Here is a 115,343-nt window from a genome sequence, read left to right as displayed (position 1 = left end):
TGTGACGATCTGAATAAGGACGGCTGGTGTAGATATGAGCGCGCCGACCTTATCAAGCAACGCTATCAAACCCAAATATCTCCCTCAGGTGACAATAAATATCAACTGTTAATGCACCTCGAAGACTACCGTGACTGTATAGAGCGCGCCTCCCAAATCCAGCACAGCAACAACAAAGAGCAAACAACACAGCGGGTCAATGGTTATCTCGCGGCACTGGCACAGATAGAGAAAGTTAGTGCAGAAACCGAAGGGGATACAACTTCCGATCTACTCTATTACCACTGGAGCAGACACGGTGATAAGAAAGCGCATCAACTTTTGTTAGAGCAAGATGCAAAAGGCTTGCTAGAGCGCACTGACATGCAAATGCGCCTCGCAAGCGCATATAGCAAGAGCGAGCCACAAGTCGCAGTTAACAAGCTATACAAGGCGCTTTACCTGAGCCAAGGGGAAACCAAGTACCAAGCCAGCATCATCACTATGTTAGCGACCATTTTTACCCAGCAACGGAAAAATGAACTCGCCTACCTATGGATGAAGATAGGCGAACTGGCTGAGGTTGAATCTATAGATATCGAAGCAAACAGTAGATATTTAAGGGTCAACACAGAGCAACGCAGAGCACTAGACCAAAGAGCAGAAGAGATTTATGACACCCTAAAAGAGGGAAAATTTAGCCTGCCGGAACCCAAAATTTAACCTTTACCCTTCGCAAAATCCAAAGACAGTGAGTTAACACAATAACGCTGACCGGTAGGCTGGGGGCCATCATCAAACACATGACCCAGATGGGATCCACATTGACTGCATAATATCTCGGTACGGATCATCGCGTGGGTCATATCACGTTCATATCGTACCGCTCCCTCTAACGCCTTATCGAAACTTGGCCAACCGCAACCCGCGTCGAACTTAGATGTTGAGTCAAATAGCGCACTGTTGCAGCAAACACAGTGGTAAATCCCCGTTTCGGAGTTATGCAGCAATGCACCGCTAAATGGGCGCTCTGTGCCTTTTTCCCAACAAACTGCAAACTGTTCTGGCGTTAACTGCTCCCGCCATTTTTCACCATCACTCACTAATTCACCCTCACTGCACATGCTAGTTCTGTCAGTGCTGTTGCCTGCCAAAGTTCTGGCCATTGATACTGAGCCGACAAATATTGTATACCGCGAAGCAATCGATCGGGACGTCCAAAGCTGGAACGATAGTCAGATGCTTCAGAAGCCACCAAACAAGGCTCCCACATACCCATGACGACTTTATCCCAGTGATGTTGATGACACGGGCGTCGCAATGTCTCCACCAATAGATCAGCTAATTCATCAAAGGCAATAGCTTTACTCTCAACCTGGGACTGTAACTCTTTAAATAACGGTAAATCGCGAGCCATCACCGAGTAAGCATGTTGCTCCCATAACTGTACGGAAGACATTGGCAAAGGGATCCGCCCCGCAACACCTTTATCTGCCAACTCCGCATATTGCGTAGCAGCAGTCCAATCCCCCTCTAATGCCGGCCACTCACAGGCAGTGGACGGTACGGCGATAGGCGTTTTATGCTCGATATCGCGCATTTTCATCTCTTCAACCACAATAGCGTGACGAAGGGCGACCGCCGCCGGATGGTAAGCCCAACGCAACACCGCTGAGTTCATTTTTCCAACACCATCGAGTTGCGACTCAATCACTTGCGCAAGAGAGTGCAGCTCAGTGTGTTCTGTTAACAACTGCTGACGACCTAAATAGCCCGGATTAATATCCCAAATCTTCATTATCACTACCTGTAGAGACTCTTCGAAATGGTAGCGTTATTCATATGATGCGCAAAGAAAAAGGGCTAACTTTTAAAGTTAGCCCTCCTTTTTTCAATTATCTAGCCGCTAAACTTGCGTCAGATCCCGTGCTGGGCTGGACCAGTTAAGGTGGAATTTTTCTCCACTCGGTTTATCCGTTCGCTCAAATGTATGCGCACCGAAAAAGTCACGCTGACCCTGTAGTAAGTTCGCTGGCAGTACCGCGGTACGATAAGAATCAAAATAGCTAATAGCAGAACTAAACGCCGGACAAGGTATGCCCATCAACGTCGCCTTAGCAACGGTTCGACGCCAATTCATCTGCTTTTGCTCAACCTGTTGTTGAAAGAAAGGATCTAACAGCAAGTTAGCTAGCTTAGGTTTGGCCTGATACGCTTGCGTGATTGACTGCAAGAATACTGCCCGAATAATGCACCCCGCCCGCCAGATCTTAGCGATTGCAGCAAAATCCAGCCCCCAATCGTGTTCGTCAGACGCTGACGCCATCAATGCAAATCCCTGCGCATAAGCACAGATCTTTGAGCAATATAGGGCGTCATGGAGTGACTCAATAAAAGCCTGCTTTTCCGCTTCAGATACCTGTTCACTCTTCGGTCCTTGCAACACCTCTGCTGCTGCGACACGTTCAGACTTCAACGTACTCAAGGCTCGAGCAAATACCGCCTGAGTGATGGTGGGGGCTGGCGTACCTTGCTCTAAGCTACTGACAGCGGTCCACAACCCTGTGCCCTTTTGACCCGCTTTATCCAGGATCATTTCAACTAAAGGCGCACCCGTCTCAGGATCGTCCTGCAGCAATACCTCGGCACTGATCTCCATCAGATAGCTATTTAGGACACCTTTGTCCCAAGTCTGAAAAATCTCACCAATCTCTTTAGCAGTCATGCCCAGAGCATCACGGAGCAGGTGGTAAGCTTCACAAATTAACTGCATATCCGCATATTCAATACCATTGTGCACCATCTTCACATAATGGCCCGCGCCTGCAGGTCCAATGTAGGTTGCACAAGGCTCACCCTCAGTGATCACTTGACCCGGCTGCGTGCGCTCCAGCGGTAATCCGCTATTGGCGTCCACTTTGGCAGAGATCGCTTCTAGTACCGGTTCAATCATCGCCCAAGCTTTCTTATCACCACTAGGCATCAACGACGGACCAAAACGAGCCCCGACTTCGCCACCAGACACTGCGGTACTGAAAAATACAAATTGACCGCGATAGCTAGCTTCGCGCCGAACCGTATCTGTCCATAAGCTGTTGCCAGTATCGATGATGACATCTTCGGCACCAACACCTGCAGCGAGCAGCGCACTACAAACACGATCGACAGCTTCTCCGGCTGGCACAGATAGAATGAATAGATGGGGCTTTTTCACCCTCGTCACCAGCTCGTTTATCTCTGAACAACCAAAGACCCTTTGCTCGATCCCCTCAGCTCTTTCCGATGCTTCTGCCGCCAGCACTGCATCAACCTTATCTTTATCGAGGTCAAATGCAGCTACTTTGTAGCCATTGTCAGCGAGGTTTAGAACTAGATTTTTCCCCATCACGCCTAAGCCGATAAAGCCTATATCGCAAAGTGGTTGTTGATCGCTCATGCAAAAAGTTCCTTGTTTAGGACCGGTAAAGCGGTTGATGTCGGCAAAAGAGGGTCGATTATATAGACTCAACTGCCGTTGATAAATCTCCTTTCCAGTAAAGAGATGGAGTGCGGCTGTAAAAGATAGCGTTGCGCGCGGATCCTCCGGTTGTTTGCTAAGCCCTCATCCGAAGCCGTATCCAACGTTCGATACCAATACTGACCTTTAGGTAACTCGATTAATAAAAAGCTGATCGGATATTGGCTGCCATTAAACATTAGAAATATGCGTTGTGTATCAGGGTGATGCGTATTACCGTGATCAAAGACCTCTAACCCCAACACACAATTGGCAGGCTCATGCCAATCAGCTTCATGCAGCAGCCCCCCTTCGGGTTTATGCCAATGCAGTTCATGCCCGTAGCTGTTGTGCCAATAGTGATCATCGTGCAGGTTAAGCGCCGTCAGTATCGGTAATTTTTTCCGCAACTGGATCAATTTACGCACATAACGCAATAATGTGCCCTGTTCGTCAATCAAGCGCCAATCTAGCCAGTTAAGCGCATTATCTTGGCAATAAGCGTTGTTATTGCCCTGTTGTGTTCTACCGATTTCATCGCCCGCAAGTAGGTGCGGCGTGCCGACAGAAAGCAGTAACGAAGCCAACAAATTGCGTTTGTGTTGCTGCCTCGCGGCTAATACGTCGGCTTTGTCTGTCTCACCTTCAACACCATGATTGCATGACAAATTATGGCTATGACCATCACGATTGTTCTCGCCATTAGCCAAGTTATGCCGTTCAGCATAAGAAACGGTATCTTCGAGGGTAAAACCATCGTGATAAGTAATGAAATTCACTGACGCATTGACAGGCCTAACGCCTTTACAAAAAATATCCCTAGAGCCTGCAACCCGAGTAGCGAAGTCGCCAATATAACCAGCATCTCCGCGCCAAAAGGCGCGTAGCGTATCGCGATAACGATCGTTACATTCCAGCCAAGGCTCGGGGAACTGACCGAGCTGGTATCCCCCCTCCCCTATATCCCAAGGCTCAGCAATCAGCACACATTCACTTAATACAGGATCTTGATAAATCGCTTTAAAAAACGCGGAGCTGTGTTTGTATTGACCATGCTCTCTGGCCAAACTGACCGCCAAATCAAAACGAAAACCGTCAACCTGCATCTCTGTCGCCCAATAACGTAAGGCGTTAAGCACCATGGTCAGGGTTTCGGGATTATCGAAATTAACGCTATTACCACATCCCGTGTTGTTGACACTACGTTCATAATCGGGCTCACCGTGCTGGTGCTCAAACAGATAAAAACCACGATTATCAAGCCCTCTAAAGGAGATGGTTGGCCCCCCTACACCCCCTTCAGCGGTATGATTAAAGACAACATCCAGTATTACTTCTATCCCCTTTCTATGCAGCTCTCGAACCATGGTCTTAAACTCAACCACCGGACTATCCGCAGCATACCTGGCATCAGGAGCGAAAAAGTTAATCGTGTTGTAACCCCAGAAATTGCTTAACCCCATCTCCTGCAACCTTGGCTCACTCATATAGCTCGCCACTGGCATCAGCTGTAATGAGGTTACCCCCAGCGACTTTAGGTACTTTAAAGTTTCCGCGTGAGCCAAACCTAAATAGGTACCACGTTGTAATTTAGGTAACTTGGATTTTAGCCTGGTAAAACCTTTTACATGCAACTCGTACAATATCCGCTCATGGTCTGCGATTCTGGGTTTGCTAACGCCTTGCCAGTCAAAATCATCATTAATGACAACCCCTTTGGGCACCATAAATTGACTGTCACCCTGATACAGATCTGGATGCCAAATGACTGGGCGATTAAGCTCCTTGGCATAAGGATCTATAAGCAATTTGGTGCCATCAAAAGCAGTGCCGGGTTTGGGATTATCTGGACCATGCACGCGATAACCGTAAAGTGCTCCGGCCAATAGTCCGGGCACAAAACCATGCCAGAAAGCGCCTGTTTTACCAGGCATGGAGAGGCGGCAAACCTCCTCTTCCGCCTCGTTAAACAAGCACAATTCAACCTTTTCAGCATCAGGAGCATACACAGAGAAGTTGCAACCATTCTGTTGCAAAGAGCTTCCTAATGGCTGCGGCACCCCTGTCGTCATTGTCGACAAGCACGCCTTTGTATCTTTAGATCGTTTAGCGGCCATATCCATATTCGCCTCCCCAAAATAAAAAAGGCCACCCTAGGGTGGCCTCAATACTGCGAGTTATTTTACTTTACCCTTTTCAGATAAAGTGTAGACAGTGCTGGCAAGTTAATCATCAGAGATTGTTCACGACCATGCCACGGCATCTCTTCTGTTTCGAAAAATTCCCCACAATCGTAGTTACTACCCCAGTAATACTCGCTATCACTATTGACAATAACCTGGTATCGGCCGGGCAGATTAACTCCCAAACGGTAACCATCACGAGGAATTGGAGTGAAGTTAGAAATAACAATCACATCTTCATCTATCGATTTCGCTTTACGGATAAATGACACGATGCTGTTATCGGCATCTTCATGGTCCACCCATTCAAAGCCTTCATGACTCGTGTCCAGCTCATACATAGCTGGCGTATCACGGTAAGCATGGTTCAAATCTCTAAATAGATTTTGAATACCGCTGTGCTTTGGATAGTCCAGTAGGTGCCACTGCACAGAACTGTCATGATTCCACTCTTCGGCCTGGCCAAGTTCATTACCCATAAAATTGAGTTTTTTACCCGGGTGTGCGTACATGAAGGCCATATAAGCGCGCATATTCGCCGCAGCCTGCCACTCATCACCTGGCATTTTCCGCAAGATACTGCCCTTACCATGCACCACTTCATCATGGGACAGAGGCAATACAAAGTTCTCATCGTAGGCATAAACCATTGAGAAGGTCAGCTCACCATGGTGATACTTGCGATAAGCTGGATCCTTGCTGATGTAATGCAGACTGTCATGCATCCAGCCCATGTTCCATTTAAAGCCAAAGCCCAGTCCGCCTTCGAAAGTCGGGCGCGAAACCCCAGCGAAAGCCGTTGACTCTTCAGCCAATGTCATGGCATGAGGATACTTCTTATAAACTTCTTCGTTGAACCACTTCAGCAAGCTAATCGCTTCGTAGTTATGGTTGCCACCATCAACATTGGGGATCCATTCGCCGGCGTTACGGGAATAATCCAGATAAAGCATCGATGCGACGGCGTCGACACGCAGGCCATCAACATGGAATTTTTCCAGCCAGAAAAGCGCATTAGAGATCAAAAACTGGCGAACATGATCACGACCAAAATCATAAATGCATGAATTCCAATCTGGATGCCAACCCTTGCGTGGATCCGCATATTCATAAAGATGCGTCCCATCGAAACGAGCCAAACCATGGCTATCTTCAGGGAAGTGTGCAGGCACCCAGTCAACGATCACGCCAATACCATTCTGGTGGCACTGATCAACAAGATACTTAAAATCATCAGGTGTACCAAAACGCGATGTCGGGGCGAATAGCCCGACTGGTTGATACCCCCAGGAACCAGAGAATGGATGCTCAGAAACAGGAAGCACTTCAATATGGGTAAAGCCCATATCTTTCACATACGGGATCAAATACTCAGCAAGCTCACGATAGGTTAACGAACGAGCGCGACCATCAGCTTCAACTTTCTGCCGCCATGAACCTAGGTGTACTTCATAGATAGACAATGGACGAAAACGCTTATCATCCAGGTTGTCCTCTATCCACTGTTGGTCATTCCATTGGTAAGCATCATGATCATAAACAACAGAAGAGTGCGATGGGTATTGCTCCGCATAGAAGCCAACAGGATCAGCTTTATGGGGCAGACGATTGCCTAACGGATCTTTAATCTCGTACTTATATTTGTAGCCAGCATCAATCTCCGGCACAAACAGCACCCAGCATCCGTTCGTTGTCTGCTGCATAGGGTGACAGCGCCCGTCCCAATAATTGAATTCACCAATCAAAGATACGCTGGATGCGTTTGGTGCATACACGGCAAAACGCACGCCGTGAACACTTTTTCCACCACCGACATCAATATCCATGGGGTGGGCACCCATGCGATTATAATGGGCTTCAGGCGTCGAATAAGCTTCGCCAATCTCGGCGTAAGCCACTTCCTGAAATTGGTAAGGGTAAACATTAGTGTATTCGCCACTGTCAGTGGTGACATCGAGTTTGTAAAAGAAGAACTTTTTCCGACGTGGCATCGCCAATTCAAAAAGCCCATCTTCATGTACGACTGTCATTTCACCCAGCGACTTATCGGTCGAGAGTTCCTTGGCAACGACTTTGACGGCATTAGGTAGCCACACTCTCAGTAACATGCCCTTTCCATCAGGATCAGGCTTCAAACCAAGTTCTTCAAAAGGGTTAACGCAGCGAGCCTGCTGTAACTGTTGAATAAGCATCTGTAAACCTGTTCCTCTTATTGGGCGTACTTTCCTAGGTCTTTTCCAGAACATTTGCAATAAAAGAGCGCACAGCCTCTCTCATACCTATATCCTGCTTACGGTTTTCTGATTCATACCAACGATGCTCGAGTAACTGATGATATAGCTCAGCATCGTCATCTCGCGATCGATATTCGTCGGGAAACATATCCAAAATGTAGAGGTACTCTTCTTCATACCAGATATGTGCCGCCACCATTTCAGACACTTTATCTTTACCGCGCTCTTCACGCCGATGATTATATTGATGCATAAAACGGGTAATTTCATGCAGCAAGCGCCTTGCCTGATTTGCCTGAACTTTAATTCCGACTAACGATTCCAGTCTGCGAATATGGTGTCCAGGTTCAACGACTTTTGTCAGTAATCTTAGCCTATCGTTTTCACCGCTGGTAACAAACTCTATTTCTTCAACATCGTAACCAAGATCATGCAATCTCTGTATTCGACGCTCGACTTGGTACTGTTCTTCGGCACCAAACTCAATTTGTTGGTTAACTTCTGACCAAAGCTTATGATATTTCGACAAAATGTCTTCTGTCACTTTGATCGGATCAACACCGCCAGGCAAACCAAAGCCAGCTTCAAGATCCATCAACTCGCCAGCAACATTGGTTTGGGCAATCATCAAATCCAGCTCTCTCTGACCGTCAGAAATCCGGTCATAGGAAACGGCCGTTTCTGCATCAACAAAATAAGCCGCGAGACGGCCCGCATCTCGGCGAAAAAGAGTATTAGAAAGGGAGCAATCCCCCCAAAAGACACCTTGAAGATGAAGCCAAACAAACAGCTCTGCCATTGCATCTATTAACACATCATAGCTGATATGCCATGGCTGCTCTGCCATCATGATGCGATAGGGTTGAGAAAAATCTAAATAGTGGGTGACGACGAGAGCGTAATTCGGTTTACCGCTGCGCTCAGTCACTAACGCAACAGGCTTGACGGAAGGGGCATCCATCTCCTGCAGGTCACGAAGAAATTGAAATTCATGCTTCGCTAACTTCTCGTTTATCTCTTTTACTGCGTAGATACGCTCTCTACAGCGAATAAATCGAACGACGTTACGAGAAATACCTCTGGCCATCTCGACAAGGAGATGTTCGGGCCAGCCCTCAAGGGGCTGGTCCCATGGCAACCCCAGATCCAGAGGATATTCCTGGGGTGCTATCTGTTGTAATCGCAAGCGATTAAATTTCCTTAGTTGCTGGCTCCACGGCGCGCATCTGACAGCTTGCTCATGAGCTCTTGTACATCATGCTCTGCAAACAACTTGTCTAGATCTTTGCTGAGCTTACGACGCCAATTTGGATACTCAGTACTTGTTCCTGGTACGTTAACCGGCTTATCCATCTCTAACCAGTCTTCTAACTGTAAACTGAGAAGTGAAGAACTTCCCTTCGCCATATGAACTTGCATTCCATAGTTCAGGTCTCTGGTCATACCGACCCAGTTCACATCGTTAGAGATGTAGTCTGGCAGCGACTGATGCCCTTTCAGGCTATCCAAGATCTTCTGCTTACTTTCATGACGATCGTTGTAAAGTGTCTGCAGTACATTATCGTCTGGGTAAAGACCCAACTCTTTACCTAACTTCAGATCATCGCAATGCCAGAAACCAATCAGTGTCGGCATATCATGTGTCGTTAACGTAGCCATCGCCTGCACAGGATAGTGATTAGGCGAGATAAATCCGCCATCTTCAGCTTGCTCGAAGAAGAACACTCGATATGAATGCACACCATTTTCTTGCAGGGTCTCACTGATACCATCAGGCACAGTACCCAAATCTTCACCAATAATAGCGCAATGATTGCGGTGGCTTTCTAATGCCAAGATGCCGAGCAGATCTTGAATGTTGTAGTAAACATATGCCCCACCCTTCGCGTCTTTACCGGCTGGGATCATCCACAAGCGCAATAAAGCCATCACGTGGTCGATTCGGAGCGCACCACATGAGCGCATATTAGAGCGGAACAGATCGATCATAGGCTGATATTGTTGCTCGATCAGCTTACCAGGATCCATCGGTGGTAGACCCCAGTTTTGACCTAAAGGACCCAGTACATCAGGTGGAGCGCCAACCGCGGCACCAGCGATATATAGATCACGGTTTGCCCAAATCTCAGTACTACCTTCACTGACACCAACGGCCAAATCGCGATACAAGCCCATCGCCATACCAAGGCCTTTGGCCTTTTCATCAACAGCCGCAAGCTGTTCATCAGCCAAGAACTGTAAATAGAGGTAGAAATTCAATTCATCAGGGTTCGCTTTAGCCCACTTAGCAACGGCGGGCTTATGGTACTCGTTGAATTCTGCAGGCCAACTCGGCCATCCCCATGCATTGATACCGTCGGCGTAGAAATACTCCTGCAGAGCATCGTATAACGCCTGCTCTCTCAGGTTTTCGCCACCCTCTGCGACAAAGGCTTGGAACGCCTGCTCACGTTCATTACCGCTGCCCAGCACTGTTTCTTTGAAAGTGTTGAAGACCAAACGGAGGGCTTTAAGCTTTAACTGAGTGACGCCAGTGTAATCAACCCAATCTTTGCCGCGTAATTCGCCTAGACGCCACTGGAAGTCATTGCTATTAACCAATGCCTGAGCTTCTGAGCTGGCGTTATATTCAGGTGTTGCTTCGACGTCGATATAAACCACGTTGAGCCAACGACGAGAAGATGGGCTATAGGGGCTCGCACTTTCTGGATTGTTTGGATAGAGCGCGTGAATAGGGTTCAAGCCGACAAAATCACCGCCACCCTTGGCGACATTCTCTACCAAATAGGTTAAATCGGTGAAATCACCAATACCCCAGTTGCGCTGACTACGCAGGCAATACATCTGGACGCTAGGGCCCCAGACCTTCTTGCCAGATGCAATTTCATTAGGAATGTAAGAAGCCTGTGGCGCAATAATGAAACGTGTATCAGCCAGCTTTTTACGTTTTGCATTACGTAAAACTAAGGTGTGATAACCGATTGGGGCATCTAATTTTAAGAATACCTTAAGCGCCTTGTATTCAACGCCTTCAATCGTTTCTGAACCAACCAACTGGCCATCAAGCGGTGTGAAGGTACCTTTAAGCTTTTCACCATCTTCCAGTTCTAAGGTCCAGTTCACTGGCACTTTCAAATCATCAATAGGCAGATGTAATTCAAGCGGATAGCTTTCCGACTTACGTACAACCAATACCTTTGGCAGCATGTTCTGCCAAACCGACGCGAGGTTCGCTTGATACTGTTGCTCTAACTTAGCGTCATCCTCCGTCGCATACCCCATCGCAGATAAAAGCGCTGCTTTACTGCTTGCATCAACGGTGGCGGGGTTACCCCAAGCATCCACGTAATTGGATTCAACCCCTCTGAGTAACGAGAGCTTTTCAATAAGTTCCTGATTCATCGAACAAACCTTTTTGTTGATTGTCGAACCGAACGGCCGGTTAAAAATATACGGGTAAGTCTAAATCGGCTTGGCCTTATGTGCCAACGTAAAAACCAAGGAGATTTTTGTTTTGTCGAACCTAGCCAACACAGATCAATAGTCTATAGTTAGGTCGCTATATTAATCGCTACAACTTAAAGGTGTAATTATATTTCATTGTCAAACTTGACTCAGCGCAACAAAAAACGCTGATTTACTTGACGATGGGACTGCTTTTTGTAATTTTACTACCAAATTTTATCCCCTGAACTGTTTAGGAATATTTCTATGACTATCAAAGTCGGTATTAATGGGTTTGGACGTATCGGTCGTTTCGTATTTCGTGCTGCTTGTGAGCGCAATGACATCGAAGTTGTTGGCATCAACGACTTAATCGATGTTGACTACATGGCTTACATGCTGAAGTACGACTCAACTCACGGTCGTTTCAACGGTACCGTAGAAGTAGAAGGTGGCAACCTTATCGTTAACGGTAAGACTGTTCGTGTTACTGCTGAGCGTGATCCTGAAGCTCTGGCTTGGGGTGATATCGGTGTTGATGTTGTTGCTGAAGCAACTGGTATCTTCCTGACTGACGAAACAGCTCGTAAGCACATCACAGCTGGCGCCAAGAAAGTTGTTCTGACTGGTCCTTCTAAAGATGCTACGCCAATGTTCGTAATGGGTGTTAACCACGAATCTTACGCTGGCCAAGACATCGTTTCTAACGCTTCTTGTACTACTAACTGCTTGGCACCTGTCGCTAAAGTACTGAACGACAAGTGGGGCATTGAAAGCGGTCTGATGACTACTGTTCACGCTACTACTGCTACTCAGAAAACTGTTGACGGTCCTTCTGCGAAAGACTGGCGCGGTGGTCGTGGTGCTTCTCAGAACATCATCCCATCTTCAACTGGTGCAGCTAAAGCTGTAGGCGTTGTTCTTCCTGAACTGAACGGCAAGTTGACTGGTATGGCATTCCGCGTCCCAACTGCTAACGTTTCAGTTGTTGACCTGACTGTTAACCTGAAAGAAGCTGCAACTTACGAGCAGATCTGTGCTGCGATGAAAGAAGCTTCTGAAGGTGCTCTGAAAGGTGTTCTGGGTTACACAGAAGATCAGGTTGTATCTCAAGACTTCATCGGTGAAGTACAGACTTCAGTATTCGATGCGAAAGCTGGTGTTGCTCTGACCGACAAGTTCGTAAAAGTTGTATCTTGGTACGACAACGAAATCGGTTATTCAAACAAGGTTCTGGACCTGGCTGCTCACATCACTAAGTAAGCATCCCTTCCAGACTAAAAACCGCGCTACGGCGCGGTTTTTTATTGCCTGTTAATCAAGCATTGGCGATCTTCAGCATCAACGTTTCTTAAACGCGATGCCTATAACTTTGACTTGATGAGGCCGGACGGCTAAACGAAGGAGGAAGTGAACTAAGCCGAGAGAAAAACTAAACTTGGATGAGTGGGCTTAACCGGAGGTTCAGTCAAGCCCAAACTGTTTCAGAGAGAATTATACAGTTTGCATTAGATAGGCCGCGGCACCAACTAAGCCAGGCTGCTCTTCCGTCACGACAAACGTCGGGATCCCAGCATTAAACTCTCGGAAACGCCCTTTCGCTTCAAAGCGCTGACGATACTCACTGGCTTTCAAAAACTCGATGAATCGCGGCACAATACCACCAGCAATAAATACACCACCAAAAGCACCTAAGTTGAGAGCCAAGTTGCCACCAAAACTACCCATAACACGGCAGAACTGCTCCATAGTTAATTGGGCGACAGCACAGCTACCATCGATACCGGCTTGACTGATTTCTGCAGCATCAGTGAACACAGCAGCCTCACCTTTCATATCAGCGATAGCCTGATACATCTGCACAATGCCTGGACCGGACAATAGCTGCTCAACTGAGACGTGCTCATATTTTTTACTCAAAAATGCCAATATGTGCGCATCTATCTCATCAATAGGAGCAAAATCTACATGACCGCCCTCGCCAGGCAAACTCATCCAGAAGTTGTCATGCTGTACCAAATGCGCAACCCCCAAGCCGGTGCCTGGTCCGAATACCGCAATAGGTGCGCCTGACTTGGCCTCAACACCACCCACCTGAACTTTTTGTTCGTCAGTCAAATGTGGCAACGACATTGAGATGGCTGTGTAATCATTGATCAGATGCAGTGCATGCCATCCCAGAGTCGCTTGTGTTTCTTTCACCGAAAACGCCCAGCTATGGTTGGTCATCGCTATCCAATCGTTATTCGTTGGGCATGCGATAGCAATGCAAGCATGGGTCACTGGCGGTTGACCAGCATCCGTTAGATATTGCTGAATGGCATCAACAATGGTGGGGTAATTAGCACATAGGTATTTGCGTAATTCGCTACGTGTACCCGTCGCCAGATCAACCAATTGCAATCGAATATTCGTTCCGCCGACGTCGGCGATCAGGCCCAAGTATTGCTCTGCCATGTTGCAGTTTTCCTCTGATCTAATGTAAAAACCTGTAGCTATATCAGGTCAAAAATTTTGAAGCCCAGATCAAAACGGATCTAAGCGAAAAAAAGACCGACCTGCATCAACAAACAGGTCGGTCGCTTCATTTATTCGTTCCAGGCTCGACCATCCTTAGTCATCAGCCCAATGGCAGTACAAGGCCCCCACGAGCCCGCCTGATAACTCCTGGGAGCATCACTACTCAACTGCCACGCATCAATAATACCATCCACCCACTTCCACGCTTCCTCAACTTCCTGCCGACAAACAAATAGGGTTTGATTTCCCATCATCGCTTCCAGCAATAAACGTTCATAAGCGTCAGCGATACGTTCGTCTTTAAAGGTTTCAGAAAAAGAGAGATCAAGTGTCGTTTGTTGCAACTTCATTCGCGCATCCAAACCCGGCACTTTGTTCATCATCTTCAACTCAACACCTTCATCCGGTTGTAAACGGATGGTGAGCTTATTCGCTGGTACATGGTCATAATTACTAAAAATATGATGCGGTAATTCTTTAAATTGGATCACGATTTCACTGAGCTTACCTGGCATACGCTTACCGGTACGCAGATAGAAAGGAACACCTGCCCAGCGCCAGTTATCGATGTCAGCTCTAACCGCAACAAATGTCTCCGTCGCTGAATCCGCATTTGCGCCAGCCTCTTCCAGGTATCCAGGCACAGGTTTTCCGCGCAAAAAACCGCGACCATATTGGCCTCTGACGGTTTTCTCGTCCACATCTCGCGCAGTGATCGGGCGGAGCGCTTTTAACACCTTCAGCTTTTCTGTTCTGATACTCTCTGCATCAAGATCTGCAGGCGGCTCCATCGCAATTAAAGATAGCACTTGCAGGAGGTGATTTTGGATCATGTCCCGCATTTGACCAGCTTGATCAAAATAGCCCCAGCGCCCTTCAATCCCGACCTCTTCTGCTACCGTGATCTGCACATGGTCAATGGTATTGTGATCCCAATTGGTCGTCAGCAATGAGTTGGCAAAGCGCAGCGACAGTAAGTTAAGAACGGTTTCCTTACCTAGATAGTGATCAATACGATATATCTGCGATTCATCAAAATAGGCCGCCACCGCATCGTTTATCTCTTTTGATGACTCGAGGTCATGACCTATCGGCTTTTCTACCACGACACGTGTAGAAGCACCGATGGATCCAGACGTATGCAGGCCTTTCGATATCTCTCCAAACACAGACGGCGGCACCGCAAAATAGTTCACCATTACGCGTTTTTCATGATCGAGAAACGCTTTAAACTGGTCATAATCAGCGAGGTTAGTCAGATCGATCTTAAGATAATGTAAACGGACACGAAAACGCGACCACACCTCATCGTCTATCGATTCTTTCATAAACTCTGACAGCGCATCATGAACCAGCTCCACGTATTGTTCACGACTATAATCGCCACGTGTCACGCCCACAATACGGGTATCTGTCGCAATAGCATTGGCCTTTTCTAACTGGTACAACGCCGGCAGCAATTTGCGGCGAACCAGATCTCCACGGGCACCGAACAGCACCAAGTCTACAGGCTGATCGGGTTGGGCTAAGGTCATTGATGCTCCTCGATTATTTCTTATTCTTAGTTTCGACGGCGTATTTTAGATTAAATTCACTGTGAGATTCCTGCTTTTTACGAGCAAAATGAAAATTTTGTTGTCGTAAATTTACCCCAAACAGTCAAAGTTGTTTGACAGTGATCAAACAACACGTGCCTAGCAGTAGCGCCAAATGCCTATAAATTCCTATAGTGAGCGAGTTACAGAGAGTTTCATTTTTGTAAGAAAAAAACTTTAAAGCTTGTCGCTCTCATTCTAAACATTAATTAATGAGCGACGCCGATAGGCCCAACATGGCTGATAACGTATGAACACCCTTGAAAAAATCTCCAAAAATTTAAACGGCTTTAGCAAATCAGAACGCAAAGTAGCAGAAGTTATTTTGGCGGCCCCACAAACCGCTATCCATTCCAGCATCGCAGCACTGGCGAAACTGGCTGATGTCAGCGAGCCAACAGTCAATCGTTTCTGCCGACGCTTGGACACAAAAGGCTTCCCCGACTTTAAGCTCCATCTGGCGCAAAGTTTGGCCAACGGCACCCCATACGTTAACCGTCACGTTGAAGAGAGCGATGGGCCTGACGCCTACACCTCAAAAATTTTCGAAACTGCCATGGCCAGCCTTGATACGGCTCGCAATAGCTTAGATGCAACGCAGATTAACCGCGCAGTGGATATCTTAACCCAAGCCAACAAGATATCGTTTTTTGGTTTGGGTGCGTCAGCCAGTGTTGCACATGATGCAACCAATAAATTTTTCCGCTTTAACGTTCCTGTGGTCTTCTTCGAAGATGTACTGATGCAACGAATGAGCTGCATTAACAGTGCCGAAGGTGATGTTATTGTGCTGATTTCACACACTGGGCGCACGAAGAGCCTGGTTGAGTTAGCCCAGCTGGCCAGAGAAAGCGGTGCCACAGTTATCGCCATTACAAGCAAAGACTCCCCCTTGGCACAAGAAGCCAACCTGATCCTTGCCATGGATGTACCGGAAGATACTGACATCTATATGCCAATGGCATCCAGATTGGCACAGCTCTGTTTAGTTGACGTATTAGCAACAGGCTTTACTTTGCGCCGCGGCCCTCGATTCAGAGACAATCTACGTAAAGTGAAAGAGAGCCTGAAACAATCTCGCTTTAACAAAGCTGAATACGATTAACCTACTATCTTTCATAAACAATTCCACCGCAGCACAAAATTGTAATTTCTTTACATCTATACTGTGCTAACGGCTAAGGGCAAATCATCTCATGGTGTTTTGCCCCATTATTCACCACGTACTCTTGACCAGTTATCTCGGAGCCTTCAATGCTTAGACGAACAAAAATCGTAACGACACTTGGTCCAGCAACAGACCGTGACGGCAACCTGGAAAAAATTATCCGTGCAGGCGCCAATGTCGTTCGAATGAATTTCTCCCACGGTAGTCCTGAAGATCATATCAAACGTGCCGATGACGTCCGTGCGATAGCCAAAAAACTCGGCCGCTATGTGGCAATACTAGGTGATTTGCAGGGTCCGAAGATCCGTGTGTCAACCTTCAAAGAGGGTAAGATCCATTTAACTATCGGCGACAAATTTACCTTAGATAGTGATCTGCCTAAGGGTGAAGGTAACAAAGAGGCTGTAGGACTCGATTACAAAGAACTACCTCAAGATGTTACCGCGGGCGATCTACTGCTATTAGATGATGGCCGCGTCCAGCTGGAAGTCACGCTCGTCGAAGGAAACAAAGTACACACTGCCGTCACAGTAGCCGGTCCTCTATCCAATAATAAGGGTATCAACAAGAAAGGGGGCGGATTATCTGCCGCGGCTCTTACCGACAAAGATAAGGCCGATATCGTCACTGCAGCCAAGATCGGTGTTGATTACCTCGCGGTATCCTTCCCGCGTTCAGGTGCAGATATGAATTACGCTCGAGAACTGGCCGAAGCGGCCGGTTTAAAAGCGCATATGGTGGCAAAAGTAGAGCGAGCAGAAGTGGTTGCCACAGAAGAAGCGCTAGATGACGTTATTCTTGCCTCAGACTGTGTCATGGTTGCCCGTGGTGATCTCGGTGTTGAAATCGGTGATCCTGAACTGGTGGGCTGCCAAAAGCGGATGATATCCAGAGCTCGTGCACTCGACCGCACGGTGATCACCGCAACGCAGATGATGGAATCGATGATTGAAAACCCGATGCCAACTCGTGCAGAAGTGATGGACGTCGCCAATGCCGTTCTTGATGGCACAGACGCCGTAATGCTTTCTGCCGAAACGGCCGCCGGTAAGTTCCCGGAAGAGACAGTCACAGCGATGTCTAACGTCTGTATCGGCGCCGAAAAACATCCTCGAGTAAACGTTAGTCGTCACCGTATCAATGAGATTTTTACAAATTCTCAAGAAACCGCGGCGATGTCTGCTATGTACGCTGCGAATCATATGGAAGGCGTCAAAGCCATTGTCGCTCTGACAGACAGCGGCCGTACACCACTCATTATGTCCCGTATTACCTCTAATTTGCCTATTTATGGCATGAGCCGCCACTCAGCTGCACTCAACGTGATGGCGCTCTACCGTGGTGTTAAGCCAGTAGCATTTGATATGGCACAGCATGATGAAAATACCTTGGTACGTGGAGCACTCGATACACTGCTAGAGCGCGGTCTACTCGAGCCTGGAGATCTGGTCATTATGACCAAAGGTGATATCGCCAATACATCGGGAAGCACCAATACAATGAAGATTTTGACCGCTTAATTCGGTTTAACTTTTCAACAAAAAGAAGGCCGGTCTCAGACCGGCCTTCTTTTTATCTATTGAACAACCGCAAGCGCTAAGCGGCGTCTGCATTAAATGGAACAGCTGGAGATTGCGTAGCGCCCATCTCATTGAAGCTATCAACCTGAATAGCATGGTAACGCAGTGCTTCCGCTTCCCGTAACTGTGCCGCTTCCTTGTCATCAATCAGTTTGGCGGCAAACGCATGCTCGATTAATTCAGCAAATGGTATCCGCTTAGGTAGACGTCCAGCGCGCTGCGCTTTACCAAGACGCTTTTCCAAAGACTGAGATTCAAACATAGCGACAAAGGCACGTTCCATTACGCCCGTTGCGTCGTCCTCACCGGCACCGACATAGCAAAGGTGGGATAAGCGCTCTCTTAGCACGCCAGGCTTGAGCATTGAGCTACATATCTGCGTAGCCACTTTATCCTTCGGCGCCTTGTAACGGATCCCCCAAGGGAAAATAATGCGCTTCAAGATGGTCGATAATATCGGGTTACTAAAGTTAGCGAAGAAACCATCAAATGCAACACCGATCGCATGCAGATGGTGCTGCAAACAGTAATGCACGAACGGCAGATCACTGACCTGATGCCCATCTTCTTCGAACCGTTTCAATGTCGCTGATGCCATGTACAGATGGCTAAGAATATCGCCCAACCTAGCAGATATCATCTCCCGACGTTTAAGCTCACCGCCGAGTACCAACATCGCCATGTCAGACACCACTGCCAGGCCGGTACTCATACGGGTCAGATCGCGATAGTAGCGGCTGGTCTCTCCGGCCACCGGTGAAGCATTGAAACGCGCCCCGGTTATGCCTTGCCACACTGCCCGTGTGAAATTACCCGCTGCGTAAGCAACGTGTTTCACCAGCAAACCATCAAACTGATTTAACCCTTCCCCTTCATCAGGGTTAGCTGCGGCCTCCATTTCAGCGAAGACATAAGGATGGCAACGCGTCGCCCCCTGACCAAAGATCATCAGATTCCGGGTCAGAATATTCGCCCCTTCCACCGTAATCGAAATCGGGATCCCCATATAGGCATTACCGAGGTAGTTCAAAGGCCCCATCTGTATGCCCTTACCCGCATGGATATCCATGGCGTCGTCTACCACTTTTCGCGCCATCTCCGTCATATGATACTTAGAGATAGCGGTAATAACCGACGGACTAATGTTCAAATCAATCGCCCCCGCAGTCATTCGGCGATGTGCTTCGAGACTATAAGCAAACGCGCCAATACGCGCCAACGGCTCTTGGATACCTTCAAAGCGACCGATCGACATCCCAAATTGGCGGCGAACATAAGCGTAAGCACTGGTCATTTTCGCAGCCAGATGGCCTGAAGCGGCGCTCAAGGCAGGCAAAGAGATACCACGCCCAGCGGATAGGCACTCAACTAACATACGCCAACCCCGGCCTGCGTAATCTGGCCCACCGATGATCCAATCAAGGGGAATAAACACATCTTTACCCGTTGTCGGACCATTCATAAAGGCCAATGCTAACGGATTATGGCGGCGTCCAGTTTCAACACCGGGATGATCTGTTGGGATCAAAGCACAAGTGATACCAAGATCTTCCTGATCGCCCATTAGACCATCGGGATCTCTTAACTTAAATGCCAAACCTAATACCGTCGCCACCGGTGCCAAGGTGATGTATCGCTTATTCCAGTTGAGCATAATTCCTAAGGTTTCTTTACCTTCAAACTCACCCTTACAAACGATACCTAAATCAGGAATAGAACCCGCATCAGAACCAGCTTCTGGACCGGTTAACGCAAAGCATGGCACGTCACGGCCATCAGCCAAGGTTGGCAACCAGCGCTCTTTCTGTTGCTGTGTGCCGTAGTGCATCAATAACTCACCAGGGCCTAACGAGTTCGGCACCATCACTGTCACAGCGGCACTCAAGCTACGTGATGCAATCTTTGAAACAATAGTAGAATTGGCTATCGCAGAGAATTCACGACCACCGAATGACTTGGGAATGATCAGTGCAAAAAAGCCCTCTTGCTTAAGATAATCCCAAACATCTTGTGGCAGATCTTTTTGCTCATGAACAATGCTGTAGTCATCGAGCATCGCCAGCAAAGTCTCAACTTGGTTGTCCAAAAACGCGCGCTCTTCGTCATTTAACGAAGGTTTCGGGTAATTGTGCAGCTGTCGCCAATCAGGCTTACCTTTAAACAGCTCTGCATCCCACCAAACATCACCGGCCTCCATCGCCTCACGCTCGGTGGTCGACATGGGTGGCAAGATACGTTTAAAAACCCGGAAAACAGGCCGAGTAACTAATTGCTTACGAAAATCGGGCACGCCAAGCACCACAGCAATGGCGATAATGATGAGTAGTAGAATTGACATGACTTCAGACCTTCAAAAAAGTAACGTGGTTATCTTCATTACGAAGATTCGTTGGAATAGGAGCACTCACCCCAGCTGCGATATAGGGTATAACCCGTCGAATGACATCTTCGATATCAACAGACTGATTAAAATCAGCATCTGATATTTCGCTCAAAGCTTGTTGCGACGCCATCGTAAAAATAACCGTACCAAGGGTGAAATGCAGACGCCAAAACAGATCACTGGCAGACAACTCCGGATACGCGGCGCGCACCGCTTCACTGATCCTTTCAATCACTGCGCCGTGATTAGCAATCAAATACCAACGCAAGTGCCCCTGCGTGTCGCTATAGCCTCTACCTAGCAACTGCATAAACAACGTTGTGCCCTTCTCCCTAATACCATTTAATAGCAGCAAGGGCTCAACAAACGCCTCAAACACCTCGGTCATTTCAGGGCGCCGTTGCTGTTTAAGCAAGTTGCTAAGCGCTTCATCAAGAGCTGGCATAAATGTTTGGAGATAACGCTCCAAAACTGCACGGATCAGCGCCTTTTTTGAGCCAAAATGATAATTAACTGAGGCCAAATTGACTTCAGCTCGCGTGGTGATCAGTCTTAACGACGTATCGGAGAAGCCGCGCTCTGCAAACAGCAGTTCTGCTTCATCTAAAATTCTTGTTTTCGTATCAAGCCGCACTAATACCAACCCCGAATTCAAACAGTTGTTTCAAATGTATGTTTAAGCCGTGCGCGTGTCAAGCGACTGATCTGACCAGAACTTTGCTCACCAAGATAAATCAGTAATAACAACCGGTTTTCCATGCACTTATCACGCATATAAACGCACTGAGAATATTTGCTAATTTCCGGAACTAAAGGCGCTGAAAGGCATCTAATGTTTTACGTAAATTACTTTTTACGCACAATATCTCTCCCTGGGCCCAGCAAACTGTTCTGTCGCTTACTGCTGGGTCTTTTTTTATCTGCTTGCCTTCTCTAACATGTCTGCGTCCACTCCAGGGACCTTAGATAAAATAAAAATAGGACTAAACATGTCAAACCCAGAGAAATTTCGCCGGGGTTTACTCGCGATCACACTGGCCAGTGCACTGGCAGCATGCGGAGAGCAAGCTGTCGAGCCTAAGCAGATAGAGATCGATCCCGCTTCACTTGCTGCATCCTTCCTTATCAATGCCGAAGATGAATTGGCGACATTACGCAAAGAGCTATATCGAGCTGAATGGATCTACCAAAACTTTATTACTGAAGACACCGCTTCATTAGCTGCTGACGCAAATAGCCGTTATACCGCGGCGCAAGTGCGGCTGGCCCATGAGGCTGCTAAATTTGATGGCATTGACCTAGCTGCCTCAACCCGGCGCAAACTCGATATATTAAAATTTTCCATCGTACTCCCCGCCCCGGTTGATGCAGACAAAAATGCCGAGTTAGCGAAACTGGCTGCGGATCTCAATGGCATGTATGGCAAAGGAAAATACTGTCTCAGCGCAGACAACTGCCTGACTTTACCTGAAATGAGCAACATCATGGCTAGCTCACGTGATGCCGACGAACTACTTGCTCTGTGGCAAGGCTGGCGCGACGTATCACCTCCAATGAAGCCTTTATATGAGCGCCAGGTTTCCTTGGCTAATGAAGGTGCCAAGGCGTTAGGTTTTAACGACTTAGGGACGATGTGGCGCAGTAACTACGATATGTCACCGACAGACTTTTCAGTAGAGATGGATCGTCTATGGGGACAAGTTAAACCGCTATACGAAGCACTACACTGTCATGTTCGAGCGAAACTAGGTGAAACCTATGGCACAGACTTAGTATCCCCCGATCAACCTATCCCAGCCCACTTACTGGGTAATATGTGGGCGCAAACCTGGGGCAACATCTACAATATCGCAGCACCTGAAGATGCCGATCCAGGCTTCGACCTCACCACGCAGCTCGCTGTCCACGGCTACGATGAGTTAAAAATGGTTGAAGGGGCCGAGCGCTTTTTTACTTCTCTAGGTTTTGAGCCGCTGCCTGATACATTCTGGCAACGTTCGCTATTCACCCAGCCTGCTGATCGTGATGTAGTTTGCCATGCGTCTGCTTGGGATCTGGACGACCAAGAGGATATTCGCATTAAAATGTGTATCCAGAAAACAGGTGAAGAATATGCGGTTATTCACCATGAGTTGGGACACAACTTCTACCAACGTGCATACAAAGAGCAATCAACGCTATTCCAAAACAGTGCGAACGATGGCTTCCACGAAGCCATTGGGGACACTATTGCGTTAAGCGTTACCCCAGAGTATCTGCGTCAAACTGGCTTACTCACCGCGGAAGAGATACCCAGCGCGGATAAAGATCTTGGCCTGCTGATGAAGATGGCGATGGATAAAGTGGCATTTCTCCCATTCGGTTTGCTGGTTGATAAGTGGCGTTGGCAGGTCTTTTCAGGTGACGTATCGCCACAACAGTATAACCAAGCATGGTGGCAGTTACGTGAAGAGTATCAGGGCGTAAAGGCGCCTATCTCGCGAGATGAGAATGCATTCGATCCTGGTGCCAAATATCATGTTCCCGGCAATACACCATACGCGCGATATTTCCTCGCACATATCCTGCAGTTCCAATTTCATCGTTCCTTATGTGAAATGGCGGGTAATGAAGGACCAATTCACCGCTGCACGATATACGGCAACAAAGAGGTCGGCGAAAAACTCAATGCGATGTTAGCCATGGGCGCAAGTAAACCTTGGCCTGAGGCATTGGAGATCGTCACTGGCAGTAAGCAGATGGACGCAACAGCGATCCTAGACTATTTCGCTCCCCTAAAAACCTGGCTTGATCAGCAAAACATTGGTCGTCAGTGTGGTTGGTAACGACATCTACACCATATAAACAGGAACGGCCCTTGCGGGCCGTTTTTTTTACTAAGTCGTGTCTCTCATAATGCGTTAGCCGGGTCTCCTCTCCTCTACCCGCTGAATAAACTCATAGTCACCTAATACCGTTTCGCCGTTAAGAAACCGACGTAACATATCTAACGCCATCGCCGCTGCGATTTCTCTGATCAAAGTGCGACCACGATTCGGTAAACGCAACATTTGGCTGTAACAGCCTTGAGGGGTTGCTAAGGAGAAACCAACGGTCCCAACAGGCTTTTGTTCACTACCGCCATCGGGGCCGGCAATACCTGTGACGGCAACTGCAAAGTCGGTACGTGCTTGTTTTCTCGCTCCCTTAGCCATCGCTTCCGCCACTTCAAGTGACACCGCACCATGCTGCTCAATAAGGGCTTCAGGTATGCCTAGATCTTCAGATTTAGCGCTATTCGAATAGGTCACATAGCCCCGTAAAAAATAAGCAGAGCTACCGCTTTGCTCTACCAATTGCGCAGCGATCATACCGCCGGTACACGACTCCGCGAGAGATAAGGTTTTACCATGGCGCAACATCAAACGCTGGATCTCTGCAGCGAACCCCTGGTTATGATGGCAAAACAGATTTTCCCCAAGCAGATCCGTAATCTGTTGCTTGGCCGACGCAATATCTGGTTGCGGTAAACCCGCCGTGTATTTCAACTTCACTTCTATCGATGGCATCGCCGATCGATAACCAAGCACTGCACCAGCAGGCAACTTGATAGGATTTAGAGCGTCACTGAGCTTAGATTCACTTAAACCAAAAGTCAGCCAGCGCTCAATAGTTGGCGCCTCTGACCTGGCAATATCTTGTAGTACAGGCAGAATAAAATGCTCAACCATATACTTGAACTCAGATGGCACTCCCGGCGTAAAAAATAACTCAGCACTACCTAAAGGAAAGCGAAAGCCACAAGCGCTACCAACCGGATTGTCAATTAGCTGGACACAACCAGGCAGCATCGCCTGCTTACGATTACTTTCTGGCATTACCCGTCCCCGCTGAGCATAACGGGACTCCATCACGCGGGTCCACTCACCAAATTCAACCAAGGGCTCATTCAAAGCAAGGCTTGCTGCTTCGGCACTAAGATCATCCGTTGTTGGTCCAAGACCACCATTGACTATCACTACCTCTGCATGTTGGCTAGCATAGAGAAAGGCCTGCTGCAGCGCTTCCAGATCATCGGCCACGGTTAATCGCCAACTCATCTGCAAACCATGGTCATTCAGTAACTGACTAAGCCAAGCGGCGTTAGTATCAACAATATCCCCTTGCAATACTTCATCGCCAGTACTGATCATCGCGATACGTAATTGATCCATCATTCCTCTTCTAAAACAGCTCCGATCATTCAGAGACTTGGGAAAACACAAAATTGCTTTTCGGACAATCCGCATCAAGCAAATGCCAAACGCCGCTTGTTTCATCGTATTCAAGCAGTACACAGCATAAGGTCGGCATCTTCACACTGCAATTAGGAACCAGCTGTGTGACTAAACTTTCCAAGGTGGGATTATGACCTATTAGCCATATCAGCTCATTATCTCCCCAATAAGACTGCATTCGTGACAAAAATTCATCGGCTGCAGCGGTGTATATCCAGGGGCATATACTGAGCTTGTCGATAGTAATAGACAAGCCGTGACAAAGCCCAAGTGCTGTGGAATAAGCTCTCACCGCATGGCTGCAACAGATATGATCAGGGGTGTTATCTCTCAAGATATTTCGCCCCACCATCACATCAAGGTTACGATAGCCACGGCTATTTAACGGCCGCAGCAGATCACCAATAGCGTCGAGAGTCCACGAAGATTTTCCATGCCGGATTAGCATTAAACGTTTCACAGCTCACCTTTCGAACAACCCCATATCAGCTTATATCCAAGCAAACAGTGGGCAAAATGCCAATAAAAAAGCCCGGCTTTAGCCGGGCTTCCTAACGTCACACAATTAACTGGTCACAGTTCGCTCAACGGACGATATTTAATGCCATGGAAGACCATAAAGATGACAGGCACAACCAACAGCGTCAGCACCGTAGCAAAACCTAAACCAAACATAATGGTCACCGCCATATCAACGAAGAATGCATCGCCAAGTAAAGGCAGCATACCTAATATCGTCGTAATAGCAGCCATGGCCACAGGGCGTACACGGCTGACACCCGACATAAAGATCGCTTCGTATGGTTCGGTACCACTCTCCAACTCCAGGTTAATTTGATCAAGCAGTACAATACCGTTCTTCAATAGCATGCCCACCAAACTTAGCGCACCAAGCAGAGCCATAAAACCAAATGCCGCGTCCAACACCAGCAAGCCAAAGGTAATACCAATCATCGCCAACGGCACGCAGCACCAGATCACCAGAGGTTTCTTGAAGGAATTAAACAAGAAGACGGTGATCAGGAACATACTCAAGAAGCCCATCGGCAGCGAACCGAACAGTGCCGATGATGCGTCACCTGATGCTTCATATTCGCCACCCCACTCCAGGTAGTATCCACGTGGTAACTCTATCGCTTCAATGGGCCCCTTAACCCGCTCAAATACCTGAGCTGCCGTCTCTTCACCTAACAGATCATGATCGGCAATCACAGTTAATGTACGCTTACGATCACGACGCTGAATGATCGAGTCTTCCCACGTCAGTTGATACTGAGGAGCCACCTGCTGGATTGGAATGTACTGCTGCAGCGTAGGACTCCAAATCTGCAGTGACTCATAACTGGTAATGTCGACCCGCTCTTCATCAGGCAAACGCACGACAATGGGCAACATATCCGTACCATCACGATACAAGCCCACATTTCGACCTGAGAAACTCATATTAAGCGTGTTATCCAGGTCGCTACGGCTAACTCCCGCGCGGCGCGCTAACGACTCATCGAACGCAGGACGAATAAGTTTTGAGCGTTGACGCCAGTCGTCGCGAATATTAGTGGCCACAGGATCATTGCGTAAAATCTGCTTCGCCTGCTCTCCTAACTCTCGTAGTACCGCAGGATCTGCGCCTGTAAAACGAGCTTCAATTTTACCGGCCGGCGATGGCCCGATCTCCAAGTTTCTTAGCTTAATCAATGCCTGAGGATAGGTAACGGCAAACTCATCGCGCAAACGAGACATCATTGGATGCATCTCTTCTGAGCTATTGGTGTTGATCAATATCTGAGCATATGCCGAGTAACTTTTCTCTGGCTCATAGGTCAGCATGAAACGCTGGGCACCTTGGCCTGTCGTGGAGGTGACTTGTTTTACCTCTGGCTGCTCCATGATCCAGCCTTCCATTTCACTCACAACATCGTGCGTGTAACGAATATCACTGCCTTGAGGTAGCCAGACATCGACAAGGAAAATAGGCGTTGTTGCAGGAGGGAAGAAAGCCTGCCGAACGTGACCAAAACCAACAATAGACAAAGCCAACAGGGCAACCATCAACCCCAGAGTGAACCACTTAAAGCGCATACAGGCGTCCAGTGCCTTTTTATAGAGGACGAACACAGCGCCTTTGTAAGGGTCTTCTTGCGGCTTACTCTCCTCACCTTCAGCTTGCGGTTCGGCTTCTTTAAAGAACATATTGGCAAAAAATGGCGTCAAGGTAATCGCCGTGAACCAGGACATCATGAGTGAAATCATCAATACCCAGAACAAACTGCCGGCAAATTCACCGGTAGAGTCATCAGACAGACCAATAGGAGCAAAAGCGGTAATCGCGATAACGGTAGCACCTAGTAATGGCCACTTGGTCTGTTCAACGATATCGACAGCCGCCTGCAGCTTGGTGCGCCCTTTCTGCACACCGATCAATATGCCTTCAACCACCACAATAGCATTATCCACTAGCATCCCCAGGGCAATAATCAGAGCGCCCAATGAGATACGTTGCAGATCAATGGCCATCTGCTTCATAAAAATAAAACTGCCAAAAACCGTCAACGCGAGGATCAAACCGATAAGCACGCCACTCTTTACGCCCATAAAGAACAGCAGCACCACCACTACAATCACAACTGCAGCGACCAAATTAAGGATAAAGCCTTTAACAGACACGGCCACACTGCTTGGCTGGTCATAGATGTAGGTCAATTCCATGCCAAGAGGCTTGGTGTACTCCAGATCAGCCATACGATCACGCACTGCTTTACCGATATCAACAACGTTGACACCTGAAGCAAATGATATCCCCATGCTGATCGCTTGTTGGCCCTGAAAGTTGTATATGTTGGTAGGGATCTCTTCATAGCCTCGGTACACCCGAGCGACATCGCGCAAATAAACTAACTTGTCCGACCCGGCTCCAGCAATAATCAAATTTTCCAGTTCTGTGACGTTAGTAAACTCACCGGTAGAATAGATACGGATGTACTCATCTTCATGACTCACCGATCCCGCTGGTGCGACAATATTTTGAGTACTTAGCAGATCAAAAATTGTATCTGGCGCGATCCCAAGTGCAGACATTTTGGTGTAAGAGATCTCAACAAATACCTCTTCGTCTTGCACACCGGCTAAATTAACTTTACCGACACCATTAATGACCTCGACCTCTCGCTTCACAAAATCAACGTAGTCATTAAGCTCTTTATAGCTATAACCTTCACCGGTAAACGCAATCATCACACCATAAACATCACCGAAGTCATCATTAACTAAAGGCTCACTGGCTCCCGGTGGTAACTGCGGGGCGGCATCGCCAACCTTTCGGCGCAGCTCATCCCAAATCTGTGGCAATGCCTCTTTGCCATACTTATTCTTCATCGTTACAGTGATTTGCGATAAGCCAGCCGTTGAAATCGAGGTTATCTCCTTAACATAAGAGAGCTGCTGGATAGCCATCTCTAACTTATAAGTAACCTCTTCCTCTACCTGTTGTGGTGAAGCACCAGGATAAGAGGTGACAATAACCGCATCCTTAATTGTGTATTCGGGGTCTTCAAGCTGACCCAAACCCAAATAGGCACCAAATCCACCTAACGCAAAGATCAGTGTTAATAACCAACTGATTACTTTATTTTTTATTGAATATTCAGCAATGGTCATCCCTTGATCTCCTTCTCTGCAACAACTTTAACCGGCGCGCCTTCAAACAACTGCTGCTGTCCGTATGTCACAATAACGTCCCCAGGTTTGACCCCACTCTTCAACTCAATTCCTGTCCTTCCTAACTTACGTGTTTCAACCGCATGCATAGACACTGATTTCTCATCGTCGGACAACTTCCACACAAATGTATTTCTGCCATCGATGTCACTATCAGGGCGAAATACAACCGCTGAACTAGGTAGGTTGATCCCCTGAAATGAATCCCGTTCGATATCACTCATGTCGACAGTGACCACGGCACTCATGCCTGGAAAAATTGGCACATCAACGGGGTTATCCATTAAGAGCTTCGCTAAATAGGATTTAGTCTGAGGATCTTTTTCTGTTTCAAACTCATACGAGGTTGCGGTATAGACCTTGCCAGGTAAGCTCTCAAATCTCACCTGAAACGCCGCCTTCCGGCTCTCTCGATCCGGTTTTGCCAGAGCCAATAGCTGCTCAGATACGTTGACCTGCACTTCCAAGGTTTCTGCATCATGTAGCGTTAAGATCGCCTCTCCTACTCTGACATTCTCAAAGTTATCGGCAATGACTCTGCCAATAATGCCGTCTTTCGGCGCCCGCAACTGGGTAAAGCCAAGATGAATTTTGGCTAATTCATGATTCGCCTTAGCAATCAGATATTCCGCTTCCAGCTTGTCACTTTCCGACGCTGAAATGGCCCCCGTTTTAATCAATTTCTGGGCCCGCTCAAAATTAAGCTTGGCTAACTTGTACGTTTCTTTAGTGTCGGTCACCTGGCGCTCATAATCTGCAGCATCCAATGTCGCCAGCAGATCGCCTTTTTTGACGTTCATACCAGACGTCACGGGCAAGGTCTTTAGTTCACCTTCAACTCGAAATGACAAGTGACTCAAGTTATTCGCCTGTATCACCGCCGGAAAATCCCTCTTTGTTCTGGCGATATCTGAACTTACACGCACCACTTCAACATTTTGCGGCGCTTTCACCGCCTGCTCTGCAGGCGTACAGGCCATTAAACCTGTGGCCAATAGCGCGCAAACGGTATGCGCTAAAACTCTCGGCTGAAAAGTCATGTATTTCATTACTTTAATCCTCATTCCTTTACAGCCCGCGTTCGCGAACCCATTCCTGAACACGCATACCATCGGATAATAAACGGGTACCGGTCAAAGCCAATATATCTCCGCTCGTTAACGGGCCTTTAACCTTCAAACCCGCGGCGGACTGGCCGATGACCTCGACGTCAACAGCGGAAACAGTCATTGTCTCAGGTGCTATACGCCACACTTTAAGATTATCCCCTTCACCCACAACCGCGGTGACCGGTAAGACATAGTATTCAGATTCATGTGGATCTAGAGGTGACATATCAATTTCAACCTCAGCTGTCATACCAGTAGAAACATTAAAATCAGTTGGCGTCGGTAAAGATAAAGTCACCTCATAACTTAAAGTGCTAGCATCCGCTTCTGTATCAACCTCAGTAACCGCAGCAAAATAGCTGTATTGGGGCTGTGCAACAAAACGGACGAGAGCTTTCAGATCTAAAACAAATTCCCGCGATAGCTGAGTCACGACATTTTGTGGAACTTGGATCTTCACGTCGGTCATCCCATCCGCTTGAATATTGAGGACTTGTTGCTTAGCTATCACATAGTCCCAATTTTCCGCCGCGGTACGGGAAACAACCCCATCAAAAGGCGCACGCAAACTGGTATACCCTACATTTGCTTGGGCTTGCTCAAGCGCTGCCTTTGTCCGGGCTAACAACGTTCTGTTTTGATCATGCATCTGCTGACTGACCAGCTGATCCTTAACTAAACGTTCCGTACGTTTAAACTCCACCAAAGCAAGTTGATAGTTAGCTTCAGCCTTATCTTTAGTTAATTTATATTCGATGGGATCTAAACGCGCTAGCAGTTCACCCTTTTTAACCGATTGACCAGCCAAAGCGGGGAATTCAATCAGTTGACCTGGGACTCGGAATGCTAAAGAGGTTCGTTGACTGGCTTCCGTTTGCCCTTGAAAAACCCGCAGACTTCTTTCCCCTGGTGAAGTTAATCTAAAGACTTTAATCGGATGAACAACATCTGCGTGAGCAGAAACCGTTTCTTCAGCGTGAACAGTGCCAAAGAGCACGCTGCAAATACTTATGAACATTGCAGCAACACGTTTCCAACTTAGGAACACCATATAATTACCTACCGTGGTTCAACACATGACAGAACAAAGAATTGACTATGCTTCAGACTAGTCAATCCTTTGATTAAATACGACTATTAACGCTTACAAAAGTGCAATAAAAAGCCACAAAACGCAGCGGTTGCCGCGTTTACGAACAATAGGTTCAAAAAACCAACGCCCGCTGATGATTAAACATCCTGGAGTTTAACTTTCCACTCTGCAGGGCCTGTTACATGAGCGGAAGTCCCAGTGGAATCAACAGCCACTGTCACTGGCATATCTTCCACCTCAAACTCATAGATGGCTTCCATACCCAACTCTTCAAACGCAACAACGCGAGATTTCTTAATCGCTTTTGCGACTAAATAGGCCGCGCCACCCACGGCCATTAAATAAACCGCTTTATGTTGTTTAATTGACTCTACCGTTGCAGGGCCACGCTCTGCTTTACCGATCATGCCTAGTAAGCCCGTTTCACCCAACATGAGATCCGTGTATTTGTCCATTCGTGTTGCCGTCGTCGGACCTGCTGGCCCAACAACCTCAGAGCCCACCGCATCGACCGGCCCCACGTAATAGATAAAGCGGTTGTTGAAATCCACCCCATCCGGCAATGACTCTCCACGATCGAGCATATCCTTGAGTCGTTTATGGGCTGCATCACGCCCTGTCAGGATCTTACCGGACAGCAACACAGTCTCACCCGTACGCCAACTCTGCACATCTTCAGCCGTCACAGTGTCAACATCCACTCGGCGCACTTCATCATCCACCTCCCAGGTAATGTCAGGCCAATCGCTAAGCGCTGGCGGTGTTAAGTTGGCAGGGCCTGTGCCATCAAGGGTGAAATGGGCGTGACGAGTGGCAGCGCAGTTCGGGATCATCGCCACAGGTAAGCTTGCGGCATGAGTCGGTGCAGTCTTAATCTTCACATCTAAGACGGTGGTAACCCCGCCAAGCCCCTGTGCTCCGATGCCTAACTTATTCGCTTTTTCGAAGATCTCCAGACGTAACGCTTCTTCTTCGTTTTCTGCGCCTCGCGCTTGGAGCTCATGGATATCCACCGGATCCATCAGTGACTCTTTCGCTAACACAGCTGCTTTTTCTGCAGTACCGCCAATACCTAGGCCCAACATGCCAGGGGGACACCAGCCGGCTCCCATACTCGGTAACGTCTTAATCACCCAGTCAGCGATTGAATCATTTGGGTTGAGCATGACAAACTTCGACTTGTTTTCTGAGCCGCCACCTTTGGCCGCGATCATGATTTCAACTTTGTCACCCTTAACCATTTCGACATGCACAACTGCCGGTGTATTGTCTTTGGTGTTTGTGCGTTTGCCGACGGGGTTACTAACAATAGAAGCACGCAACGGATTGTCAGGGTTGCTATAAGCACGGCGTACACCTTCATCAACCAGCTCCTGAACCGTCATATCACCTTCAAATTGCACCTTCATGCCAATTTTGACAAAACAAGTGACGATACCGGTATCCTGACAAATAGGCCGATGCCCTTCAGCTGCCATTCTGGAATTTATTAATATCTGCGCAATAGCATCTTTCGCCGCCTGACTCTGTTCAGCGTGATAGGCCTTCTCCATTGCCTGCACAAAATCTAGAGGGTGGTAATAGGAGATAAACTGCAGGGAATCTTCGATACTTTGGATAAAATCTTGTTGCCGGATCAGAGTCATTTGTATGCTACCTCGCAGGTTTGGCGGTCACATTCCAACATTGCCGCTTTTATATTTTTATGGCTATCGATTCTTTACACGGCTAGACAAGGGTATTATCCAGCCAAATATAACGGGGTTCTGAAGATATGATACTCTCGGTAGCGACACCAAACTACCCCGTTTAGCGCACGTTTTAACAGATCCAGAGTGAATAATTTGTTGCATCTTCATCACTTTACCGGCGAAGCCGATAGTTTACTGCAAGTATTCTCAACAATTGCTGAGCGTCCATGGTCGATGCTGCTTGATTCTGGCACTTCATCCCACACAGATGCCCAATACGACATCGCCGTGTTCTCACCCAGACTCGTACTCATCGCCAAGAATGGCAGTAGTCAGGCAACCAGTAATACAGGCGCCGATATCCCGTGTCCGGCAGAGCCATTTGAAGCGATGCGCTGCTTACAACAGGAATTTATGCCCGAGCTACCATCCTGTGAGCTGCCATTTTGTGGCGGTTGGCTGGGCTACTTTAGTTACGACTTGGGTCGCTACATCGAAAAGCTCCCGAACACCGCAATCGATGATATTTCACTGCCGGATCTTGCTTTGGGCTTATATGACAAAGGGCTGATTCGCCACAAACAAAGCGGAAAAGTAACAGCGTTTGCTTGGTCGGCAGCGGGTCTCGAAGAAGCTAAAGAGCTTTACTTATCTTCGAACCAGGCAGCCTCTGAACTGCAACCATTTTCATTGATCAGCGACTGGCACTCTAATATGACGCCCGAGTCCTATGCTGAGAAATTCCATCAGGTGCAGTCATTTCTACGCAGCGGGGATTGTTATCAAATCAACCTCGCCCAGCGTCTGCACGCGCACTATCAAGGCAGTGAATGGCAAGCATTTAAAAAATTACACAGAGCAAATAACGCCCCCTTTTCAGCGTACATTAAACTACCTGACACAGTGATAATCAGTTTATCACCTGAACGCCTGCTGCTACTCGACAATGGCCGTATTCAAACGAAGCCCATTAAGGGGACTCGTCGCCGTAAGTTGTGCGACGCAGAAGATGAAGCAGCAGTGAATGACCTACTAACTGCGGAAAAAGATCAGGCAGAAAACCTGATGATCGTTGACCTATTACGTAATGACTTGAGTAAGGTGGCCACCGCCGGTAGTGTTCGCGTGCCGAGCCTTTTTGCTGTCGAAAGTTTCCCTGCCGTACACCACCTTGTTAGTACCATAGAAGCTGAACTTGCTGATCACGCTGACTGTTACGACCTGCTCAAAGGCGCCTTCCCCGGAGGCTCAATTACCGGCGCCCCCAAAGTGCGCGCCATGGAGATAATTGAACAGCTTGAGCCTCATCGGCGCAGTGCATACTGCGGTGCCATTGGCTATTTAAGTGCATGCGGACGTATGGATACCAATATCGCTATTCGTACACTCATCGGTGAAAAACAGACGATGTACTGTTGGGGCGGCGGGGGCTTAGTCGCAGACTCTCATTGTGATGAGGAGTATCAGGAAACTCTCGATAAGCTGGCTAAGATCCTACCCATTCTTAGCGAGACAAAGTCTCCCTCTCAGGCTGACGACACATAGATGAAACTCGAAGCACTACTCAACCGTTTTTTACTCCATCCGCCGCCGCCCTCACAGAGCTACAACGGTGAAATCGAAGCGGCGGTTCTCGTTCCTTTACAATTGGTTGATGGCCAATTGCAGATCGTATTTACCCGACGGCCCGATGATATACCTCATCATCCAAATCAAATTTGCTTTCCCGGCGGCAAACGGGAGCTCGGTGATACAGATTTAATGGCGACGGCGTTACGTGAAACAGAAGAGGAGTTAGGAATATCAGCATCGACTATCAAGGTTCTGGGTGTCTTACCATCACGTATTACCCGCACTGGATTTTTCGTTCAACCCTTTCTAGGCATGCTGAGTCACGACCAATTTTCACCCGATCCAGTTGAAGTAGCAGAACTATTTTCCTTACCGGTATCGGAAATTCTTCAACCACACGCTTTCCATGGGGAGACAGTCGCAATAAACAATGAGCAACTAGAGATATTCGGCAGCTACTCGTCAAACGGACTGATTTGGGGGATGACGGCCCACATCCTAGTGGACCTAATCAAGCAACTAAATGCACCGACCTAACGGAGCGCCCCTTTTAAAGAACAGGCAATTCTGAATTGGAGAATAGCCGTTCAACCTCTTCAACATTTCGCATCAACATCGCGTGTTCAACAACATCTCGGGTTAGATGCGGTGCAAAGCGCTCGATAAAGTCGTACATATAGGTACGCAGGAAAGTCCCCTTTCTAAACCCAATCATAGTAGTGCTGCGCTCAAATAAATGGCTGGCATCCAAAGCAACCAAGTCTTTATCATCGTTTTCATCCACTGCCATGGTCGCGATCACGCCAACCCCAAGCCCCAAACGTACATAGGTTTTTATGACATCAGCATCAGTCGCAGTAAATACGATGCGAGGAGAAATACCCGCCTGATTAAACGCCGTGTCTAATTCAGAGCGTCCGGTAAATCCAAACACGTACGTCACTAATGGATACTTAGCGAGTTCGTCTATCGTCAACTCTTTGCACTGCGCTAAAGGGTGATCAGGTCGTACGACCAAACTTCGCGTCCAATGGTAGCAAGGCAACATCACAAGATCGTGATATAAGTGCAACGCTTCCGTCGCAATAGCAAAATCCGCCTCCCCTTTGGCTGCGGCCTCGCTAATTTGGCTTGGCGTTCCCTGATGCATGTGCAACGACACTTTAGGGTAACGATCCATAAAGCCTTTGATCACCTTAGGTAAGGCATATCGAGCCTGAGTATGGGTGGTGGCGATATTAAGCACCCCCTGATCCGGTTGAGTGTGCTCTTGGGCGACCGCTTTGATACTTTCAACTTTCGATAATATGCTGGTGGCAATGTTCATCACCTCTTGCCCAGCAGGTGTCACGTGAGTGAGGTGCTTGCCACTGCGGCCAAAAATTTGAATACCCAACTCATCCTCGAGCATTCGTACCTGTTTGCTAATGCCTGGCTGAGAGGTATATAAACTCTCTGCCGTCGCTGAAACGTTCAGGTTGTGGTTAACCACTTCTACGATATAACGCAATTGCTGTAGTTTCATTGCCCGCCAAACATGGTTGTTGCCATCATGATTTAAAATTCTATGTCATAAACGCCGCTATGACAGTGAAATTTAATAAAAAACCGTTATCTCTCCCTCAAATACTGCTCATTTGACTTTACGATCACGTCAGTTTGACCAATCCTTTAGCTAAACATTCAAGGGAGTACCGCCGTTGGCAAACGCCAACTCAATGACAGCACACTTCCAACGTTATTCGAAAAGACGATTCTTGGTCATCGATGACTTTTCTGAGTTCCGCATGACCGTCAAGAAGATGCTGGAAGAGTTTGGTGCTAAGCAGATTGACTTAGCCAGTAACGCTGAAGACGCCTTTGAGCTCTACAGTGAGCATCGTCACGACGTCGTGATATCTGATTTCAACCTAGGCGATGGCAAAGATGGTCAGCAACTGTTGGAAGAGCTTAGCCAGTTAGGGATATTACGGCGAGATACTCTTTATCTGATGGCATCGGCCGAGAATTCACTGCATATGGTGATGGGGGCACTAGAGTGTCGTCCAGACGATTACCTTACAAAACCATTTACCAAAACGACCTTACATACACGTATCGATAGGCTGCTAGCAAAAAAACAGCTACTCTCGCCGCTGCTCAAAGCATTAGATGAGAAGAACTACCCCCTCGCTGAACAACTAGCAAATCGCTTGATTCAAACAGAGCCAAAAGCCAGAGCCACCAGCCTTAGATATCTCACAGAGATCTATGTTGCTCAGCATAAATGGACTGAAGCCCGACATATTTTTAATGCTGCTGTAGAGACTCGGCCATTGCTTTGGGCACAGCTTGGCTTGGTCGAATGTGACTTAGCAGAAAATAAAGCAGAAGAAGCCCTAACCTCTCTAGATCCACTTTTAGAGGCTAACCCACTCGCAGTGCAAGCATGGGATTTGAAAGCGCGAGCATTAGAGATGAGTGGCGATCTGAGCGACGCACAAGCCGCACTGCAGCAGGCTATCCAACTCAGCCCCAGAAGCCTGTGCCGGTTGCGTAACGCTATCAGACTTGCACAAAAGAACAGTGACCTTGATGGAGAGTTACGTTACTTCAGGTTACTCACAAAATTGGCTAAAACATCCGCATTGAAAACCCCTGATGACTTTATCCAACGACAACAGGTGTTACTCAAAAAAATCCAAACAAGCAGTGGCTTAAACAAAAAGAAAGTAGTAGCCGAACTCCAGACTGCGCTCAAAGAAGACCAGAAGCTATACCCCTCATCAATGCTTATGCTCTGGTCCATCGCGCTTGCCCGCACCCAAGCCGCGCTTCTCGAAGAGAAGTACGCCGCGGCTAAAGAGAGCTTTCAGCGGTTAAAGAAAGAGCTATTACCATCACTCAACTGCATCCAAGAAACTTCCTTCCTCACGCAGATCAGTGATGTGTGCAAACAACTAAAAGAAACCGAAATGCAGGAAGCAATAGCGACGCAAATAAACATCGTGGCAAACTCAACGGAAGAAAAGTGCACCGACAATGTCTTAGCATTGAAGGCGTATAAAAAAGGTAACTTCAAAGAAGCTATTCGGTTTTTCAACACCGCTCATCAACAGCACCCCAATAGCATTACTATTGCGATTAATTTAGCGCAAGCACTGCTGAAACATGCAGAAACAGCCACACTTACAAGAAACGAAAAGCTGACCTGCAAAAGCTGTTTAGCTTTAAGCAGAAGGCTGCCCGATAGCGATGCGAGAGCAGGTAAAGTGCAGCAGCTTATCCAACGCTACGCCAATTTAAGAGAGAGCGAATGAGTACCACAGCAAACAAACCGAGCATTGATTTTGCATCAGTGCTAGCAACCAGTGTTCATGACATGAAGAACAGCCTGTGCATGCTCATCCAATCCTTAGATACTTTGGCGATGCAGATCACTGAGGAAAACCCCAAATATGGGCCTGAGCTTGCCAACTTGCATTATGAAGCGTCGCGACTTAACGGTGATCTGCTCCACCTGCTCGCCTTGTACCGCGCTGATCAACAACAGTTACCCCTGCATATCGAAGAGTTTTTTATTGAAGATCTGGTCGAAGAGCTAATATCCAGAAATCAACTCTATATCAGCTCCCGCAAAATTGATGTGGAACTTGATATCGAGTCAGATCTCGCCTGGTATCTCGATCAGGATCTGATTGGATCCTTGCTCAATGACGTCCTCGTCAACGCGATGCGCTACACAAAGAACAGAATTGAAATCAAAGCACAGGAAGAAAATGGCTACCTTGTGATGCAAATCGTTGATAATGGAGGAGGTTATCCAGATGAGATGCTAACCTTAAACCAGCCTATTCAAGACAATTTCAATATTCAAACTGGGCGAACGGGGTTAGGCCTCTTCTTCGCACGACTGATTGCTGCCGCACATAAACGGGGCGATCTGTGTGGTAACATAGAACTAAAGAATAAAAGCGATTCGGACGGCAGTGTTTTCACCTTGAAGCTACCCTAATCTCTTGAATTTCGTTAAAGTAACCGGGCTAGTACCCATACAATTAAATCGGGCTTAATCATGACCTTTACCATCGTTATAGTTTTGATAGGTATCCTGCTGTTGCTGGTGATCGGCGTTAACGTGATTCAGCAGCACAAAGAGAAAGTAGAAGCTGAGAGACGTGCCGAATTAGCCCGACAAAGAGCAATTATCGACGAAACGGAAGAGTTGCTCAGCTACGCATCTAAGCTGCCTATGACCAAAAATGTCACTTTGATGCTTTACAAACGCAATATTGAGGCGTTAAACGCTTTACTAGAGGTCTCTTCTGAAAGTATTGAGATAAACAAGCGGATGCGTGCGTTAGAGTCATTAATAGCGCAGATAAATAAAGAATTTACTGAGCCTGATGAAGCTTCATTTAACTACCCAGACAGCGAGAAAGTCGCTGTTCAGTTTGTTCAGGGGATCAAAAAGTTACGTTTGGTGTTGCGTTCAGAGCACAACAAAGGGCGTATAGATCCTTCAACCTTCACCAAAGAGGAAAAGTTCCTCGACCGTATCCAACTAAAAATAAGTGTCGAAAATGCACTTAAGAGAGCGCTTGCTGCTCGAGCACTCCGCCAATTTGGCTCCGCACGCGAGCTTCTGGATAAGGCTGAAAGGCTGCTGCATAACCAGACAAACCCCGATGAATATATCAGGGAGAAGATCCTTGAAGTCGACAGACTATCTGAAGATATTGCTAACTCGGTTAAGAAAGAGAGTGACCAGCAAATATCAAAACGTCAAGAACAAGAGAAAGACGATCTCGACGTGTTATTCCAGCCGAAGAAAAAGTGGTAACCCTCCGGCAAAGCTAAGAAATGAACATAAAAAAGCGGGCTTAATCAGCCCGCTTTTTTATTATCTAAATATCTAGCGATGCGAACGGGGGCATCCAAAGCCCCTCGTCCCCTTACGAAGATTTCTTCTTTCTGGCTGCAGGCGCTTTAGTTTGCTCACGCCATTTACCATCTTCGTACACAGCCATCCACCCCGTCTGTTTACCGTTTACTTCACTGGTAACATACTGAGTCTTCGTCTTTCGACTAAAGCGTACCAACGAACGATTCCCTTTATCATCGGTTGCTGGCGCATCAGCCAAATAATGGAACTTCGGCGAAATACGGCTACGGAAACGACGTAGCTCATCAACAAATGGCGCTCTAGTCTCGCGGGATTTAGGGAATGTGCTGGCAGCTAAAAATATTCCTGCAGCCCCATCTCTAAGTACAAAATGTGCATCAGACTTTTCGCATTTGAGCTCAGGCAGTTGCACAGGGTCTTCTTTCGGCGGCGCCGCTTCCCCTGATTTAAGCAGCTTACGAGTGTTCTTACATTCACTGTTAGTACAACCAAAGTACTTACCAAATCGGCCAGACTTCAGCTGCATTTCGGATCCGCACTTATCACACTCTAAGACCGGACCATCGTAGCCCTTAATCTTAAACTGGCCTATTTCTACATCAAAACCATCGCAGGTTGGCGCATTGCCGCAAATGTGTAACTTTCGCTGTTCATCAAGCAAATAACTATCCATCGACGTGCCACACTTGCCACAACGCCTTCTGGCAACGAGCGCTTGCGCTTCCGCTTCATCATCGGCGTCTATGGCAACCGCCTCATCACCGGGCACCAAATTCAACGTCGTCGTACAACGCTCTTTTGGCGGCAGGTTATAACCTTCACAGCCTAGAAACACTCCCGTGGATGCTGTTCTGATACCCATCTTCCGAGAACATGTTGGGCACTCAATCTCTGTCAGCACCATCTCGTTACGGCGCATCCCGCCCTCTTCCGGGGGCAACTCGGCTTTATCTAATTGTTCTTTAAATTCAGCATAAAACTGATCCAGTACTTCCTTCCAGCCTTGTTGGCCTGAAGCGATCTCATCCAGCCTATCCTCCATCTCAGCCGTAAAGCTGAAATTAAGCAGATCAGAGAAATTCTCAACCAGCCGGTCATTAACGATCTCGCCCATCTTCTCGGCATAGAAACGGCGCTTATCGACACGTACATAACCACGATCTTGGATCGTCGAGATAATCGATGCATAGGTTGACGGCCTACCGATCCCTCTTTTTTCCAGTTCTTTTACTAAAGATGCTTCGCTGAAGCGCGCCGGAGGCTTAGTAAAGTGTTGGCTCGGATCCAAAGATTGCAACGCCAACATATCGCCAACAGCAACGCTGGGCAGTACCACATCCTCTTTCTTACCAGCTGGTGGCTGAACCCGAGTCCAACCATCAAAACGCAGCGTACGTCCCTTTGCAGTAAGCTCGTAGCCCGCTGCAGTAACACGGATAGTGGAAGCGTCATACTTCGCAGGTACCATTTGACACGCAACAAACTGACGCCAAATCAACTCATACAGGCGAACGGCATCACGTTCCATATCACCAAGACTATCGGCAACGCGAGTGACTTCAGAAGGCCGTATCGCTTCGTGCGCTTCCTGAGCCCCTTCTTTACTCCCATACGCCAGCGCTTTGCCCGGTAAGTAACTCTCACCGTACTGTTCGGAAATAAACTCCCTCGCCGCAGCCACCGCTTCTTGACTCAAATTGGTCGAGTCCGTTCGCATGTAGGTGATGTAACCCGCTTCGTAAAGACGCTGCGCCATGGTCATGGTCTTTTTCACACCAAAGCCCAAGCGCGTGCTAGCCGCCTGCTGCAGAGTCGAGGTGATAAACGGCGCTGACGGACGGCTGGTTGTCGGCTTATCTTCTCGTTCCGAAACGACAAAATCAGCGGGCTTCAACGCAGCCAATGCGGCGTCAGTGGCCTTTTTATCGGCTAAAACTAATTTACTGCCATTATATTTGGCCGCTTCAAGCTGAAGCTGTGCTCCGGCTTTCGTCAATGTATTGGCATGAATATTCCAGTATTCATCTGGAACGAAAGCTTTAATTTCGCGCTCACGCTCGACCACCAAACGTACGGCAACAGATTGCACTCGCCCAGCGGATAGTCCCCGTGAAATCTTCTTCCACAGCAACGGCGACACCATAAAACCAACAACGCGGTCAAGAAAACGCCTGGTTTGCTGGGCGTTAACACGATCAACATTTAACTCACCAGGTTTTGAGAAAGCCTCTTGGATCGCATTCTTGGTGATCTCATTGAACACGACACGACGATATCGCTCAGGCTCGCCACCAATAATCTGCTGCAAATGCCAAGCAATCGCTTCCCCTTCTCTATCCAAATCCGTCGCCAGATAGATAGTGTCGGCAGAGTTGGCGATCTTGCGTAACTCGTTGACGACCTTCTCTTTACCCGGCAGCACTTCATAGTGCGCCTCCCAGGATTTTTTCGGGTCGATTCCCATCCGCGTCACTAAGGCTTTATAATCTTTCTTTTTCTTTAACTCCGCCTTCTCTTCCGCAGACAAACCTTTTGTTGACTGCCTTTCCGCGGGCGCGCGCCCTTTGCTGCCTGTGGGCAAATCGCGTACATGACCGACACTGGACTTAACGACAAATTCGTTTCCCAGATACTTATTAATAGTCTTCGCCTTGGCTGGAGACTCTACAATTACCAGTGATTTAGACATACTTTCCTGTCATCAATCGTCCACCATTGGACTTCTATATATAGAGGGTTAACCCGTCAGATGCATTTCTGTCAACATCAATCGACACAAATAGGTCATATTGTCGATCGGGTCACCATAGGTTTACCGCGATGTTTTCACTATAATCGGGCGGTAGTTCAAAAAAACAATAAAAACACAGCCCCATAACTCCGGAGCCTTAATGAAATACGTAGAAGCTAATTTTGATGGCCTTGTTGGGCCAACCCACAACTATGCGGGGCTTTCCGTTGGCAACGTCGCTTCACTCAACAATGCCGCAGCAGTTTCTAACCCCAGAGCCGCGGTCAAGCAAGGTCTAAGCAAAATGAAAGCCTTGCATGATATGGGTATGACACAAGGCGTTCTTGCGCCTCAGGAGCGTCCTGACGTCTATACCCTTCGTCGCTTAGGTTTTTCAGGCAGTGATGCTCAGGTGATCCAACAAGCCGCGAAACAAGCGCCAGCATTACTGATGGCATGCTGCTCTGCCTCCAGCATGTGGACAGCTAATGCAGCCACCGTCTCACCCAGTGCAGACACAGCAGATAAACGCGTACATTTTACGCCTGCCAACTTAGCGAACAAGTTCCACCGCTCACTAGAGCCGACGACAACAGGGCGTATTTTACAACGCATCTTCGACTCTGAGCAGCACTTTGCCCACCACCAACACCTACCAGACAACGATCTATTTGGTGACGAGGGTGCGGCAAACCATACACGATTGTGTAGTGATTATGGAACAGCAGGAATAGAATTATTTGTATTTGGTAAGCATGCCACAGATCTTAGCAAACCAGCACCGAGCAAGTTTCCAGCACGCCATACCTTGGAAGCGTGTCAGGCAGTGGCGCGCTTACATGGTTTGAATGAAAGCAATGCACTTTTCATTCAACAAAACCCCGACGTCATTGATCAAGGTGTATTCCATAATGATGTGATTGCCGTTGGTAACGGTAACGTGTTGTTTTACCATGAACAAGCGTTTGCCAATTCAAGCCTCGTTATCGAAGAGATAAAAAGCAAGTTCGGTGACTCATCGCTTTATTTGATAGAAGTGAAAACGAGCGAAGTTTCCGTACAAGAAGCCATCAAAAGCTATCTATTCAATACTCAGATCATCACCCAAGCTAACGGTGACATGGCAATTATTGCCCCTACCGAATGTCAAGAACATCCAGCTGTGCACGCTTACTTAAGTGAGTTAGTTACTCGTGGCACACCTATTAAGCAGGTCCATTACTTCGACGTGAAACAAAGTATGCAAAATGGTGGTGGACCGGCTTGTTTAAGGCTCAGAGTTGCTTTAAGCGAACAAGAGTTAGCCGCAGTAAACCAGCGATGCTTGATCAGTGACACACTGTTCGCACAGCTTAATGAATGGGCAGATAAGTATTATCGTGATCAACTGAGCTTCGCTGACTTGGCTGATCCAGCGCTATTGACCGAGAGCCGGGAAGCCCTAAATGGATTAACTAATATCCTGAATCTCGGAGCTGTCTATCGATTTCAATCGTAAATATATACCAAAATACAAGCACAAAAAATAAGGCGCCATATTGGCGCCTTATTTAATAGTAGAGTGTATTAGTTCACATTTATAACCCAAAAGGCGCCTGAGCCATCACTGTATTCCGCAGTGACCTCGACCGTACCAGTTCCTCTATAACCAAAATCAAACATCGCAGTCGATGGGCAACCTTCCGTATCTATGTCCCTAGCAGGGACAATCACGTTCGTTGCATCGGCATGGATCACCTGGTTGGTATTTTCTTGAATATCACTCGCGCCCCCTACTATCTCCACCGGATCATTTGCTTTATAGCTAACAGACGTAGCGAAGGCCATTGGCGTTCTCATCACGCCGCCTTCAACCGTGGTGTACTCCTCGTAAATACAGAGATCAGCTGCACCATCAAAAGCGTGCAGATATCGGTTGCCATCAGCATCGTAAGTTGCTGATTGATTTGCCAACGTACAAAGCTCATCACCACATACAAAAGCGTAAAGCGCCCCGCGGTCTGCCATTTGTATCGTTCTCTCAGTAAAAACATCTAACAAGTCAGTGGTACAGTCCTGGCCGTTACATAGCTGGCCGTTAAACTGTCCATTATTACCTTGGTAAGTTAAGTCTTGGTTATAGTCAATGAACTCTTCGGTTTCGCCACGGACACCGTCTTCATTTGCATCAACAAAAGCTTCTGGTAAATCAGGAACAATATCAATACCTACGTCGTAAACACCGTTCACGTTAACGTCGATAAAGAACTCAGTCGCAGAGGTAAAGAGACCGTCACCATTCATATCGGTAAAGCTTTCTTCCCCCTGAGCAAAGGCCATAACATTTACTCGACCATCATCAGGACGGAAATCCTGGCTTCGCCACTTAACAGTACATGCACCATTTTCAGTTTGACAACGGGGTTCAATCGCCCCGCCCTCACTGACAAAAGAAACTGCAAAGCCATCAGGAACCGGGTTACCAAAGTGATCAGCTGCGCGAATAGTTACGTCAACCTCCACACCATCAACCGTCCAAGCCAGAGGGTTGTACTGAGATAAACTGAGGGAAAAGCTATCAATAGTCGGTAATCCACTACCAATACTTAACAAACCCGAAACCGCAGAATAAACCGTACCAGCTTCAGTCGTTAACGTCGCCTGCACACGAGCGGAGCCAGGAATCGTACCGGCAACTACAGAGGTACGTACTTTACCTTCGGAGTCAGATCGAGCAGTCATTTTCTCTGCTGGAATCGCAGTTCCACCAGCCGCAGTAAATAGCGCAAAATCAACATCTACTCCCTGTAATGGCGCGCCAGACTCATCATTAACGATAAAGGTCACTTCAGAAACAGTCTGTCCACCTGACCCTCTCAGTGTAATGTAGTCAGGGTCAGCACCAAAGTATTCAATTCCTGCTGGCGACGCTTCTGCAATTTGAATAGTGACTGTATCCGTCGCGGTATTTGCGCCTACGGTCACATTTGCAGAAATAGTATCTTGAGCAAGGCAACCTTCAGGGCGGTAAGTAGCAGTGGCTATACCGCCAATAGCAGTTACCTCGGTATCAATACTAGCTGTTCCTTGGGTAACACAAGCCGATGAGAAGGTGACGACGACAGGCGTATCAAATGCAGCACCATCAGATGTCACTTCAGCTGTCACCGCAAGGGTTGCGCCATCAACTAGCTCTTCATCTTCCCCTAACGTAGTACTTATATCTAACGCAACATTAGCACTGCCGATCTCCAAAAAATCTTGGTCTGTCGCTGTGTCATAGTCAGCATCAATAGTCGCTAAACCTTCATCGGAGCCCGCCAAAATCCTAACAAAGGCTTCACCTGATGAGTTGGTAAGTACTTTGCCATCTTCAGGGCTAAGCACACCTTTATCTGAACTGACCGTCACCAATTGACGATCAACTGTTCCGGTCTCACTGTCATTTGTTATCTGCACATAGATAACCGCGGGGCTACCAATGCTGAGTGAATCGGTTTCAGTACAACCATCAATTGAATTAGCGTTAGGATCTGGACAATCCCAAAAACTAAGCTCGATATCAATAATTGCGTCGACTGGATCGACTGGGTCAACTGGGTCCTCCGTAGGCTCCAACGAATCACCACCGCCACACGCAGCTAAAAATAAAGAAGCTAGCAATATCCACCAGCTCTTGCGGGCCATCGTTCTCATCTTTGTCTCCCTAGAAGCTATCCATCTCTTTTTGGATAGACATACTGCAAAATACAACAATCTCAATTTCGCCTATGTTAGGGCTAGGCAAACATGTGAGCAACATGTGATTAACAGAAAACGTGGTTTAATCGGCATTAAGTAGCTGTTAGTCTAATTTTTGTGATCAAAACCAGACTCATAGATATTTATGCTTAATCAAACCGTGAAATATAGCCTGACCACGAAAATTCTTATTGGTATGTTTTTGGGAATATTAACTGGCGTTTTATTACGCAATATTTTTCCCGAAAGCACTTTTGTTGACCATTATTTCACCAATGGTCTATTCGATGTAATTGGCAAGATCTTTGTTGCCAGTTTAAAAATGTTGGTTGTCCCTCTCGTTTTTGTCTCTCTAGTATGCGGCACCTGTTCCCTAAGTGATGCTTCGACATTGGGGCGTCTAGGCTTCAAGTCCATTAGCCTTTATCTGGTCACAACCGCTATCGCTATCAGCCTCGCGATTGGTATCGCTTTGCTTATCTCACCGGGCGAAGGCGTAAACCTCACCAGCGGTGCAACCTTTGACGCAAAAGCAGCACCAACCTTAAGTGAAGTGTTTATAAATCTATTCCCTTCAAATCCAATTAAGTCGATGGCCGAAGGAAATATGTTGCAAATAATTGTCTTTGCACTGCTTTTTGGCATTTCAATGGCGATTGCTGGTCCAGCCGGACAACGTTTGGCTAATGTTTTCGAAGATTTAAATGCGGTCATTATGAAATTGGTCAGCATTCTTATGAATTTAGCCCCGTATGGCGTTTACGCCTTAATGGCTAAACTATTTATCGTGCAAGATTTCTCAACGATAGCCAATTTAATGAAATATTTTCTCGTGGTGTTCGGTACGCTGCTTATTCATGCCCTAATTACCTACCCTGTTCTTCTAAAAGCACTTTCAGGGCTTAGTCCGGTGACTTTTCTAATAAAGATGCGTGATGCCGTGCTCTTCGCTTTCTCGACCAGCTCTAGCAACGCGACAATTCCAGTAACACTGGAGACTGTCACTCGTAAGCTAGGCGTCAAGAATAAGGTGGCATCCTTCACTGTACCTCTGGGGGCTACCATCAATATGGATGGCACAGCGATCATGCAAGGGGTGGCCACAGTATTCATTGCCCAGGTGTTTAGTATGGATCTGACGCTTGGTGACTACCTCATGGTGATATTAACTGCCACCCTCGCCTCTGTTGGTACCGCGGGCGTTCCCGGCGTCGGTTTGATTATGCTGGCGATGGTGTTACAACAGGTAGGGCTGCCGGTTGAAGGGATCGCATTGATCATTGGTGTCGACAGGCTGTTAGACATGACCCGCACCGCAGTCAACGTAACTGGCGATTGTATGGTTACATGCGTCGTAGGAAAGTCAGAAAAGCAAATGGATTTAGAACGCTACCATGCCGCTGAAGCAGGTTTAGCAGAGGAAGAGGTGCATTTAGAACGCTAACCTTCTTTCTTCGTTGTTAAAATAAAAAGGCTGCCCTGTGATGGCAGCCTTTCTTCTTTCTAAACAAAAACTATTAGCTAAATTTGCCTGCATTTAGACGATCATAAAATCGCGCCAAAACACCATCGACACCATGGGCAACACCTTTGGCTAACTTCTCTGACAGCTTCTTCTTCGTTGCATATTGTACTTTAAACACTTGATTATCGGCCGTGTTAACTGCGTTTAACAGGTAATCGTCAGACGTACCGATCTCATCCACCAGTCCGAGCTCTAGCGCTTGCCCGCCAAGCCAATGCTCACCCGTAGCAACTTGCTCTAAATCCAACGCAGGACGAAACTGAGCAATGAATGATTTAAAGCGTTCGTGGATCTCCTCTAAATCCTGCTTGAACTTCTCACGGGCGTGGTCATCATTTTCACCGAACATAGTCAGCGTTCGTTTAAACTCACCAGCAGTGTGTTGCTCAAACTCAATCTCATTTTTCTTCAATAGCTTATTGAAGTTAGGCATTTGCGCAACAACACCGATAGAGCCAATAATCGAAAATGGAGCGGCAAGAATTTTATCAGCCACACACGCCATCATATAGCCACCGCTGGCCGCGACCTTGTCGACAGCGACTGTCATAGGTAAACCAGCAGTGCGAACCCGTGCCAGTTGTGACGCCGCCAAACCATAGCCATGCACCATGCCGCCAGGGCTTTCCAAGCGTACCAACAACTCATCAGTGTCTTTATTGGCAATAGATAGCACCGCACTAATCTCTTCACGTAACGAATCGACCTCACGTGCGTCCATACTGCCTTTAAAATCGATAACAAAAACGCGCTTATGGGTATCTTCTTTACCCTCTTTTTCGGCTTTTTTAACCGCTTTTTGCTGCGCCTTGGCTTCAGCCTTGTGGGTTTTCTCCAACAGTTTCTGGGCTGGCTTAGAGAGTACTTTCTCTTGCAGGTCAGTCAGCTGCTCACTTATCTGCTTGCTCAAATCAGTCACTTCCAAGTGACCTTTCTTATCCTTGCCTTTCGCTGACGCCGCTGCGGCAACCACTCCAACAACGGTTAAAACAATGGCTATAACCAGCGTCACTGCCTTGGCCAGAAAAAGACCATACTCATATAAAAATTCCATCGACTTCCTTAACTAAACATTTGAACTCAGAGAATTGGATCGTGCTTCAATATCGCTTATTTGTGCCTAAGATACCAAATAGAAAAAGGCCCGGCTAATGCCGGGCCTTTGCAATTGTAAAAAGTTACAAACTACATCACAGGCTGCACAACTGATGGATCTGATACTAAGATCATCGCGCCACCACTGGCAGCATAGACAGCTAGCTGAGTCTGCATTTCAACGGTCGCTGCCGGATTCACTGTCGGATCTGCCACGCTACCGTGGGCAGAATCGATAAAACGTACCGCGCCTGTTGCAGGTGCTCCTGTCACTGTCGCATCAACACCTGGCAAACCCAATACGCGGATCAAAGGCTCGGTACCGGACAACGGCAAACCGAATGCGGAATTGTCATTTGGCAATACAGTGTCACCAACCACTTCCGCCAAGTACACAGACGCACCCTGCCCTGCCAAAATTGGCGCGTAGCCCACCGGGTCAGAAGAATCGATCACCGTCTGAGCAGCGAAAACAAATTGAGCAATAAACGTAGGATACACCTGATCAACTAGCGCTTGATAAGCATCGGGATCACTGGCCTCTAGTGCCGCCAACTCTTCGAGACTCAAGCCTGTTGCATCAGACAGCACCTGTTTAAAGCTATCGCTTTCCACAAACGCCGCTTTAGCAACTGGGCCAAAGGTTTCTGAGTAGGCAAACACACCAGCCAAGCCCTGTGCGGGAACATTTGGCATGACAGTGCTAAAGGCGTAGTAAGGAGGTAACTCGCTGCCTGTCGTTGGATCAATCAGCGGCAGTCCACCGACAGCAGCAGTTGATACAGTGTTGATACCTCCCAGTGAGACACCACTGATCGAAACTCTTGTCGGATCAAACACCCCAGGGGCTACTTGAGCTAATGAATTAAAGCCCATACGCAGCGCCAAATGGTCATTTATATTTTGGCGGAAGTTATCACGGGTCGTCAGCAGGTTATCTAACTTTACGTATAACAAGACATTCGCGTTTGCATACTTCACAGGATCAAACGCGATCATGCCTGAGCTGGCACTAATCTCGAACACCCCATTCATATCCGCATCCCAACCACGGGAGCCGTGCAATGGTGCATCTATGGATACCATTGCCAATCCCTGTAGGGCAAAACTACCTGCAAGCGCTAAGTTCTGTTCTTTCGCACCACCAATACCATGGCTAAACACAACAACAGGCCAACCGGCCGCTGGCGCCGCAGTAATTGCAGGTAAACCCAATGCTGCTCGTACACCGTTAGCAACATCAGAGGTATCAGGCAAGGTCACTAACACATCCAGCGTTTGCATCTCGGTAGGGGCTGCCAACGGGTTGTACTTGGTGAGGTTACGTTCAGGATCCAAACCAATGGGGTTACCTTCAGCGTCTTTTATCTCGCAACCTACTAAAGAGGCAGCATTAGACAAGTCGGCATCGGGGCAACTGGCGAGAACAGCTTCTGGCGGTAGTGCGCCAGACTGAACAGCCCCTAGAATAGTAATGGGGCTATCACCTGCGGCCAACCAATGAGAGTTAATCGCATCACACTGTGATGTTGTCGCCAGTTCAGTCAGGTCACAATTACCGAAATTCGGAAATTCAAGGTAATACGGCACATTAGTGAGAGTCGAATTCGCCAGCAACGCAGTTGAGGCGACCGCCAAAGTGTTGGGATCTGTGATACCCAATCCAACAAGAGCATCAGCAACCGTAAGTCCTGTCATCGCTGGAGGCATCAAAACAGGGGTGGTCGCAGGGTCAGCGGCCATAGTTAGACGATTTAACGCTGAAACATCCTCAATTGATTGCGTCGTCATAGCACCGCTGTATGTGATTACACTGGTATCAACACCAAACGCTGCGATCGCATTTTCATAGCTATTGACCGCTCCTTGCAGCAGTAACTGCGAAGGCGAGCCTAACGGTAAAGTATTAATATCCTGTTTTACCAGGGTATAAGTCGACGAGGCTTGCACAGGACGGGACTCTGAGTCCATCAGCAGAGAAGTCGTGGTAATCAAGTAACCGGTTTTCGCCTTCAGCGGTGCGAGCGGCATAATAAGTAGCTGGTTACCTGACGATGAGGTAATAAAATCAGTACCAAATGCAAGCTCTGCTATCACCATACAAGCGGCACCTGTCGGTACTTCCGCACACTCAGGAGGCGCTAACGGGCCGCCAAACACAGTTTCGTATATTCTCACCACACCAGGCGCGGCAGCCGAGGCTGGGTCTAAGGTTACATCACCATCAGTGATCACATTGATGACAAACGGCTGGTTTGTACTCCAACCGTCCAAGGCATTAATAGCAACCTGCGGGTTACTCAAATCAGATGGATCGGTAACAGGGATGTTTAATGTACCGTCAGTGGTGTCGGTATAAAGCAGATCGTTTGGTACCGGCAAAACGCCATTCGCAGGATCATAAGATATTTTTGAAGCATTAATGACTGGAGTGCCCGCCGCATCGTTGCGCGCATCATCCAGTGACTCATCGTCGCAACCGGTTACAGCCAACGCGGATGCAACGGCCAGGGTTATTATTAGTTTTCTCATGCTTTTCCCCAAGGTCCTTTCTTATAGTTATGGCTCGGTATACTGAGCTTGGTTTCGACAGATCAGCACTTGGGGCGATCTGCTCCTACCAGTTTGTAAGGTAACGTAAGAGTTACAATATCGCTACATCAAACACCTGTTTAATGTTACTGAGATCCCAATTTCGTAAAAAGGTCGCGATAGCACACAGGGGAAGGTAAAATGCGCGTCTTGCCGACCCGAAGCAGACAAAACGGAAAACAAAGATGTTGGATTATCAAGCAGCAAATGACCTACTCAAAGACCGCGTTATTCTAGTAACAGGCGCTGGCGATGGTATTGGTCGCCAAGCTGCCCTCACCTACGCCAGCCATGGTGCTGTCGTGATCCTGCTAGGAAAGACAGTCAGCAAATTAGAACAAACCTATGATCTTATCGTTGCCGCCAATGGCTCGGAGCCTGCTATCGTCCCCCTCGACATGCAGGGCGCGACAGAACAGCACTACATCGATATGGCGACCACTATAGAAGAGCAGTTTGGCCGCTTGGATGGCGTCTTACTCAACGCAGGTATGTTAGGGGTTCTCAGTCCATTTGAGCAGATCGACCTAGCCAGCTGGGAAACCGTGATGAAGGTGAATGTGACCGCTCAGATGATGATGACCAAACCACTGTTATCCCTATTAAGAAAGGCCGATGACGCAGCACTGATATTCACTAGCTCTGGGGTGGGCAAAAAGGGACGCGCCTATTGGGGTAGTTATGCAGTATCCAAGTTTGCCACTGAAGGGATGATGCAGATTTTGGCTGATGAATTGAGCAACACCAACGTTCGCGTTAACGCAATCAACCCCGGTGCAACCCGCACAAGTATGCGCTCTACCGCTTATCCGGGGGAAGATGCCAACAAACTCAAAACACCAGCAGAGATCATGCCGACTTATCTCTATTTGATGGGCCCCGATAGCCAAGATATTCATGGCCAATCCGTTGATGCTCAACCCAAATAACCTGATAATAAATCATAAAAAAGGCGCTTAGATGGCGCCTTTTTTTTGATTTTTCCCGTTCAAAAGCGGGTTAGCGACGGCGTACTCGGCGATGCGCTTGTGAACGATGTTTAGAGACACTGCGACGCACCCGACGCAGACGCTCCTGTTCACCAATCCTTGATTTCACTGAGGGCTTACTGCGATCTTCTTTCGGCAATTGCACCTCTTCCCGCAGATAGTTCACCTCTTCTAACGACAACTCGCGCCAGGTACTTTGTGGTAACTCTCTTGGCAAGGTCAATGCACCGTAACGAACACGGATCAGGCGACTCACTTTAAGCTCCTGACTTTCCCAAAGACGGCGCACCTCTCGATTTCTCCCCTCGCTTAAGGTGACATAAAACCACTGGTTAATGCCTTCGCCACCCTTCACTTGGATCTTATCAAATTTGGCCTTGCCATCTTCCAGCATCACACCTTTGCGCAACGCCTTAAGTTTATCGTCAGAGACATCACCAAACACGCGAGAAGCGTACTCACGCTCCACTTTAAAGCTCGGATGCATTAAGCGATTAGCCAGTTCCCCATCATTGGTGAACAACATCAATCCACTGGTGTTCAGATCCAAACGGCCAACAGCGATCCAGCGACCAGCCCCAATCTTTGGCAAGTTATCAAACACAGTGCGGCGTGATTCCGGATCATTGCGGGTACATACCTCACCTTCCGGTTTGTGGTACATGATCACACGACACGTGGTTTCTTCTGCCGGTGTGGTTCTGATCAGTTTGCCATCCACACGTATCTTGGCATCCTCTTCTACACGGGTGCCTAGCTCAACGACATCGCCGTCAACACTCACTCGGCCTGCAGCGATCCACTGCTCTACCTCACGACGAGACCCCAAACCGGCCCGCGCCAGGACTTTCTGCAATTTCTCACTCATGCCTCTAATACCTCTTGTGGATTCGACGTTTTTTCAACCTGCTCGAGCATTTGCGCATCAACCGGCTCGTCGGAGAGCGGATTCTCCTCAAGGGCTGGCAACTGTTCAAGTGATTTCAACCCAAAATAGTCTAAAAACTGCCTGCTGGTAGCATAAAGCGCCGGGCGCCCCGGTACTTCTTTGTGTCCTACCACTTTAATCCATTGTCGTTCCGACAATGTCCGTATGATGTTACTGCTGACCGTCACACCACGTACCGCTTCAATCTCGGAGCGTGTGATTGGCTGGCGATAAGCAATCAGCGCGAGGGTTTCCATTAGCGCCCGCGAGTACCGTGGTGTTTTTTCCGGCCATAGGTGTCCTAACCAGGGGCTAATAACTTCTGCAGATTGGAAGCGCCAGCCACTGGCGACCTCAACTAAATTGATCCCCCGTGGCGCATAGTCCAGCACCAGCGCGTCAATCACTGCTTTTACCCGTTTACCTGACACGGTAAACTCACACAACACACCTTCAAGCAGCGCTTTTGCTGTTAAAGGCTTATCAGCCACGAACAGCGCTGCTTCAATCAACTGTTTCAGCTGTTCGTCATTAATCTTCCGCACTATCAACGCCCCCTGCAGCTCTTACATGGATAGGTTGAAAAGCAGCATTTTGCACCAGATCCAACATCGATTCTTTTACCAGCTCCAGAATGGCTAGAAAAGTGACAACGACACCTGCACGGCCCTCTTCGATCTCAAACAGCTGATCAAACGGCGTAAAATGCTGGCGACTCACTTTTTCCAAAATCATGCTCATCCGTTCTCGGGTACTTAAAGCCTCGCGCTGTACCTGATGGTGCTCAAATGCACTGGCACGCTTCATCACGTCGGTAAATGCCACGAACAGCTCAGCCATCGACACCTGAGGCTCAATCTTCATCGGCTGAGCTAACTCATGCGCCTCTGCCGCTGCCTGATAATAATCCCGTTCATCTCTAGGCAAGGTATCTAATTCCTGTGCCGCAACCTTAAAACGCTCATACTCCTGCAAGCGGCGGATCAACGCCGCCCGAGGATCTTCCTCATCCTCTTCATCACTGGCGCGAACAGGTAACAACAAGCGTGACTTCACCTCGGTCAAAAACGCTGCCATCACTAGATAGTCGGCTGCCAACTCCAGCTTCATATCCTGCATTAATTCTATATATTCAATATATTGCGCGGTGATCTCTGTTAAATTCAAATCTAGAATATCAAGCTTCTTGCGCTTAATAAGATAGAGCAGCAGATCTAACGGCCCCTCAAACGCATCAAGAAATACCTCTAGCGCCTCAGGAGGTATATAGAGATCAAGCGGTGCCTCTGACATCACTTCGCCACGTACTTTGGCGAGTGGTAAAGTCTGCTGCACAGGTACCGCAGGTTCGTGAATGGTGGTTGTCGATTCAGCCATTAGCGAAACGGTGTGGGATCACCCGCTCCCTCACGCAATAGCTCGACAGTATCTTCAGAGAGATCAACCACAGTCGTCGGCATTTCGCCTAAGTATCCACCATGAATGACCAGATCCAGCTGATTTTCCAATCGATCACGGATCTCCTCTGGATCAGATTCAGCCATATCGTTTCCAGGTAAGATCAACGAGGTCGACATAATCGGCTCATCCAGCGCCGCCAACAAAGCCTGGGTGATGATGTGGTCCGGCACCCGCAAACCGATAGTTTTTCGCTTTGCATTGAGTAAGCGCTTAGGTACCTCTTTAGTCCCTTTCAGAATAAAGGTGTAAGCCCCCGGCGTGTTATTTTTTAGTAGGCGATAGGCGGAGTTATCCACTCGCGCATACAACGACAACTCTGACAGATCACGACATATCAAGGTGAAGTTGTGGGCTTTATCAATATTACGGATCCGGCAGATCCGCTCCATCGCCGCCTTATCACCGATGTGGCATCCCAGGGCGTAACCTGAATCGGTCGGATAGGCAATAACACCACCCTGCTTAATGATCGCCACAGCCTGATTGACCAACCGACTCTGCGGATTATCAGGGTGGATATAAAAGAACTGACTCATATTTATATTTCCTATTCGCCTCGCGGCGTTGTCCAACGTTCCCAGACACCACTAACGCCATCCGGTAACCAGAGGTTTTTCCCTAACTCAACCCAGCTCCCAGGATGGTGAAAATCGGATCCCTGAGAAGCTGACAACCCAAATTCTATCGCTAAATCAGCAAGATTGCGCTTTTCGTTAGGTGTTTGTTGTGTCATGGCCACTTCAACGGCATCGCCGCCCCACTCAGCAAAACAACTTAATAGCTGACGGATCCATTTCCACGACATGCGATATTTGGTTGGATGTGCCACCACCGCCACCCCGCCAGCTTGATGTAATGCAGAAATCGCTTCCGCGATGGAGCACCAGCCTGGATTGACGTAAGCGCGTTTACCTTTGCGCAGGTATTTCTTAAACGCCGTTTCCATCGACTTCACCACGCCATCGTTAACCATCGCCCTGGCAAAATGAGCCCGCGTGATAGAGCCACCTTGCGCCAGCGTCGCCGCCTTGTCATAGGCGTCATCGATGCCACAACGAGCAAGCTTGTCTGCGATCCCTTGCGCCCGCTTTAACCGGCGCTCTTTCTGCTCAGCCAACAGGGTCTTGATGGCTGGATGATTAACATCAAAGTTCAAGCCAACAATATGGATCTCCATCCCTTCCCAAGCACAACTGATCTCCACCCCACTGGTGAGCGTCAGTGCTAAACCTTGAGATTCGATCTCGCGCTGCATCTCATCTAGCCCCGCAACAGAATCATGATCCGTTAACGCAATTTGGCTCACTCGATGGGCAACCGCTCGATGGGCAAGCTGCGCCGGAGACAAACTGCCGTCGGAGGCGGTGCTGTGGCAATGAAAATCGTGTATCAAAGACAGGCTCACGTAACTGAAAGTGTGATTTTTATAGCGATATTGTCTCATACCCTGATAGGGGGTTGACACTGCTGATTTCACATTGCATGCTTGAGCGCACTGTTTCAGGAGTAATACCTAATGATTTTAAGCCTTAACATCAGCAACGTGTGGTGGTGGCACTTCCCATAGCGGGTAGTGTTTCGGCTTTGTATTGTCTTCAGAAACATTAAAACCCGCCAATTGAGCGGGTTTTTTTATGTCTGCCGTTCGGGAACAACCATGAATCAATGGCCCGTCCAGACAGGTAGAGATTGCAGCGTCATTTTTGCGCAGTATAGTGTGGGGTCATTTTACGATAATCGGTCACGCAAACATCGTAAATTGATAGCCAAAAACAGAGAGTCAGCAGGGAAAAAGCATGAGCCATCTAGCATCAGGTGAGGTTGAAGCGCTCACCACCACCGCGCCTTACGTCGCGGATCCATTGGCCTTATATGAATTACTTACCCATCACGGTGAATTAAAGAACACTGTCCTGCTGGAATCAGCAGAAATAGATAGTAAAGCGGATCTAAAGTCCCTGCTGCTATTAGACGCCGCCCTTAAAATCAGTTGCAGTGGACGCCAAGTTACCTTGACTCTATTAAGCGACAACGGTCGCAACGCACTGTCGACAATTTTAAGTGCGCTACCCGACAGTGTCGCCGTCGTTGAAACAGATAATGGCGCCGTGCTGAACTTCCCTGAAGTCGGAGAGATCCTCGACGAAGAGGAACGTTTAAAAGCCCTGTCACCTTTAGAAGCACTTCGCGCGGCAGTTAATCATCTCAAAACACGCAATAGTAACGATGATGCGATCTTCCTGGCCGGTACATTTGCTTATGATCTGATAGCCAGCTTCGAACCCTTACCGGATGTCGCTGACGGTGAAAACAACTGCCCGGATTACCTGTTCTATCTCTCTGAAACACTGATTGTTATCGACCACCAAACCCAACAAAGCGAGATCACAGGTTGCGTATTTGGTGGTGACGGCGCCAGTGAACAGTTTTATCTGAAAACCCGCCGCATTGAGTCGTTAAAAGAGCAGCTAACCAAGTTTAACCCCAGCCAACTCAGTAGCAAGGTGGCAGAAAGCGCCGCCATTGACGTCACCACAGACACCAGTGACGAACAGTTCTGCCAACAGGTAGAAACGCTTAAAGACAACATTCACTGCGGCGATATCTTCCAGGTGGTACCATCACGCAGCTTTCATATCGCTTGCCCAGACAGTTTATTTGCCTATCGCGAGCTAAAAGCAAGCAACCCCAGCCCGTACATGTTCTATGTAAACGACGAAGAGTTTGTGTTGTTCGGTGCCTCACCAGAGAGCGCGCTCAAATATGAGCAAGAAGATCGTCAAGTCGAGGTCTATCCTATCGCCGGTACTCGTCGCCGCGGCTTCAATCCAGACGGCTCCATCGATGCCGATCTCGACAGCCGCATGGAATTGGAGCTCCGCCTCGACAAAAAAGAGCTGGCTGAACACATTATGCTGGTCGATCTGGCACGTAACGATATTGCCCGCATTGCCAAGCCCGCCAGCCGCCATGTCGCCGAACTACTTAAAGTCGATCGTTACAGTCACGTCATGCATCTAGTCAGCCGCGTGGTTGGTGAGCTTCGGGAAGATATGGATGCGCTACACGCTTATCAGGCCTGCATGAACATGGGCACCCTGGTTGGCGCACCAAAAATCAGAGCAGCCCAACTTATCCGAGATACTGAAGGAAAACGCCGTGGCAGTTACGGCGGCGCAGTCGGATACATTAATGGCGTCGGCGACATGAACACCTGCATCGTCATTCGCAGTGCATTTGTCAAAAATGGTAAAGCCACCATTCAAGCCGGTGCCGGCGTGGTGTTTGACTCTCAACCGCAAGCGGAAGCAGACGAAACTCGCAATAAAGCACAAGCGGTAATTTCCGCAATTGTCAGCGCCAACAAGCAGCTAAATCAGGCAGCCAAGCAAGCGGAAGGAGCGGCACATGAATAATCTAAGCCCTGCAACGGAAAAGAAAGCCACAACCTTTCTGCTGGATAACTTCGACTCATTTACCTACAACTTGGTGGACCAATTTCGCGCATTAGATCATCCAGTGGTTATCTACCGCAATAATTTAGCGGCGACGCTTATCCACCAAAAGATGCAGCAACATGCAGACAAGGGGGAGCAGATCATCTTGGTGCTCTCTCCTGGACCGGGCAATCCTTCATCTGCGGGATGTATGCTCGAACTTATCGGCCTTTGCCAAGGCCAGTTCCCTATTTTGGGGATCTGCCTCGGCCATCAAGCGATCGTCCAGTTTTATGGTGGTGAAGTAGGCTCTGCAGGAGATATTTTGCACGGTAAATCGTCCGCGATCAGCCATATCGGAGAAGCTATGTTTAACGGCTTGCAGCAACCTCTGCCGGTGGCACGTTATCACTCACTAGCAGCGACGCGAGTAGAAAACCTGCAGGTTATTGCTGATTACCAATCCTTGCCAATGGCGGTGATGGATGCCAAATGCAAGGTGTTGGGCTTTCAATTTCATCCCGAATCGATCCTCACCACTGACGGTGCACGACTATTAGCTCAAAGCCTGACTTGGGCAACGGCACAGGTATAAGGAGAACATCATGCTGGAATCTCTCTATCAACAACAGGATCTGAGCCGCGAACAAACCGCTGCACTGTTTAGCGAAATCATTAGTGGCGAAATGAACCCAGTGGTTATCTCGTCGCTACTGACCGCATTGAAGATCAAAGGTGAAACGCCGCAAGAGATAGCCGGTGCTGCGGATGCTCTCCGTGCAGCAGCGGCAAGCTTTCCGAAACCTGCCTACCCTGTTGCTGACATCGTTGGCACTGGCGGCGATGGTCATCACACCATCAACATTTCAACCACCAGCGTGTTTGTCGCTGCGGCCTGCGGCCTGAAAGTCTGCAAACACGGTAATCGCTCGGTATCATCCAAGTCGGGATCTGCCGATCTACTGGAGCGATTAGGGGTCAACCTTACAATGAGCCCTGACACAGCAAGAAAGTGCCTCGATAATGTCGGCTGCTGCTTTATTTTTGCGCCGCAATACCATGGTGGTATTCGACATGCGATGCCCGTCCGTAAAGCACTGGCAACACGCACCCTGTTTAATGTTCTGGGCCCGCTGATTAACCCGGCGCAACCTGAATATATGGTACTCGGCGTTTATAGTCCGGCGCTCGTCAAGCCGATCGCAGAAGCGTTGCAATATTTAGGGGTTAAACATGCTCTGGTTGTCCATGGCAGTGGCCTTGATGAAATCGCGCTGCATGGCCCAACCGATGTGGCAGAAGTCACCAGCGACGGCATCAAAGAATACAGTGTAACGGCGGAAGATTTTGGCCTGAAACAGCATCCGTTGGATGCCCTGAAAGGCGGCGAGCCAGAACAAAATGCCGTCATTACCCGTGCCATCCTAGCCGGCCAAGGCACAGAAGCACAACGCAGTGCCGTGGCAGCCAATGTCGGTGCCCTGCTCTACGTCAGCGGACTGGCCAGCAGCCTTAAGCAAGGTGCACTGCTGGCAATTGAAGCGATGGATAGTGCCAAGCCGTTAGCCATCGCTGAAGGGCTGGCAACGGTCAGCAATGAACAAAATGGAGATCAGTAATGACCGAGACCGTGCTTGATCGCATCGTCAAAGATAAGCGCGAGCTGCTAGTCGAGCTTAAACTACAGCGCCCGCTAGACACATTTATCGATCAACTGATCCCCTCAGATCGTTCTTTTTATGACGCGCTATCTGAGCCAAACGCAGGCTTTATTCTTGAGTGCAAAAAAGCATCGCCTTCAAAAGGACTAATCCGTCCAGAATTTGAGCTCGATTACATCGCCTCTGTTTACACCAAATATGCTGCTGCTATCTCTGTGTTGACCGATGAGAAATATTTCCAAGGTAAATTGGCCTATTTAAAACAGGTGCGCGATCAAGTCACTCAGCCCGTGCTGCATAAAGACTTTATCGTCGATCCCTACCAAATCTACCTTGGCCGCTTACATGGCTCTGACGCTGTTTTGCTGATGCTATCGGTATTGGATGATGAAGAGTATAAGTCACTTCATCAGGTCGCTGATTCTCTGCAGGTTGATGTACTGACCGAAGTATCAAATCAAGAGGAGATGAACCGCGCCATCGCTCTCGGCAGTAAGGTGATCGGTATAAACAATCGAAACCTGCGTGATTTGAGCATCTCACTCGATAAAACCAAGTTCTTTGCTCCTCAGGTACCCGATGATCGAATTGTTATCTCCGAATCAGGTATCTACCAGAACAGTGAAGTGCGTGAGCTAGCTACCTATGTTGATGGCTTTCTTGTGGGCAGTTCACTGATGTCACAACCAGACGTTGATATGGCCTGTCGCAACCTGATTTTTGGTCACCATAAAGTGTGTGGCCTGACTCATAAAACCCAAGCCGAGCTGGTGAAAGAAAACGGTGCGACCTACGGCGGGTTGATCTTTTTTCCAGGTTCACCAAGAGCCGTCAGTGAGCAACAAGCTGCAGAAATAACGACCGTCGATGGTCTCAAATTTGTCGGCGTGTTTGTTAATGAATCACCAGAAAAGATGGCTGCATTGGCCAACGAATTACCACTCAGCGCCGTACAACTCCATGGCGATGAAGATTCATCAATTGTTGAGCAGTTACGACCACTACTGCCGGAGGGCTGTGAAATCTGGAAAGCGCATCGCATTGCCGAAGCGTTACCGGATTTCGGCAGTTGGCCGGTCGACCGTCACTTGGTCGACACCTACCACAAAGAGAGCTTTGGTGGTGTCGGGCGACGCTTCAACTGGGAGCTTCTAAATGGTTATGACAACGTTAGTGAGCTTTTTCTAGCTGGCGGACTCGCTCCAGAAAACGCGGAAAAAGCACTGGCAATTGGCACCTTTGGACTGGATTTCAACTCCGGCGTAGAAACCGCTCCAGGTGAAAAAAGTGCTGTCAAACTCACCCAGTTAAGACAAGTATTAAGAGATTATTAGGATAGAAGATGAGCGAATTAAACCCCTATTTTGGTGATTTTGGCGGCATGTTTGTCCCAGAATTGCTAGTGCCTGCACTGAAGCAGTTTGAGCAGGAATTTATTGCATCACAAAAAGATCCGGCGTTTCAAAAAGAGTTTTCAGATCTATTAAAAGACTACGCTGGCCGTCCAACGCCTTTGACCAAGTGCCGCAACCTGACTGCAGGTACCAAAACTACCCTCTACCTGAAGCGGGAAGATCTGTTGCACGGCGGCGCCCATAAAACCAATCAGGTGTTGGGGCAAGCACTGCTCGCCAAGCATATGGGCAAACATGAGATCATCGCCGAAACAGGTGCCGGACAACACGGTGTTGCAACCGCTCTGGCCTGCGCCCTCATGGGCCTTAAATGCCGTATCTATATGGGTGCCAAAGACATTGAACGGCAGGAGCCCAATGTGTTTCGTATGAAGCTGATGGGCGCAGAAGTGATCCCTGTGACATCAGGCGCATCCACCCTCAAGGATGCTTGTAACGAAGCGCTACGCGACTGGGCAGGCAGCTATAAGACCGCCCACTACCTACTCGGCACTGCGGCAGGCCCTCACCCCTTCCCCACTGTTGTTCGTGAGTTTCAGCGCATGATCGGCGAAGAGGCAAAGCGCCAAATTCAAGAGAAAGAGGGGCGCCTGCCAGATGCAGTAATCGCCTGTGTTGGTGGCGGATCCAATGCCATCGGCATGTTTGCCGACTTTATCGATGAGAAAGAGGTGGCATTGATAGGCGTTGAACCAGCAGGCAAAGGTATCGACACCGAAGAACACGGCGCACCGCTGGAGCATGGTAAGCCGGGGATATTCTTCGGTATGCGTTCCATTCTGATGCAAGACCAGTTCGGCCAAGTAGAGGAGTCTTACTCCATCTCAGCCGGACTTGATTTCCCCTCTGTTGGCCCGCAGCACGCTCACTTGAAAGCGACGGGACGTGGCACCTACGTTTGGGCATCTGATGACGAGGCTCTTGAAGCGTTCCAGCTATTAGCCCGTCACGAAGGGATTATTCCGGCATTGGAATCAGCCCATGCACTGGCGTACGCATTAAAAATGGCTAAAGAAAACCCAGAGAAAGAGCAACTACTGATCGTGAACCTATCAGGCCGTGGCGACAAGGATATCTTCACCGTCGCTGACATTCTGGCGAAAAAAGGAGATATCTCATGAGCAATCGATATCAACAGCTGTTTGAGCAACTGGCAGCCAAAAACCAAGGCGCATTCGTTCCTTTCGTCACCATAGGTGATCCCGATCGTGAAACAAGCTTGTCGATTATCGACACCTTGATCGCTGCCGGCGCTGACGCCTTAGAATTGGGGATCCCCTTCTCTGATCCGATTGCCGATGGCCCAACGATCCAGGGAGCCACGGTGCGCGCACTCGCTAGCGGCGTTAATCCATTGGTCTGTTTTGAGATGTTGGCCATTATTCGTGAAAAGTACCCGCAGGTACCTATCGGATTATTGGTCTATGCCAACCTCGTGTATACCAATGGCATCGAGCAATTTTATCAGCGCTGCGCCGAAGCAGGCGTTGACTCAGTACTCATTGCAGATGTACCTAGCCACGAGAGCGTCCCGTTCCGTGAAGCGGCGGAAAAATTTGGTATCGACGCAATATTTATTGCTCCCCCCAATGCTGACGACGACACCTTGGCTAATGTCGCCCGTTACGGTAAAGGCTACACCTACCTACTGTCACGTGCCGGTGTCACTGGCGCAGAAACCAAAGCAGAGATGCCAGTGGCAGCACTGCTAGAGTCACTCAACCGCTTTAATGCGCCTCCTGCACTGCTAGGCTTCGGTATCAGTGAGCCCGCTCAAGTCCAAGAAGCTATCGCTGCAGGTGCTGCTGGTGCAATTTCCGGATCAGCTGTGGTGAAGGTAATTGAAAATAACGTCGATGATACCGATCGACTGCTCGCCGAAATGACGAGTTTTATCTCGGCAATGAAAGCGGCAACAGTTAAATAGTTCGACTGGATCCAGCAGTGAAGCGTAACCGTTACACACAAACGGTTACGCTTAGTTTTGCTAAACATTGCCACCATGCGCCGTTAGCGCCAGACTACATGGTCATCAAACGCCATTTTTGCATTGAACTGAATAACGCTGCTGAGCCAGCAAAGGCCCTATTTGCATGAAACAATTTATCGACTTCCTCCCACTGATCGTCTTTTTTGCTTTTTATAAGCTCAAGGATATCTACTGGGCGACAGGAGCATTGATCATTACCACCGGCCTGCAGTTGGCTTATGGCTGGTTTCGCCATCGCAAAGTCGAGAAGATGCATCTGATCACTTTTGTGCTGGTAACCGTATTTGGCGGGCTCACGCTTATTCTCCACGACGATGTCTTCATAAAGTGGAAAGTCACCGTGGTCAATGTACTGTTCTTTGCCGCTCTGTTAATCAGCCAATATCCGTTTAAAAAACCACTGATTAAGCAGATGCTGGGGAAAGAGCTAGTCTTGCCTGATGCGGTATGGGGAAAGATAAACCTAGGTTGGGCGTTCTTCTTCCTCGGTTGCGGCCTGGCCAATATCTACGTGGCGTTTTATATGTCGCAAGAAGTTTGGGTGAACTTTAAAGTTTTCGGCCTACTCGGTTTAACCTTGTGTGCCACACTCGTCACCGGGATCTACCTATTTAAGCACCTGCCCAAAGAACAACCCGCAGAACAAAATGAAGGAAATGAATAATGTGGTACGTGATTTTTTCACAGGATGTTGATAACAGTCTGCCTTTACGCCAGCAAGCGCGTGCAGCCCACCTCGCCCGCTTGCAAGCATTAAAAGAGCAAGGGCGCTTGTTGGTGGCTGGGCCGATGCCTGCCATCGATAGTGAAGATCCGGGTGAAGCTGGCTTTACTGGTTCCACCGTGATCGCCGAATTCCCTTCCCTTGCCGATGCACAAACCTGGGCAGATGCCGACCCCTATATCGATGCAGGGGTGTACCAGAACGTTATCGTAAAACCGTTTAAGAAAGTGCTTCCTTAACCTTTATCTTGCTCTATCACTCGTTAAGTAAAACGCGGCCATTGTCGCGTTTTCTATTTTTCTAGATAGCTAATAATTGAGCGAGTTCATTCAGGCTTTGGCATTGCTTAACATTAATCATTAGCCGATCTCGCTCCCCTGCCAGCTCAGTCCTATCAACCATTTGTCCTTGCACGTTTATCCAGACAGCCGCCATCCCCAAGCCTGCTGCTGGCAATATATCTTTATCCCAATGATCGCCAATCATCACCACATCACTTGCCGCCAATCCAAGTTCATTCAGAATAAATTGGTAAAACGCAGGATCAGGCTTACTCAAGCCAGTGTTCTGACGACAAAAGTAGTGATCAATATATTGGTCTAGATCCACCCTTCGAAAGGCTTTACGAATATCAGCCTCGGTTGATTGTTCAGCACCGGTGGCGATACAGATCTGGAAAGACTGCGACAGTGTCTGCAGTATTTTTTCAGCCCCAGGCATCGCCTTTACTTGCGGCCACTCACACATTTTGCCAGGCACGCCAGGGGTATCTTCCATCAGGGTGTCACCCCAATCGAATAGCAGTGTCGTTCGGTTATCAAGCTGCACTTCCATCCCCCCCTATGTGCAAAATAAAAAACCCGACAAAAAGGACTTTGTCGGGTTTATGGATACAACAAATAAGCGCTGTTTAATCGGCCAAGTAGGAACAGACGTAATCAGCCAACTCTTCCACTTTAACCTTAAACTTCACATTGGCAGGCACATTAAATGATTCACCGCCAACCACTGCACGCCATTCAGTTTCATTAGGAAGTAGTACCTGAAGCTTACCGGCAGTGATTTCCATCAGTTCCGCTTCGGCCGTACCAAACTCATATTCACCTGGCTGCATAATACCCAAAGTTTTGGTCGAACCATCGGCAAATGTGACAGCTCTGCTGGTCACTTGACCATTGAAGTAAACATTGGCTTTAACGGTGACGGCTACATTCTCAAACTTTTCCACTTAACACTCCTAATGCTCTAAATAGTCGAACCTTTAATAATTATTACCGCGCTATAGTGGCATGAATGAGATGGCAAAAACAGCCAACCCAGAATATAAAAAAAAGCAGGCCATAGGCCTGCAAAATAGGGATTTGTCTAACACAAAGGGTTTAGTAAGAAAGCGGTAAACTAGAATACAGTCCTCACAGTCAAATGCTCTGGATAGGGTTGAAAGTAACGCTGCCCCTGAAGATAATCATCGCGATGCTTGCGTAAATAGTGTTTTAGTAGCTCTCTGGGTGTACTCAGCGGCAATAACCCCTCTCGATACCTATGTATCATCTGTGTCAGTTCTGCCTTGTCTCCCACTTCCAAAGCGCGTTTGAAATAGCCCTGAATATGCATCAATACATTGGTGTGTTTTTTCCGACTTGCCGGCATAGCCAAGCCCTGCATCAGCTGCACAATATAGCTGTACGCCACCTGCTCCAGATTGGCACTGCTCAAATCAGCCAGCAGCGGGCCAATGGCTCGATAATGTTCTGGCGAATGCGCCATCAGCATCAGCTTGTGCTTAGCGTGGAAGTCGAGCAACGACTTTTTAGTCAAGTTGGCTTCTACATCTCGCTTCCACAGATCTAAGGTAAACACCCGCGTCAAAAAGCTTTCCCGGATTAACACATCGTTCAGCCGTCCAGTCTCTTCACAGGGCAGATACGGGTATTTCTTTAATATCTTTTCAGCAAAAACTCCCACACCATCATGACGCAAGGAGTGCCCGTTCGGGTGATACACTTTCACCCGCTCCATGCCGCAACTGGGTGATTTGGCACAAAAGATGTAACCACGCAAATCAGCCAATCCATCGGACAATTTTTCTGAAGCATTGTGCAAAGCATCTGACACATCAAAACTGCGATCCCGACTGCCGCGAACCTTGAGCCAATCGCCATCCTCGACTAAACGCACCGTCTGTCTAGGCGTTCCCATCCCCGCTGCCATCTCAGGGCAAGCTGGACGATAATCGAAATAGGGGTCAAGATCTCGGACTACAAAACCAGACTGTTTATGACCGCCGTCGAAGCGTACTTTTTGCCCAACGACACAAGCACTCACCCCTACCGGGATTTTATCTATTTGCTTCATTGTCCCTTCGCCCCTACTAGTTACTCAGCTCAACGTGGTCAACAATTTGTTGCCATATTCACTCTTACGCCAAAGCGCGGTTATTGGATCAGATAAAAACGGGTGAGTAATCACATCTGTCGTCGTTAAAATGAAGCTTTGTGTTAACAAGCTCACTAACTACCAGAGAACCACTGGTAAGTTAAAGTGCATTTGGTAACGTTAACTCAGTAAAATAACGGCATAAGCCACTTATAACCGCTCGATATCATCCAGCCGGTCTCACCGGTTCTGCTGATGGCTAGCTCGTAATTTCAGGGGTAACAACTACATTGTTGTTAAGAGATAACGTAGCAAAAAGTCGAAACGGAGTGTTGACTCTGTGATGCGAGAATTGCGACTTGGCTGAATTAAACAAAACTATCACCATGGTTCTTCCAACCATGGTATTCAAAGTAGAACAGGAACTGCTTGCCGGTGCCAGAGACTACCTATGCTCTCATGGCTACGAACTGTTGACCGTTGTCGGTGGTTATCTCCCTGGACCTAACGACGCAAACAATATTCGTAATTGGATCTACGAATTTTTGCCCGACCATACCACTGATGGTGTGATTTTCTATGGTGGTGGCATTGGCTACTCAGCCGGAAATGACGCCACAGAGCAGTTAGTCGGCCTTTTTAAACACCTTCCTGTCATTAATATAGGCAGCGCGCTCGACAGCGTCCCATCCGTGTTAGCTGACAACCGGGAAGGGATTTGTAATGTGGTCAAACATTTAATTAGCAAACAAGGCTACAGCAAGTTGGGCTTTCTCCGTGGCCCCGTGGCCAATGAAGAAGCAAACGCTCGTTTTAACGCTTTCTGCGATACGCTGGAAAAGCACAATGTGCCCTTTAATCCCGAGTGGATCCTGCAAGGTGACTTCGTTCGCAGTACCGGAAGATCCATCGCTAAGGGACTAGTGGAGAGTGGGAAACCGCTACCTGAAGTGATGGTGTGTGCCAATGACCTGAGCGCGCACGGGTTCATTGAGGGGCTGACAGATTGCGGATTAGCCGTCCCTACGGATATGGCGGTGACAGGTTTTGACAATTTCGAATACGCTGAAGCGATGGAGCCAGCTCTGACCACGGTCGGCTATCCGGCCTACGCCATGGGTCAAGCAGCCGCCAAAGGCTTGCTAGCGAAGATATCGGGCAAGCAGTTAGACGACACCAAAGATATTCCTAGCAAAGCAATTATTCGCGAAAGCTGTGGTGCCAAAATCGCGCACCACAAAGTTAAAGAATCCATATACCTCAAGCAGCGGCGGGCGCAGATCTTGGTCAGGGACATGCATGCGCAGCGCCTCACCTTCGATCAGCAACTATATCAACATACCAATCTGAAACTGCTTTTTGACCAAGCAGCACAAAACCTAGACTCAGCAGGCATTCACCAGCTCTATCTCTGTTTATTTGATGACGATGATAGCAGTGACGCCAAGCTGCAGCACCAAGTGGTTGATGGCGAAGTCATCCCGCTGGCTGAGCATCAAAAATCTATCGTCACAGATCAACTTCTCCCCGAGCATATCGGCCAAAGATGGCGAATACCGAGTCGCAACGACACCATCTGGTTAGTTCACCCACTTGCTTTTGAACACATGGTGTTTGGCTATCTGGTTGCCGAAGTGAATGTTTTGGTTTGCGAGTTCGGCGAAGCCCTAGGGATCCAGTTATCCCAGGCGATCAATCGGCAAAAGATGCTATTCGAATCGATTGAGCGACAACATGAGCTGGAGTGCTCACTCGAAGCACTAAAAAATGCCCACCTGAAATTAGACAAAGCAGAAAAGGTAGCGAGTTTAGGCCGCCTGGTTGCTGGTATTGGTCATGAGCTAAATACACCGTTAGGGGCAGGTATCACCATGGCCTCTATGTTGGTGGAAGAGACACAATCACTCACCAACCAACTGCTACAAGCACAATTATCGAAAAAGCGCCTAAATCAATCGCTCACTCGCGCACATGATGCTGCAGAAAGCATCTTACGCAGCTTAGAGCGAGCTTCCAGTCTGGTGGATATTTTTAAATCCAACTCGTTTGAAAAAGAGGATAGTCGCTGGCAATCACTGACCATTTGGGAGGTCATTCAATCGAGTTATTTCCGGATCAAGGATGATTTAGAACTGGAACTGGAACTCGATGTTCAATGCGACAAGGCACTGATATTAGAGTGCGATGTAGATGCGTTATCCTCGGCACTGATCCACCTGTTATATAACAGTGCACATCACGCCTATCCTGGTCATAAGCATGGAAAGGTGAACATATCTGTTAGCCATAAAGGCAACAACCTGGTGATTAAGTATCAGGATTTTGGCTTAGGCATGGATAAAGCGGCACTCCCCAGAGTCTTTGAACCCTTCTATACCACGCAGCGCAGTACTGGCCACACTGGCTTAGGCCTCTATCTGGTTTACAATTTGGTGAGCTTGCGGCTCCATGGCGTCATCACCGTCAGCAGTAGAAAGCAGGGAGGCACTCAATTCACCATTGAAGTGCCCACCCGCAAGTGAGCTACATTTTAACGGCTCTACTTTGCAACCACTGTTGCAACGGATGATCTTCGCGCGAGTCGTTAACAAAGCTGCGATCCAGGCTATCTAACACTCCTGCCACCGCCAGCGGCTCTGCATACTCTAACCTTCTAGCTGTCACCAGATAGCGTAATTGCGGATCACTTACCTGGACACCAAATGGATAGCAGGTCACCAAAGCCAACTCAGAAGGCGCCACGACCAATTGATTATTTCCCTGTCCAAGATCTAACACCCCCACCCCGCTCACCTCAAATTCCAGCAAACGCTCTCCATGTAACTGAACCCGCACACGATCTCCGAGACGCAAGCGTTGCAAGTAATCAAAGTGGGTATCTTTATGTCCAGCAATCATCATCCCCTGTTCAAGCTGAGTGTTCACGGCCATTCCCGGCCCGAATGCCAGAGATTCGCCATCCAGTCCCGCCATCACAAACTGCTCGATACCCAGTTGTGGGATCTGTAATCTGGCCATAGGCCAAGTATCAGCCCATGGCCAGGGACGTTTTGAAATATCATCACCAGATTTAGCCTCTGGTTCGTCCCACGCACTGGCGATAAGCCACTGAGCTAACTGCGCCTTAGCTTTGATCCAAACAGCATCGCTGACCATCAGTAGCCCAACAAATGCGATGCAACACACCCCGAGTTTAAGGCTCTTAGTCAATATGCTCATCAGATAGCCTCCAGGTTATCTGAGCGCTCCTGCTGCTGGTTCAAACGCATCAACGCAAATAGTGAACAGAGAAAAACCAGTAGACCAATCCACAATTTAAAATCGGCGCCGGTGGCGGTTTTAGGCACGGCAAAACTCTGCGCTGCCTGCCCCTGTGGTTGTACATTTGGAACAGGCGCTTTAGTCAACAGCTGATCCATGGGCCTTACGGGCGTTTTCTCAACAGCAATAAAGCTGGTATAGGAGGACACTAATTGATGAGTGAGCGCGACAGATAGCACCTGCTCGCGTATCTCATCTTTGTCTGCCCCTGCGACTTTCTCATCCATCAAAGCTTCTATTTTGGAACGCGCCCATAGGGTCGATACACCGTCGCTGCCGCCCTTGCGTGCCAAGCTTAACTCTCTGCGCCATGGAGCTTTCGCCGTGTGACCAGAAATTACGAGTTGCCCATCTAACTTGTTCGCTTTGAAACTGATAAGTAACGGCTCGTTAAGATAAAGTGTTGGAATACGGCGAGGATAAACATCGGCATCAATACCCTGTTGCCACTGCAGTTGAATACCATCGGCAACCGGTGAGGATAAACGTTTGAACAGCGACGACATTGGTCCCTGTACCTGCTGAACATTACTGATATAGGTGTAACTGCCACGACCGAATTCAGCGGCTTTACGCATAAAATAACTATTGGGCGCGGCACCAATACCTACGGTAAATAACCGGCTATCACTAAGGTTCTGATGAATATGTTGGAACAGAGCCTGCTCATTGCCTACTGAGCCGTCAGTAATAAACACCACCTGACGAACGGCATTCCTACCCTGTTCATCTCCCTGACTTTGATTATTCAATGCGGCTCGCAGCGCCGACATCATCTCTGTACCACCACCAGCATCCAAGCGCTGAACATACTGACGAGCATGTTGCAATGCCGCATCATTCGCTGGCATCGCTTGTGGGAACAGCATACTGGTACTGGAGTTAAATTGGATAAGGTTAAAGCTGTCCTGTGGCCGCAACCAAGTCAGTGCTGTCATTAAGCTCTGTTTCGCTTGCCTGATCGGCTCACCCGCCATGGAACCGGAAGTATCGATAACAAAAATCATCTCTTTCGCCATCGCCTGTCCACTCTGAGGGCCTCCTTGGCCATCGGCAGACTTCACATTAGCGGGAGGCATCAACATCAATAGCCCGTAGCTATCACCATCCACCTCTTGGGTAAACAAAGCTGCTTTCGGCTCACTGCCTAGTTTTGGTTGCCAACGCAGTAAGAAGTCACGATCCATGCTGACTTGTGGCGATGTCAAACCCACACGATATTGCCCCTCGCGCTCACTGACTATTAACTGGTGGGAATCACTAGTCAAAGCAGCAAGCGGCATGCCGGGATCAATATTTGCTCGGATCTGAATCGGATTAAGCAACTTCTCCAGCTGTTCTTGGCGGGAAAACATATAAGGAGATATCTGCACAGCATCAGGCACCTGCGTCGTCGGCAACGCCCAACTAAAATCACCACTCAGATCTACACTGGCGTTGGTCTCCTCCGCCGGGATATCAGCCAAAGGCACCCCAGGGGAGTATCGGGGGGTAATGGTCATAGGAAAACGCAACTGAAACTCGCCATCACGATAATCGAGCTGCTGCAAAAAGCTGATAGTGACAATCACCTCTTCACCCGGGGCAATGTTAGTCACCTTGTTGCTAAACATATTAGGTCGCCTTTGCACCAATAAACTGGCGCGTTTGCCACTTTTACGCGCCTGCTCAAAGAGTTGTTTAGCTTGCTGCTTCTCTTTTATCTCACCTTCAATAATTCGATCCCCTACCTGCATAGTCATCCGGTTCACTGCAGAGTTCTCAGGCAAGGGCAATAGATAGAGTCCCTCCAGCCAATCGTCAGTGGTATTTTTAAAGCGCTGCTTTAACGTCGCCTTGACTATCATGCCGCTGATATCCAGATCCAGCTCCGAACTCAACATCACCGCTTGGGTAAACCTTCCCGGTTGCTGCAACATCAGCTGCGGTGCCTTGATATCATCTTCATTCAAACGTGGCGCTAACACTGCAGGCAAGCTATCGCCACTGCCTGCCGAGGCCCCGGCTTGGCCATCCATATCTCCTTCAATTGATATCGCCGACTGCCCAACAGGTGTCGACGTGCGCCCTGCCATCGATGCTGCTTCGGCGCGGCCAAGCGTCAACAGCAACACCACGGCGGCCCCCGCAAGGACAACAAATCCCAGAACTCGCTTCGCTGTCTTGTAAGGTGTAGAAACCACCTCGCGATGGAACAACTGACCACTGACTTGAGGGTGGCGCCGCTTTAACGGCAATGGCCGATCAAGAATGACCTGATGGGGGGGAAGGTTTGACCTCAGCATCTGTGTACTCCGTAATTTGATCCTGATGCTATTTAGGCAGTAATAAGGGGCAGTTCCCGGCAGTTCTGGTGGCAAACTAGTGAAACATTATGACGAATTGTGGCAACCTCTTGGGTTCACACGGAATTCTGGTTTAATAGAGCCAATCAACAAGCATGGGAGTCGTTGCATGGGTCGCCAAATCGCTATCGTAGAAGATGAAATTGCGATAGCAGAAAACTATCGGGATGCGCTGGAACGCATGGGCTATCAAGTCAAAATATACAGCGACCGACTGTCAGCATTAGACGCCTTTCGTCAACGTCTACCAGATCTCGCGATCATCGATGTGGGACTAGGAGAAGAGGTGGAAGGCGGCTTTGATCTTTGCCGTGATCTGCGCAGCTTGGCACCCGCACTCCCCATTGTCTTTCTCACTGCCCGCGACAGCGAGTTGGACGTGATCTCCGGCCTGCGTTTAGGTGCTGATGACTACCTGACCAAAGATATCAGCTTGCCGCATATGCTCGCTCGTATCGTTGCCCTGTTTCGCCGCATCGATGCCTTGCAGAAGCCGACTCAACCCGACGCCCAATTAGTTCGTGGCGATCTAAATATCGACAGCGAACGGATGACCGTATTGTGGCAAACCCAAATGATCGACCTAACGCTGACCGAGTTCTGGATCACCCATGCATTGGCAAAGCATCCCGGCCATGTTCGCAACCGTCAGCAGCTAATGGATGCCGCTAATGTGGTACTCGATAACAATACCATCACCTCCCATATCAAACGGATCCGCAAGAAATTCCAGCAGATTGACCCCTCCTTTGATGCCATAGAAACCGCATATGGCATGGGCTACCGCTGGCGCACGGCGTCATGAAATTAAAACGCCAATTGCTGGTGGCCAGCCTGTTTATGCTGGCCCTCCCGTGGGCAGGCTGCCAATACGTGAAAGAGACCGAGTCCGCATTGAGAGCCGGCCAGCTGCAAGCATTAGAAGCCACAGGTCAAGCCGTGGTGGCACTATTGGCGCAACAAGACTGGCAATTAGATACGCCAACCTATCAACACGAAAGCACAGTTTTAGAGAGCGACGCTGACCCCGTTAAGAAACAAACTGAACACCCTTCCCTGTTTGCACCTGAACGACCTTGGCGGATCATCATGGATGGCTATCCTGACGAATGGCAGAGCATGCCCGTCAGACGCCTGCAACATGATGATTTTGCCGCCAACCTGAGACTATTTACCCGCAAAGATCGCCTTTATATGCTGTTAGAAGTTGAAGATCGTCAACGGCTGTATTTTGACCCTACCCGCGGTACAGCAAATAACGGTGACCACCTGGTGATCCGCAACGGTCATGGCCGTGACTATCTGCTCGCAGCCAGCGCTCCCGGCGAGATGATTGCGCGCTACCAACAAGGCAACCGCACTCGCTACCAAAGAGAGATTGCCGGATATTGGTTAGATACCAGTAATGGTTACAATATCGAGCTATCTATGCCGTTATCACTCGTCAGCGGCAGATTAGGGCTCTATCTGGTAAATGCATCACCATTAGCATCGGAGCAACAGCATCTAAGTCACTATGAGTTCAGCGCTCAGTCACTCCCGCCACGACTGATCACCACAGACAATAGACTAACCCAGGCATTAGAGCTGTTTACCCACGCAGGATTAGAGATGCGTGTTGTCGATAACCAAGGATGGCAACGGGCAACAGCTGGAGAAATCGATCTCAGCGGCTATCAGGCGAGTGGTTCAGCGCCAAGCCACGGCGCACTGCGGGCACTGTATCGAGCCATACTACAACGCCCTCCAATGCCACCAAAGAACGAATCATCACTATTTGGCCAATGGCAAACCAGTGATCTCTCTCAAGCCCAAGATGGCGATTTAACCAAAGGCTGGTATCAACAGTCCAGCCAACAAGATCGCAGTCTGCTGAGCGTCGCGCTACCAATCCCCTCACCAAAAGGAGTGACCGCGGGCGTCCTGGTATTAGAGCAAAGCAGCGAAAGCTATCTATCGCTGACAGATCGAGCGTTCGGTCGGCTCTTCTTAGCTAGCAGTCTAGCGCTGCTCATCGGTGCCAGCGGCCTGTTTGGCTATGCCAGTTGGCTCAGCTGGCGAATTAGAAAGCTCAATCAAGCGACCCAGCAGGTTTTCGACAGCAATGGTCAATTCAACGGCGACTCGAAAACGCGGGCCTTCCAGATCAGTCGTGCCAACGATGAGATCGGTGATCTCAGCCGCAGTTATGGCGAACTGTTAGAGCGCGTCCAGCAATACACTGACTATTTACAAACCTTATCGAGAAAACTTTCCCATGAGTTAAGAACACCATTGGCGGTAGTGCACTCATCGTTGGACAACCTGACACTGCAAGCCGATGAACGGGCGACTAAGAGCACAGATGAAAGCGATCGTCAGATGTACCAACTGCGCGCTAAAGAGGGCGCTAACCGGCTTAGCCACTTATTAACGGCCATGAGTGAAGCCAGCCGTTTAGAAGAAAGCATTAGCCACGGTGACGCTGAGATGGAAAAATTAGATCTGGCGATCATGTTCACAGAGTTAACAGCAGCATATAACGATATTTATCAGAACCATAAGATCAATCTGCAAACAGATAATCCCCCCTTAGTGGCACTGATATCCCCCGAGCTTATCGTCCAGATGATGGATAAGATCGTCGACAATGCGGTCGGCTTTGCACCGATAGAGAGTGAGATACTCATTACGCTTCAACGCACTGAAAAATCAATTCTTATCTGCGTCGAGAACAAAGGGCCTCTGCTACCCAAAAAGATGCAACATCAGTTATTCGACAATATGGTGAGCATGCGAGACAAAAAAGCCGCAGACGACAGCACTCACTTAGGTTTAGGCTTACATATTGTTCGGCTGATAGTGGAACATCATCAGGGCAAAGCAAATGCTGAGAACTTGTCTGATAACAGCGGCGTCAGATTTACTATCTCTTTGCCCCACTGACCTACACTGAAGCATTGGCATAGCCGAAAGTTAATGCGCGACTTATCTGATTGTCTGTTCTCTGCGGAACAGACAATCAGCACAGAAAGTGTAAAATACAGCATGAAATAGTGGACGATAAGCGGAACGCAATGGATAAAGTTTGATCTCCCGCGACGTTTCCGTACAACCCAAATCTATTTGCATCATGTAGGCCAACATTAGGTTCACCCATGCTTCGATACCTGCTCACCATGCTAACGCTACTGATTGCCGTGGTCAGCAGTGCGACCTACGCAACGGATGCAAAACCAGATATTGAGCAGCTGAAACTGCTTGTCGAAACCGATCCGCAATTAGCGATACAACAAGCTGACGCCTATCTGGCACGGCCTTTAGATGACGAAACTCGTCTACAAGTGCTGGCCAAACAGTGCATTGCCTTCATGGTAATGAGTAATTACGACCGTGTGACAGCTATCTACCAAAGCGCTGAACTGGATATCCAAAAGCCTGGTAACGAAAGCTATCACGTACAGATCGAAAGCTGCTACGCACGATCATTAGAAAGACGAGGAAAGATCGAGCAGGCGCTATCTATCTACAACAAACTCATATCGATTGCCGAACAACACGATTTAAAGCTGCAAAGTGCGTGGGTTTACTCCTCCCGAGGGCAACTTTTCAGTTATCAGGGGAAATACGCAAAAAGTATTGAAGATGTCGCCCGCGCCTTTGAGCTGTTTGAACAAAGTGGCGAAGACGATAAGCACTTTCGCCTGCAACTGATGAACGCCATGGGTAACACCTATGGCTATATGAAGCAATACGATCGAGCGCTGCAATACTACCATCTGGTTGATGAAGAACTGAGCCAGCAAGGTGACATCATTGGGCAGTCCATCGCCGTTTATAATATTGCCAACACCCTCGTCAACATGGATCGCTTAGAGCAAGCGCTGACATTTGCCAACAAAGCTCGTGCCTTGTCAGTTAAAGGAGATGACAAGCTCGGCGTCGCTTACGCAGATATGCAGATCGCCAAAATTGAATCTAAGCAAGGGGACTTTGAAGCCGCCCTGCAAGCCGCGACGTCAGCACATGAGGTGTTTCTTGAATATGACGATACAGAAGGGATCGCAAAGTCCTTATTAAATAAAGCGCAATACCTTCACGGCATGGAGAGAACAAAAGAGGCGATCCCTTTCGCCCAACAAGCCGCAGAGATCTATACACGGAACAATACCCTATCAGGACAAGAGGTCAGTTATGAATTACTGGCTGAACTAGCCTACAACGAGCAAGCCTACCGCGACGCCTACTTACATTTGAAAAAGCGTTTCGAACTAAACGAAATGATTTTTGATAAAGATCTGAACCGTGAAGTCGCCGCCATGGAAGCCAAGTTTAACGCACAGATCCAAGTTCAACAGAACCAACTGCTTCAAGCCCAAAATGAAGTTAAAGAAGCGAAGTTGGAGCAAGCAGCCGCCCATAGAGAGCAGTTCAGATTACTTATCGTCGCCCTGCTTATTATCGCTACTATTTTGACCTGGCAGCTCGTCATTAACCGTCGAGCAAGAAAGCTGCAGGCGCTGGCAGCGCGCACAGATGAATTAACAGGCATTGCCAATCGCCGGCATATTCTGGAATTACTTCAGCAGGAATGGGAGCGTGCGGTGCGCTACCATGAAACATTCACTGTTGTACTGCTCGATGTCGATCACTTCAAAGCCATCAATGACAAATATGGTCATAGCATGGGCGACAAAGTCCTAAAAGCCATAGCCAGTCAGCTGACTGCCAGCGCCCGAGTTGTTGATCATGTCGCTCGCTATGGAGGAGAAGAGTTTATTATCCTTTTGCCGAAAGTCGATAAGCGGCAAGCTCAAGGATTAGTAGAAAGGGTCAGGCAAGCTATCGAGTCTATTCATATCGAACTGTTAAATGAAACCATTACCGCATCCTTAGGTTATGCAGATTTTGATGGGAAAGAATCACTGGAAAGTCTGTTAAGCAATGCCGACAAAGCGATGTATATCGCCAAGGCTAAGGGGCGTAACCAGTCTGTCGCCTCCAGCACAGATTAAAACGACAGTCAGCGCTAAGGATCATCGAATTGCCGCGCCAAAAGAAATAGGCTAAAAAAAAGCCCTGCGAATGCGCAGGGCTTTTTTTTGCAAGAACTAACTATGACTTGCTGCGTCTCGCAAAACCAAGACCGCCAAGGGCTAAACCAAGAATAGCAAGGGTCGCTGGCGCTGGCACAGCAACAGCTGACTCAACTTCAACATAGGCACCGCCGCCGCCAAAAGGTGATGCCGCCGCGAAGATCTCAATAGCATAACTACCGGCTTCCAAAAGCATACTACCTGCACTGTAATAGCCACTGGCAAACAGAGCATCAGGATCAACAAGCTCGGAGCCTTGACCAGGCAATGATGTAGTGAATGCTAAAGCGGAATCAACATAAACATCGAACATATCGCCGATATTGAAGCCATCAGTCACTTTCAACCAAGCTGCATCAGTTAGCGTCAATTCAATGATGTTACCAACAGTACCAACACCCTGATTTTGACAGCCTTCATAGGCTGAACTGCCCACATCACCGAAACAGAAGCCGTACCAACCCGCGTCTGGCGTGATCACACTAGCAACGCTAGAGCCTGAGAACAAAATGGCAGCCGCGGCCAATCCTGCTTTTGCATATCTTTTCAGCATATTCATATTTCAGTCCTTTCCTTTGCCTATCAAAACAACGCTTTTGGCTAACATTGAGCCAAACAATAACCGTGTTAGTTAAAGGCAAAAAACAGACCAAAAATAAAAAATTGATATAAATCAACTTTTTAAACTTAACAATAAAACATAACCATGACTGACATGTAAAAAAATCAGTCAGTTTAAGAAACGTTAACCTCAGCCGTATCTACCGTTGGGGTACGCTGATCACACCCTGCAATCTCCATCGCCAGCTGGGTCATCTCATCCAGCATTCGATGGATCATAAATAACTGCTGTAACACCATGCTGGTGACATCATCGCCACTATCTCGTAACCGTCCTAATCTAAGCTCCAGACCACTTTCCACCTCTTGGATAGGCAGTTGGACCGTATGACTTAAAATCTGGCTGACAATCTCGAGACGGTCATAAATAGAATCATGAGCCTGATTTACCAGCAGATGTACTTGGTGATCACCCAAACGATTACGGTGCGCGCCCAACGCCGAAATATAGCCGAGCAAGGCATGATTTAGTACCAACATGCGAAAGCTCTCGTTCTCCGCTTTACGGAAACGTCCCGGCTCTTTCAACATACTGCTAATAGCTGCCGACAACTCGGAATCACGGTTATGCGCTGCACGGCGGGCGCTACGATAAGCAAGGTTGTCCCGTTTGCCGATCCGATATTGCGCGATCACCTGACTAAGATAACCACGGTTGGCATCCACTGCCGCTGCCATTTTTCCAAGAAGGTGCCTCGACTGCCAATCAGGCAGAATATAGCGAACCGCCAACGCTGCGATCAGACAGCCCACCAAAGTGTCTCCCAGACGCGGCAATATGACCGCAAAGCCCTCTCCCAGCTGGCTGAAACAGAGTAATACCAACAGGGTGATACAGGTGGTCGCCACACCATAATGCAGGGTTCGAGTGGCAAAGAAAGCAACACCAAATATCAACATCAATACCAGCTGCCCCTCTTGTCCAGGAAACAAGTAAAGCAAGGGGACACCGATCAGCAAGCCAGCCACGGTGCCGGCCATTCGCTCACTCACCCGCTTACGGGTGGCACTGAAGTTCGGGTGGCAAACAAACAGCACGGTTAACAAGATCCAGTAACCGCGCTCTAAACCTAACCCCTGAACTATGCCGTAGCCCAGTGTGAGCGCCAGCGACAAGCGTACCGCATGACGAAACACCTGCGCTTTTGGCGTCATCGCGCCCCACAACCGACGCCACATCTCACCGAGAGTGTGTGCTTCATAATCCTTGAGGCTAATATCGTTATCAGTCTCAACATCAGGGTTGTTCGAGTTGGCTAACTGATGTTCAATCGTCGACAGGTTTCTTAATAAGAACTTTAATGATGCCAGCTGAACGCGCCATTCTGGGTTCATCTGACTGCGCAGGTAATTAAGTGATTGCTTGGCATCATCGAGTGCTTGTGTCACTTCAACATCATGTTCGTAACGCTTACGATTCAGGATCGCCTTCGCCAACTTACGGCACGCACCTGCTTGACGATTTATTAACAGTTGAAAGCGAAACAAAATGTCGGAATGCCGAAACGTCTCACCAAGTTCATCGTAGCGATAATGAGAAGACGCCGCCCGTTCATGAATATCTTGAGCAACAAAATAGAGTTTGAGAAAACGATAAGCTGCTTGCCCTGATCTCCCCTGCCTCACCCGATTAAGCAAGTTATCCTTGGTCTGGTTAAGCTCGGTCACCAGCTCACTATTAAACCGTGCTAAATCCAACCGTCTTTGATGGGAAGAGAAACCGCTGACAGGTTCAAACAGCCGAGCTTTCAACTGCAAGTACACTCTCAGCTTACGATAGACACGTGCCAACCCCTGCTGCACCGATTGGTTCGGCCATAACGCATGCCAAACTAAAGACAGCCCTCGGTGCCAACCTGCGGCCAACAATAACAATACTGGTTGGCTAAGCAGATCCTGCGTAAGGTGCGCTCCCAGCATGGTATAGACCGCCAGCAACAGTGACGCAAAACCGATACTGGCATAGCGCCCACCAATCGCCCCCAACATAATAAAACCAAAACTGGAGATGCAGAGTCCTGCAGCGAACAACCAGGGCCGATCAAATAAGTACTCGATAGAAAACGACGCCAGAGCAAAGCAGAACAGCATCATGGTGGTCTGACGTAACTTGCCTCCAAAGCTATCTTCGGTTTCCGACAACGCGGCAGCGATCACCCCAAGCACCATGGGCGTCACCGCATCCATCGCCTGAAAATACCAACAAGGGATGACGACCCCAAGCAAGGAGATCAGTGTGCGCAGGCTGTAATTAAAGCGCTCATTAGCCCACCAGGTGTGCCATGTCTGCGAAATGCTGTTAATAATGGAGGTCCTCAGCAAAAGGCCATCAGGGGCGGCGATAATAATCGCCTACCGGGCGCTATTCTTTGATTTCAGAAAAGGTACGAATAACTATAGGTTTTAACGGCCTTTTTGTACTAAAGATTCTCCGATTTTAAGACTACTCCCTATTCAACTTTGTCGGGTTGACATCTTTTCCACAGCGAAACTTATTTGCCACATAGAGATTCAACAACGAGAAACAGCTGATCCCCGCCATATCCGCCAGCCAATCATAAAGATCCAGGTTTCGATGAGATAAAAAGTGTTGGCTTAACTCCTCCAAGGTCACTAGAACAACGATGACAGCAGATGCCCAAAGGCATCGCATGTTGGCAAGGGTAAACATCGCGTTTTTTGTTGCCATATTCGCCAGCAAAGTAAGCATACCAAACAAGCCAAAATGCCCCACTTTATCTCCGTATGGAAAGCTTCGAACCAGAGTGAAAAACAGGCTATGGCCGCCAGTATTCGCCAAATAGATGATCCAGCAGATGAAACAGAGAAACGACACAAACAGCAGCTTGTTGATGACCAATGAATTCATCCTAAATCGCATTAGCGATCTCCCCCCTGCTCAGTAGGCAAAGGAACCAGAGCGTTGCGATTAGCGCGTTGCTGATGCCGTTCAGCTGTCGCCTGAAAGGCGCTCAATCTGGACAATAAAAAACAGCCCAACGCGATAGCTGCAATGGCAACCTCTAACAGAAACGTCCAATGAAACAAGAAGTTAAACCACCAAACGCGATAATTAGCAGGAATAGTTACCAGAGAAAACCCCATATCACTCATCGGCGCCAACCAGCGGATATCCCCCGCCACGCTGTCCAATATTAAGTGCATAAATCCGCAAAGGGCAAAAATGCCAAGCACCCTTGCCAATGGTGTAGAAGAGTATCGACACCACAAACCACAAAGGCACAAGGCAGCGCCCCAAAACAAAGGGTAATGTGTCCAATAAGCATGGTGATGCACACTGCCATTATCGACTAAATAGAACCAAACAAGGTCAAGATCTGGAGCGATAGCGCCAACTAATGCTGCCGCGAAAAACAATCGGCGCCAAGACGAGTAACTCAGCAGCTTATCAGCGCGTTCACCACTGTTGGAACACACAGTGCTATCAAGTCGGCGTTTCGCTTCTGCTTTGCTGATAAAGAACTTGGCCAACAGATATCCGGCCGGTAGATGTGCAATAAACATGGATCCATCCCTTAACATTAACCGTGTTAAAAACGCGTTGTTCTTGCCGATGAAATAAAAAAGCGGAAGCAGTGTTGCTTCCGCAAAAGTGGCCAACAGTTGGGAGGCTGTTAGCCACCGGCAACCAAAAGAGGTTGGCTACCTGCTCCACCAGAAAGGCGACTGCGGGGGGAACTGGGGGCTACTTGCGGTAGTTCATTTTTGCCACGCTAACATTGTCACCCTTGGTCAACTCAATGCTTACCATGCGCTCTAAAGCATAAGCGTCATAGTCGCCTTTGGTTGCCGATGACAGTGTCGCACCGTGACTTTGACTGGTGATGCGTTCTGGCGCTACACCTGCGTCATACAGTTGTTGAGCAACTGCATCAATACGTGCTTGAGAAAGCTGCAAGTTATAGTCTGCATTACCACGGGGATCGGCATAGCCATCAAGTCGGATCTGCATCTCAGGGTTACGAGTCAGGTATTGCGCCAGCAGCGACAAGCGATTCTTAGCGGAGTCAGTCAAATCACTTTTATTGGTCTTAAACAGCATCGTCAGTTGTAACTGATCAAGCATCTGCTGCGCGTATTGTGCTGTCAGTGTTTCGCTTTGTGCCAAGTTTGCTTGTAACGCGACCAACTGTTGACGCTGCTGTGCGAGGAGAGATTCTGTTTGGCTTAACTGCGCTTGTGCGGTTTCCAGATCATTACTCAACACCACGGCATTATCGGCCTCTTCGATGTTGTAGTTAACCCAGGCACCCGCCAACAGGCCCGCAAACGCACCAATAGGACCGCCAGCGGCAAGACCCGTCACTGTGGTGGTAAATATCGTGCCCGCTTGTTTAGCTTCGGTGTACTGTGGTTCAGCGTCTTGTGCCATGGCTGTTGTAGAAGTTAAAGCAGCAGTCAGGGCAGCGGCGATCAAAGTAGTGTTTTTCATGATAATGGCTCCATAAATTTGCATCAGTTGTGTAAGTGCTTTCGATGCTTATTTAACGCCGTCAAAAAGGCAGAGCCGGGGTAACAAAAAGGCAATGTGCGGAACAATTATGATGAAATATGGCAAACAGATTCTTAGCCAGAGAGCAACTAAGACTTGTCTCGGTAAAGCTGAGTAGTCACAGGAAGGCTATCCAGCAGCCTTCCTGTGTCGGCACTCTACCAAGCAAATTTTTCAAACACTTTATCAACGGGAGTTTTTGCCAAATGATTGGTGTAATTGCTAATCACCTTCTGCGATAAGCCCAATACAATTTCAAGCAGTTGACGTTGACCATAGCCTGCAGCAAAAAACGCTGTCATCTCTTCTTCAGATAGATGGCCACGGTTACGCACCACACTCAGTGTCGTATCATGTAACACCTGTAGTTTCGCCGTTGGCATCGCATCACGGTTACGCAGTGCTTCCGTCAATGCAGGGTCGACTTTCATCCCGTGTGCAATCCCGGTGTGTGCAGGCACACAGTAGGTACACCCGTGCTCTACATTGATGGTTTGCCAGACTACCGTCAGCTCTTCAGCATCAAACGACGAATTCGCAAACAGCTCATGCAGTTGCTGATATGCCTGTAACAGGCCTGGCGCTTCGGCCAATACACCATGGAGGTTAGGCACCATACCAAACGCTTTAAGTGATTTATCCAACAAAGGCTTACTGGCTTCTGGCGCTGACTCGATATCGTGAATCTTAAAATGACTCATATTGCTGCTCCAATTCGGGGGGTGGCGTTGACTTATTGGAGGTCACTATAGCTGGCTTTGAACGATCGTTCAAGTTAAAATTGAACGTATGTTCTAATTAAAGACTATGCGCTATGGCAAAAACCATTAAATACGACAGAGCAGCCGTGGTAGAAAAAGCCACCAACCTTTATTGGGAAAAAGGCTTCCACGCAACATCAATGCGTAATCTGCAGGATATCATTGATATGCGCCCTGGCAGTATTTATGCCTGCTTCGGCAGCAAAGAAGGGTTGTTTAAAGAAGCGCTACAGCATTACGCTGCGATGAGCTTGCAGCAACTGCAAGCATGTAAGTCCGCCCCCTCACCTATTAACGCGCTGAAAGCGTTCATTAAAATAGCCGTGATTGAAAGCCAGCAAGTCGCACCCAGTGGCATGTGTATGCTAGCAAAAACCATCGCCGAACTGACTGATGCCAACGCAGATCTGCTGGCAGAAGCAAAGCGTTTACTGCGTGATGTAGAAGCCGAGTTCGCAGAAGTAATAAAAGCGGCGAAGGCACACAATGAGATCAGTGAATCAGCAGATCCCGAACAGTTGGCGCGCTATATTCAGATCCAGTTGATGGGATTACGCACCTATGTGCGGGCGAACGATAGCAGTATTCCGATGGCTGAGCTGATCGACGAGATGTTTGCCAACGCTCCTTTTAACGCCTAAATCAGCTTTCGTAGCTTTCAAAATAAAGAGCTGATTAACAGTAGCAGCACGCATATTAGCGCCACCAGATAGCAGGCCCAAACCTTATTCTCGGCGATATGCAAAAGAACCATGTGATACTTTTCAGTTATGGAACGGTTGCGGCTAAACAAGATTTTCACTAATTCAACGCTAAAATCCTTAACTCCCTCATTGACCTTGGGATCCGTCTTTAGAACCATATAACGCACCACCCTTGAAGTCGTAGAACTTATTCAACGCCTGTTATTTGAAACTAAAGCCACCCTATTTCCCGATAAGAAAACACTATCAAGGAAGGCGCTCCCATGAAATATCAATGACTGTACCGACGGGTACCAGCGTTAGAAACTCATCCATTTCATCATTCGTTATCGCAATGCAACCATTGGTCCAATTAAAACGTTGCGACAGCAAAGATAACCAGCCGAGTCGATTCCGCTGGCCATGAACCATGATCAAACCGCCCGGTGACACGCCCCTCTCCTTGGCCGACTGTTTATCCAGCTCATTTGGGTAGCTAACATGCATGGCGCGATAAAAAGATGAGTCTTCTTTGATGTAATCCAACTGGTAGCCCCCTTCGGGAGTGCGTTCATCACCCTCTTGTTGTTTGTGCCCTTTTGGGTTGGCTCCGAGAGCGACATCAAACTCCCTAATGAGCCGAGAGCCATCAAACAGATACATTTTTCGCTCAGATTTCACAACCTGAACCAAGTCAACCTCGGCCAAAGCCGAAAAAGATATTGTGGTAAGCAGAAGAAAAGATAACAGGAGTTTCATCAGATTAACTATCAGGGGAAGAGTTATCAGGAGCATACCCCCGATAACTTATAAGCAAAACCCCCGAAATTTGTGCCCAGTTAGCAAATCACAACACTTAAGCTGAAAATGCCCGAAGCACTACAACTCAAACTGATTAATTACCGATTGAGCGATTAGCTTATAGCTGTCCGCACTATAACCGCCACTGGTCACCATCACCGTTGCCTTTGACGCCTTTTGGCACATATCGAGAACAAAAGCGTCACGTTCAAGCACACCGTCAAACGATACCGACAGTTGGCCTAATTTATCGCCAGCCAAAATGTCGGTACCAGCGTTGTAATAGATCAGATCAAAAGGTCCGAAACGTTCAATAAATATTGCTAAGTGCTCTTTGAGCTGAGACAGATATTCCGCATCCGCGGTCTTGGAGGCGAGTTTTACAGGATAGTCGATGCGCTTTTCCGCGAATCGATCTTTTGGATAGATATCGCAGTTATACATATCAAAAAATCGAACACGCTCATCCTCATAAAAAGCATGTTCAAAACCATTGCCTTGATGAGCGTCGAGATCAACTATTGCAATCCGACTGCCATCATTCAATTTACCTCTTTGTGTCAACAGATTGACTGCAACAGGTATATCTGAAAAAGCGCAAAAGCCCTCACCGTTCTCTTTGGATGCATGGTGAAAACCACCAGCGAGGGAAATGGCAAAGCCGTCATCTAAAGCTAACTCAGTCGCCAAAATCGTCGCCTGAGTGGCATAGCGCATCGGTTTTACGATCCCGTCCATCACCCAACTGGATGGCAACCACCTAACAATGGGGATCTCCACCACTTGTGCGAGATAACGCTTATCTGCAACCAAAGATAGATAGAAATCTGTATGGAAAGTGCTTAGGGATTTATCGGTAACCGGTGACGTCACCAAGTGAGAGAAGCCATCCAATTTATCCCCTAATATGCTAGTGATCTGCTCCCAGGCTTTAGAGAATTTACGTCCGTCAAACGGATGTAGCTTCTCTAATCCACCGAGTGAGATATCTAGTTGATCACTATAAACAATATGAGGAGTCGCCATGCCGACTACGCCTTATTAACTTCGGTGGCATATCGTAACACCTGTGCAGGAGTCCAGATACCGTAACCAAACACACTGCCAAACCGTCCATACTCTTCTGCTTTTGGCTGAAAGGAAGGTTTTCTGTTTGTACCAGCATGAATACATTCAGCGACAATTGAGGAGCAATTTTTCTTTCTTAACTGATAGCGTACGCCATCTCGACGTATTTGTTGCCAGTACGCCAGCGCTGATTCAGCGTCAAAGTTATTAATTTCGATGGCGATAGGCTGTCTACCACCTTCGGCGTCACAATCAACTCGGTAACTAGTGACAGAAGTACCGGCGTGGGAGAGCTTCATTTTCAAACCTTTCTTGGCTTGAGGTTTACCTATGCCATCCGCAGGCCAAAAACTAATATAAGTGCTACCAATTTTCATAGCGGCATGACCAACATTCTGATCCTTTCTTGGCCAAACATATACTGTCGCTTTCATATCTTAACTTCCATGTTAAAAAGAAGAGAAAGCCTATTTCATAATCGCCAATTGAAACAACTGCAAAAAAAAGAACAATTTTCAGCTAATTTAGTAGCAGCGAGTTCAGCCTACTGATGCTGCTCCGGCTCAATCATGGCGCTGTTTTCATTAGTGCTCATCCACACTTGGCCATCATCAATGCTGCACTGTAATTGCATGCTACGTTGCAGCAGTTCGCCCAGCGCCTGACTGGCCTCTTCAGGTAGGTAATGTACTTCGAGGTTTTTCAGCATCCCCAGCTTGTTTTTGTTTTCTGGCCACCACACCGAAAAAGCACTGCCGTAGGCATACAGGATCACTTTCTTAGCGCGGCGGCAGGCCTTTTTCAGCCGCTTTTCGTCAGGCAGCCCCAGTTCAATCCACAACTCGATCTCATCCGAAAGGCTTTTTAGCCACAGTTCAGGCTCATCGTCCACGCAAAGACCACGGGTAAACTGCAGTTCGTCACTGGCATTCAGCGCAAATGCCAGCAATCGCACCATGGTTCTTCGGGCGGTTTCTGACGGATGCTGCGCTATGGTGAGTGGGTAGTTTTGGTAATGGTGACGACCCATATCCGCCACCTCTAGGTTGGCTTTGTAGATCGTGGCTTTTAGTGCCATGGAGACTCCGGCATAAACGACTTGGCTGGGGAAATAAAGCGAGAGGCTGGTATTGCTTGGTCGATCACTCGACCAAGCGTATGCCCTGCTCTTCTATCGTGATTTTTTTCTGCTTATAGAGAGAGCCGATGGTTTGCTTAAACACCCGCTTGCTGACACCAAACATACGTTTAATGGTCTCCGGCGAACTCTTGTCACTGGCGGCCAGATAACCACCCGCGTTCTTTAACCGTTCCAATACGTCGCCTTCAAGGCCACTCACCTGCGCCTGGCTCGACTTTTGTAGCATCAAGTCAATCTTGCCATCTTCTCGAACTTTGCGGACAAAGCCCTTAATCGTGCTGCCATAATGCAAGCGGCGAAACACCTCATTGGCGTAAATCACGCCCCAGTGGTTATGATTCACAATCGCTTTGTAGCCTAATTCAGTTTGATTGGCGATGGTCAATGTGACTTCCTGACCATGTTCATATTGGGCTGGCCAGCGGTCGAGGAAACGATCAACCTTGCTACTGGCGGCAATACGGTGGGTAATATCGTCGATAAAGATCCGCACCAGATAGCTCTTGCCCACTTCCATGGTTTCGCGCTGTTCAGAGAAAGGCACCAACAGATCTTTTTGCAGCCCCCAATCCAAAAACGCACCATGACGACCGGCGTCTACAACTTTCAAAAAAGCAAATTCATCCACCTGAGCTTTGGGCTTCTCGGTAGTTGCCACAGGTGCATCTTCGGAGTCGAGGTAGATGAAGACATTGACCTGATCACCTACTTTTATATCTCGCTCCAGATATTTCGCAGGCAGCAAAACTTCGCCCAAGGTGCGGGTTTCTAAGTACACGCCAAAATCAACGCGTTTAATCACTTTAAGGCGGTTATAACGGCCTAATTCATCACTCATGTTTTACTCAATAAAGAAAATTTAACTATTCCTGCACGGCCTGGATCGCTTGCATACGTGCATTCAGATCATATACCGAACGTTTATAGGCCACGTAATAACGATAGATATTACCGACATAGCGGACCGGCTCTCTGCCCACTTTGGCAGCTACCACCAGCTCAACGTTGTTAAACCAGCGATTCGGATTTAAGCCGCGCTGCTCAGCCTCTCGGCGCAAGCGATTAATACGTGTTGGCCCTGCGTTATATCCCGCCATTGTAAACAGTAGTTTCTCAAATGGCTCAATGTTTTCATCATCGAAGTAGTGATCTCTTAATCTAGCAAGGTACTTGGTGCCGGCATGGATGTTGTTTTGAGTACCGCTGATGTCAGGAAAGCCAATCGCTTTGGCGGTTCTAGGCAAGATCTGCATCACCCCGACGGCACCAGCCCCACTGCGCGCCTTGGTATTGAAATGGCTCTCTTGATAGGCGAAAGCAGCCAATAGCAACCAGTCGATCTCGTATTGCTCACCGTAGGTCTTAAAATACTTTGTTAGCCCGTGGATCCCGCGAAAAGGATCTCGCTCTTCTGCGGTTTTTACCCAGTTAGTATTACCGAAATAGCGCTTCAACAAAGTATTAGCGATCAGTGTCCCGACCCGATGGCTATGGGCAAACTCATCCAACACCGCTTTCAGCTTCGGACTATCTTGCCTGAATGCGAGTGCCACTTTCCCCCCCTCACGTACCGGGATATCGTCATGTACCTGCAGGCCTTTAAATACCCGACGCCACAGATCGAGTTTATGCTCGTCGGCCACCGTTGCAGGCAGAATGCCGTCGTTAACCAACTCCAATACATCTTCATCTTCCAGCCGGGGGTCAACCGGAACAATACGGATTAAGGGCACTCGGCGCTGCTCAAAATCACGGTTTAACGCCACCAGACTTTCGTAGTAACTGGAACTAAAACGGACATGGATCTCCCGACCTGACAGCTCATCAAGGGAAGTTAACGGCGGTTCACCGCTATGTGTGACAAACATCTCTCTGACACGGGAAGAGAACGGCAGAGAAAAATCGACGACCTGTTCCCTGTGCTCGGTAATGGTCAGATTGGCAAAAGCGATGTCGCCATAGCCCTCCATCAAGAACGGGATCAACTGATCACGACGTACCGGGATAATGGTAAATTTAAGTAGTTGGGTCTTTTTCTTGCCCAGCTTCTTTTTGAAAAAAGCTTCCATCTCACGGATAGATTCAAACGTCAGACCGCGCTGGGTGCCTTTATCGATATAGTACTGACCCAGCGAAAACGTGGTCAAAATGCGGATTTCGCCACGGGTTAGCAGTTCATCCAAATCACCACTACGTGCATCGGTTAGCTGCGGCCAGAGTTCCTTGAATGCATTATCGGCCAGCTCGGCGATATCAATCGGCTTAACTTCACTGAGGGGTAAAAGATCATCACCATCCATCGCCAGATCTGCCGAGGCACCGGCTTTTTCAGGGGAATCTGATGGCTCACAGCCATTGAGCAGCAAGAGTAAGGAAAGCAACGCTGTCGCGCGCCAGAGAATGCTTCTAACCGTCATACAACGCTTCTCTATATTGAGCCTAGTTGCTTATGCTAGGTGCTTGATATATTGCTTAGTTTGCACAGTCCAACGAGAAATAGCTTGTTGCATTGGTGAAAAATAGGGCGCTGGTCACGCCCTATTTAGAAGAAAACTAACGACCCGAACGGTAGAGCGTCTTGATCAAGTGATAACCAAAAGGGGTTTTGATTGGACCATGAACTTCCAAAATAGCGCGCTTAAACACCACATCATCAAATGCCTTGACCATCTCACCGCGGCGGAATTCGCCCAAATCGCCTCCCTTTTTGCCCGATGGACAGAGTGAGTGCTTCTTCGCCAGCTTGGCAAAGTCGCCCCCTTTGGCAAGTTGTTGCTTAAGATCGGCAGCTTCTTTTTGGGTTTTGACAAGGATATGGACAGCGTGAGCAGATTGCATGGCTAATTTCCCAACTTAGATTTATTTAATAAGGCATCATGGCATTATCATAGCAGTACAGCGTAAGCCACTAAACACTATAGGCTTTCCATACTATTTATGTATTCATCCAAGCGCTCAAGTGCGTCTTCCCTACCCTGATTTATTTGATGTACAGCTTGTTGATAACGGTAACTGAACAGCTCGAACCAGAGCTGCATCAGCTGAGCATTATGGGGCTCACCGGCCGCTGCAAGTACTCTGGCAGCCACTTCGGCGGTCGCCAGCTGGTTACTGTGCGCCGCTTTTCTGATCTGGTAACCGGACGCTTGCTCAGGACTGAACGATAGCAATGGATAGCCATCCAGATAGGGGCTTTTACGAAACATTTTGCAGGCTTCGCGCCAACTACCATCCAACATAATAAACAGCGGGCGCTTCCCTTTCGCCAAGCTCGGCAACAGTTCATGCACTGGCCGTTCAGGTTCAGCATAATGGCCAGGAAAGACGACAAACGGTTGCCATTGCGGTTGCTGCAGCAAAGCAATCAATGCCGGATCAACTTCAGTGCGGCGCCACAAAAATGCGTGAGTGTCAGGCACAAGATCAGCGATCAAACGGGCGGTGTTACTCGGTTTAAGCACTTCATCGTCGTACATCAACAGCACAAAACTGGCATCAGAATCAGTATCGGGCAGCGAAGCACAGGTGCAGAAATCGGCGGCGAGGCGACAATAGTCACAACGCACCACACTGCAACCACGACTGCGAAAAGGCCGCGAACTTAACGACTTCCGATAGTCATGCAATCGATGAATTGCATGCTTCTTTCTGATGGGCTGTTTACTCAAAACGAACCTGATAACCGCTTAGCTAAACTTGGGCGGCATCATAGAGGTTTGGCAGGCTAATTTCATCTTTGCAGGGCCGAACGCGGAAGATCCTAGCGCGGATCCTTAGGATAAAATTGCTCGGCTTGCTGTTCCTGACGCTCAAACTGCCGGGTGTTTTTATAGGGCAACTTCATATAACCCGCAGTACCGGTGCCTTTAATCAACGGCACTGCATCTATGATGGCTGCTAATAAGGCAGTAAAGTCATCCGCTTTCTCCGGCTCAAGTAGCATGTAATAGCTATGTATTCGTAAATGTGTATCCAAGCTTTCAAAAATGATGCAGCCGGTGTGATGGATCTGATTAAGCTGCTCAACCGCTTCAATAATGGCGTCCGGCAAGGTTAACTGTTCATCAGGATCGCGGCCATCCTCAAAATAGGAGTGGCGATTGCGTTCATTCACTGGGGGGGCCGGTTGGATCTCAAAAGCTAAGCTCGTTCCTGGCAATGGCACAAATGGGTGGCTGGGGTGATTGCGATCAATATGCAGTGTATTTCTGGCGTTAAACATACAGCTTTTAAACGTGCCTTGATGACACAATGCCCGCGCTAACTTAACCATGGTATTGACGGCTGCATGGAACGCCCGCTGATAGCTCTCATCATATAGGTTCAAACTGGCATCAATCGCGACGCCCTCCTCATTCCAATGCAGAGCCAGCCCGCCCACTACCGGGTATTGTCCCAGCCGAGAAACCGCTGCGATAAAAGCTTTTTCAATCTCTCCCATCCCAACCAAGTAGTTTTTATAGTACTTCTCTAGCTGGACATCATCCATGTACATCAATTCACGATTATCACCGTCCGCCATCAAGAACGAACGACGGGAGCTGTATACGACAGTGTCGATGGCCTCATCGCTTTCACGCAGCCATACCGGTACTAATGGAGGCTCAATCAGCCACGTATCTGAAGCAAAATAGTGGCGCCGCATACGCTCCATATGCTGCAGAAGGTAATCACCCGCTTGACGCTTAAGTACCTCGTCATCGGCTAATAAGTTATCGAGCGTACGGGCAAACTCTTGCGGTAAACCTAGAGATGACGCAGGTATAGCACGATGGCCAAAGCGACAAGACTGCCCCGACGCCAGCGCATATAAGGTCGAAGCCACGCCCTGTTCATCAAAACGTGGGCTGGAGAGCGCACCGTTGAGCTGCTCCGCGCCAATGAAATAAACGTCACCCAACCGAGCATTACTATGATTAACATCCCCAGACATCAATGATTGCACATCTGTCACCGCCGGCTGCCCATCGGACTCTAACTGGGCGAATACCGATGAGCCCCAGTCAATCAGGCTAATGGCTTCAGAATCACGATCAAACACAATATTAGAGGGCTTGATATCACCGTGCACCTGAGTTCGAGGTAGCTGCCGTAGTGCGTTTAAGATCTGTACCAGCTGTGCAGCGATCTGCAGCACCCAGCGTGCAGGCAAAGGTCCTAACTGCAGCGAGACCTTTTCCAAATCTTCACCAGGCGCACGCTGCATCATCAATATCGATTGCTTACCGACACGCTCAAACGCCAACATGCGAGGCACCTGAGGATGCACGACCTGCTGCTGCATGTAGGCTTCATCTTCCAATCTAGCCTGCACGCTTTCCGGTAAGGTGATACGCGAGAATTTAAACACTTTCTGCGCGCCATCACGGCTCGTGCCAGCAAAAACGAAGCCGTAAGCACCTTTACCGATCAAGCTTATCTGCTGATAGCCAAGCTGCTCCAGTTGCCGCATACACAGCTGCACCCACTGCTTGAGCTTACGGGCATCATTTTGACTGAGCAGATAAATAGACTGCTCTTCAGCGATATAAAAATGTTTAAGGGCGAATTCAGCCATCGCCGCTCACTGCTGCAGGGGATCCCTTTTCCAGCTTAGATTACCTCAAGTTAATCAACAAATTACTGGGCTGCTGTAGTAACTGAATGAAACGGTTACTGAACTTGGCCATGGTTGCACCATCGATAATCCGGTGATCTGCTGACCAACTGATATCAGCGATCTGCCGCGCCACCACCTTATCGTTGGCATCAAACCTCGGCAGGCGTTGAATGCGTCCCACAGCGAGGATCGCCGACTCCGGATAATTGATGATAGGTGTTGCCGTCGTACCTCCGATGGCACCGACATTCGACACCGTAAAGGTACTGCCACTGAGCTGAGCGCGCGATAGCTTACCCGCTCTGGCATCGGCCAATAATTCACTTAATTGATGAGCCAAAGACAATACGGAAGAGTCTTCTACATGACGCAGCACAGGCACCAATAGACCCTGCGGCGTATCCACGGCCACCCCTATATGGTGGTGGTGAAAGAACTCTATTTCTTGCGGCTCTTCATGTAAGTGACTATTTAGGATAGGGAATTCCGCCAGCGCCACCGACAATGCCTTTATCATAAATGGCATCAGGGTTAGCTTGGGCTGCTCAATCTCCGCCGCCAACGCTCGTTTCATTGCTGTGAGTTCGGTCAAATCAATCTGATCACTCATAGTGAAATGGGCAATGGTGGTAACCGATAAGCTCATCTGCTTAGCCATCGCCGCCTGTACCCCACGCAGAGGCTCTTTGTGGCTGCTCTCGCCTTGGCCAGTGACCCGCGCCAGTTGCCCCGGCAGTGCCGAAACTGAACTGTTGCCACTATATGCAAACAGATCCTCTTTATATACCCGTCCTTTCTCCCCGGAGCCTGGCACCTCTGCAATATTAACCCCTAACTCCCTTGCCATTCGCCTCACCGCTGGGCTGGCAACCGCTTTACCGCTCTGAGGTTCAGAAACCTCAATCAGTGCGCCTGCCTCTGGTGTCTCAACTACCTTTTCAGCCACTTCGGTCGCTATCGCTTCAACTGCATTGGCAACCGAATCAGCAACAACGGCTTGCTCTATTTCGATGGCAAATAGCGGAGCACCAACACGAGCCAGTTCACCTACTTTGCAATACAGTTTGCTGATACAGCCAGGATGCACCGCAGGGATCTGCACCAGCGCTTTATCGGTCATGACATCGGCTATGGGCTGATCTTCGACCACCAAATCGCCCTCTTTCACCAGCCATTCCACCAGCTCACACTCAACGATCCCTTCCCCCAGATCCGGTAACATAAACTCTTTAAACATCGTCTTTCCTCAATCCTTAAATCCGTTATTCTTTTTGTTATGGGTTGTCAGATTTAGAAGCGGACAGCCTGCTTAATCGCTTCAAAGGTTTTTAAATGGTCTGGCATATATTCAGTTTCATGAACCAGAGGAAAAGGCGTATCCAAACCGGTGACACGGGTGATCGGCGACTCCAGATGCAGAAAACAGCGCTCCTGCACGGTCGCCACAATCTCAGCACCAAAACCTGAGGTCCGCGGAGCCTCATGATTCACCACCAAGCGACCCGTTTTTATGACGGAGTCGCAAACAGTATCTGCGTCCCACGGCTGCAGGCTGCGCAGGTCAATAATTTCGCAACTAATACCTTCGGCTTGCGCCAATTCTGCGGCTTTTTCTATTGCTTCCATCTGCGCGCCCCAAGCCAGCAAGGTCACATCGGAGCCCTCCCGCACCAACTCGGCTTTACCTAACGGCAGCTCATAATCGCCTTCCGGCACTTCCCCCACCGATGCCCGATAGATCCGTTTCGGCTCTAAAAACAACACCGGGTTGGGATCTCGGATCGCTGCCAGCAGCAGGCCTTTCGCCTGATAAGGGTTTCGCGGCACCACCACTTTCAACCCCGGCGTGTGGGTAAAATAGGCTTCAGGTGATTGCGAGTGATACAAACCACCGGCAATACCACCACCATAAGGGGTACGGATCGTTAGGCCACCAACATTAAACTCGTTGCCGGAACGATAGCGGAACTTCGCCGACTCATTCACTATCTGGTCAAAAGCAGGGAAAATGTAATCGCCGAACTGGATCTCGGCGACAGCCACGCTGCCTTGCGCCGCCAAACCATTAGCAAAGCCAATGATCCCCTGCTCGCACAACGGCGTGTTAAAGCAACGCTCCCGGCCATATTTTTCCTGTAAACCACTGGTGGCGCGAAATACCCCACCGAAGTGGCCCACATCCTCGCCAAAACAGATCATTTTCGACTGACTCGCCATCGCCAGATCCAAGGCGTTGTTAACTGCTTGCAGCAGGTTCATCTGCATCGTTATGCTCTCCCTGCTGTTCTTGGATAATGCTCTGGATAACGCTTCAGGTGCTGCTCAAGATCCTCTTGCTGACGTCGCAATTCGACACTGGGGGTATCGTAAACATCCGTTACTAGTTCCCGCAGTTTCGGTTTTGGGATCTTCTCCGCCACTTTCATCGCCGCTAACATTTCAGCGCGCAGAGATTCATCTAACGCCTTATCCTCTGCTTCGCTCCACCATTGCTGGCGGTATAACCAGGCACGCAGACGAACTAGCGGGTCATATTCACGCCACTTTTGTTCTTCATCTTTCGAGCGATACCCAGACGGGTCGTCAGAAGTGGAGTGAGCGCCCAGGCGATAACTCATCGCCTCGATTAACACCGGAGCGCAATGTTCTATGGCGTAGGCACGGGCTTTTTGCGTTGCAAGATAAACCGCTAAGGCATCATTACCATCAACGCGTATAGTCTGCAGGCCATAACCAACACCTCGAGCGGCGATGCCATCACCGGCGTATTGTTCTTCCGCTGGCGTCGAGATGGCATAGCCATTATTACGACAAAAGAAGATCACTGGGGCACGCAATACGGCAGCAAAATTTAGCGCCGCATGAAAGTCGCCCTCAGAAGCTGCTCCCTCACCGAAGTAGCAAAGAGTGACATGTTCACCAGCAGCCAGCTTTTGGCCATACGCGTAGCCAACCGCTTGCGGGATCTGCGTGGCCAGCGGCGATGATACCGTCATGTAGTGCAACGCTTTGCAGCCATAATGAACAGGCATCTGCCGCCCCTTCCCAAGATCCAATTCGTTGCTGAACAGTTGATTCATGAACTGCTCACTGCTGAACCCACGCAAAGCCAACGCCCCCTGCTCACGATACTGCGCCATCAACATATCCTGATCAGATAACGCGGCGGCGCTGGCAACACTAGCGGCTTCCTCACCTGTAGAGGTGAGATAGAAACTGATCCGCCCCTGCCGCTGAGCCGCCACCATGCGCTCATCTAATACGCGGGTGAACAACATGGCTTGATAGATCCTTAATGCTACCGTCTGCTCCACCACGGAGAGATCCGCCCCACAACAGGCAGTGCCATCTTGCGCCAGCACACTGAACATAGGTATCGCTAACGATTCTTGAGCGACAAACGCAAATTCACTGGTGCGCGCGGCCGTTGTATATCCTGCCTCGGTCATTCCACCTCCACGGTTGCTTGGTGAGTGCGCCACTCACTTAACAGCAAAAGTTTACCTTTACGTAAATGTAAGGCATTAGCGCAAGGTGTCATGTAACCAGGGCCGGATAGCAGGACGCAGTGTTGTAAGGTGCGATTTACAAGCTGTATGAGATAGCGGCCAGCGACTAATGATGGGATAGACCGCATCATAAAAAGCTGTTAATGCGTTAGATTAAAAAAGCATCAGTTTTTTACACTTTTTATTAGCCGCTACTTGGCTGATGAACCATACTGGGGGTAGAAAAAAAACAGGGCTGGGACGCCTATGAACATTGTATCTGGTGACTTTACCGGTCTGGCGAGTCACATGTCGAACCGAAACATGCCAAAAGAATCCACTGCCATCGAGGTGAGTGATGGATTTTTATGCCACCGTCGTATTCGTATTCCTGAAGACATTTGCCATCTGAGCCTCATCAGCAGAGATGAGCGCCGCACCCACCGACAAATAATGATGAGCTTGGTATTGGCTCTCACCGTCATGGGGATCCCGTTGGCTATCTATTTGGCGATTTTTCAAAAACAGGTCACCGTTGCCGCAGAGATCAAAACCCTACGTGGTGAACAGTTTGTGATTTTAGCTGATGGCGATGAATGGCTGCATTTAGCGGGTTGCTGCAAAGAGCACAAACAGACGACTCAAACTAAGCCAGTCAAGTCATCCCATGATTCTGCGCTGAGCCATTAGTAAACGGCCCTATGTAAGGCAAATAAAACGCCGCTGGTGCAGCGGCGTTTGGTCTTACCCTTTCTCTTAGCTAGAACGGCGATTAAGACAGCTCAATAATGTTCGCCATTATCATAGTAAGCTTCGGCTGATAGCACTTGAAAAAACACCGCGATATCTTGCGTTTCCCCCTGATCACGTAGCGCTTGCGTAACTAGATGAGCAAACTGATCCTGTACCGTCTGTGGTCGAGGAAACCAAAGCACCTCCACCATTGGCTCAGGAGAAACCTTGTCACCATCAAATATAAAACTCGACGACACGCACTCCAATGTGAAATGGTCACGGCCACTGCCAAGTAGCTGCGAAAGATCATCGACCAAAGCTTGACTCATATTCTGAATAGCTTGCTCACTCACGCCACGAAACCTTAGATGGGGCATGCACAACTCCTCTTGTGTTCAAATCGGTAAAAAAACCACTATCCCAATAGGGATATATCAGTGAAGCCTTCTGAGCGAGAGTGGTGCAACTGGCTCATTCTGGTTCAGTTCTGGATAATTATTAATCGACTTATTGTCACACTTTTCCTGCGGACATCGATCTGGATCTGATGATAACTGCAAAGTATATATTAAAGGCATGTGGCATACGTTATGCATTGGCTTGCCTGTACTTCACTAATTCACCAAGGAATGGTTGATGCAAAAATCAGCAGGAGCCGCCGTTATGCCAAACACAGCCGTTAATTACTCCCTAAGCCCGTCGGCTTATCAAGCTGACCCATGGCATCAGCTCCATCCGGAGCACTTTTTTCCTTGGTACCAACCTTTTGTCCATGTCGCCAGCGGTGAAATAGCGGGCTACGAAGCATTAGCCCGCACTAAAAACAGAGATGGCAAGATGATCAGTGCCGGGCCGCTATTTAGCGATCCAACGGTAAGCTTCCCCAATAAACTAACGATCGACCGCTATCTTCGGCAACAAGCGTTAACCCTGTTTGCGCAGCAGTCAGACGCCGGATTTATCACCCTCAATATCTCTCCCGAATGGTTGCAACATCTATCTAGCCAGCACACCAGTATGACCGTCGCCATGGTCGAAAAGCTAGGTATTGACCCATCCCGTGTGATTATTGAAATAACAGAGCAAGGGGGAGATATTGAAGCGTTAAAACGGTTGGTAAAATCCTACCATCAGGCAGGAATGAAGATCGCTATCGATGATTTTGGCGCTGGGGCATCACAGGTTGATCGCATCATCGAACTGCAACCTGACATCATTAAATTAGATATGCAGTTATTCAAACAGGCCGCTAAAGGCGGTGCCCATGCCGACGTTGCTCTCTCTGTCACCACACTGGCTCAACGCGCTGGCAGTCGCATCGTTTGCGAAGGGGTAGAAAGCGAGGATGAGTTCCATTTTGGCTTAGAATGTGGTGCTCACTATATGCAAGGCTGGTTATTTCAACCTGCCGCGCCGGGTTTGCTAGCCAAGCAGAGCTGCCACGAACAGATGTCGACGCTGCGTAAAACATATCTTTCCCGCAAAACGATCCGACTGTCGGATACGATGATGCATAACATTGAAGTGAAAGACGCTGTCTATCGCCTGCGCAGCAGTGTGATGGCAAATCGCCCAACCACTATCGATGCCGAACGCCTTCGCGCACTGGGCGTAGCGCGCTACTACCTTTGTGATTCAGGGGGGACTCAACGCTCAGCAAATTTTGAAGTCACAGAATCAGGTATTGAAACCTGCAACGAGTGTATTGGCTATAATTGGAGTCATCGTCCCTACTTCCCAACACTGATCGCCCTGCAGCGAATAAAGCAACAACGCATGGTCGTATCGCCCATCTATCGCGACACAAATAGCCTCAAACTCTGTAAGACCTTTGGAATATTTATCACCCTCAACGAAATATTGCTGGTGGATGTGCATGTTGATGACCATACCCTGTTTGCAGAGAATGCCAGATACAAGGCAGGTTTTTAACACAAGTAACGATAAGATTTCTCACAGAGAAGGTCACCTTATTAGTGGTGATAGCAAGAAAGCTATCTCGATAGTGCTTGCCGAGTTAAGAAGAAGGTAAGCAAGCTGGTCGCTGATAAGGAATAATCTTATAGATGGGAGCTATTTGATCTAAAAAAACAGCACAAATACAACTAACCCATTGTTTTATTTAACAACGAATAACGAAGCACGGTTACAAATGTAAATAAATTTTATTCGCACCCCCCTCTAATAAGGTACATACTTAGCTCACTTATTAGTCAGGCCATCTCTTTTCGCTTGGCTCTTCGCACGCAGTCAGTCGACCTAACACAGGTGCGCTCTGACTCATGGGATCCACTTTCGCTCATCAGGCATTGTTTGGTGAGCCAGTCGTAGAAACAGCAAGCGAATACAGAGCAGCAGAATCGCTATTTTTTCTGCTCAATGTTTTCGCCCTGCTGCTGTCATCACGCACACAAAAAGTAGTCAAGTCTGCCACGCGTGGCTTTTCGGGTAACGGTTATGGATAACCTTTAAAACCTGATGCAAATGCGGGCAGCAGGGTGACTATGGCAATCAGTTAACTGACAGACCTAGTCAAACACAACCATATTGGTTAACCACGTTCATGAGAGAGGATCAGACCATGAACACTCATATCAACTTCAGTTGCTCTATTTGTACTGTTCTTTGTTTAATCATCAGTCCCGCAGCCCTCGCCACCACTGCCGCACAAACTTTGGACAGTAAAGAGACAGGGAAAGCATTGAAACTAACGCCGATCGGCGCACAACAATCAGGAAACGCAGATGGTTCAATCCCTGCTTGGAGCGGCGGCATACTCACCGTGCCCAAAAACTACAAAACGGGAGATTTTCATCCAGATCCATTTGCCGAAGATGTGCCCATTTATACGGTGACAGAAGAGAATTTCGATCAATATGGCCACCTACTTAGTGATGGCCAAAAGGCGATGTTCGATACCTACCCCGCCACCTTTGCCATGATGGTTTACCCGACTCGTCGCAGTGCGTCCTATCCGGAAAACATATATCAATGGAGTAAGCAAAATGATGCTAATGCTGAGCTGCTTCCCGACGGCAATGGTATTCGGGGCGCAGCCATTGGTGTGCCATTTCCAACGCCAGAGAACGGCTTGGAAGCGATCTGGAACCATATTGTTCGCTTCCGTGGAGAAAACGTGAAGCGTTCAGGCACCATGGCTATACCAACCGAGAGCGGTCAATACACGATGATCCAGACCCAAGAGCAGGTTAAGTTTATATATGCTCAAAACGATGCCAGCCCTGAACAGCTGACAGATCAAAATATCCTATTCAAGTTTAAACAAGATGTCATACAACCAGCTCGCTTAGCAGGTTCATCTCTGCTGGTACATGAAACCTTGGATCAGACATATGAGCCCCGTCAGTCGTGGAGCTATGAACCTGGCAAACGCCGGGTAAAGCGCGAGCCCAGCGTCGCCTATGACACGCCAGGACGTATGAGCGACGGTTTACGTACCAGTGACGATTTCGACATGTATAACGGTGCCCCCAACAAGTTTCAATGGACACTCAAAGGCAAAAAGGAGATGTTAATCCCCTACAACAGTTACAAGCTCCACTCAGACAAACTGAGCGACGAAGATATTTTATTTATCGGTCATATCAACCCCGAGTTAGTCCGTTATGAAAAACACCGGGTTTGGGTCGTCGAAGCGAACTTGAAACCAGAGTATTACCATACATACAGCAAACGTGTTTACTATCTGGATGAAGACAGCTGGCAGATCGTGGTCGCCGATCTTTATGACGACAGTGAGACCCTGTTCCGAGTGGCTATGGCACACAGCATTAATTACTACGAAGTACCGACAGTGTGGACAACATTAGATGTTTTCCACGATCTCAATGCGCGCCGCTATGTCGCCGTCGGTTTGGATAACCAGGAACAGGTTTGCGATTTTTCGGTCACCTTAGATGACCGCACCTTTGTGCCCAATGCACTCCGGATCGAAGGCCGCCGTTAACTGAGTGCTTGTTAGCCAAAGGGGTCGTAATGCTGACTCCTTTGGCATGCAACTAACAACGCCCCTTACACTCTTTATTATTGGTGAAAACAACGAGGCAGAATTCTCCTGCTACGCTGAACTGATATGACTCAGTAAGTGGTTTTTCGATGAAGCCAGCATTTCAGGATCTTATCCCACACAATCATTGTTTTGGTTGCGGTCCGCAAAACAGCGAAGGGCTAAGGCTAAAAAGCTATTGGCGTGACGATGGCAGCAGCGAATGCGTTTACCTGCCCCAACCACATCAATGTGCTGGCCCAACAGGCTTTGTTAATGGCGGCATCATTGCCACCCTCATTGACTGCCATTGCATCTGCACAGCGATGGCTCACGCTTATGCATTAGCTGGCAGAGAAATAGGCCAAGGACAACCGATCTGGTACGTTACCGGAGAGCTCAGCATTCAGTATTTAGCGCCAACACCGATAGACGAAGCGATCAAATTGGTCGCCAAAGTTGAAAACGTGTCAGGGAAAAAGATGACCCTTAGCTGCGAACTTATGAGTGTGACTGAGGCACCGAGTACACCGTATGCTCGCGCAACTATAATGGCAATACAGGTTCCATCAAACTGGCTAAAACATGCAGACGTTCCTGCAAAGTGTAAGAAGTCATAACCTAAACAGAACAGGGAGAGCGGGCACAATGGAGCGACATGCGTAAACTTATCTTACTTCTTCTATCACTGACAGTGAGTGTTGCCATTGCAGATCCCTTGACGGTGTCAGTGCTACTGACACCAAACCAGCGGTCAACTTATGAAACAGTATTTGCTGACTTTAGCAAAGAAACAGGAATAGCAGTCAAAGCCGTGTTAAAAAAAGACGCGGCATACAAATACATGCTCACTCAATGGCTGATCGCCGGGAAAGACACACCAGACATACTCCACTGGCAAGCATCCGAAAGGCTTTATTTTTTCAGTCGCCAAGGTGTGCTTCATCCGTTAACCGAGTTGTGGAACGCAGAGGGTTTAGATAGCCAATTCAGCAAGGTAAAACACGCCGTCGAGGACAAAGGTGAAGTTTATGCGTTGCCGATTTCCTACTATCACTGGGGGATCTATTACAATAAGTCGTTGCTAGAACGCTATGGCCCTCCCCCTGAAACTTGGGAGCAGTTCATCGAGATCTGTGCCCGTATCAAGCGCGACGGTATCACTCCTTTAGCTATCGGAACCAAGCATCAGTGGCCTGCGGCGGCTTGGTTTGACTATATCAATTTGCGAGTGAATGGCTTGGCCTTTCACCAACAGCTACTAAACGGCAAGATCTCATTTCGGGATAAGCGAGTTATTGCCGTCTTTGAGTACTGGAAGCAACTGATTGATGCCGATCTATTTAACCCTGCTACGAGTGATTTCGACTGGGACGAAGTTGTTCCCCTCCTCTATCATCAACAGGCCGCATTTACGCTCATAGGTAACTTTGTCGCGCCAAAGTGGCCGCAACATATCATTGATAATATTGGTTTTATGCCCTTCCCCAAGATAGCCAGCATCGCTAGAGCAGAAGAAGCACCGATGGAAGTATTTATGATCGCAGCGAACACCGACCAACGACAGAATGCAGAGGCATTTATTCGTTACATGGCAAGGCCAGAAGTACAGTCAAAACTTAATGGCGAGCTAGGCTACTTGTCACCCAATAGCAACAGCATTCACAGTGACGATCGCTTCATTCAGGCTGGCGCCGAGCTATTAAAAAGTGCGTCTGGGATTTCACAGTATTTTGACCGGGATACCAAGCATAACTTTGAAGTATTAGCGATTCCGCTACTTGCCGAGTTTTTACAACACGGGGATATCGCGAGAGTCACCATCGAGCTAGAGCAAGTGCGCAAGCTTAGCTTTCCGCAACAGCCACAAAGTAGCACTCAGTAACACGGCCATCACCTTTGTCGCACAAGCAGCAAAGCCAATCTTAGAAATGTGAACTGGTCAGCTTGCCTGCTGATCCGATACCCGCCCAACACAGGTATACTCAGCAAAAACGTGGTCGGAGAAGAATATCGTGGCAATCATCCCTAAAAACTATGCTCAGCAAGAGCAAGGCTACCGTGATAAAGCGTTAAAGCTGTTCCCGTGGGTCTGTGGCCGCTGCGCACGTGAATTTCAATACTCTAACCTGCGTGAATTGACCGTACACCATGTCGATCACGACCACACCAATAACCCCAGCGATGGCTCAAATTGGGAACTGTTGTGCTTGTTCTGCCATGATCATGAACACGAGAAGTACACCGAAGCCGACACCTACGGTACCCGCGTGCAAGCCGGCGAAGAGCTGCAAGAAAAAAGCGCGACCCACAACCCATTCGCCAACCTAAAAGATATGCTGAAAAAGTAGTTCAGCTTTTTCAGCATTGAAATGAAAACGAGATAGTTAAAGATGAAATCGTTTCACTGGGATCAGCATTTTGTCACTCACGTTCCTGAAGTAGACACGCAGCACTACCAGTTGGTCGAAACAATCAACCAGTTTGGCAATTTGTTAACTGATGATGTCATCGATATTGAGGATGTTGACAAGCTATACAATCAACTCTCTAGCTACGCCATTGAGCACTTTCAATCTGAAGAGTCGCTGATGCAGGAAGCAAAGCTTATTCCTGAATACATAGCCCACCATCACTTGGTTCATGGCCAGTTTCTCAACGAAGTCAACGCTATTTACACCGAAGTCACTCAAGACAACATCCAAGAAGCAGAGCGCCTGCTGCAGTTTCTCATTCATTGGCTGGCCTACCACATACTTGGCGAAGACCAATTTATGGCCAGACAGATGAAAGCCATAGAGGAAGGGTTAGCGCCCCAGCAAGCTTATGAGCAACTTAAAAGAGAAAAAAATAGTGAAACCGCACCGCTGCTAAAAGCACTCGACGGCCTATTTGAGCAGGTATCGTTACGAAACCGGGAGTTAAAACAGCTAAACGACTCGCTGGAAGAGAAAGTGGCGCAACGAACAGAAGAGCTCCATCAGGCCAACCGGCACCTAGAAGAGCTATCGTTAACAGATACCTTGACTGGATTGCCTAACCGTCGTCACGCCATGGGCTTTCTCGCGCAAAGCTGGCAGCATGCCATAGAACATGATGCTCCGTTGGTATGCATCATGATTGATGCTGACCACTTTAAAGCGATCAATGACACCTGTGGCCACGATGCTGGTGATAAGGTTTTAAAAGCTCTGGCTACCACACTGAAACAATCATTTCGCAATGATGACCTGGTGTGCCGTCTCGGTGGTGATGAGTTCTTCGTTATCTGCCCTAATACAGATCATCAGGGCGGAATGAATATCGCCGAAATCGTCTGTCAAACTGTGTCTGAGTTGCGAGTTTCTACAGGCAGTTCACCTTGGCATGGCAGCATCAGTGTTGGCGTGGCATCACGAACAACAAAAACTGACAGCTACGAAGCGCTAATAAAACTGGCTGACCAAGGCGTGTATGCGGCAAAAAGCGCAGGAAAAGGCTGCGTGCGCAGTACAAACGACTAGTCATCCTATATGATATAAAAGCGATAAAAGTGAAGTCCCCGCTATCAGAGGCTTAATTTCGATTAAACACCCAACAGCAACGGAAATAACAGATTTGCATTAGGAAAAACTTTAACTCGCAGAACGGCTAAAAGGAACTGGCACATTGACAAATACTATTAAAAAATCACCTTATCTAATAATTTTAATCCTATCTTGTTTATTGTTTCCATTACTTGAAAGTTGGTTTGCAGGCACTCTTTGGGGGTTAAAAATAAAATCACCCATGTTTATGCATGAACTGACAGATAAGTTAAGAATTATAAAACTATTCCTCATTGTATTTTCTGTATATTTATTGATCGCAAAAACAAAAACCATTAAAGAAACGTTAAACAATGTCATAGTCAGCAGAGGTTTCATTGTATCGGGGTATTTATTGGCAGCAGTACAGATCCCACTGCTTTCCTTAGGTATATTATTTTCAAGCATCTCCTCAGACTCCTCACATGTGCACAAAGAGCAAGTATATGAGGGTCGCTCCATTTATGTTTACACCGCGGATCCAGGTGCTATGGGCACGGCACAGCACTACTTTTACTTAAAGTGTCCATTACCTTGGCATCGTTATGAGTTAACACAAATAGAAGAATTAGACTGGATGTATGATTTCAGCTTTGAAGTAATAGCTAATGAACTCGTAATTATAGATAACAGTGCAGAACGAAAGGTTCACAGGTTAAACGTGAGTAAATTTAAGTGTGGATCTCAAGTTTAATAATTAATAGCAGTGGATAAAAAAGCAACTACATAAAAGACTTTAAATGTAGTTACTTTCAATTCACCTAAATTCAATCAAACGAATCGGGGTTACAATGGAGGGAAGGTCAACCCCGCTCATGTCATCGTTGGCAATCTTCGGCCATATAACAGCAAATAGACAGCCGGAATAACAAACAGCGACAACAGCGGCGCAGTGATCATGCCGCCAATCATTGGCGCTGCGATCTTCTGCATTACATCATTCCCTGCCCCAGCGCCCCACATAATCGGCAACAAGCCGAAAAAGATAGTAGCCACCGTCATCGCCTTTGGCCTGATCCTCATCACCGCGCCTTCCATCAAAGCGTTCACCAAATCTTGCTTACAGTTGAACGCCCCTCGCTGACGATGAGCTTTGATGCTGTTGTTCAAGTAAACCTGCATCACAACGCCAAACTCCGCCGCCACCCCTGCCAAAGCGATCATTCCCACGGCAACAGCCACCGACAAGTTGTAGTCCAGGTAGTGCAAAAACCAAGCACTGCCCACCAGCGCAAAAGGCAAGCTCAACATGATCACCGACGCTTGAGTCATCGAATTAAACGTCATCATCAGGAGCAGAAAAATCACCGCCAACGCCATCGGGATCACCAGCGTCATTCTCGCTTCAACACGCTGCATATACTCATATTGACCAGCGAAACTAATGCTGTATCGCGCGGGTAGGAGTAACTGCTCATTAAGTCGCTCTCGGGCGTGCTTTATGTAATCCCCGATCGACATATCTTGAATATCAACAAAAACCCAACTGATCAGGCGGCCATTCTCACTGGTAAGCATGGGCGGGCCATCGCTGAGAGAGATATCAGCCAGATTCATCAACGGCACATATTTCCCAGTTTTGGTCATCACCGGCAAACGCCGCACGTTTTCGATATTGTCCCTAAGCGCGCGTGGATAGCGGATATTAATCGGATAACGCTCTTGCCCTTGTACCGACTCTGCCACCGTCATACCGCCGATCGCCATCTTTACCACATCCTGAATATCGGCCAGGGTCATGCCGTAACGAGCTGCGGCATGCAGATCCGGTTCAATATCGATATAGCGGCCACCACCGCTGCGCTGGGCAAATGCCGACAGGGTACCGGGCATGGCTGCTAACAAGGCTTCCACTTGCTCACCGATCTCCTCCAGTTGTGCCACATTGTCGCCGGAAATCTTGATCCCCACTGGCGTTCTAACGCCCGTCGACAACATATCGATACGGGTTTTAATTGGCTGTACCCAGGCATTGGTGATCCCCGGTACCTTCACTGTTTGCTGTAATTGCTCAATCACCCCTTCGATAGTGATTCCTTCACGCCATTCGTCGCGAGGTTTAAGCATGATGGTGGTTTCCAACATGGTTAACGGTGCCGGATCGGTGGCGGTATCTGCCCGCCCCACTTTGCCAAATACTCTGGCCACTTCAGGCACGGTTTTAATCAACCTATCTGTTTGTTGCAGCAACTCAGCCGCTTTCCCAGCACTCAGCGATGGCAATGTTGTTGGCATATACAAGAGATCGCCCTCAGCCAACTCCGGCATAAATTCCGACCCCATTTTACTGAGCGGATACCAAGCGCTGGCGAGCGCCAACAGCGCCAAAAACAGGGTGACCTTCGGGCACCGCAGTACCGCCTTAAGCAAGGGTCGATAACCAGCAATCAACAGGCGACTCAGTGGATTCTTGCTCTCTGGCGGGATCTTGCCACGAACGAAATAACCCATAAGAACTGGGATCAGGGTGATCGCCAAGACAGCAGAGGCCGCCATAGCAAAGGTTTTAGTAAACGCCAAGGGATGAAACAAGCGTCCCTCTTGCGCTTCCAATGCAAACACCGGAATAAAACTGAGGGTAATGATCAGCAGGCTGAAAAACAGCGCGGGTCCCACTTCTACAGACGCCTCTCTGATCAATTGCCAGTGGGCTTCACCTGAAGGCGGCTTGCCATGCTTAGTGTGGTAATGCTCCAGGTGTTTGTGGGCGTTCTCCACCATCACAATGGCAGCATCAACCACAGCGCCGATGGCGATGGCGATGCCCCCTAGGCTCATGATATTGGCATTTACCCCCATCCAACCCATGATGATGAAACTGATAAGTATCGACAGCGGCAAGGTGATCACCGCCACCAACGTCGAACGAGCATGCAACAGGAACAGCAGGCATACCAAGGCCACCACCAGCATCTCTTCGAATACTTTGCTTTTCAGGTTATCCACCGAATCAAGGATCAATTGCGACCGATCATAGGTATCCACTACCTCCACACCAGGAGGTAAACCCGGTGCCAGCTCCGCCAGTTTCGCTTTTACCCGTGCAATGGTATCCAGCGCATTTTCGCCATAACGCATCACCACAATGCCGCCAACCACTTCGCCTTTGCCATCCAACTCAGCGATACCACGCCGCGCTGCCGGGCCAATACGAATATCAGCGACATCTTTCATCAGCACAGGACTGCCGGTGTCGGACAGGATCCCCAAAGGGATCTCGGCAAAGTCATCAAGGGTTTGCCGATAGCCGTCAGAACGCACCATGTATTCGGCTTCCGCCATCTCCAGCACCGAGCCACCCACCGACGCATTCGCACTTTGCAGCGCAGCATTTACCGATTGCAGATCCAATTGATAAAGTGCCAGCTTATGAGGATCGACCACGATCTGATAGGCTCGCTCCATCCCGCCAATGGTCGCTACCTCCGACACACCAGCCACGCTTTGCAGTTCCAGTTTCAGGTACCAATCCTGTAACGACCGCAACTGCGCCAAGTCGTGACTGCCACTGCGGTCGACCAGCGCATATTGGTATACCCAGCCAACACCAGACGCATCCGGCCCTAGCTGCGGTGTAATCCCCGCAGGCAAGCGCCCCTGCATCTGTGAGAGATACTCCAGCACACGACTTCGAGCCCAGTAGATATCTGTGCCATCTTCAAAAATCACATAGACATAGGAATCGCCAAACATAGAAAAACCACGCACCGTTCGCGCTCCTGGCACAGCCAACATGGCGGAGGAAAGCGGATAGGTGATTTGATCTTCAACGAATTCAGGCGGTTGCCCAGGATAGGAAGTTTTAATGATCACCTGCACATCAGACAGGTCAGGCAGTGCATCCAACGGCGTGGTGCGCATCGATTGATAGCCAAACAGCGCCACAATGATTGTCACCACCAATACCATGGTACGTTGGCGCAGTGATGCGCTAATGATTTTATCTAGCATCTTCGCGCCCCCTAGTGACCATGGCCAGCATGGGGGTCGGCCGCTGTTTGCCCAGCATTGCTGCCGCTCAAACGCTGCAGACTGCCCTGAATACTGGCTTCGGAGTCAAGTAGGAATTGCCCGGAAACAACAACACGATCTCCTGCTTGAAGCCCCTCCAGAACCTCGGCCCGTCCCTGACTGATCATGCCAAGTTTTACCGTCACCGACGCAAAGCTATTGTCATCTCGCTGCACCACCACGCGATTCTCTCGCCCAGTCATGATCAACGCTTCGGTTGGCACGGTTAACAACTGGCGTTTCGGCCCACCAAATAGCTCAACATCGACTAGTGTGCCCGGCCGCAACTTCTGCTCAGGATTATCCAACACCACGCGCACCCGCATCGCGCGGGTGGTGGCGTCTAATTCTGGATAGATGTAATCAATATGCCCTTCAATATCGAATAAGCCTTGTGCCGATGCCGTGACCTCCGCTGGCCGCCCCACTTCCAGCCAGCTCTGCTCATTCTCGAACACATCTGCCAGCACCCACACCCGTGACAGATCCACAAGCTCCATCAGTGTACTGCCGGGTTCTACAAACATCCCCTCACGCAGTTCGAGCTTGCTCACCATCCCCTCGTATGGCGCATAAAACGGCACTCTATAAAAACTCTTGCCGCGCTTCTCTAACTGTTTAATCGTCTTATCCGAGATCCCCAATAGTTCAAGACGTAATCTAGCCCGTCGCAACAGGTCGTCACCATTTCGACCTTTTTCGCTCAGCACGTTACGCGCTAGCAGATAGTCATCTTGCGCATTCACCAGTTCCGGCGAATAGATATCAAACAGCTTCTGACCTTTTTTAACATAGTCCCCTTCGCTGACCACACTGACCGACTCCACCCAGCCGGTCATGCGCGGGTGAATATGGTGGATCGCATCCTGGTCATACTCTACGGAGCCGAGTGCCCGCACATAGCGCCATAAGGTATCATCGGCGGTCACAGCTTCTGTCCGCAGCCCCAGCGCCTGCTGCATACCTCCAGCCACATTCACCGAAACCTCTTGAGCGGCCGCCCCCACTTCCACGGGTTCCAGCGACATACCACAGATCGGGCAGTGCCCCTGTTCATCCTGCACAATCTGTGGATGCATCGGACACACATATTTAATCGCGGGGCTAGCACTCCCCAAGGGCGCAATCGCAATAGGGTCCAGAGGGCCATCATGCTGCATCTGGGCGTGGCCCGTATGGTCACCGTCGAGACCCGGCAATGCCGGCTCTACATGGCTAGGGCTATCGAGGGAAAACAGTCTATCGAACGTATGCGGGACATACAGATAGGCAGTGGCAGCCGCACCGACTAACACAAAACCAAAAATGGCTAACAGGATCTTAATATTCATCACTCACTCCAAAAAACATCGCAATAGGTGGTGGGCTATCTGCTGATAGACCGAATTTAGAGTGAAAGAGTTAATTACGCAGGCGTTGAACCTGCAGATAGAGCGGTGGATACCCGCCAGGAGGGTCAGGCTTGAGGTATTGAGAAAATAGTGAGAGCGACGGAGACAATCGCTTAAACAACCGCGTCGTTGCCCACACTAATCCCGCCACAGCCAGCAGTAACAGAACGCTGGTGACCCACTTAACCAAACTATGATCAGCTTCGTTCTGACCACAACAATCGTGTTCAGCATGGCTCTGCGCCGTATCGGACATACTGCGTCCAGCATGCTTACCTGCGAAGGCGAGCGGCTCGGAATGATGCTGAGGGCCAGCGTTGATAGAGGCGTGTGACGTGTGCGCCGCCAACGCGGAGGTTGGCAACGCCATGCTACCCAAGTGACTACACACCAGCAAGATGCAAAACAACAAGCTGCCAAGCGCAAAGTACGCAGACAATTTTGCCGTGCTGTAGAGGCGTAGCAGTGACATAAGTAGGTGGCACCATGATGATAACAAGGCTAATTATAGACCTTGGAGTAACGCAAGGGTCAACGGATAAATAGCAAAACTGTGCAACAACAAATTGAAACCATGGGCAAAATCCCATAGCGTGACCATCAATTAGTTTTACCTATCGGTTCAAGAGACTCAGTATTTGTAGCATGGACAACAACGCCCCCAATCATTCGCAGCCCAAGGTAGATGCTTTGCCCGTAACTCTGAGCGCCAAACTGCTTGGTGATGAATCCCCCCGTTTTTGGTTGCGTTGCGTGGTTGCGGTGCTGATGTTTATCTATTTCGAGATGGGCTATTCCTGGGCTAAACGGCACGGAGCAGACACCACCATTTATGATGCAGCCACCGCATTGGATGCTTGGTTGCCACAGCTGCCCGTCTTTATCATCTTTTATATGCTCGGGTATCTGTTTGTTTTTTCGCCCTGTTTTACCCTAAAACGGAAACAAGAATTTTACTGGGGCACCTGCTGTTTTTTTCTGATCCTCAGTATCAGCTTTCTTATCTTCAAAACCTTTCCGGTGGCGATGGATAAAACTATCGCCATGGGCGCAGATGGCCTGTCTAAACTCACCCGTTTCCAGCAGGAAAACGACACCCGTTTTAATAACTTTCCCAGCTTACACGTGTCATTAAACCTGTTTGCGTTTTTGATATTCGCCCGCCACCACAAAAATTGGTTTTGGATAATACTGCCGATCCCCTGTTTGATCATCGCCTCAACCGTGTTGGTGAAGCAACATCTGGTGGCCGACATGATTGGCGGCATCGTCGTCGCGCTATTAGCCTATCGCCTGTTCCTTTGGCTGCTCAACCGTGCACCCTGCCCAGCATGGCTGCCTTTCACTTTGGTCATTGCCACCGTCACCGCCGTTATCGCATACAACCATCAGCGGCTGGCTAAAATTGGCCGCATTGTTGAAAAATTTACCGAACAAACCCTAACCAGTATTCCGCCCTGGATAGGTATCGCGCTACTGTTCATTGGCCTAGGTTGGTGGTGGGGAGTGAAGCGTTGGCAGAAAATCAAGGCTGTGAAACCGTCTTAACACCAACAGCATCTCATGGTTCCAACAACTATCACTTACTTTTCATACAGTAGAGACCTACCTAGCTCCGCAAATAATTACAGTTGAAAAGTTCAAAATCATGCGCTTTAATTGAGCCACCTAAGGAAAGGGTATTGTCAGTATGTGCCAGGGACAGCGCAGGTATCTCCGCTATGCGTTTTATACGTCCCTCCCCTGTTGCCAACTCCCATTGCTGATTTCTCGATTTATATTACGGAGGCTCACGCCGGGATGTTTGGGTTATTAAAAAAGTACGATGTTCATTTGTGTCCGGTGGTCCAGGGACGCATTACGCTGCATGACAAACCTATAAGTGGAGTCCCCGTTAAACGGTGGCTCTATTACATTGATGAGATTGAGCGCGTAGATACCACAGAAACTGACAGCGATGGACGGTTTTCGTTTCCTGAGGTAACTATTCGCTCAAAGCTTCCTGGTGATATTTTTACAGTAAGCCGAACTCAACAAAAGATTACCACTACGCACGAAGATCTTGACTACACCTTATGGGAAGCTGACCTATCAGGAATAAAGGCTTTGCCTGAATACAGCGAAAAACTGGGTACGCTCATCTGTGATCTTAGCTCAAACGAAGTCAACTTTACTTTCCCCAATCACAGCAATCCCAATCGAGAATATGATGCGACTAGCATTTGCCGATGGGAAAATGATTTTGAAATATATGTGATAGAAGACGACGGAACAGAGTTCTTTTGTACAAAAAATTGAAACATTATCAAAGGATTGAAAATGAATACCCTAAGCCCGAAACTTGCTGTTGATCTAGCAGATTTTGCCTACAAAAGTAAAAATATTCCTAAAGATAACAAAAACGGAATTAAAGCTGCCGCAAACATAAGCAAACAGTTTATGTTCAACGCCAAGGCCTCCACACTACATGGTATCAGTGGCACTGTCGCTGAACATACGTTGAATCACTTCACCGGTTTTGGTTTTGTTGGTGTAGGTCGAAACGAAGGTCACTACAAAGGCGAAATAGTTATCGCTTTTCGTGGCACAGCCGGGATGGCGGATACCTTAACTGACCTCCACTGCGGTACCACCGTCGGTCCCAATTTCCAAGCAGTTCATGCCGGCTTTAATCGCACGTTCAACTCGATCAAAAAGCAACTCGCAGGGCTACTCGATAAAATGGGAAATAAGCCTATACACTGTGTTGGGCACAGTTTAGGTGGCGCCCTTGCCCAATTAGCGGCTAATTGGATAAAGAAAAGATATAAAGTTCCCGTAAAGCTATATACGTTTGGTGCCCCGCGAGTCGGATATAAGTCCTTTGCAACGCTTGCAGAAAGTAGTTTGCAGGGAGTCTATAGAGCAACCCATCGCAGCGATCCTATTCCGCTCGTACCTGTATGGCCCTTTGTCCATGCTGGTGATGAATATCGGTTAAGTACTTGCGTGCACTTAACCGGTAAAGCCCATTGTTTAGCTGGAGATTCGCCTGGTTATTTAGAAACCGCATCAGCGTATAAAGATTATACGAGCATGGCGAAAGGTTCTGCCGCCAACTTTAAAGCGGTGCGCTTGAAATACGAAAACCGTCATCACGCCAGTTTCACATCAGTTTGGGCTGATAGAATTGGAGAAGCCTTGCTAACCCTCCTTAGAAAGTCAGGACAATTGACCGCCATCATGGCGCAAGCTGCGATAGGTGGGACGCTGACTCTATACGATGTATTAGCCAGAAGTCTGGTTGAAATATCTAATCTATCCAAAGAGTATGCTGAAGATTGCAAAGGACTGCTCGGACATATTCTCAACTTTGCCGGTAAAGCGACGGTTACGGTAGATAAGATGACTTATAGCTTCATAAAATCTGTACTTAATTTAATGTTAACGAAGCTAGGCACGGCAACAAAATTAGCACTAGCGACTCTTACCTAGAGCTCTTGCTCGTGGTGCTCGACTTTCCATAGCCGTAAGCACCTAGCTATAAAGTTCAACCGCGCCGATAGACTTCGGCGCGTCTAACCACACACCTTGTGAATACCTGTTGCATACACACCTGTTTACACTCTGTCTATTGACTATGCTTACTGTCTGCCGCTTATTTAAAGGCAGTAAAACAGTAATAACCCACTAAAAAATCAGGGTTAATTGGATAGAGCCGTATGACAGAGACAGCCGATATCCCTTTGGTCATTGCCGGACCTATACTGCGTCGCATCACGCCGAGCAGTCTGACATTTTGGCTTGCCGTCAGTGCCCCCGTAGCACTAAAGGTCTCGCTGTTTCCCGCAGCTAGAGCGGCACAACACTACCAATTAGATCGTCGAGACTCAGACCAGAGCAACAGCTTTATCTGTCTCACTGCTGCGCCCAAACTGCACTACCTGCTCGTTAGTTTGGAACTAGAACATCCCCTGCCCCAAGACCAATGGATCGACTATCAACTAGAACTGAAGTTAGAAGATGACAGCGAGCAACGCTGGCAAGCAATCACCGAGCTTGTACCCGATCTTTGCTATCCAGAAAGAACCATGCCCGGTTTTTTTCTACCCTCGCAGGTAGGCGCTCTGTTACATGGTTCCTGCCGCAAGCCCCATCACCAAGGTACTGACGGACTGCTCAAAGCAAACCGTTTTCTGGCGGCGAATATCAGCCACCCCCATTGCGCGCGTAGCGCTAAGGGTGAGCCGCTAAGTGACACAGCCAACAGCGCACAACAGCAAACCTGGCAAAATCAATCTAGCTGGCCGGCGCTGCTGATGATGTCAGGGGACCAGATCTATGCAGATGATGTGGCGGGACCTATGTTGCGCAACATTCACAGCCTGCTGCAAACCCTGCAGTTCCCTAAAGAACGGCTCCAAAACAGCGAGATCCCGCAAGTCAACGACAGCGACGATCTCTATAGCCATCCTGACAGCTACTATAATCGTGAGCTGCTGCTACCCAATGTAGAAAAAAATGCATCGTTACTCGAGATGCTATTTGCTGGCTCTCGTAAACCTATATTTACCAGCGACAGTGCCCACAATCACCTAATCACCCTCGGCGAATACCTCGCCATGTACCTGATGGTTTGGTCACCAACCCCCTGGCAGATCGCCAAGCCAGAGATGCCTGCGCAGCTTTCCGAATCACAACAACAAAACTATTTACAAGAACAAGCCACGCTGGAGACATTTTTGGCGGGATTAAGCGCGGTGCGTCGCGTTATGGCGCACCTGCCTGTAGCGATGATCTTTGATGATCACGACGTCACCGACGACTGGAACCTCAATCGCGAATGGGAAGAAGCCGTTTATGATCACCCGCTTTCCCGCCGCATCGTCGGTAACGGCCTCATCGCCTACCTGATTAATCAAGGGTGGGGCAACCGCCCTGAAGCGTTCTCAAGCGAGCTTATCTCTGAGGTACAAGAGGCTCTCTCCGCACCCGGTAACGAACAGCATGAAGCGTTAATCGAACAGATTTTTGAGTTTGCAGGCTGGGATTTCGATTGGCCGACCGAACCTCCCTTAGTCGTGTTAGATACCCGTACTCGTCGCTGGCGTTCAGAATCATCAGCCCATAAACCGTCGGGCCTCATAGACTGGGAGGCGCTAACCGACCTGCAGCGCCGCTTGAGCGGCCACAACGCGGTGCTATTGGTATCTGCTGCGCCAATATTTGGCGTGAAATTGATTGAAGTGATCCAGCGTCTATTTACCTTTTTCGGCAAACCATTGCTGGTGGATGCTGAAAACTGGATGGCTCACCCCGGCACCTCCAACGGTATTCTTAATGTGTTCCGGCATCGCAAAACACCACAAAATTTCGTTGTCCTATCGGGCGATGTGCACTACTCATTTGTTTACGATGTCGAGCTACGTGGCAGCAGCCACGGCCCTGACATCTGGCAGATCTGCAGCAGCGGTCTGTGTAACAGCTTCCCGGAAAAGTTATTGGATAAACTGGATCGGCTAAACCGCTGGCTCTACCATCCCCGTTCGCCCCTCAACTGGTTCACCAGCCGACGAAAAATGCGCATTATCCCACGTAAGCCACAAGGTATCCCCAGCGGCAGACGCTTACTGAGTCACACCGGAATCGGCTTGGTAGAGTTAGATCAACAAGGACGCCCCTGGCGGATCAGACAACTGCTAACCAACGGTAAAGACATAGTATTTGAGCGACGGGAAGAGGAATCTAACTGGCATTAGCAACATAAACATCACCACAGCCAGCAAAAGCCGGCGGCCTCCCCAAGCTAGTGCCGATTCAGTGCGTTAGATGGCTATACGTTGCTTAGCCGTTGAACAATTTCATCTTGCTCAACGTCATTAAACATAGAAAGCGGAACAAAGTGAATAACGTCACCAGTGCACTCAACAGACACACCATTGATGTGGCCTCTTTGCTCTTTGGCAACACGCAAAATTGAAGATAGTTCGATGTTATTCATTACCATACCGCTGCGAGCTACCGTAACCATGCCATCGCTAAAATGGATACTGACGGCGTCAGCACTAGCAAGACTAAACAGCAGACCAGCGATTGAAAGCGTCAACAGGAAACTGGTAAACGTTCTATCCAGCGCCAAGTAAAAACCAGCGATAGCCACGGGCAACAACGCCAAGCAGCAGAAAAACACCAGCTTTCTTTGGTTCGTCCACATTGTTGGCTTATAGATCATCACTTACCTGTTTAACGCTTTGCGTTACCGCGCATGTGACGTAGCTATTTGTACAAAAACGAGCTGACGCCATCCGCTGTAGCTGGTTATAAAACATGCTGATTAATCACCATCGCTATCTCTGCAGGCTCCCTAAGATTGTCAGCAAACACCTTACTATCCACTTGATTGCTTTCGCAAACTCTCACACACCCTTGTTCAGAATGTAGAAAAAAGAGAAGAGGCGCTTCTTTTGGCCAGTTATCCAAGTTTTGGATTGTGCATACCCAGCCATGATGAACTAGTTGGTAATGTTTTATCGACCAGCATCCCGATAATAAGTCGAGAATCTTAACTAGGTTTTCTGAAATATAATGATTCATAACATCCATCATTTAGCCGTGGCATAGACAATATGACTCCCACAAAAGGTGCTGACCTCCGCCTTCGTGGGTTAGCTAAAAGCCAGAGCCATAATGTAT

General features: G+C 48.5%; 94 protein-coding genes and 1 other annotated feature (1 of these 95 running past the window's edge). Of the genes, 39 read left to right on the top strand and 55 right to left on the bottom strand.

Going from position 1 to position 115,343, the window contains the following annotated elements; translation table 11 throughout:
• Window positions 1-702, top strand: partial view of a DUF2989 domain-containing protein gene (locus tag EZV61_RS16435; RefSeq protein WP_165569644.1) — the 3' portion only. Its footprint begins 102 nt before the window's first position; 702 of the gene's 804 nt are visible here — the last part of the coding sequence; the start codon falls outside the window, past its left edge; the stop codon is at window positions 700-702.
• Here EZV61_RS16435 and msrB read toward each other — a convergent pair.
• From msrB to malQ, 7 genes are all read right to left on the bottom strand, one after another.
• A complete protein-coding gene (gene msrB / locus EZV61_RS16430) occupies window positions 699-1,103 on the bottom strand; it encodes a peptide-methionine (R)-S-oxide reductase MsrB (protein WP_131417038.1) in 405 nt (134 codons plus the stop codon). The two genes, EZV61_RS16435 and msrB, sit on opposite strands and share 4 nt — an antisense overlap.
• Window positions 1,082-1,777, bottom strand: a complete 696-nt coding sequence (locus EZV61_RS16425) for a pyrimidine dimer DNA glycosylase/endonuclease V (protein WP_131417036.1) — start codon at window positions 1,775-1,777, stop codon at window positions 1,082-1,084. Before EZV61_RS16425 ends, msrB begins: the two co-directional genes overlap by 22 nt.
• Before the next feature lie 108 nt (window positions 1,778-1,885).
• Entirely contained in the window at window positions 1,886-3,415 is a 1,530-nt protein-coding gene (gene gndA / locus EZV61_RS16420) for an NADP-dependent phosphogluconate dehydrogenase (RefSeq protein WP_131417034.1), read from the bottom strand.
• Window positions 3,416-3,483: 68 nt separating this feature from the next.
• Entirely contained in the window at window positions 3,484-5,598 is a 2,115-nt protein-coding gene (gene glgX, locus EZV61_RS16415) for a glycogen debranching protein GlgX (RefSeq protein ID WP_240695231.1), read from the bottom strand.
• A 59-nt stretch (window positions 5,599-5,657) separates the two neighbouring features.
• Complete coding sequence (glgB, locus tag EZV61_RS16410) at window positions 5,658-7,850, bottom strand: 1,4-alpha-glucan branching protein GlgB (RefSeq protein ID WP_131417032.1); 2,193 nt, start codon at window positions 7,848-7,850, stop codon at window positions 5,658-5,660.
• 34 nt (window positions 7,851-7,884) lie between these two features.
• Window positions 7,885-9,078: a DUF4032 domain-containing protein gene (locus EZV61_RS16405; RefSeq protein ID WP_114338012.1), complete on the bottom strand. Its 1,194-nt coding sequence runs from the start codon at window positions 9,076-9,078 to the stop codon at window positions 7,885-7,887.
• Window positions 9,079-9,092: 14 nt separating this feature from the next.
• Window positions 9,093-11,294: a 4-alpha-glucanotransferase gene (gene malQ, locus EZV61_RS16400; RefSeq protein WP_131417030.1), complete on the bottom strand. Its 2,202-nt coding sequence runs from the start codon at window positions 11,292-11,294 to the stop codon at window positions 9,093-9,095.
• A gap of 309 nt (window positions 11,295-11,603) precedes the next feature.
• Here malQ and gap point away from each other — a divergent pair, with 309 nt between their 5' ends.
• Window positions 11,604-12,599 carry a type I glyceraldehyde-3-phosphate dehydrogenase gene (gene gap, locus EZV61_RS16395; protein WP_114338010.1) on the top strand — a complete coding sequence of 332 codons (996 nt, stop codon included), beginning with the start codon at window positions 11,604-11,606 and terminating at the stop codon, window positions 12,597-12,599.
• A gap of 231 nt (window positions 12,600-12,830) precedes the next feature.
• Here gap and EZV61_RS16390 read toward each other — a convergent pair whose 3' ends face one another.
• Together EZV61_RS16390 and zwf are read right to left on the bottom strand one after the other, a co-directional pair.
• Complete coding sequence (locus EZV61_RS16390) at window positions 12,831-13,793, bottom strand: glucokinase (protein ID WP_130565848.1); 963 nt, start codon at window positions 13,791-13,793, stop codon at window positions 12,831-12,833.
• A 131-nt stretch (window positions 13,794-13,924) separates the two neighbouring features.
• Window positions 13,925-15,391: a glucose-6-phosphate dehydrogenase gene (gene zwf / locus EZV61_RS16385; RefSeq protein ID WP_114338008.1), complete on the bottom strand. Its 1,467-nt coding sequence runs from the start codon at window positions 15,389-15,391 to the stop codon at window positions 13,925-13,927.
• A gap of 310 nt (window positions 15,392-15,701) precedes the next feature.
• Here zwf and EZV61_RS16380 point away from each other — a divergent pair, with 310 nt between their 5' ends.
• Together EZV61_RS16380 and pyk are read left to right on the top strand one after the other, a co-directional pair.
• Window positions 15,702-16,556: a MurR/RpiR family transcriptional regulator gene (locus tag EZV61_RS16380; protein ID WP_114338007.1), complete on the top strand. Its 855-nt coding sequence runs from the start codon at window positions 15,702-15,704 to the stop codon at window positions 16,554-16,556.
• Window positions 16,557-16,705: 149 nt separating this feature from the next.
• Window positions 16,706-18,139, top strand: coding sequence for a pyruvate kinase (gene pyk, locus EZV61_RS16375; protein ID WP_131417028.1), 1,434 nt, complete (start codon window positions 16,706-16,708; stop codon window positions 18,137-18,139).
• A gap of 76 nt (window positions 18,140-18,215) precedes the next feature.
• On the opposite strand, the gene EZV61_RS16370 is transcribed toward pyk, so the two are convergent.
• Both EZV61_RS16370 and psrA read right to left on the bottom strand, forming a co-directional pair.
• Window positions 18,216-20,537 carry an acyl-CoA dehydrogenase gene (locus EZV61_RS16370; RefSeq protein WP_130565849.1) on the bottom strand — a complete coding sequence of 774 codons (2,322 nt, stop codon included), beginning with the start codon at window positions 20,535-20,537 and terminating at the stop codon, window positions 18,216-18,218.
• Between the two features lie 4 nt (window positions 20,538-20,541).
• The gene (psrA, locus tag EZV61_RS16365) at window positions 20,542-21,216 is read right to left on the bottom strand and encodes a TetR family transcriptional repressor PsrA (protein WP_114338083.1); all 675 of its coding nucleotides are present in this window, start codon (window positions 21,214-21,216) and stop codon (window positions 20,542-20,544) included.
• 355 nt (window positions 21,217-21,571) lie between these two features.
• Here psrA and EZV61_RS16360 point away from each other — a divergent pair, with 355 nt between their 5' ends.
• The gene (locus tag EZV61_RS16360) at window positions 21,572-23,407 is read left to right on the top strand and encodes a M2 family metallopeptidase (protein ID WP_131417026.1); all 1,836 of its coding nucleotides are present in this window, start codon (window positions 21,572-21,574) and stop codon (window positions 23,405-23,407) included.
• A 75-nt stretch (window positions 23,408-23,482) separates the two neighbouring features.
• Here the strand turns inward: EZV61_RS16360 and EZV61_RS16355 are convergent, their stop codons facing one another.
• The 6 genes from EZV61_RS16355 to EZV61_RS16330 all read right to left on the bottom strand — a co-directional run bounded on the left by EZV61_RS16355 (window position 23,483) and on the right by EZV61_RS16330 (window position 32,400).
• Window positions 23,483-24,778 carry a CinA family nicotinamide mononucleotide deamidase-related protein gene (locus EZV61_RS16355; protein ID WP_240695230.1) on the bottom strand — a complete coding sequence of 432 codons (1,296 nt, stop codon included), beginning with the start codon at window positions 24,776-24,778 and terminating at the stop codon, window positions 23,483-23,485.
• A gap of 22 nt (window positions 24,779-24,800) precedes the next feature.
• Window positions 24,801-25,298, bottom strand: a complete 498-nt coding sequence (locus EZV61_RS16350) for a SixA phosphatase family protein (RefSeq protein WP_131417024.1) — start codon at window positions 25,296-25,298, stop codon at window positions 24,801-24,803.
• Between the two features lie 113 nt (window positions 25,299-25,411).
• A complete protein-coding gene (locus EZV61_RS16345; protein WP_131417022.1) occupies window positions 25,412-28,492 on the bottom strand; it encodes an efflux RND transporter permease subunit in 3,081 nt (1,026 codons plus the stop codon).
• Window positions 28,489-29,601, bottom strand: coding sequence for an efflux RND transporter periplasmic adaptor subunit (locus EZV61_RS16340; RefSeq protein WP_158538009.1), 1,113 nt, complete (start codon window positions 29,599-29,601; stop codon window positions 28,489-28,491). The genes EZV61_RS16345 and EZV61_RS16340 overlap by 4 nt, the downstream gene beginning before the upstream one ends.
• Window positions 29,602-29,620: 19 nt before the next feature.
• A complete protein-coding gene (locus EZV61_RS16335) occupies window positions 29,621-30,679 on the bottom strand; it encodes an efflux RND transporter periplasmic adaptor subunit (protein ID WP_158538008.1) in 1,059 nt (352 codons plus the stop codon).
• Window positions 30,680-30,891: 212 nt separating this feature from the next.
• Window positions 30,892-32,400 (bottom strand): fumarate hydratase, encoded by a 1,509-nt coding sequence (locus EZV61_RS16330; protein ID WP_131417020.1) that lies wholly within the window; start codon window positions 32,398-32,400, stop codon window positions 30,892-30,894.
• Window positions 32,401-32,589: 189 nt separating this feature from the next.
• On the opposite strand from EZV61_RS16330, the gene pabB reads away from it, so the two are divergent.
• Together pabB and EZV61_RS16320 are read left to right on the top strand one after the other, a co-directional pair.
• The gene (gene pabB, locus EZV61_RS16325) at window positions 32,590-33,990 is read left to right on the top strand and encodes an aminodeoxychorismate synthase component I (protein WP_131417018.1); all 1,401 of its coding nucleotides are present in this window, start codon (window positions 32,590-32,592) and stop codon (window positions 33,988-33,990) included.
• Window positions 33,991-34,554, top strand: a complete 564-nt coding sequence (locus tag EZV61_RS16320; RefSeq protein ID WP_131417016.1) for an NUDIX hydrolase — start codon at window positions 33,991-33,993, stop codon at window positions 34,552-34,554.
• A gap of 13 nt (window positions 34,555-34,567) precedes the next feature.
• On the opposite strand, the gene cysB is transcribed toward EZV61_RS16320, so the two are convergent.
• Window positions 34,568-35,542: an HTH-type transcriptional regulator CysB gene (gene cysB / locus EZV61_RS16315; protein WP_114337995.1), complete on the bottom strand. Its 975-nt coding sequence runs from the start codon at window positions 35,540-35,542 to the stop codon at window positions 34,568-34,570.
• 175 nt (window positions 35,543-35,717) lie between these two features.
• On the opposite strand from cysB, the gene EZV61_RS16310 reads away from it, so the two are divergent.
• The 3 genes from EZV61_RS16310 to EZV61_RS16300 are packed head-to-tail and all read left to right on the top strand — an operon-like array spanning window position 35,718 to window position 38,839.
• Complete coding sequence (locus tag EZV61_RS16310; RefSeq protein ID WP_131417014.1) at window positions 35,718-37,316, top strand: tetratricopeptide repeat-containing response regulator; 1,599 nt, start codon at window positions 35,718-35,720, stop codon at window positions 37,314-37,316.
• A complete protein-coding gene (locus EZV61_RS16305) occupies window positions 37,313-38,011 on the top strand; it encodes a sensor histidine kinase (RefSeq protein ID WP_130565859.1) in 699 nt (232 codons plus the stop codon). Before EZV61_RS16310 ends, EZV61_RS16305 begins: the two co-directional genes overlap by 4 nt.
• 60 nt (window positions 38,012-38,071) lie before the next feature.
• On the top strand, window positions 38,072-38,839 hold the full coding sequence (locus tag EZV61_RS16300; RefSeq protein WP_130565860.1) for a DNA repair protein: 768 nt from the start codon (window positions 38,072-38,074) through the stop codon (window positions 38,837-38,839).
• A gap of 112 nt (window positions 38,840-38,951) precedes the next feature.
• On the opposite strand, the gene topA is transcribed toward EZV61_RS16300, so the two are convergent.
• Window positions 38,952-41,591 carry a type I DNA topoisomerase gene (topA, locus tag EZV61_RS16295; RefSeq protein ID WP_130565861.1) on the bottom strand — a complete coding sequence of 880 codons (2,640 nt, stop codon included), beginning with the start codon at window positions 41,589-41,591 and terminating at the stop codon, window positions 38,952-38,954.
• Window positions 41,592-41,793: 202 nt separating this feature from the next.
• On the opposite strand from topA, the gene astB reads away from it, so the two are divergent.
• A complete protein-coding gene (gene astB / locus EZV61_RS16290; RefSeq protein ID WP_131417012.1) occupies window positions 41,794-43,131 on the top strand; it encodes an N-succinylarginine dihydrolase in 1,338 nt (445 codons plus the stop codon).
• 68 nt (window positions 43,132-43,199) lie between these two features.
• On the opposite strand, the gene EZV61_RS16285 is transcribed toward astB, so the two are convergent.
• Window positions 43,200-45,308, bottom strand: coding sequence for an Ig-like domain-containing protein (locus EZV61_RS16285; protein ID WP_131417010.1), 2,109 nt, complete (start codon window positions 45,306-45,308; stop codon window positions 43,200-43,202).
• Window positions 45,309-45,498: 190 nt separating this feature from the next.
• On the opposite strand from EZV61_RS16285, the gene EZV61_RS16280 reads away from it, so the two are divergent.
• A complete protein-coding gene (locus tag EZV61_RS16280; protein ID WP_114337988.1) occupies window positions 45,499-46,797 on the top strand; it encodes a dicarboxylate/amino acid:cation symporter in 1,299 nt (432 codons plus the stop codon).
• Window positions 46,798-46,870: 73 nt separating this feature from the next.
• Here EZV61_RS16280 and sohB read toward each other — a convergent pair whose 3' ends face one another.
• Window positions 46,871-47,932, bottom strand: a complete 1,062-nt coding sequence (gene sohB / locus EZV61_RS16275; RefSeq protein ID WP_131417008.1) for a protease SohB — start codon at window positions 47,930-47,932, stop codon at window positions 46,871-46,873.
• Window positions 47,933-48,063: 131 nt separating this feature from the next.
• Window positions 48,064-50,505 carry a VolA/Pla-1 family phospholipase gene (locus EZV61_RS16270; protein ID WP_131417006.1) on the bottom strand — a complete coding sequence of 814 codons (2,442 nt, stop codon included), beginning with the start codon at window positions 50,503-50,505 and terminating at the stop codon, window positions 48,064-48,066.
• Between the two features lie 245 nt (window positions 50,506-50,750).
• Between EZV61_RS16270 and EZV61_RS16265 the strand changes: the two genes are divergently transcribed.
• Window positions 50,751-51,494: a YciK family oxidoreductase gene (locus tag EZV61_RS16265; RefSeq protein WP_205695404.1), complete on the top strand. Its 744-nt coding sequence runs from the start codon at window positions 50,751-50,753 to the stop codon at window positions 51,492-51,494.
• A gap of 70 nt (window positions 51,495-51,564) precedes the next feature.
• Here EZV61_RS16265 and rluB read toward each other — a convergent pair whose 3' ends face one another.
• Genes rluB through rnm form a run of 5 tightly spaced genes read right to left on the bottom strand, consistent with a single transcriptional unit; the run spans window position 51,565 to window position 55,420 of the window.
• Window positions 51,565-52,422, bottom strand: a complete 858-nt coding sequence (gene rluB / locus EZV61_RS16260; RefSeq protein ID WP_114337985.1) for a 23S rRNA pseudouridine(2605) synthase RluB — start codon at window positions 52,420-52,422, stop codon at window positions 51,565-51,567.
• Window positions 52,419-53,027: an SMC-Scp complex subunit ScpB gene (gene scpB / locus EZV61_RS16255; protein ID WP_114337984.1), complete on the bottom strand. Its 609-nt coding sequence runs from the start codon at window positions 53,025-53,027 to the stop codon at window positions 52,419-52,421. Before scpB ends, rluB begins: the two co-directional genes overlap by 4 nt.
• Window positions 53,014-53,859, bottom strand: coding sequence for a segregation and condensation protein A (locus EZV61_RS16250; protein ID WP_114337983.1), 846 nt, complete (start codon window positions 53,857-53,859; stop codon window positions 53,014-53,016). Before EZV61_RS16250 ends, scpB begins: the two co-directional genes overlap by 14 nt.
• Window positions 53,859-54,479 carry an L-threonylcarbamoyladenylate synthase gene (locus tag EZV61_RS16245; protein WP_114337982.1) on the bottom strand — a complete coding sequence of 207 codons (621 nt, stop codon included), beginning with the start codon at window positions 54,477-54,479 and terminating at the stop codon, window positions 53,859-53,861. Before EZV61_RS16245 ends, EZV61_RS16250 begins: the two co-directional genes overlap by 1 nt.
• A gap of 11 nt (window positions 54,480-54,490) precedes the next feature.
• Window positions 54,491-55,420: an RNase RNM gene (gene rnm, locus EZV61_RS16240; protein WP_276320502.1), complete on the bottom strand. Its 930-nt coding sequence runs from the start codon at window positions 55,418-55,420 to the stop codon at window positions 54,491-54,493.
• Window positions 55,421-55,483: 63 nt separating this feature from the next.
• Window positions 55,484-55,579: a sequence feature (Trp leader region), on the top strand.
• Between the two features lie 160 nt (window positions 55,580-55,739).
• On the opposite strand from rnm, the gene EZV61_RS16235 reads away from it, so the two are divergent.
• From EZV61_RS16235 to EZV61_RS16200, 9 genes are read left to right on the top strand one after another with little or no spacing between them, the layout of a single operon-like run.
• Window positions 55,740-57,359: an anthranilate synthase component 1 gene (locus EZV61_RS16235; RefSeq protein WP_131417004.1), complete on the top strand. Its 1,620-nt coding sequence runs from the start codon at window positions 55,740-55,742 to the stop codon at window positions 57,357-57,359.
• Window positions 57,352-57,975, top strand: a complete 624-nt coding sequence (locus EZV61_RS16230; protein WP_131417002.1) for an aminodeoxychorismate/anthranilate synthase component II — start codon at window positions 57,352-57,354, stop codon at window positions 57,973-57,975. Before EZV61_RS16235 ends, EZV61_RS16230 begins: the two co-directional genes overlap by 8 nt.
• Window positions 57,976-57,985: 10 nt before the next feature.
• On the top strand, window positions 57,986-58,999 hold the full coding sequence (gene trpD / locus EZV61_RS16225; RefSeq protein WP_131417000.1) for an anthranilate phosphoribosyltransferase: 1,014 nt from the start codon (window positions 57,986-57,988) through the stop codon (window positions 58,997-58,999).
• Complete coding sequence (trpCF, locus tag EZV61_RS16220) at window positions 58,999-60,375, top strand: bifunctional indole-3-glycerol-phosphate synthase TrpC/phosphoribosylanthranilate isomerase TrpF (RefSeq protein WP_131416998.1); 1,377 nt, start codon at window positions 58,999-59,001, stop codon at window positions 60,373-60,375. Before trpD ends, trpCF begins: the two co-directional genes overlap by 1 nt.
• Before the next feature lie 8 nt (window positions 60,376-60,383).
• Entirely contained in the window at window positions 60,384-61,577 is a 1,194-nt protein-coding gene (gene trpB, locus EZV61_RS16215; RefSeq protein WP_114337977.1) for a tryptophan synthase subunit beta, read from the top strand.
• Window positions 61,574-62,383 carry a tryptophan synthase subunit alpha gene (trpA, locus tag EZV61_RS16210; protein ID WP_114337976.1) on the top strand — a complete coding sequence of 270 codons (810 nt, stop codon included), beginning with the start codon at window positions 61,574-61,576 and terminating at the stop codon, window positions 62,381-62,383. Before trpB ends, trpA begins: the two co-directional genes overlap by 4 nt.
• A 17-nt stretch (window positions 62,384-62,400) precedes the next feature.
• The gene (locus EZV61_RS19475) at window positions 62,401-62,553 is read left to right on the top strand and encodes a hypothetical protein (protein WP_165569643.1); all 153 of its coding nucleotides are present in this window, start codon (window positions 62,401-62,403) and stop codon (window positions 62,551-62,553) included.
• A complete protein-coding gene (locus EZV61_RS16205) occupies window positions 62,550-63,110 on the top strand; it encodes a septation protein A (RefSeq protein WP_131416996.1) in 561 nt (186 codons plus the stop codon). Before EZV61_RS19475 ends, EZV61_RS16205 begins: the two co-directional genes overlap by 4 nt.
• Window positions 63,110-63,409: a YciI family protein gene (locus EZV61_RS16200; protein ID WP_114337974.1), complete on the top strand. Its 300-nt coding sequence runs from the start codon at window positions 63,110-63,112 to the stop codon at window positions 63,407-63,409. Before EZV61_RS16205 ends, EZV61_RS16200 begins: the two co-directional genes overlap by 1 nt.
• Window positions 63,410-63,470: 61 nt before the next feature.
• Here EZV61_RS16200 and EZV61_RS16195 read toward each other — a convergent pair whose 3' ends face one another.
• The 3 genes from EZV61_RS16195 to EZV61_RS16185 form a co-directional block, all read right to left on the bottom strand.
• Window positions 63,471-64,004, bottom strand: a complete 534-nt coding sequence (locus tag EZV61_RS16195; protein ID WP_131416994.1) for an HAD family hydrolase — start codon at window positions 64,002-64,004, stop codon at window positions 63,471-63,473.
• Between the two features lie 76 nt (window positions 64,005-64,080).
• Window positions 64,081-64,398, bottom strand: a complete 318-nt coding sequence (ppnP, locus tag EZV61_RS16190; RefSeq protein ID WP_114337972.1) for a pyrimidine/purine nucleoside phosphorylase — start codon at window positions 64,396-64,398, stop codon at window positions 64,081-64,083.
• A gap of 170 nt (window positions 64,399-64,568) precedes the next feature.
• Complete coding sequence (locus EZV61_RS16185; protein WP_131416992.1) at window positions 64,569-65,525, bottom strand: YbgA family protein; 957 nt, start codon at window positions 65,523-65,525, stop codon at window positions 64,569-64,571.
• A gap of 380 nt (window positions 65,526-65,905) precedes the next feature.
• Between EZV61_RS16185 and EZV61_RS16180 the strand changes: the two genes are divergently transcribed.
• Window positions 65,906-68,068, top strand: a complete 2,163-nt coding sequence (locus EZV61_RS16180; RefSeq protein ID WP_131416990.1) for a sensor histidine kinase — start codon at window positions 65,906-65,908, stop codon at window positions 68,066-68,068.
• Between the two features lies 1 nt (window position 68,069).
• Here EZV61_RS16180 and EZV61_RS16175 read toward each other — a convergent pair whose 3' ends face one another.
• Both EZV61_RS16175 and EZV61_RS16170 read right to left on the bottom strand, forming a co-directional pair.
• Window positions 68,070-68,765 carry a class GN sortase gene (locus EZV61_RS16175; RefSeq protein ID WP_131416988.1) on the bottom strand — a complete coding sequence of 232 codons (696 nt, stop codon included), beginning with the start codon at window positions 68,763-68,765 and terminating at the stop codon, window positions 68,070-68,072.
• Window positions 68,765-71,152 carry a marine proteobacterial sortase target protein gene (locus EZV61_RS16170; protein ID WP_131416986.1) on the bottom strand — a complete coding sequence of 796 codons (2,388 nt, stop codon included), beginning with the start codon at window positions 71,150-71,152 and terminating at the stop codon, window positions 68,765-68,767. Before EZV61_RS16170 ends, EZV61_RS16175 begins: the two co-directional genes overlap by 1 nt.
• A gap of 169 nt (window positions 71,153-71,321) precedes the next feature.
• Between EZV61_RS16170 and pdsR the strand changes: the two genes are divergently transcribed.
• The 3 genes from pdsR (at window position 71,322) to EZV61_RS16155 (ending at window position 76,206) form a co-directional block, all read left to right on the top strand.
• Entirely contained in the window at window positions 71,322-72,017 is a 696-nt protein-coding gene (gene pdsR / locus EZV61_RS16165; RefSeq protein WP_114337967.1) for a proteobacterial dedicated sortase system response regulator, read from the top strand.
• Window positions 72,014-74,137, top strand: a complete 2,124-nt coding sequence (locus tag EZV61_RS16160; protein WP_131416984.1) for an ATP-binding protein — start codon at window positions 72,014-72,016, stop codon at window positions 74,135-74,137. The genes pdsR and EZV61_RS16160 overlap by 4 nt, the downstream gene beginning before the upstream one ends.
• 212 nt (window positions 74,138-74,349) lie before the next feature.
• On the top strand, window positions 74,350-76,206 hold the full coding sequence (locus EZV61_RS16155) for a tetratricopeptide repeat-containing diguanylate cyclase (RefSeq protein ID WP_131416982.1): 1,857 nt from the start codon (window positions 74,350-74,352) through the stop codon (window positions 76,204-76,206).
• 100 nt (window positions 76,207-76,306) lie between these two features.
• Here EZV61_RS16155 and EZV61_RS16150 read toward each other — a convergent pair whose 3' ends face one another.
• From EZV61_RS16150 to EZV61_RS16125, 6 genes are all read right to left on the bottom strand, one after another.
• Complete coding sequence (locus EZV61_RS16150) at window positions 76,307-76,846, bottom strand: PEP-CTERM sorting domain-containing protein (protein ID WP_131416980.1); 540 nt, start codon at window positions 76,844-76,846, stop codon at window positions 76,307-76,309.
• A 176-nt stretch (window positions 76,847-77,022) separates the two neighbouring features.
• Entirely contained in the window at window positions 77,023-79,230 is a 2,208-nt protein-coding gene (gene yccS / locus EZV61_RS16145) for a YccS family putative transporter (protein ID WP_205695403.1), read from the bottom strand.
• Between the two features lie 121 nt (window positions 79,231-79,351).
• Window positions 79,352-79,789, bottom strand: a complete 438-nt coding sequence (locus EZV61_RS16140; protein WP_240695229.1) for a VanZ family protein — start codon at window positions 79,787-79,789, stop codon at window positions 79,352-79,354.
• Entirely contained in the window at window positions 79,789-80,433 is a 645-nt protein-coding gene (locus EZV61_RS16135) for a metal-dependent hydrolase (RefSeq protein ID WP_131416978.1), read from the bottom strand. The genes EZV61_RS16140 and EZV61_RS16135 overlap by 1 nt, the downstream gene beginning before the upstream one ends.
• 181 nt (window positions 80,434-80,614) lie before the next feature.
• Window positions 80,615-81,361 (bottom strand): OmpA family protein, encoded by a 747-nt coding sequence (locus EZV61_RS16130; protein ID WP_165569642.1) that lies wholly within the window; start codon window positions 81,359-81,361, stop codon window positions 80,615-80,617.
• 218 nt (window positions 81,362-81,579) lie between these two features.
• Complete coding sequence (locus EZV61_RS16125) at window positions 81,580-82,122, bottom strand: carboxymuconolactone decarboxylase family protein (protein WP_114337960.1); 543 nt, start codon at window positions 82,120-82,122, stop codon at window positions 81,580-81,582.
• 113 nt (window positions 82,123-82,235) lie between these two features.
• Between EZV61_RS16125 and EZV61_RS16120 the strand changes: the two genes are divergently transcribed.
• Window positions 82,236-82,823, top strand: a complete 588-nt coding sequence (locus EZV61_RS16120) for a TetR/AcrR family transcriptional regulator (protein ID WP_131416974.1) — start codon at window positions 82,236-82,238, stop codon at window positions 82,821-82,823.
• A gap of 309 nt (window positions 82,824-83,132) precedes the next feature.
• On the opposite strand, the gene EZV61_RS16115 is transcribed toward EZV61_RS16120, so the two are convergent.
• The 12 genes from EZV61_RS16115 to EZV61_RS16060 form a co-directional block, all read right to left on the bottom strand.
• On the bottom strand, window positions 83,133-83,546 hold the full coding sequence (locus tag EZV61_RS16115; protein WP_240695228.1) for a L,D-transpeptidase family protein: 414 nt from the start codon (window positions 83,544-83,546) through the stop codon (window positions 83,133-83,135).
• A gap of 198 nt (window positions 83,547-83,744) precedes the next feature.
• On the bottom strand, window positions 83,745-84,692 hold the full coding sequence (locus EZV61_RS16110) for a histone deacetylase family protein (RefSeq protein ID WP_131416970.1): 948 nt from the start codon (window positions 84,690-84,692) through the stop codon (window positions 83,745-83,747).
• A 5-nt stretch (window positions 84,693-84,697) separates the two neighbouring features.
• Window positions 84,698-85,168 carry a hypothetical protein gene (locus EZV61_RS16105; protein ID WP_131416968.1) on the bottom strand — a complete coding sequence of 157 codons (471 nt, stop codon included), beginning with the start codon at window positions 85,166-85,168 and terminating at the stop codon, window positions 84,698-84,700.
• 110 nt (window positions 85,169-85,278) lie between these two features.
• Window positions 85,279-85,812, bottom strand: a complete 534-nt coding sequence (locus EZV61_RS16100) for a YaeQ family protein (protein ID WP_114337955.1) — start codon at window positions 85,810-85,812, stop codon at window positions 85,279-85,281.
• Between the two features lie 64 nt (window positions 85,813-85,876).
• Window positions 85,877-86,713 (bottom strand): CvfB family protein, encoded by an 837-nt coding sequence (locus tag EZV61_RS16095; RefSeq protein WP_131416966.1) that lies wholly within the window; start codon window positions 86,711-86,713, stop codon window positions 85,877-85,879.
• Window positions 86,714-86,738: 25 nt separating this feature from the next.
• Window positions 86,739-88,292, bottom strand: a complete 1,554-nt coding sequence (locus EZV61_RS16090) for an MltF family protein (RefSeq protein ID WP_131416964.1) — start codon at window positions 88,290-88,292, stop codon at window positions 86,739-86,741.
• A gap of 136 nt (window positions 88,293-88,428) precedes the next feature.
• A complete protein-coding gene (gene ppiC, locus EZV61_RS16085; RefSeq protein WP_114337952.1) occupies window positions 88,429-88,713 on the bottom strand; it encodes a peptidylprolyl isomerase PpiC in 285 nt (94 codons plus the stop codon).
• Between the two features lie 77 nt (window positions 88,714-88,790).
• Window positions 88,791-89,543: a tRNA-uridine aminocarboxypropyltransferase gene (locus tag EZV61_RS16080; RefSeq protein ID WP_240695227.1), complete on the bottom strand. Its 753-nt coding sequence runs from the start codon at window positions 89,541-89,543 to the stop codon at window positions 88,791-88,793.
• Window positions 89,544-89,635: 92 nt separating this feature from the next.
• On the bottom strand, window positions 89,636-91,432 hold the full coding sequence (locus EZV61_RS16075; RefSeq protein ID WP_131416962.1) for a protein kinase domain-containing protein: 1,797 nt from the start codon (window positions 91,430-91,432) through the stop codon (window positions 89,636-89,638).
• A gap of 40 nt (window positions 91,433-91,472) precedes the next feature.
• Window positions 91,473-92,711 (bottom strand): 2-oxo acid dehydrogenase subunit E2, encoded by a 1,239-nt coding sequence (locus tag EZV61_RS16070; RefSeq protein ID WP_131416960.1) that lies wholly within the window; start codon window positions 92,709-92,711, stop codon window positions 91,473-91,475.
• Between the two features lie 53 nt (window positions 92,712-92,764).
• A complete protein-coding gene (locus EZV61_RS16065; protein WP_131416958.1) occupies window positions 92,765-93,739 on the bottom strand; it encodes a transketolase C-terminal domain-containing protein in 975 nt (324 codons plus the stop codon).
• Between the two features lie 2 nt (window positions 93,740-93,741).
• On the bottom strand, window positions 93,742-94,923 hold the full coding sequence (locus EZV61_RS16060) for a thiamine pyrophosphate-dependent dehydrogenase E1 component subunit alpha (RefSeq protein WP_114337947.1): 1,182 nt from the start codon (window positions 94,921-94,923) through the stop codon (window positions 93,742-93,744).
• Between the two features lie 306 nt (window positions 94,924-95,229).
• Here EZV61_RS16060 and EZV61_RS16055 point away from each other — a divergent pair, with 306 nt between their 5' ends.
• Window positions 95,230-95,652, top strand: coding sequence for a hypothetical protein (locus EZV61_RS16055; RefSeq protein WP_114337945.1), 423 nt, complete (start codon window positions 95,230-95,232; stop codon window positions 95,650-95,652).
• A gap of 92 nt (window positions 95,653-95,744) precedes the next feature.
• Here EZV61_RS16055 and EZV61_RS16050 read toward each other — a convergent pair whose 3' ends face one another.
• A complete protein-coding gene (locus tag EZV61_RS16050; protein WP_114337944.1) occupies window positions 95,745-96,074 on the bottom strand; it encodes a DUF1904 domain-containing protein in 330 nt (109 codons plus the stop codon).
• Window positions 96,075-96,333: 259 nt separating this feature from the next.
• On the opposite strand from EZV61_RS16050, the gene EZV61_RS16045 reads away from it, so the two are divergent.
• The 7 genes from EZV61_RS16045 (at window position 96,334) to EZV61_RS16015 (ending at window position 103,963) form a co-directional block, all read left to right on the top strand.
• A complete protein-coding gene (locus tag EZV61_RS16045) occupies window positions 96,334-97,629 on the top strand; it encodes an EAL domain-containing protein (RefSeq protein ID WP_131416955.1) in 1,296 nt (431 codons plus the stop codon).
• 649 nt (window positions 97,630-98,278) lie between these two features.
• The gene (locus EZV61_RS16040; RefSeq protein WP_131416953.1) at window positions 98,279-99,664 is read left to right on the top strand and encodes a DUF1329 domain-containing protein; all 1,386 of its coding nucleotides are present in this window, start codon (window positions 98,279-98,281) and stop codon (window positions 99,662-99,664) included.
• 149 nt (window positions 99,665-99,813) lie between these two features.
• On the top strand, window positions 99,814-100,323 hold the full coding sequence (locus tag EZV61_RS16035) for a PaaI family thioesterase (protein ID WP_131416951.1): 510 nt from the start codon (window positions 99,814-99,816) through the stop codon (window positions 100,321-100,323).
• A 38-nt stretch (window positions 100,324-100,361) separates the two neighbouring features.
• The gene (locus EZV61_RS16030; protein WP_131416949.1) at window positions 100,362-101,588 is read left to right on the top strand and encodes an ABC transporter substrate-binding protein; all 1,227 of its coding nucleotides are present in this window, start codon (window positions 100,362-100,364) and stop codon (window positions 101,586-101,588) included.
• Window positions 101,589-101,718: 130 nt separating this feature from the next.
• A complete protein-coding gene (locus EZV61_RS16025) occupies window positions 101,719-102,054 on the top strand; it encodes a YajD family HNH nuclease (protein ID WP_131416947.1) in 336 nt (111 codons plus the stop codon).
• Between the two features lie 42 nt (window positions 102,055-102,096).
• Window positions 102,097-103,206, top strand: coding sequence for a GGDEF domain-containing protein (locus EZV61_RS16020; protein ID WP_131416945.1), 1,110 nt, complete (start codon window positions 102,097-102,099; stop codon window positions 103,204-103,206).
• A gap of 145 nt (window positions 103,207-103,351) precedes the next feature.
• Window positions 103,352-103,963: a hypothetical protein gene (locus tag EZV61_RS16015; RefSeq protein ID WP_131416943.1), complete on the top strand. Its 612-nt coding sequence runs from the start codon at window positions 103,352-103,354 to the stop codon at window positions 103,961-103,963.
• A gap of 119 nt (window positions 103,964-104,082) precedes the next feature.
• Here the strand turns inward: EZV61_RS16015 and EZV61_RS16010 are convergent, their stop codons facing one another.
• From EZV61_RS16010 to EZV61_RS16000, 3 genes are all read right to left on the bottom strand, one after another.
• A complete protein-coding gene (locus tag EZV61_RS16010; protein ID WP_131416941.1) occupies window positions 104,083-107,220 on the bottom strand; it encodes an efflux RND transporter permease subunit in 3,138 nt (1,045 codons plus the stop codon).
• Window positions 107,221-107,231: 11 nt separating this feature from the next.
• Entirely contained in the window at window positions 107,232-108,611 is a 1,380-nt protein-coding gene (locus EZV61_RS16005) for an efflux RND transporter periplasmic adaptor subunit (RefSeq protein WP_131416939.1), read from the bottom strand.
• 70 nt (window positions 108,612-108,681) lie between these two features.
• Window positions 108,682-109,143 carry a hypothetical protein gene (locus tag EZV61_RS16000; RefSeq protein WP_131416937.1) on the bottom strand — a complete coding sequence of 154 codons (462 nt, stop codon included), beginning with the start codon at window positions 109,141-109,143 and terminating at the stop codon, window positions 108,682-108,684.
• Between the two features lie 173 nt (window positions 109,144-109,316).
• On the opposite strand from EZV61_RS16000, the gene EZV61_RS15995 reads away from it, so the two are divergent.
• The 4 genes from EZV61_RS15995 (at window position 109,317) to EZV61_RS15980 (ending at window position 114,409) form a co-directional block, all read left to right on the top strand.
• Window positions 109,317-110,219, top strand: coding sequence for a phosphatase PAP2 family protein (locus EZV61_RS15995; protein WP_131416935.1), 903 nt, complete (start codon window positions 109,317-109,319; stop codon window positions 110,217-110,219).
• A gap of 252 nt (window positions 110,220-110,471) precedes the next feature.
• Window positions 110,472-110,969 carry a DUF6795 domain-containing protein gene (locus tag EZV61_RS15990; protein WP_131416933.1) on the top strand — a complete coding sequence of 166 codons (498 nt, stop codon included), beginning with the start codon at window positions 110,472-110,474 and terminating at the stop codon, window positions 110,967-110,969.
• A 21-nt stretch (window positions 110,970-110,990) separates the two neighbouring features.
• Window positions 110,991-112,145 (top strand): lipase family protein, encoded by a 1,155-nt coding sequence (locus EZV61_RS15985; RefSeq protein ID WP_131416931.1) that lies wholly within the window; start codon window positions 110,991-110,993, stop codon window positions 112,143-112,145.
• 227 nt (window positions 112,146-112,372) lie between these two features.
• On the top strand, window positions 112,373-114,409 hold the full coding sequence (locus EZV61_RS15980; RefSeq protein WP_131416929.1) for a metallophosphoesterase family protein: 2,037 nt from the start codon (window positions 112,373-112,375) through the stop codon (window positions 114,407-114,409).
• 74 nt (window positions 114,410-114,483) lie between these two features.
• On the opposite strand, the gene EZV61_RS15975 is transcribed toward EZV61_RS15980, so the two are convergent.
• Window positions 114,484-114,882, bottom strand: a complete 399-nt coding sequence (locus EZV61_RS15975; protein ID WP_131416927.1) for a hypothetical protein — start codon at window positions 114,880-114,882, stop codon at window positions 114,484-114,486.
• Window positions 114,883-115,343 lie beyond the last annotated feature (461 nt).

This window comes from Corallincola luteus (assembly GCF_004336975.1).
GTDB classification, from domain to species: Bacteria; Pseudomonadota; Gammaproteobacteria; order Enterobacterales; family Neiellaceae; genus Corallincola; species Corallincola holothuriorum.
Note: the sequence above shows the minus strand (reverse complement) of the source record. Positions and strands in the feature narration are given on the sequence as shown.

Excerpts from the sequence above, each read along its gene's own strand:
- EZV61_RS15985 (WP_131416931.1), top strand. The coding sequence starts at position 110,991 with ATGAATACCCTAAGCCCGAAACTTGCTGTTGATCTAGCAGATTTTGCC.
- EZV61_RS16285 (WP_131417010.1), bottom strand. The coding sequence starts at position 45,308 with ATGAGAACGATGGCCCGCAAGAGCTGGTGGATATTGCTAGCTTCTTTA.
- msrB (WP_131417038.1), bottom strand. The coding sequence starts at position 1,103 with ATGTGCAGTGAGGGTGAATTAGTGAGTGATGGTGAAAAATGGCGGGAG.
- EZV61_RS16050 (WP_114337944.1), bottom strand. The coding sequence starts at position 96,074 with ATGCCCCATCTAAGGTTTCGTGGCGTGAGTGAGCAAGCTATTCAGAAT.
- EZV61_RS16065 (WP_131416958.1), bottom strand. The coding sequence starts at position 93,739 with ATGCAGATGAACCTGCTGCAAGCAGTTAACAACGCCTTGGATCTGGCG.
- EZV61_RS16230 (WP_131417002.1), top strand. The coding sequence starts at position 57,352 with ATGAATAATCTAAGCCCTGCAACGGAAAAGAAAGCCACAACCTTTCTG.
- EZV61_RS16175 (WP_131416988.1), bottom strand. The coding sequence starts at position 68,765 with ATGAGCATATTGACTAAGAGCCTTAAACTCGGGGTGTGTTGCATCGCA.
- EZV61_RS16135 (WP_131416978.1), bottom strand. The coding sequence starts at position 80,433 with ATGTTTATTGCACATCTACCGGCCGGATATCTGTTGGCCAAGTTCTTT.
- EZV61_RS16205 (WP_131416996.1), top strand. The coding sequence starts at position 62,550 with ATGAAACAATTTATCGACTTCCTCCCACTGATCGTCTTTTTTGCTTTT.
- EZV61_RS16265 (WP_205695404.1), top strand. The coding sequence starts at position 50,751 with ATGTTGGATTATCAAGCAGCAAATGACCTACTCAAAGACCGCGTTATT.
- EZV61_RS16390 (WP_130565848.1), bottom strand. The coding sequence starts at position 13,793 with ATGGCAGAGCAATACTTGGGCCTGATCGCCGACGTCGGCGGAACGAAT.
- EZV61_RS16425 (WP_131417036.1), bottom strand. The coding sequence starts at position 1,777 with ATGAAGATTTGGGATATTAATCCGGGCTATTTAGGTCGTCAGCAGTTG.
- gap (WP_114338010.1), top strand. The coding sequence starts at position 11,604 with ATGACTATCAAAGTCGGTATTAATGGGTTTGGACGTATCGGTCGTTTC.
- EZV61_RS16120 (WP_131416974.1), top strand. The coding sequence starts at position 82,236 with ATGGCAAAAACCATTAAATACGACAGAGCAGCCGTGGTAGAAAAAGCC.
- EZV61_RS16305 (WP_130565859.1), top strand. The coding sequence starts at position 37,313 with ATGAGTACCACAGCAAACAAACCGAGCATTGATTTTGCATCAGTGCTA.
- cysB (WP_114337995.1), bottom strand. The coding sequence starts at position 35,542 with ATGAAACTACAGCAATTGCGTTATATCGTAGAAGTGGTTAACCACAAC.
- EZV61_RS16040 (WP_131416953.1), top strand. The coding sequence starts at position 98,279 with ATGAACACTCATATCAACTTCAGTTGCTCTATTTGTACTGTTCTTTGT.
- EZV61_RS16150 (WP_131416980.1), bottom strand. The coding sequence starts at position 76,846 with ATGAATATGCTGAAAAGATATGCAAAAGCAGGATTGGCCGCGGCTGCC.
- EZV61_RS16000 (WP_131416937.1), bottom strand. The coding sequence starts at position 109,143 with ATGTCACTGCTACGCCTCTACAGCACGGCAAAATTGTCTGCGTACTTT.
- trpA (WP_114337976.1), top strand. The coding sequence starts at position 61,574 with ATGAGCAATCGATATCAACAGCTGTTTGAGCAACTGGCAGCCAAAAAC.
- EZV61_RS16330 (WP_131417020.1), bottom strand. The coding sequence starts at position 32,400 with ATGACTCTGATCCGGCAACAAGATTTTATCCAAAGTATCGAAGATTCC.
- EZV61_RS16140 (WP_240695229.1), bottom strand. The coding sequence starts at position 79,789 with ATGCGATTTAGGATGAATTCATTGGTCATCAACAAGCTGCTGTTTGTG.
- EZV61_RS16045 (WP_131416955.1), top strand. The coding sequence starts at position 96,334 with ATGCAAAAATCAGCAGGAGCCGCCGTTATGCCAAACACAGCCGTTAAT.
- malQ (WP_131417030.1), bottom strand. The coding sequence starts at position 11,294 with ATGAATCAGGAACTTATTGAAAAGCTCTCGTTACTCAGAGGGGTTGAA.
- EZV61_RS16100 (WP_114337955.1), bottom strand. The coding sequence starts at position 85,812 with ATGGCACTAAAAGCCACGATCTACAAAGCCAACCTAGAGGTGGCGGAT.
- EZV61_RS16030 (WP_131416949.1), top strand. The coding sequence starts at position 100,362 with ATGCGTAAACTTATCTTACTTCTTCTATCACTGACAGTGAGTGTTGCC.
- EZV61_RS15995 (WP_131416935.1), top strand. The coding sequence starts at position 109,317 with ATGGACAACAACGCCCCCAATCATTCGCAGCCCAAGGTAGATGCTTTG.
- trpCF (WP_131416998.1), top strand. The coding sequence starts at position 58,999 with ATGACCGAGACCGTGCTTGATCGCATCGTCAAAGATAAGCGCGAGCTG.
- EZV61_RS16320 (WP_131417016.1), top strand. The coding sequence starts at position 33,991 with ATGAAACTCGAAGCACTACTCAACCGTTTTTTACTCCATCCGCCGCCG.
- glgX (WP_240695231.1), bottom strand. The coding sequence starts at position 5,598 with ATGGATATGGCCGCTAAACGATCTAAAGATACAAAGGCGTGCTTGTCG.
- EZV61_RS16075 (WP_131416962.1), bottom strand. The coding sequence starts at position 91,432 with ATGGCTGAATTCGCCCTTAAACATTTTTATATCGCTGAAGAGCAGTCT.
- EZV61_RS16170 (WP_131416986.1), bottom strand. The coding sequence starts at position 71,152 with ATGCTGAGGTCAAACCTTCCCCCCCATCAGGTCATTCTTGATCGGCCA.
- EZV61_RS16090 (WP_131416964.1), bottom strand. The coding sequence starts at position 88,292 with ATGACGGTTAGAAGCATTCTCTGGCGCGCGACAGCGTTGCTTTCCTTA.
- astB (WP_131417012.1), top strand. The coding sequence starts at position 41,794 with ATGAAATACGTAGAAGCTAATTTTGATGGCCTTGTTGGGCCAACCCAC.
- EZV61_RS16005 (WP_131416939.1), bottom strand. The coding sequence starts at position 108,611 with ATGAATATTAAGATCCTGTTAGCCATTTTTGGTTTTGTGTTAGTCGGT.
- sohB (WP_131417008.1), bottom strand. The coding sequence starts at position 47,932 with ATGGAATTTTTATATGAGTATGGTCTTTTTCTGGCCAAGGCAGTGACG.
- EZV61_RS16335 (WP_158538008.1), bottom strand. The coding sequence starts at position 30,679 with ATGTTCATAAGTATTTGCAGCGTGCTCTTTGGCACTGTTCACGCTGAA.
- EZV61_RS16110 (WP_131416970.1), bottom strand. The coding sequence starts at position 84,692 with ATGGCGACTCCTCATATTGTTTATAGTGATCAACTAGATATCTCACTC.
- EZV61_RS16235 (WP_131417004.1), top strand. The coding sequence starts at position 55,740 with ATGAGCCATCTAGCATCAGGTGAGGTTGAAGCGCTCACCACCACCGCG.
- EZV61_RS16280 (WP_114337988.1), top strand. The coding sequence starts at position 45,499 with ATGCTTAATCAAACCGTGAAATATAGCCTGACCACGAAAATTCTTATT.
- EZV61_RS15980 (WP_131416929.1), top strand. The coding sequence starts at position 112,373 with ATGACAGAGACAGCCGATATCCCTTTGGTCATTGCCGGACCTATACTG.
- EZV61_RS16160 (WP_131416984.1), top strand. The coding sequence starts at position 72,014 with ATGAAATTAAAACGCCAATTGCTGGTGGCCAGCCTGTTTATGCTGGCC.
- EZV61_RS16105 (WP_131416968.1), bottom strand. The coding sequence starts at position 85,168 with ATGAAAGCGACAGTATATGTTTGGCCAAGAAAGGATCAGAATGTTGGT.
- EZV61_RS16195 (WP_131416994.1), bottom strand. The coding sequence starts at position 64,004 with ATGGAAGTGCAGCTTGATAACCGAACGACACTGCTATTCGATTGGGGT.
- EZV61_RS16345 (WP_131417022.1), bottom strand. The coding sequence starts at position 28,492 with ATGACCATTGCTGAATATTCAATAAAAAATAAAGTAATCAGTTGGTTA.
- EZV61_RS16200 (WP_114337974.1), top strand. The coding sequence starts at position 63,110 with ATGTGGTACGTGATTTTTTCACAGGATGTTGATAACAGTCTGCCTTTA.
- EZV61_RS15990 (WP_131416933.1), top strand. The coding sequence starts at position 110,472 with ATGTTTGGGTTATTAAAAAAGTACGATGTTCATTTGTGTCCGGTGGTC.
- glgB (WP_131417032.1), bottom strand. The coding sequence starts at position 7,850 with ATGCTTATTCAACAGTTACAGCAGGCTCGCTGCGTTAACCCTTTTGAA.
- pyk (WP_131417028.1), top strand. The coding sequence starts at position 16,706 with ATGCTTAGACGAACAAAAATCGTAACGACACTTGGTCCAGCAACAGAC.
- pdsR (WP_114337967.1), top strand. The coding sequence starts at position 71,322 with ATGGGTCGCCAAATCGCTATCGTAGAAGATGAAATTGCGATAGCAGAA.
- EZV61_RS16355 (WP_240695230.1), bottom strand. The coding sequence starts at position 24,778 with ATGATGGATCAATTACGTATCGCGATGATCAGTACTGGCGATGAAGTA.
- trpD (WP_131417000.1), top strand. The coding sequence starts at position 57,986 with ATGCTGGAATCTCTCTATCAACAACAGGATCTGAGCCGCGAACAAACC.
- EZV61_RS16370 (WP_130565849.1), bottom strand. The coding sequence starts at position 20,537 with ATGTCAATTCTACTACTCATCATTATCGCCATTGCTGTGGTGCTTGGC.
- EZV61_RS16055 (WP_114337945.1), top strand. The coding sequence starts at position 95,230 with ATGAACATTGTATCTGGTGACTTTACCGGTCTGGCGAGTCACATGTCG.
- trpB (WP_114337977.1), top strand. The coding sequence starts at position 60,384 with ATGAGCGAATTAAACCCCTATTTTGGTGATTTTGGCGGCATGTTTGTC.
- EZV61_RS16245 (WP_114337982.1), bottom strand. The coding sequence starts at position 54,479 with ATGAGTCAGTTCTTTTATATCCACCCTGATAATCCGCAGAGTCGGTTG.
- EZV61_RS16130 (WP_165569642.1), bottom strand. The coding sequence starts at position 81,361 with ATGAAAAACACTACTTTGATCGCCGCTGCCCTGACTGCTGCTTTAACT.
- EZV61_RS16020 (WP_131416945.1), top strand. The coding sequence starts at position 102,097 with ATGAAATCGTTTCACTGGGATCAGCATTTTGTCACTCACGTTCCTGAA.
- EZV61_RS16360 (WP_131417026.1), top strand. The coding sequence starts at position 21,572 with ATGTCAAACCCAGAGAAATTTCGCCGGGGTTTACTCGCGATCACACTG.
- zwf (WP_114338008.1), bottom strand. The coding sequence starts at position 15,391 with ATGACCTTAGCCCAACCCGATCAGCCTGTAGACTTGGTGCTGTTCGGT.
- rluB (WP_114337985.1), bottom strand. The coding sequence starts at position 52,422 with ATGAGTGAGAAATTGCAGAAAGTCCTGGCGCGGGCCGGTTTGGGGTCT.
- EZV61_RS16010 (WP_131416941.1), bottom strand. The coding sequence starts at position 107,220 with ATGCTAGATAAAATCATTAGCGCATCACTGCGCCAACGTACCATGGTA.
- EZV61_RS16300 (WP_130565860.1), top strand. The coding sequence starts at position 38,072 with ATGACCTTTACCATCGTTATAGTTTTGATAGGTATCCTGCTGTTGCTG.
- EZV61_RS16340 (WP_158538009.1), bottom strand. The coding sequence starts at position 29,601 with ATGAAATACATGACTTTTCAGCCGAGAGTTTTAGCGCATACCGTTTGC.
- ppiC (WP_114337952.1), bottom strand. The coding sequence starts at position 88,713 with ATGCAATCTGCTCACGCTGTCCATATCCTTGTCAAAACCCAAAAAGAA.
- gndA (WP_131417034.1), bottom strand. The coding sequence starts at position 3,415 with ATGAGCGATCAACAACCACTTTGCGATATAGGCTTTATCGGCTTAGGC.
- EZV61_RS16155 (WP_131416982.1), top strand. The coding sequence starts at position 74,350 with ATGCTTCGATACCTGCTCACCATGCTAACGCTACTGATTGCCGTGGTC.
- topA (WP_130565861.1), bottom strand. The coding sequence starts at position 41,591 with ATGTCTAAATCACTGGTAATTGTAGAGTCTCCAGCCAAGGCGAAGACT.
- EZV61_RS16185 (WP_131416992.1), bottom strand. The coding sequence starts at position 65,525 with ATGAAGCAAATAGATAAAATCCCGGTAGGGGTGAGTGCTTGTGTCGTT.
- EZV61_RS16095 (WP_131416966.1), bottom strand. The coding sequence starts at position 86,713 with ATGAGTGATGAATTAGGCCGTTATAACCGCCTTAAAGTGATTAAACGC.
- EZV61_RS16380 (WP_114338007.1), top strand. The coding sequence starts at position 15,702 with ATGAACACCCTTGAAAAAATCTCCAAAAATTTAAACGGCTTTAGCAAA.
- EZV61_RS16250 (WP_114337983.1), bottom strand. The coding sequence starts at position 53,859 with ATGGCTGAATCGACAACCACCATTCACGAACCTGCGGTACCTGTGCAG.
- EZV61_RS16035 (WP_131416951.1), top strand. The coding sequence starts at position 99,814 with ATGAAGCCAGCATTTCAGGATCTTATCCCACACAATCATTGTTTTGGT.
- EZV61_RS16060 (WP_114337947.1), bottom strand. The coding sequence starts at position 94,923 with ATGACCGAGGCAGGATATACAACGGCCGCGCGCACCAGTGAATTTGCG.
- EZV61_RS16125 (WP_114337960.1), bottom strand. The coding sequence starts at position 82,122 with ATGAGTCATTTTAAGATTCACGATATCGAGTCAGCGCCAGAAGCCAGT.
- EZV61_RS15975 (WP_131416927.1), bottom strand. The coding sequence starts at position 114,882 with ATGATCTATAAGCCAACAATGTGGACGAACCAAAGAAAGCTGGTGTTT.
- EZV61_RS16270 (WP_131417006.1), bottom strand. The coding sequence starts at position 50,505 with ATGAGAAAACTAATAATAACCCTGGCCGTTGCATCCGCGTTGGCTGTA.
- EZV61_RS16070 (WP_131416960.1), bottom strand. The coding sequence starts at position 92,711 with ATGTTTAAAGAGTTTATGTTACCGGATCTGGGGGAAGGGATCGTTGAG.